The organism is Saccharopolyspora sp. MMCC62 (assembly GCF_057736575.1).
Genome location: NZ_JBYKCM010000001.1, coordinates 622,974 through 737,259, shown reverse-complemented (window position 1 = coordinate 737,259; position 114,286 = coordinate 622,974). Strand labels below are relative to the sequence as shown.

Genomic DNA, 114,286 nt, shown 5'->3' with positions numbered 1-114,286 from the left:
CCGCGGCGCTCATGCCGACGCCGCCGAGCACTTCCGCCAGCTCGCCCGCCGGATCGAATTCGTCCGAAGTGGACGGTTCGGTCACCGCCCGGGTGACGCGGTCAGTCAGCGACATGGGTTCCTCCTCCGTCCGGCAGCAGTTCCACCGGGATGAGCACGTGCTTGGCCCGCAGGTATTCGCCCACGGCCTTGCCTACCTGGTCGACGCGCAGGTTCGACGATCCGCCGGTGCCGAGCAGCCCGCGCAGCACGAAGTGCACGGCCCGCAGCTCCGGGAACTCGTGGCGCACCACGTCCAGCCCGGCGCACTCGGGCAGCAGTGCGCGCAGCGCCGCGGTGGACAGGGTGTCCCGCAACCACGGCCACGCGCGGTCCTCGGCGACCCAGACGCCGACGTTGCTGTTGCCGCCCTTGTCGCCGCTGCGCGCGTGCGCCAGCATCCCCAGCGGTGCCGACCGGGTCTCGCCGAGCACCGGGGCGGCCGGTTCCGGGTGGACGGGCTGGGCGCTCGCGGGTTCGGTGCGGGCGGGCGGCGTCACGTCCACTTCGGACCCGTCGGCGAACAGGACCCGGTGCGGCACCTCGGACATCGGCAGCAGCGCGGGCCAGTAGTCGATGCGCGGTCGCGGCGTCGAGGTGAGCCCGGCGGCGCCGTCGTGGAAGAAACCGGGCACGCCCTGCAGGTACAGCGATCCGAGCCGCGCCGCCGCGTCGAACCGCTCCAGCGGTGCCCGCTCGGCCGCGGTCGCCATCACCCGCACCGGGACCGTGGCGGCCCACTGCGTCGCCGGATCGGCGGCGGGCGTGCCGAGCGGGGTGACGTCGAGCTCGGTGATCCCGGCGGGCAGGTCCCGTCCGACCTGGGTGCGCAGCAGCTCGACCTTCGCGGCCACGTCCAGTCCGGTCACGAACACGGTGTTCACCACCTGGTGCCCGATCGCGCCGAACACGGCGACCTTCGTCGTCGGGGGCGGGGGAGTGCCGGTGGTGCCGGTGATCCGCACCCGGTCGGGGCCGTCCTCGGCCAAGGCGACCGCGTCGAGGTGCGCGGTGACGTCCGGGTTCAGGTAGACCGGGCCCTGGATCTCGTAGACGAGCTGCGCGGTGACGGTGTCGGTGGTGACCGCACCGCCGTCGCGGGCGTGCTTGGTGATGGTGCTGGACCCGTCGGCGGCGACCTCGGCGATGGGGAATCCGGGCACCGCCATGCCGGGGATGCGGGTGAAGCCGGAGAAGTTGCCGCCGGTGGCGTGCGCGCCGCATTCGATGACGTGCCCGGCGAGCACCGCCCCGGCCAGCTCGTCCCAGTCCGCGCGGTCCCACCCGTGCCACCAGGCGGCGGGGCCCGCGGTCAGCGAGGCGTCGGTGACCCGGCCGCACACGACCACGTCGGCTCCGGCGGCGAGCGCCTCGGCGATGCCCCAGCCGCCCAGGTAGGCGTTCGCGGCCATCGGCACCGCCGCCCACCCGGCCAGCTCCTGCCCGGTGTCCAGGTGCTCCAGCCGGTTCCCGGTCCGCTGGAGCTCCGGCAGCCGGTCCAGCACGTCGTCCCCGGCCACGTGCGCGACCCGCAGGTCGACGCCCTCGGCCGCGATCAGCTCGCGCAGCGCCGCCGCCAGGCCCGCGGGGTGGAAACCGCCCGCGTTGGTGACGACCTTCGTGCCGCGCTCGGCGAGCACGGCCAGGTGCGGGCGCAGCTGGTCCAGGAAGTGCTCCACGTAGCCGCGCGCCGGGTCGCGCCGGTAGCGCACCGACAGCGCGGCGAGGGTGATCTCCGCGAGGTAGTCGCCGATCAGCACGTCGACCGGGTCCCCGGCCAGCACTTCGTCGAGGGCGGTGAACCGGTCCCCGAGGTAACCGGAGAACCCGCCGATGCGGATCGGGCGTTCGGACATGGCAGCACACCTCGCTGTTCGTCGGTTTCCACGCTACGACCGGTACCGTTCCGCGGCCACGACCGTTGAGCGAAGGCCGCCGTGATCGAACCGGTCACGCCGCCCGCGCGCCTGACCACCTCTGCGCGGCCGGTTTCGTCTGTCGCCCGTCAGCGGCGAATCCGATGAGCCGCCGACCATCTGATCCACCGGCGCCGCCGCGGGTTCTCAGCTGGTCCGACGACGGCGTTTTCACATGTGGCGGAGCCACCCGATCCCGCAGCGAGGAGCCGGCCGAGGCTCCGCCACCCGCGTCGCTCAGCAGCAGAAGTCGGGTCAACGAGTGAAGTTCAGGGGGAGGCCCGGGCGGGGCCATTCCGTGGCGTACAGCACCCCGCGCCCCGAGGAGGTGATGTAGGCGGTGCGCAGCTCGGGCCCGCCGAAGCAGATGTTGGTGACCAGCGGATCGGGTACCGGGACCGGCACCTGGTCGATCAGCTCCCCGGCCGGGCTGAGCACGCTGATCTCGCCGCTGTTCAGCGTCGCCACGCACACGTTGCCCGCCGCGTCCACCGCCAGCGAATCCAGCATCCGGGCCCCGGAGAACCCGTGCAGCAGCTCGGCCCCGCGGCGCACCTTCCCCGGCCCGAGCACCTCCCAGCTCCACACCCGGCCCGACGCGGTCTCCGCGACGTGCACCCGATCTCCGCCGGGGGACAGCCCGACGCCGTTGGGCTGGTGCAGCGGGAACACCAGTTCCTCCACCCGGGAGCCGTCCGGCAGCGCGTAGTACAGCCCGCCGAGGTCCATCTCCCGGGCCCGGGTCTTGCCGAAGTCGGTGAAGTAGCAGCCGCCGTCCGCGTCGAACACGAGGTCGTTCGGCCCGCGCAGCGGCCGCCCGTCCACTTCGGTGCACACGTCGGTGACCTCGCCGTCGAGGGTGACGCGTTGCAGGCGCCCGCCGGAGTAGTCGTCGGGCTGGCCGCCGGGCACGCTCAGCCCGTCGCGGTCGTGCCAGCGGAACCCGCCGTTGTTGCACACGTACACCGCGCCGTCCGGCCCGATGGCCGCCCCGTTGGGGCCACCACCGCAGTCGGCGACGACGGAGATCGTGCCGTCGGGGGCGACCCGGGACAGCGTGCCGCGGCGGATCTCCACGACCAGCATGGAGCCGTCGGCGAGGGCGATGGGGCCTTCGGGGAAGCGCAGGCCTTCGGCGATGGTGCGCAGTTCGGGCATGGGGCGGGACTCCTTCGATCGGTGGTCGTTCCTGGTCGGCCGGTTCCTCCCGGGAAGCCCGGCGGGCCGCGTTCGTCACGGCCCGGCCAGGTAGCGGGGGTTGGCGACGAGCAGCCGGTCGGTGACGGCGGCGCGGACCGCGGCGAGCACCGCGGGTTCCTCGGCCCCGGCCCGGATCGCGGCGGCCAGCTCCGCTTCGTCGCGGAGGCCGAGCGCGGCGAGCCGGTCCCGCCCGGTCCGCCGCTGCGCCGGGCCGTGCCGGAGTTCGCGTTCGACGACGTCGAGCACGTTCGCGGCGACCTGCGCGTGGAAGCGGGTGCGGCCGGTGAGCTCGGGCCGCACCTCGTCGCGCAGGAACTCGCCGACGGCCCGCACGAGTTCGGCGGCGGTGGGGCGGCCGTGCCCGCCGGGCTCCGGTTCGGGTTCGGGCGCTCCGCTCCGCTCGGCGGGCAGGCCCAGTTCCACCAGCAGGTCGTGCTCCTGCTCGCAGACCCGGCGTCCGATCGCGGCCAGTTCCACCGAGCGCTCGGCGCCGTCGAGGTGCCGCCGCGCCATGTCCCGGCAGAACACGGCCCACTTCGCGGTCCCGAGCACCTCCCACCAGCGCACCGCCGCCGGGTCGGGGGTCCAGCCCGCTTCGGCCGCGTACCCGGCGAGCAGGTCCTCGCGCGAGCCGAAGCCGCCGACGGGCGCCGCCGAACCGAACCGCCAGGCCTTCACGCACAGCCAGCCGAGGTCCTCCAGCGGATCGCCGCGGTGCACCAGTTCCCAGTCCAGCACGGCGCGCAGCCCGTCGGGACCGATGACGAGGTTGCCGTTGCGGAAGTCGCCGTGCACCACCACGTCTCCCGCGGGCGCCGGCCGGTTCGCGCGCAGCCGGCGCAGCGCCAGTTCCAGGGCGGGCAGCGGTTCCTCCTGCACGGGCAGAGCCAGCGGGTCGGGCCGCTCCAGCCCGGGCACCCGGTCGGGCGGGATGCGGTGCAGGCGCGCCAGCACCCGGCCCAGTTCGGCGGCCAGCCCCGGTCGTGCCCGCTCGAACTCGGGGTCGCGCAACAGCTTCCGGGGGATCGTCTCGCCGGGGATGAGATCGCTGATCAGGTAGGGGGCGCCGAGCACCGCCGGATCGGTGCCGTGGTCCAGCAGCGGCGGCACCGGCACCCCGGCGTCCGCGGCGGCGGTGATCGCGGCGGCCTCCAGGCCCATCGATTCGGGGCGGGCGTAGCCGGGCGGGTCGCGGCGCAGCACCAGCTCCCGCTCGCGGGTGCCGGAGGTGGCGCGGAACGCCCAGGTCTCCCGGCTCGCCCCGCCGCTGAGCCGTTCGGGCGCGGACACGGCGACGGGCTCGCCGCACACCTCGGTGAGCCGCGCGGTGAGCCGCAGGCGCAGCTGCTCGGCCGTCCCGTCCATCAGCGGTCCCGCCGCGGCCCGGCGAATCCGAACAGGTATCCGGCGATCTTGCGCAGCTGGATCTCGTCGGAACCCTCGGTGATCCGGTAGCGCCGGTGGTGCCGGTAGATGTGCTCGAACGGCTCGTGCCGCGTGTAGCCGAGCCCGCCGTGCACCTGCATGGCCTGGTCGGCGGCGTCGCAGACGAGCCGGTTCGCGCGGTAGTTGCACATGGCGACCCGGTCGCTGATCTCGTGGTGCGGCACCCGGTCCAGTTCCCACGCGGTGCGGCGCACCAGGGTGCGGACCAGTTCCGCCTCGGTGTGCAGTTCCACCAGCGGCCACTGCACGGCCTGCCGCCGGGCCAGCGGCTGCCCGAAGGTGACGCGTTCGCGGGCCCGCTGGACGCTGCGGTCGATGCAGTGCTGCGCGGCGCCCACCCCGGAGGCGGCCTGCCGGATGCGGTTCTCGTGCACGAAGTGCTGCGCGAGGTCGAGCCCGCCACCGACCTCGCCGAGCACCGCGGAACCGGGCACCCGCACGTCCCGCAGCGTCACCTCGGCGTGGTCGGTGGGCATGTTCAGCGTCCACCAGTGGAAGTCGACGTGGAACCCGGGCGCGTCGACCGGCACCAGGAACGCGGTGATGCCGCGCGCGTCGCCACCGTCCCCGGAGGTGCGGGCGAACACCAGGTCGTGGGTGGCGGAGTGCAGTCCGGAGTTGAACCGCTTGCCACCGGTGATGCGCCAGTCGGCGCCGTCCGGCACCGCGCGGGTGTCCAGCCAGGTCGCGTCGCTGCCGTGCCCGGGTTCGGTGAGACCGAACGCGACCCGCTTGCGGCCGGTGATGACGTCCTCGACGAACTCCTGGCGCTGCGCGGCGGTGCCGAAGGCCAGGAACAGGTGCACCAGCGGGAAGTTGCCCACCACGGAGGACTCGTTCTGCAGGTCGTTGTGCAGCCCGAGCCCGCGGGCGGCGAGGTGTTCGCGGATCACGGCCAGGTCCAGTTCGGTGCCGCCGCTGCCGCCCGCGGATTCGGGCAGCCCGTAGCGGAGCCACCCGGCGGCGTCGGCGCGGCGGGCCATCTCGGCGAGCAGCGCCTCCCAGTCGGGGTGCGGGGTGCCGCCCGCGTCGAGGTCGGTGCGGGCGAATTCCCTGCGGTGGTCGAAGAACCGCGCGTTGTCGTCCTGCTCCTGCAGTGGCCGGATCTCGGTGTCGATGAACGTGTCGAGCCGGGCGAGCCGCTGCCGCAGCTCGTCGGGGAGGGTGGGGTCCATCGCTCTCCTCGGGGGGTGCGGCCGGTGGCCGCAGGTCGGCCGGCGCGGCGCCGCGGCCCCGCCGGTGGAGCGAACGGTGCTCGACGATACGACCGCGGCGGCGTGCCGACAAGCACCCGGTACCGATCATCCACAGTGGACCGAACTGACCTGGGCGGTCAGTGTTGACCGCTCGGCTCGGGCGGCCTACGGTGGCTCGTGCCCGCGCAGCGCAGCCGGGGGAGGGGCGAGGGATCGTGACCGAGCGCCGCGTCGCCGTCAGCACCGCGGACGGGGTGGCCGACGTGCGGCTGAACCGGCCGGACAAGCTCAACGCGCTCGACCCGGACATGTTCGGCGAGCTCGTCGACACCGGCCTGGAGCTGCACGACCGGCGGGACGTCCGGGTGGTCGTGCTCCGCGGCGAGGGGCGCGCGTTCTGCGCCGGGCTGGACTTCGACTCCTTCCGCGCCATGACCGGCGGCGCGCTGCCTGGCCACGAGCCGCGCCCGCCGATCGGGCCGGCCGCGGCGCTCGGCCAGCAGGCCGTGCACGTGTGGCGGCGGCTGCCGGTGCCGGTGATCGCCGCGGTGCACGGCGTCGCCTACGGCGGCGGGCTGCAGCTCGCGCTCGGCGCGGACCTGCGGCTGCTCGCGCCGGACGCCCGGCTGTCCGTGCTGGAGATCAAGTGGGGACTGGTGCCGGACATGACCGGCACCCAGGTGCTGCCGGAGCTCGTCGGCCGCGACGTGGCCAAGGAGCTCACCTTCACCGGCCGGGTCGTGGCCGCCGCCGAGTCCGTGCGGCTCGGTCTCGCGACCAGGGTCGAGGCGGACCCGGTCGCCGCCGCGCACGAGCTGGCCGCCGAGATCGCCGCGAAGAGCCCGCAGGCCGTGCGGCAGGCCAAGCGGTTGCTGGAGGCCGCTGGGCGGGTCGACTGGGAGCAGGGCTTCGCCGCCGAGCAGGCCGCACTCGCCGACCTGCTGGGCAGCCCGGACCAGGTCGAGGCGGTGCGCGCTGCGTTCGACGGGCGGACACCCCGGTTCCACGACGCCCGGTCCGGCGAAGGTGGGTCCGGCGACTCCAGGCCCGGTGCCGCCCGGTCCGGCGACTCCGGGTCTGATGGCTCCGGGTCCGGCGACGCCCTGCCCGGCGACTCCACGTCCGGCCACTCCACGTCCGGCGAGGCCCGGCTCGGCGACTCCGGTCCCGGTGGACCCCGGCTCGGCGACTCCGGTCCCGGTGCCGTCCGGCCCGGCGACTCCTAGCGCGGTGCCGCCCGCGCCCGCGGTGCTCGGCCCCGGTGCCGGGCGCCGCTGACCGCCCGTCATCACCCGGCCACGAGCCGAGAATCCACTGTGGACGAGGCGGTTGCGCCACCGGAGGCGCCGTGGTGCGGCGGCGATTCGCTGTGCGAAGCTGGTGGTTCGGACCACCGACCGTCCGGCGGAACCCGGGACCGGTCGGATCGAACGGGCCCCGCGCCCGAAACGTCGGAAGGTAGGCGTCGTGACCGAACAATCGCAGGCGTTCGTGCCGGAGTGGGTGCGCGTCGAGCCGGAGCGGGTGCTCGCCTTCGCCGCGGCCGCCGCACACCCGGACGGCGGCTTCGCCTGGCTGGACTCCGCGGGCGCACCGGTGCCGGAGCGGCCGGTGGAAACCTGGATCACCTGCCGCACCACGCACGTGCTCGCCCTCGCCGTCGCGCAGGGCCGGGACGACCTGCGGCCGCGGGTCGAGCACGGCGTGGCGGCGCTGCGCGGCCTGCTGCACGACGACGAGCACGGCGGCTGGTTCGCCTCGGCCACCGCCGCCGGTCCGGTCGCCGACCACAAGGGCGCCTACGAGCACGCGTTCGTGGTGCTCGCCGCCGCCAGCGCCGCCGCGATCGGCGCCGACGGCGGCCGGGAGCTGCTCGACGACGCGCTCGCGGTGCAGGACGCGCACTTCTGGGAGGAGGAGCACGGCCTGGTCGCCGACTCCTGGAACCGCTCCTGGGCCGAGCTGGAGCCCTACCGCGGTGTCAACGCGAACATGCACACCGTGGAGGCGTTGCTGGCCGCCGCCGACGTGACCGGTGCTCGCCGCTGGTCCGACCGCGCCGCCCGCATCGTCGAGAACGTGGTGCACCGCTTCGCCCGCGACAACGGCTGGCGGTTGCCGGAGCACTTCGACCCGAGCTGGAACGTGCGGCTGGACTACAACCGGGACAAGCCCGCCGACCAGTTCCGCCCGTACGGCGTGACCATCGGCCACCTGCTGGAGTGGTCCCGCCTGGCGCTGCACGTGCGGCACGCGCTGGGGGAGGAGGCGCCCGGCTGGCTGCTCGACGACGCGCGGGAGCTGTTCGCCACCGCGGTCCGCGACGGCTGGTACGTGGACGGCGCGGAGGGCTTTGTCTACACCACGGACTTCGACGGCACGCCGGTGGTGCGCAACCGCCTGCACTGGGTGATCGCCGAGGCGCTGGCGACCGCGTGGGCGTTGCACCAGGCGACGGGGGATGAGGAGTACGCCCGCTGGTTCGCCGTCTGGGCCGAGCACGCCGAGCGGTTCTTCGTGGACCGCGAGCTCGGTTCCTGGCGCCACGAGCTGGACGAGCACAACCGGCCTGCGGCCACGGTCTGGGAGGGCAAGCCCGACCTGTACCACGCCTACCAGGCGACGCTGCTGCCGCGGCTGCGGCCCGCGGCCTCGTTCATCGGCGCGCTGGCCGGCTGATCACCGGGTGAACGCCCCGTCCGAGCGGCGGGGCGTTCTTCTCGGCCGACGTTCTCTGCCGACCAAATGTGTTCAGTGTCGACTGAAATCAATCCGCGAACGACCCGGTGTCGATCCGCGCGGAGCGGGTAGCCGGGAGGGCACGAAGACGCCCACCCCGCTCACCGCCTGTCTCTGAACCTGCCCGGCGGGTCGTGTCGGTTTCCTGTGAGCGGCGGAGCCGCTGAGCAGCCGACCACCTGAGACACCGGCGCCGCCGCCGGTGGGTCATCGAACGCTCAATGGCCTGGTTCACCGGCTACCGCCGCCTGACCCTGCGCTACGAACGTCGCGTCGACACCTTCAAAGCCTTCCTCGCCCTGGCAGTCGCCCTCGTCTGCTTCAAACGACTCCAACAAGCCAACTGAGACACGCTCTTAGCCGAGCAGGATGCGGCGGCGCAGGAGGGGGAAGCCCGCGCGGCCGTACATCTGTCGCTTGATCGTCCGGCTCGCCGTCACCGCGACCGGTGGCCACCGCAACGACGTCACCCAGCTGATCCCGCTGGTCGACGCCATCCCACTCAGCCGCGGCATGGTCGGGTAAGCCACGTCGTCGACCGCCAACTCTTAAGTCAACTGCGGGCCCGCCGGGTGATGCCGGCCGCGTAGACGTTGCCGTTGGCCCCGGCGAGGAAGAGACCGTCGGACCGCGCCGGCGATGGACAGGCCCAGTAACTGCCTCAGCACGGCGGCGGGCTCACCCCAGGCCGCACTGGTTGACAGTGTCCACCTGCCTCTGTAGGTTGACGTTGTCAACTTGGAGGTTTTTGATTATGCCCACGATTCTCATCACGGGCGGGCACTCGGGCATCGGCCTGACGGCGGCCCGTGAGCTCGCAGCCAGGGGCACCGATCTCGTCCTGGCCGGGCGCAGCGCGCAGCGCATGCAGCCGGTCAAGGACGCGCTCACGGCGGAGTACGCGGTGTCGGTGACCCTGCTGCTGCTCGACACGTCGTCGCTGATCTCGGTCCGCGGCGCCGCCACCGAGGTGGCCAAGCTCTGTGAAGCCGGCGAGATCGACTCGCTCGACGGGCTCGTCTGCAACGCCGGGGGCCGTTTCGACGGCGAGGTCACCTACAGCCCCGAGGGCTACGAGACGACGTTCGCCACGAACTACCTCGGGAACTTCCTGCTCGTTGATCTGCTGTTGCCGTACCTGGGGGAGGCGGCCCGGGTCGTGTTCACCGCCAGCGGCACCCACGATCGGGACTCGAGGGACGGCAGGATGGTCGGTGCCGCGGTCGAGCCGGACGCCGTCGCGCTGGCCAACGACGGTAAGGACGGCCGCAAGGCGCTCAGCGCCGGTAAGCGCTACGCCACTTCGAAGCTGTGCACAGTGATGTACGCCTACGAGCTGGACCGCCGGCTCCGCGGCGCCGGAAGCACGGTGGTGTCGATCGCCTTCGACCCGGGTTCGGTGCCGACCACGGGATTCTTGCGTGACATGCCGAAGGCCGTTCAGTGGTTCGCGGCCACCTCGTTGTTCTCGTGGTTGACCAAGCGCATCGGCGGTGTCGTCTCCGACGTCGGGTTCTCCGGGGCGTCTTTGGCCGAGCTCGCGAGCTCCCCGGAGTACGGGGACCGCTCCGGTGAGTACTTCCAGGCCAACGACGGGACCCTGTCCTCCGTCCGGTCGGCCCATCTAACCTACGACAGGCGGCGCGCGAAGAAACTGTGGGAGGACTCGGCACGGCTCGTCGCGCGCGCGGCGGACGACGAGCCCGCCCGAGTCCGATGAACACCGCGCAACGGCTGGTGGCGGCCGCCGCGGAACTTCTCGACGAGGGCGGGCAGTCCACCGTGACGCTACGCGCAGTCGCCGCCGCGACCGGAGTTTCGCATAACGCGCCCTACAAACACTTCACGAGCCGCGATGACCTGCTCGCCGCTGTCGCTGCGGCCGACTTCACCGCGATCACCGAGTCTTGGACGACGATCAGGGAATCGTCCCCGGTTCCGGTGGAAAGCCTGCTCGACGCGCTCGATGTCGTCATCCGGTTCAGCCAGGATCATCCGGCGCGCTACCGGCTGCTCTTCGGTACGCCCGACGTCGCCGCGCAGGGCGGAGACCTGGGCGACGCCGCCGAGACGGCGCTGCGGGTGTTCTCCGACATCGTCGCCGGCTGCCAGCAGGCCGGCGCCCTGCCACCGTCCTCGAGCCACAACCTCGGGATCATCATTTTCGCGGCCACCCACGGCCTGATCGACGCCGACGCGAGCGGCCGGCTCCGATCCCGGTCCGGCTGGACCGACGTCCGGGCAGGAATGCGGTTCCTGATCGGTCTCCTCCGCGGTCAGACGCCTGCACACGCAGCACACCCCACCCAGCCGAACACACCCAGCACGGAGACACGAGACGCATGACCACCACCGAGGTACCGACCTTTTCCTTCACCGAGCGCGACCGGCGTTACACCCTCGCGAGGTCCTTCCTGGCCGACGAGGGGCTGGACGCGTTGCTGGTCTACGGCGAGCACGAGGACGCCGGCCCGGCGCCGGTCGCCTACGACACCTGGTTCACCAACAGCCGGCCGGGATCGCTCGTCGTCTTCCCGCGGACCGGTGAGCCGATCGCGCTGCTGCCGGGCCCCATGTTCGTCATGGACCACCTCGAAGCCTCCCGACGTGGCGAGAAGATGTGGATCCCGCCGCACAACCTGCGCGGTACCCGCCACTCCGCCACCATCATCGAGACGCTGTCCGGACTGGGCTTGGACAAGGCTGCCATCGGAGTGGTCGGCCTGGGAGCGCACCTGCCGTGGAATCCGGAGGGGATCATTCCGCACGGTCAGTGGAGCAGGGTCCTCGACCGGTTCCCCGAAGCGGAGTTCCGTCCGGTCGACCTCGCCTTCGGGCAGCTCATCATGCCGCTGGGCGAGGAGGAGATCGCCGTGCTCCGGCACTCCGCCGCGATCGGCGAGGCCATGGTGCGGGCCATGGTCGCGACTGCGGCTCCCGGCGTCCCGGAGAGCGACGTGTACGCGGCGGGCATGGCCGAGGGCTACCGGAACGGCTCGTTGCCGCCGGCGATGCACCTGTGGTCCGGGCCGGACGTGATCGCCGCCGGGATCCCGTCGTGGGGACAGCGGCCCGGGGCCCCGCGCGTCTTGGCCGAGGGCGACGTCATCTACGCCGAGGTGTTCTCCAACTTCGGCGGGCGTCACGCACAGAACCAGGTCACCATCACCGTCGGCGAGGTGCACGCGGACTTCCACCGCGCCGGCCGGGTCGCCCGCGCCGCCTACGACGCGGGGCTGAGGGCCCTGCGCCCCGGCGGTACCTTCGGCGACGTCGTCGAGGCCATGCACGAGCCCATCGACGCCGCCGACGGCTGGCCGTTCCTCATCGCCGTCCACTCGCTCAACCCCGGTCTCTCGGTGGGCAAGGGCCGAGGAGTCTTCAGCACCATCCCCGGCACCGAGGGGTACCCGAAGGTCTCCGACTACCCCGCGTTCCTCGCCGAGATGACCCTCGTGCCGGGAATGAGCTTCGCCTTCGAGCCGAACTACGCCTACAACCGCCACCTCGCCCACCTCGGCGGCACAGTCGTCGTCGGTGAGGACGGGCCCATCGAACTCAGCCCCTACTCCGCCCAGCTCCTCCCCGCGGCCGGACTCGGTCCCGTCTCATGACCCTTCCCCGAACCCGAGTCCGGCGTTCGTTGGTTCTCAGAGGGTGTTGTGGATCTGTGGTTTAGGTGTGTGGGGAGGGGTTCGTCGTCTCGGGCGAGGCGTCGGTGGCGGGTGAGCCAGCCGAAGGTGTGTTCCACGACCCAGCGGCGGGGGAGGACGGTGAAGCCTCGTGCGGTGGCGGGCCGGGTGACGATGTCGAGGGTGACTCCGAGTTCGGTGCGGGTCCAGGTTTCCATGCCGCCGCCTTTCGGGCTGCCTAGCCGCCGTCGGCCCAGACACGGGTGATCGATCGGTAACGACTGCTCAGGCGGCGCAGGATCTCTCGGCCGCCGCGCTCGCCCCGGTCTTGAGGTGTCGTTTCCGTCCGCGGGTGCGTTTCCCGGCGTCGTAGCCCAGATCGCTGCCTCCTTCACCGGTGACGATCGACCGGGCGTCCGGGATCGCCGCAGTCGGGGCGGGGTCACGGCCGGTGTGGGTGCGGAGCCGGTCTCGGAGGGTGTCGTGCAGGCGGGTGAAGGTGCCGTCGGCGGCCCATCGCCGGTACCAGCGGTAGACGGTGTGCCAGGGCGGCAGGTCACGCGGAAGCATCCGCCACGCGCATCCCGACCGCAGCACGAACAAGATCCCGTCCAACACCAGCCGGTCACCGTATTTCCGTGCCACACCGCCCTTCCTGCGGTCCGGCACGGGCATCAACGGCTCCAGCACCGCCCACTCCTGATCACTCAGACTCGACGGATACCCATGACCGACGATCATCCCCGCCAGGTCCCTCGCTTGCATACACACAACGAGATCCTGGCGGGGGTGATCTTGTCTGCCAACCCAGATCCACAACGCTCTCGCAGCGGCTTCCTCGCGAGGACGGCGATGTCGCCGTGTGCCGGACATACATCGGACATCGATCCCGCAGCGAGACAGGCAGTAAGGAGGCGGCCGTGAAGTTCGTTGCCGTCCTGTACCCCGGTCCCACCGAGCAGCACGTCGACCACTCCGGGCTGGAACTGCTCGGCAGCGCCGAAGGCGCGCTGGGCCTGCGCAAGCAGCTCGAATCCGAAGGCCACGAGTACGTCGTGCTCAGCGACCGGGACGAGGCCCTGCGCGAGCACCTGCCCGACGCCGACGTGTTCATCACGACGCCGTTCTGGCCCACCTACCTCTCCGGCGACGACCTCCGCGGGGCGCGGCGGCTGAAGCTGGTGCTGACCGCGGGCGTCGGTTCGGACCACATCGACTCGGACACCGCGGCCGAGCTCGGCATCACCGTCGCCGAGATCACCGGGAGCAACGTGGTCAGCGTCGCCGAGCACGCGGTGATGCAGCTGCTCGCGCTGGTGCGCAACTACCTCCCGGCCTACCGGCAGGTGGTGGACGGCCGCTGGGACATCGCCGACATCGCCGCCCGGTCGCACGACGTCGAGGACAAGACCGTCGGCATCGTCGGCATGGGTCAGATCGGGCAGCGGATCGCGTTGCGGCTCAAGGGATTCGACGTGCGGATGCTGTACAACACCCGGCACCGCCGCAGCACCACCGAAGAAGCGGTGTTCGGCGCCCGGTTCAAGCACCTGGACGACCTGGTGGCGCAGTCGGACGCGATCGTGCTGTCCTGCCCGCTGACGTCCGAGACCAAGGGGATGTTCGGCGAGGAACGGCTGCGCTCGATGCGGCCCGGTGCGTGGCTGGTGAACATCGCCCGCGGTCAGCTCGTGGACACCGATGCGCTGGTGCGGGTGCTGGAGGACGGGCACCTCGGCGGCTACGCGGGTGACGTCTGGTACCCGCAGCCCGCGCCGGCCGACCACCCGTGGCGGAGCATGCCGGGGCACGCGCTGACCCCGCACGTCTCCGGCACCAGCCTCGAAGCCCAGCAGCGCTACGCGGCCGGGGTGCGGGACTCGGTGCGGCGCTTCCTCGCCGGCGAACCCCTCCAGCACGACTACGTCGTCGCCTGACGTCCCCGGTGCACGGACCGTCCGCGCGGGGAGGGCCGTGCACCACCGATCAGCGGGCTCGGCCGTGCCGCAGCCGGACGACCCGCTCCACTAGGCGCATCGTGCGGGCCGTGCGCTCGAAGCTCATCAGCGCCATGCCGGGGATCGCGAACCGCTGCCGCGTCAACGAGTGCGGGCGGCTGAACTCCCGCAGCCCCTCCGCGCCGTGGATGCGGCCGAAGCCGGAGGCGCCGACCCCGCCGAACGGCAGCGCCGCCACCGCCGCGAAGCCCAGCACCGCGTTCACCGAGGTGGCCCCGGCGCGGAGCCGCCGCGCGATCTCCATCCCGCGCCTGCGCGAGAACACGGTCGACGCCAGCCCGAACTCGGTGGCGTTGGCCAGCCGGACCGCCTCGTCGACCGAGTCCACGGTGCGGACCGTGACCGTCGGGCCGAAGGTCTCCTCGCGCACCGCGGCGGAATCCTCGTCGGTATCCAGCAGCAGCACCGGGTCCACGTACGGCGGGCTCACCGAGTCCGCGCCGCCGACCCGGGCCGTGCCGCCGTGCGCGAGCGCGTCCTAGACGTGCCCGCGCACGATCTCCACCTGGGAGGAGACCGTCATCGGCCCGTAGTCCACCCCGGCCCGCACCTGGCGCAGCCTCCGCTCCAGCTCGGCGAGGAACGCCTCCCGGACCTCGCGCACCACGTAGATCCGCTCCACGCCGACGCAGGTCTGCCCGCTGTTGGACATCGCGCCCCACGTGGCGGCGTCCGCGGCCGCGGCCAGGTCGGCGTCGGCGGCGACGATCAGCGCGTCCTTGCCGCCGCACTCGACGAGCACCGGGGTGAGGGTCTCCGCGCAGGTCGCCATGATCTTCTTGCCGGTGGCGGTGGAGCCGGTGAACGCAAGCTTGTCCACCCCGGCCCTGCACAGCACCGCCCCGGTCTCGCCGCCGCCCTGCACCGCGGTGAGCACGCCCGCGGGCGCGTCCGGGTTCGCCGCCGCGAACGCCTCCGCGTAGTACCGGCCGACGGCGGGCGTGCGCTCGCTGGGCTTGAACACCACGGTGTTGCCCGCGGCGAGCGCGTAGGCGATGGAGCCGTTCGGGGTGAACAGCGGGTAGTTCCACGGCCCGATCACGCCGACCACGCCCAGCGGCCGCTGCTCGATCCGCGCCGCGTGGTTGGCCATCAGCGGGCCGGGCGAGACCGAGCGCGGCCGCAGCACGGATCGGGCGTGGCGCGCGGCCCAGCGGATGTGCTCCAGGGTGAGGGTGAGTTCGAGGAAGGCGTCGTCGCGCGGTTTGCCGTTCTCGGCGCGCACGAGCGCGGTGATCTCCTCGGCGTGCCGGGTCAGGTGCGCGGCCCAGCGCAGCAGGCGGCGTTCCCGGTCGGCGAAGCCGAGTCCGGCCCACCAGGTGGCGGCATCGCGGGCGCGGGCGACGGCGGCGGCGACCTGCTCGGGTCCGTCGACGTCGAACTCGGCGACCAGGCTGCCGTCGGCGGGATCGGTGGAGCGCAGCCGCGGTGCCACGGGCGTGTCGGTCATGTCGTCCTCACAGCCCGTAGGTCTTGCCGATGATGTCGCGCTGGATCTCGCTGGTGCCGCCGTACACGGTGGACACGACGGTGGAGCGCAGCAGCGCCTCCATCCCGTACTCGGTGGCGTAGCCGTAGCCGCCGAGCATCTGCATCCCTTCCAGGGACACGTGCTTGGCGAGTTCGGTGCACTTGAGCTTCGCCATCGACGCCTCGCGCGGGAAGGTGCGGTCCGGTTCCTCGTCGATCTGCCGCGCCACGTCGTCGACGAGCAGCCGGGCGCACGTCAATTCCGTTGCCATGTCGGCGATCCGGTGCCGCAGCGCCTGGAAGGTGCCGATGGGGCGGCCGAACTGCTCGCGTTCCTTGACGTAGGCGACGGTGTCGTCGAAGGCGCGGCGCGCGGTGCCGAGCATCAGCGCGGCGAGGATCATCCGCTCCAGGTTGAGCCCGGCCATCAGTTGCTTCCAGCCCTGGTCCACGGTGCCGACCACGGCGTCGTCGGGCACGAAGCAGTCGGTGAAGTACAGGTCGTTGACCTCGCGCCCGCCCATGGTGTCGATGCCCTGGACCTGCAGGCCGGGGGTGCCGGTGGGCACCATGAACTGGGTGAGGCCCTCGTGCTTGCTGCCGCCGGTCCCGGTGCGTGCGATGAGCAGCACGTGGTCGGCGAGGTGCGCGTTGGAGCACCACGTCTTCTGGCCGTTGATCACCCAGCCGCCGTCGCGGCGTTCGGCCTTGCAGGTGAGCGCGCCGACGTCGGAGCCGGCGCCGGGTTCGGACATGGAGATCGCTTCGACCCGGCCGCGCACGACGCCGTCGAGGACGGTGCGCTGCTGCTCCGGCGTGCCGAACTTCGCGTAGGCGGCGGCGGAGATGATGGTGGTGGCGAAGCCGCCGATGGGGGCGCGGCCGTAGGCGGTCTCCTCCAGGAACAGGCACAGGTCGGTCATGCCGAGACCCGCGCCGCCGTACTCCTCGGGGATGTAGACGCCCAGCCAGCCCAGGTCGGCCATCTTGGCGTAGAGCTCCTGGTTGTGCAGGTGCGTCCCGCCGTCGGTGAGCTCGTCGCGCTGCTGCTTGCTGCCGCATTCGCGGCGGCAGAACTCGGAGATCGCCTGGACGAAGTCGCGTCGCTCGTCGCTGAGGACTCGGGGCATGGTCGTTTCCTTCCGGGATGGCCGGACGTGATCCCTCGGGGAGTGGTCGGCCGAGACGGGCCGCACCCGAGGTGAACTGTAAATCCCGATTAACTTAGTGGCAAGGATCGGCGGAACCACCTGCGACTACGGCGAAAACAGCGCAAATGGAGCGGTGCAGGTGCGACCCGCGATTCACCCGGGCGGGTGCGGTGCGATTCGGCCGGAGGGCGGGTGATCAGACGCGGTGCAGCACGTCCAGCGCGAGGTGCGCGGCCTGCTCCGGGGTGGCGACCGGCCGGCTCGCCATCGCCAGATCGTTGATCACGTTCAGCGCGGCCTGCGCGGTCACCTGCACGTGCCGGGCGTCCGGGCGCACCCGCTCCGCCACCACCGTCCACTGCCGCACGTGGTCGCGCTGCGCCCGCCGCAGCTCGTGCCGGTCGCCGGTGGGCAGGTTCTTGTACTCCGAGAGGTAGACGGCGAGCAGGTCCCGGTTGCGGAACGCGAAGTCCACGTAGGCGGCCACCAGCCCGTGGCGCGCGGCCTCGGCGTCCGGGGCGTCGGCCACCGCCTGCCCGCAGGCCGAGGTGAGCCGGTCGGCGGCCCGGTAGTACACGGCGGCCAGCAGGTCGGCCTTGCCGCTGAAGTGGCGGTACACGCTGGAGGCGTTGATGCCGGCCGCGGCGCCGATGTCCTCCATGCTCACGGCGTGGAAGCCGCGCCTGCGGAACAGCGGGACGGCGGCCGCCAGCAGCTTCTCCCGGCGCGCGGCGAGTTCGGGAACCCCGTTCCCGGCCGGTGCGGCCGAAGCGGGGGAGTCGGTCGGTGGTTCGGCGGCCAGCAGCACCGCCGCGATCGAGCGCAGCAGCGATTCGGCCACCTTGTCGCCGAGTGCGATCCGGTGCGTGGACCAGCCGGCGATTCCGCTGAGCGCGGCGGAGGCCAGCAGCCGCGCGGTGCCCGGGTTCAGCTCGGGGCGCACGGCGGCGAGGCGGTGCGCCAGCACCGAGACCAGCTCGCCCAGGCAGCGGGCCACGTGCCTGCGGTCCTCGTCGTCGAGGTGGCGCGCTTCCCACTGGTAGAGCCGGATGCTGCGGCGGCGGTGCACGACCAGTTCGGCGACCGCGCCCACCACCGCGTCCAGCTTGTCCCGGTCGCTGCCCGGTTCGGCGTCGGCCTGCCGAGCGCATTCGGTGAGGGCCGCGGCGAACTCGCGGGCCGCGTGCGCCAGGATGCCCTGCTTGTTGGGGAAGTGGCGGTAGATCGCGGGCCCGGTGATCCCGGCGGCGGAGGCGATCTCGCCGAGTCCGACGCCGTGGTAGCCGCGTTCGCTGAACAGTTCCGCGGCGATGGCGGAGATCTGCGCCCGCCGGTCGCCGGTGCGCCGCCGCGAGGTGCCGGTCCCGGTTCCGCGGGTGCCGGTTCCGCGGGTGCTCGGAGATGCCATGAGTGATACCTCCGTTGCTCGCCGCACCGTCGCGCGCCGACTTTACACTTCGGCGCTCTTCGTGGCAGGGCAGGCGGTCGCGGCCTTGACGGTCTTCTGCGGCGCCACCTATGTTAATCGTAATTCGCATCGCGCCGGGTTCTCGAACAGCACGTGGAGAAGCCAGCACGCCCGGTGCGCCGACCCTTCCCCGGATCACCGTCGATCGTGGAGGCGCCCAGTGAACGACACCGCAGGCAACCGGCGACCACCCGGCGCGACCCCGGAACGCACCGGGAGGGCGGCATGACCGCCGCGGTGCGCGCCCCGGAACCGCTGACCGGGGAGGCGGCGTGGGAACTGGTGGAACGGGCCCAGCACGGCGATCGGGTCGCGTTCGGCAGGCTCTACGAGCGGTACCGGCCGCTGGTGAGCCACTTCCTCTGTGCGCGCATCCACGACTTCAGCACCGTCGAAGACCTCGTGCACGAGACGTTCGCGCGGGCGCTGCACAGCATCCGCACCGTCCGGCGCGGCAGCGACGACCCGGGCGCCTGGTTCGTCACCATCGCCCGGCACCTGCTGCTGGACCACGTCAAGTCGGCGCGCAACCGCCGCGAGGTCGTCACCGCCGACTTCGACCCGGATCGGCGCAGCGCCGACGCGCTGGAAGACCTGGTGCTGGACCGGATGATGGCCGCCCGGTTGTGGTCCCGCGCCGGTGACCTCAGCGACGACCAGCACCAGTGCCTGGTGCTGCGGTTCGCGCTGGGGCTGACCGTGGAGCAGACCGCGAGCCGGATGGGCCGCGACGGGGGCGCGGTGCGCGCCCTGCAGTACCGGGCGGTGCGGCGGCTCGGCACGCTGCTGCGCGAGGACGCCTGGGAGAACATCCCGCAACCCCGCTGAACGACCCCACCCGGCTCGCGTTCCCGGGCGGGGCCGTTCCCGATCACGCGCGGGCGGCCGCGGCGGTGAGGTGCTCGGCGGCGACCTGGAGCCCTTCCAGCTGGCCCAGCTCCAGGTCCTCGTGCTCGATGTTCACCGCCATCGCCGGGTCGACCTGCCGCAGCGCGCGCAGGAACCGGGTCCAGAAGTCCTCGTCGTGCCCGCGCCCGACCGCGACGAACTCCCAGCTCGGGTCCTGCGGCCAGCGGTTCAGGGTGTAGCGCCCGCCCAGCGAGGTCGCCGCGTCGGCGGGCACCCGGTGGAACCGGTCGTCCAGCACCCCGTGCACCCGCCGGTTGGCCTCGTTGATCCGGGTGTCCTTCGCCGCGGCGTGGCGCACCAGCGGCCCGAGGTGCTCGACCGCGGCGACCGGGTCGATGCCCTGCCAGAACAGGTGGCTGGGGTCGAGCTCGGCGGCGAGGTGCGTGGCGCCGGTGCGCTCCACCAGCCGTTCGAGGGTGGCCGGGTTGAACACCAGGTTGTGCGGGTGCATCTCGATGCACACGTGCACGTCGTGCTCGGCGGCCAGCGCGCCGATCTCCCGCCAGAACGGCACCGCGACCTCCTCCCACTGGTACTCCAGCGAATCCAGGTAGGCGCTGTCCCACGGCACGATCGACCAGGACGGTTCCCGGCCGCCCCGGTGCGCGGCGGGCAGGCCGGACATCGACACCAGCCGCCGGACGCCGAGTTTGCCGCCGACCTCGATGGCGCGGCGCAGGTCCCGGGCGTGGGCCTCCCGGACCTTCGGGTCCGGGTGCAGCGGATTGCCGTTCACGTTCAGCCCGGTGAGCTCGACCCCTTCGGCGGCGAACGTGCCGAGGTAGTCGTCGCGGGCGGTGTCGCTGCCGAGCACGTCGTCGATCGGCAGGTGCGGCGCGGGCAGGAAACCACCCGCGTTGATCTCGGCCCCGCTGAGGCCGAGCGAGGCGATGGCGCGCAGTGCTCCGCGCAGGTCCAGGTCGTGCAGGATCGCCGTGTACACGCCGAGTCGCATGGCAGGTCCTCTCCGTCGAAGTTCGGTCGAAGTTCGGTCAGTCGATGCGGACGGCCGCGCCGCCGTCCGCGGCCGAGGTGGTGGCGGCGCGCAGCACGCGCAGGTTGTGCGCCCCGTGCGCGAAGTCCGGGCAGGCGGGCAGCCCGTCGTCCACGCCGGCGATCTCGTCGAGGAACGCCCTGGCCTGGAAGACGAACGCGTCGTTGACGCCGAGCCCGACGCTGGGGAAGTCCATCGGCAGCCCGCCCGCGATGTAGGGATGCTCCGGCCCGAGCAGCACCTGCCGGTACCCCTCGCCGGAGGCGCTGTCCATCAGCCCGAACTCGGCGGGCCTGCGCAGGTCGAAGGTGGCGGCGCCCTTCGTGCCGAACACCTCGAACCGCAGCGAGTTCGGGTGCCCGCGCGCCACCCGGGACACCGCCAGCGAACTGGACGCGCCGGAGGCGTGCTCGGCGGTGAACGCCGCGTAGTCCTCGTTGCCGACCGGTTCGCGGTCGGCGCCGACGGCTGCCTTGGCGTGCCCGACGACCGCGCCCAGCGGCACCGGCCGGTCCGCGGTCCAGGTGCGCAGCACGCCGCCCGCGACGGACTCCGCCGGGCCGCAGAGGAACTCGGCGACGTCGGTCAGGTGGCTGCCGACGTCGGCCAGTGCTCCCGAACCGGGCCCGCCGCGGTAGCGCCAGCTGATCGGCGCGTCCGGGTCGCAGCCGTAGTCGGTCCAGTAGCGGCCGCTGAAGTGCAGCACCTCTCCGAGCCGCCCGGATTCGACGAGCTCGCGGACGGCGGCGATGGCGGGGGAGCGGCGGAAGGTGAAACCGGTGCGCCCGAGGACGCCGGCGCGGTCGGCGGCGTCGGCCATCGCCTCCGCGTCGGCGACGGTCGGGGCCAGCGGTTTCTCGCACAGCACGTGCTTGCCCGCGGCGGTGAGGGCTTCGACGATCTCGCGGTGCAGCGGGTTGGCGACCACGACGCTGACCGCGTGCACGTCGTCGGCCTCGGCGACGGCCTGCCAGGACTCGTCGGCGCGGGCGTAGCCGAACCGGTTCGCGGTACCGCGGGCGAACTCGGGGTTGAGGTCGGCGATGGTGACCAGCCGGACCCGCGGCCGGCTCCGGTCCCGGCGATGGTGGCGGCGCTGCGGTAGCCGGCGGCGTGCGCGCGCCCCGCCATGCCCGCGCCGATGACGGCGACTCCGATGTCGTTCATCGTTCTCCTGCCGTGTGCGGTGGATTCCGTTGCGGCGGAACGGGATCGGACGGATCCCGGTGCGCCGCCCCAGCGGGTTGAACCGGTTTATTAGACCGGTTTAACGACGGCTACTATGAGGTTCCCCGCGACGGCGTGTCAAGATTCGTCCGGGAAGTACGCAGGTGGCGCCGCGCGGTCCGCGGCGCACTCGGCGCGATCATCGGAGACGAGCGTGGTGCAGCGCGATCCCGCGAACCGGGACCCGGCCCGGCGGCCGACGATGAGCGACATCGCCGCGCACGTCGGGGTGTCGAAGGCCCTGGTGTCCCTGGTGCTGCGCGACGCCCCCGGCCCCAGCGAGGCCACCCGGGAGAAGGTGGTGCGCGCCGCCGAAGAACTCGGCTACCGCTCCAACCGCAGCGCGAGCCTGCTGGCGCTGCACCGCACCCGGATGCTCGGCGTCGTGCTCAGCGTGCGCAGCGCGTTCCACGCCGAACTGGTCGAGGAGATCCACGCGGCCGCCGACGAAGCGGGCTACGACGTGGTGCTCGGCGCGCTGACCCGTACCCACGACGAGCGCCGGGCGGTGGAGAACCTGCTCGGCTTCCGCTGCGAGGCGCTGCTGCTGCTCGGTCCGGAGGCGCCGTCGGCGCTGCTCACGGAGTTCGGCGAGCAGCTGCCGGTGGTCGTCGTCGGCCGCCGCAGCCGGTCCGCGGCGGTGGACGTGGTGCGCGCCGCCGACGACGACGGGGTGGTGCAGGCCGTGCAGCACCTGGTCGACCTCGGGCACCGCGACATCGTGCACGTCGACGGCGGGAGCGGCACCATCGCCGCCGACCGGCGCCGCGGCTACCGCAAGGCGGTGCGCCGGAACGGGATCGCCGAGCGCATCGTGTCCGGCGCCTACACCGAGGAAGCCGGGGCGGACGCGGCGCGCGCCCTGCTCGCGGGCGGGGAGCTGCCCACCGCGATCGTCGCGGCCAACGACCGGTGTGCGATCGGCGCGCTGGACGTGCTGGTGCGCAACGGGATCGACGTGCCGGGCCGCGTCTCGGTCGTCGGCTACGACGACAGCGCGCTCGCCCGGTTGTCGCACCTGGACCTGACCAGCGTCAGCCAGGAGGCCGCCGCGCAGGCTCGGAACGCGGTGGCGGCCGCCGTCGAGCGCCTCGACGGCGGCCGCACCGAGCCGCGTTCCCTGGTGGTGCCGCCGCGCCTGGTCGTGCGCTCGACGACGGCGGCACCGGCGGGCTGACCGATCGGGTCGATCCGGCCCGATGGGCCGGGGACGATCAGCCGTGCAGCGCGCGGTCCGGTGCGCCGAACCGCTCGGAGGCGCTCAGGGCCTGGTGCCAGTGCGGGTAGATCAGGTACGGCTTGCTGATCTCGTCGAGCTTCCGGAACTCGTCGTCGCTGAGCTCGACTTCGGTCGCGCCGAGGTTGTCCCGCAGCTGCTCGTCCTTGCGCGCGCCGATGACCAGCGAGGTGACGCCGGGCTTGCGCAGGAGGTAGGCCAGCGAGATCTGCGCCGGGGACACCCCGTGCGCGGAGGCGATGTCCACGACCTCCTCGATGGTGTCGTAGAGCTTCTCGGGGTCGCGCACCGGCGGCTCGTTCCAGTCCTCCACGAGGTGCCTGCCATCGGTGGCCTGCTGCCCGCGGCGGTACTTGCCGGACAGCAGCCCGCCGGCCAGCGGGCTCCACACCAGCACGCCCAGACCCTGGTCGATCGAGGCGGGGATCAGCTCGTACTCGGCGTCCCGGCTCTCCAGCGAGTAGTAGATCTGGTTCGCCACGAACCGCTGGTAGCCGAGCCGGTCGGCCAGCCCCAGCGCCTTGACCAGCTGCCAGCCCGCGTAGTTGGACACCCCCAGGTAGCGGACCTTCCCGGAGCGGACCAGCGTGTCCAGCGCCTCGAGGGTCTCCTCCAGCGGGGTCTGCCCGTCCCACTCGTGCACGTGGTAGAGGTCGATGTGGTCGGTGTCGAGCCTGCGCAGGCTGGCCTCGGCCTGCGAGATGATGTGGTGCCGGGAGAGCCCGGCGTCGTTGGGTCCGTCGCCCATGACCATCCGGACCTTGGTGGAGATCAGCACGTCGTCGCGCTTGCCCGCGATCGCCTTGCCGACGATCTGCTCGGCCAGGCCGGCCGAGTACATGTTCGCCGTGTCGATGAGGTTGACCCCGGCGTCCAGGCACATGTCGATCTGCCGCTTGGCGCCGTCGACGTCCACGTTGCCGAGGTCGGCGAACTTGCCCTCACCGCCGTAGGTCATCGTGCCCAAGGTCAGCGTCGAGACTCGCAGTCCGGATCGTCCCAGCTGGCGGTACTCCACTGTTGCTCCTCCTGTCGACGTGCGGCGGACCGGTCGCGGCCCCCCGGCTCAACGATCAACGAGCGGACGTTGTTCCCGGTACCACCCGCGACCGGCCGCGTTCATCCTTCCCGGTGGAGCACCAGGTGCTCGTGGTAGAGGATTCCGCCGCGGATGTCACCGGTCGCGGTGAACCCGGTGTCATCGACGTAGTCGAGGTGACTGCCGGTGACGGTGTAGCTGCCGGTGTAGGCGCTCGCCCGGTTCCCGCGGGCCTCGTCGTAGCGCCCGTCGGCCCGCAGCTCCTGGCGGATGTGCCCGTCGGCGGTCACCCACATGCCGACCACGTCCACCGGCTCCTGCTTCGCGGTCATGTCCGCTCCTCCCGATCGCGTTCGTCCCGCCGAGCATGCCGCCGGGTCGACGCCGGGTGGGAGGCCGCGCGGTTCCTGGGTGTCTTGCACCCACCGCCCATCAAGTCCACTGTGGACTGAATCGGGTAACGCGAATTCCCTTCACCACACGAAGGAGTTCCTCCACCCTGCGTGGCGACCGGTGCCGGTCCTAGTCTTGCCGGACCACCCAGGTCGCAGGCGGGTGAGGGGGCCATTGTGGACATGTCACGGGCTCGTGGACGACCCGCCCACGAGCGCACCACCGCGCGGGTGCCGGACTTCGCGGCGCAGCTGCCCGACAGCGCGGCCGTGCTCGCGCGGGCCGACGGCGAGAACTTCCCCGTCGCCGCCCGCGTGCTGCCGCGCGGCCCCCGCACCCACCTGATGGCGCTCTACGGCTACTTCCGGCTCGTCGACTACGCCGGGGACGACGCGCCCGGCAACCGCGAAGCCCTGCTCGACCACCTCGAAGCCGACCTCGGCCACGCCTACCGCGGCATCCCGCGGCTCCCGCTGCTCAGAGCGCTCGCCCCCACCCTCCGCGACTGCGGCCTGCCCCAGGAGGTGCTGGTGCGGCTGATCGACGCCAACCGGCGCGACCAGCACGTGCGCCGCTACCGCACCTTCGCGGAGCTCGTCGACTACTGCGCGCTCTCCGCCAACCCCGTCGGCGAATCCGTGCTGCACGTCTTCGGCTGCGCCCGGCCCGACCTGGTCGCCCTGTCCGACCGGATCTGCACCGCGCTGCAGATCCTCGAGCACTGCCAGGACGTCCGCGAGGACCACCGCGCCGGCCGCGTCTACCTGCCCGAATCGGATCTGCGGCACTACGGCTGCTCGCCCGCGGAACTGGAAGCCGACCGGGCCCCCGAGCACTGGCGGGCGCTGCTGCGCTTCCAGGTCGTGCGCGCGCACCGGATGCTCGAATCCGGCGCGCCCCTGGTCGGCAGGCTGCCGATGCCCGCGCGGCTCGCCGTCGCCGGGTACGTGGCGGGCGGGCGCGCCACCGTGCACGCCTTCAGCGCCGCCCGGTTCGACCCGCTCGGCGGCGACGTGACCCCCGCCCGCGCCCGCACCGCCGTCGAAGCGGTGCGCTTGCTGCTGTCAGGAGGTACCTGGTGACCACCTCGGTTCCGGAGGCGTACCGGGAGTGCGAGCGGATCACCCGCGAACGCGCGCGCAACTTCTCCTACGGGATCAGGTTGCTGCCGGGACCCAAGCGGCGGGCGCTGTCCGCGGTGTACGCGTTCGCCCGCCGCGTCGACGACCTCGGCGACGGCGACCTGCCCGCCCCCGAGAAGCTGCGGCTGCTCTCCGAAGCCCGCACCGCGCTGCACCACGCGAGCCCGCGGTCCGGCGACCCGGTGCTGGTGGCGCTGGCCGACGCCGAATCGCGGCTGGCGCTGCCGATGTCCGCGTTCGACGAGCTCATCGACGGGTGCGAAGCCGACGTACGCGGCACCAAGTACCTGACCTTCGACGACCTGCGGCACTACTGCCGCTGCGTCGCGGGCTCCATCGGCAGGCTCTCGCTCGCGGTGTTCGGCACCGCCGACCGGGCGGTGGCCGAACGCCGCGCCGACTCCCTCGGCGTCGCCCTGCAGCTCACCAACATCCTGCGCGACGTGCGCGAGGACCACGGCAACGGGCGCGTCTACCTGCCCGCCGAGGACCTGCAGCGCTTCGGCGTGCACCTGGTGCCCGGCGAACCCGGCCCGGTCGCGAGCGACGCGGACGGGCTCGCCCGGCTCGTCCGGTTCGAGGTCGGCCGCGCCGAGCAGTGGTACCGGGAGGGCTTCGCGCTGCTGCCGATGCTCGACCGGCGCAGCCGGGCCTGCTGCGCATCGATGTCCGGGATCTACCACGAGGTGCTGCAGGCCATCGCCGCCCAGCCCTCCCGCGCCCTGCGGCGGCGCACCTCGCTACCGGCCTGGCGCAAGGCGGGCGTGGCCGCCCGCTCCCTGGCGGGGATGGCACCGTGACCCGCAGCGTGCTCGTCATCGGCGGTGGCCTGGCCGGGCTCACCGCGGCGCTGCGCTGCGCCGACCAGGGGTTCGCGGTGACGCTGCTGGAAGCGCGGCCCCGGCTCGGCGGCGCGGCCGGCTCCTTCCGGCGCGGCGACCTCGACGTCGACACCGGGCAGCACGTGATCCTGCGCTGCTACACCGCCTACCGCGCGCTGCTGCGCAGGTTCGGCGTCGCCGACGGCATCCGCGTGCAGCCGAAGCTGCGGATCCCGGTGCTGCGGCCCGATGCGCCGAGCGGTGTGCTGCGGCGCTGGCACGCACCGCCGCCGCTGCACCTGGCGCCCGCGCTGCTCGGCTACCGCGCGCTCTCGCCCGCCGAACGCCTCGGTGCCGCGCGCACCGCGCTCGCGCTGCGCGCGCTGGACCCGGCCGACCCGGAACTCGACGAGCACAGCTTCGGGGACTGGCTGCGCACCCGCGGTGAATCGGCGCGCGCCGTCGACGCGTTGTGGGGGCTGCTGTCGGTGGCCGCGCTCAACGCGCAACCCGACCGGTCCTCGCTGGCGCTGGCGGTGAAGGTGTTCCGCACCGGGGTGCTCGACGGCACCGACTCCGCCGACATCGGCCTCCCGCGCCGCCCGCTCGGCGCGCTGCACGACACCGCCGCGCAACGAGCGCTGCACGCCGCGGGCGTGCGGGTGCTGCTGCGCACCAAGGCGCTCGGGCTGCGGCGGGACGAGCTGGGCTGGCGGGTGCCCGTGCGCGGGCGCGGCGGCGACGACGTGCTCAACGCCGACTCGGTGGTGCTGGCCGTGCCGCACCAGCACGCCACCGCACTGCTGTCCGGGCTGCCGCTGCCCGCGGCTGCTCGCTGGGCCGGGCTCGGGGCGGCGCCCATCGTCAACGTGCACGTGCACTACGACCGGGCGGTGCTGGCCGAGCCGATGGCCGCGGCGCTCGACTCGCCGGTGCAGTGGCTGTTCGACCGGACCTCGATCGCAGGCGCCCGGCACGGCCAGTACCTGGCGATCTCGCTGTCCGCGGCGCAGGAACTGCTCGACCGGCGCACCGACGAGCTGCGCGAGCTGTTCCTGCCCGCGCTGAACGACCTGCTGCCCGCGGCCCGGCAGGCGCACGTGGCGGATTTCTTCGTCACCCGCGAACCGCGCGCGACCTTCGACCAGGCCCCCGGGACGCGAGCGCTGCGGCCCCCGGCGGACACCGGGATCCCCGGCCTGGTGCTCGCCGGTGCGTGGACCGCCACCGGCTGGCCCGACACGCTCGAAGGCGCTGTGCGCAGCGGAGAACGGGCCGCGCGCGTCCTGCGGGCGGCCACCGGCGACGCCCGGCGAGCGGGCGTGGAGGTGTCCCGATGACCATTGCCGTCCCCAGCGCGCTGACCACCTCGCGGCGGCAGGTGGAGCCCGCGCTGCGAGCCGCGGTCGGCGAACTCGACGAGCACACCCGGCTGGTCTGCGAATACCACTTCGGCTGGGTGCACGCCGACGGCAGCCCCGACGGGCGCACCGGCAAGGCGCTGCGGCCCGCGCTGGTGCTGCTCGCCGCGGCCGCCGCCGTCGACGACGCGCCCGCGCCGTTCCGGGAAGCCGCCGCGGTGGAGCTGGTGCACAACTTCTCGCTGCTGCACGACGACCTGATGGACGACGACACCTCCCGGCGGCACCGGCCCACGGCCTGGACGGTGTTCGGCAGGCCCGCCGCGCTGCTGGCCGGGGACGCGCTGCTCGCGCTCGGCACCAGCGTCCTCGTCGACGCGCCCGCCGCGCACGCCGCCGACGCGGTGCGGATGCTCGGCTCCGCCACCGGACGGCTCATCGTCGGGCAGGCCGCCGACCTCGACTTCGAACGGCGGCACGACGTGGGGCTCGGCGAATGCCTGCGGATGGTCGAGGGCAAGACCGCGGCGCTGCTCGGCTGCGCCTGCGGGCTCGGCGCGCTCGCCGCGGGCGCCGACACCGCCGTCGTCGCCCGGCTGCGGACCTTCGGCGAGGAGCTGGGCATGGCCTTCCAGCTCGTCGACGACCTGCTCGGCCTGTGGGGAGACCCGGCGACCACCGGCAAGCCGGTGCTCTCCGACGTGCGGGCGCGGAAGAAGACCGCGCCCGTCGTGCACGCCCTCACCTCCGGTACCGCGGCAGGGGAGCGGCTGCACCGGCTCTACCAGGAACCCGAGCAACTCGTCGGCGACCGCGCCGAACTCGCCGCCGACCTCGTGCGGCAGGCCGGGTCGAAGGAATGGGCCGAGACCGAATGCGAACGCAGGCTCACCGCCGCGCTCGCGCAACTGCCCACCGGCGGCCGGACCTGCGCCGCGGTGGACGCCCTGACCGAACTCGCGGAATTCATCGTGCGGAGGCAATGGTGACCGAACAGCTGACCCGATCCGGGACCGACGAGCAGACCCTGCCGGACCTGCCGCTGGGCAGCGGCGTCCGCGCGCACGCGGCCCTGCTGTCGGCCCAGGAGCACCTGCTGTCCCTGCAGGACACCGACGGCTGGTGGAAGGGGGAGCTGCAGACCAACGTCACGATGGACGCCGAAGACCTGCTGATGCGCCAGTTCCTCGGCATCCGCACGCCCGCCGAGACCGAGCGCACCGCGCGCTGGATCCGCTCCCAGCAGCGCGAGGACGGCACCTGGGCGACGTTCTTCGGCGGACCCGGCGACCTGTCCACCACCGTCGAGGCCTACACCGCGCTCAAGCTCGCGGGTGACGATCCCGAAGCCGAGCACATGGTGGCGGCCCGGAGCTGGGTCCTCACCCACGGCGGCATCGAGGCGACCCGGGTGTTCACCCGGATCTGGCTGGCGCTGTTCGGCGAGTGGTCCTGGGACGAGCTGCCCGCGATGCCGCCGGAAGTGGTGCTGCTGGGCGCGTCGGTGCCGCTGAACCTCGCCGACTGGGCGTGCTGGGCCCGGCAGACCGTGGTGCCGCTGACCGTGGTGTGCACGCTGCGGCCGCGCCGCGACCTGGGGGTGAGCGTCGGGGAGCTGCGCACCGGACGCGTCCCGCAGCGCTCCACCGGCCCGTGGGACCGGGCGTTCCACGCGCTCGACGCGGTGCTGCACCGCTACCAGCGCCGTCCGCTGCGCTCGCTGCGGGAACTGTCGATGCGCCGCGCCGCCGAGTGGATCGTGGCCCGCCAGGAGGCCGACGGGTCGTGGGGCGGCATCCAGCCGCCGTGGGTGTATTCGCTGCTGGCGCTGCACCTGCTCGGCTACCCGCTGGAGCACCCGGTGCTGCGGGAGGGCATCGCCGGGCTCGACGGGTTCACCGTGCACGAGCAGACCCCGGACGGGCCGGTGCGCAGGCTGGAGGCCTGCCAGTCGCCGGTGTGGGACACCGTGCTGACCGTGCAGGCGCTGCGCGACTCCGGGCTGCCCGCCGACCACCCGGCGCTGCGCTGCGCCGCGGACTACCTGCTCGACGAGGAGGTCCGGGTCACCGGCGACTGGTCGGTGCGCAGGCCGAACCTGGCGCCCGGCGGGTGGGCCTTCGAGTTCGAGAACGACGGCTACCCGGACACCGACGACACCGCGGTGGCGCTGCTGGCGCTCAACCGCGTCGAGCACAGCAAGCCGGGCGAGCTGCGGCGCGCCATCGACCGCGGCGTGCACTGGCTGCGCGGCATGCAGTCCCGCGACGGCGGCTGGGGCGCGTTCGACGCGGACAACACCCGCAAGCTCGTCACCAGGTTGCCGTTCTGCGACTTCGGCGAGGTCATCGACCCGCCGTCGGCCGACGTCACCGCGCACGTGGTGGAGGCGCTGTCCGCGGTCGGACACCGCGACGACCCGGCGGTGCGCGCCGGAGTCCGGTGGCTGCTGGAGAACCAGGAATCCGGGGGCTCCTGGTTCGGCCGCTGGGGCGCCAACCACGTGTACGGCACCGGGGCGGTGGTGCCCGCGCTGATCGAGGCCGGCGTGCCCGCGAACCACCCGTCGTTGCGGCGCGCGGCGCGCTGGCTGGAGCAGCACCAGAACGCCGACGGGGGCTGGGGCGAGGACATGCGCTCCTACACCGACGAGCGCTGGATCGGCGTCGGCACCTCCACGGCCTCGCAGACCGGGTGGGCGCTGATGGCGCTGCTCGCGCTCGGCAGGCACACCACCGACGCGGTGCGCAACGGCGTCGAGCACCTGGCCGCCACCCAGCGCGCGGACGGCACCTGGGACGAACCGCACTACACGGGCACCGGGTTCCCCGGCGACTTCTCGATCAACTACCACCTGTACCGGTTGATCTTCCCGCTCACCGCGCTCGGCCGGTACGAGCGCGCGGTCGCCGAGCGGTGATCGGGGCGTGGCGGTGAACGCGGCGGCGCAGCGGCGGACCCGGGGAGCCCCCACCGGTCCCCGGGTGCTGCTGTGCGCGCCGCTGCGCTGCGAGGCGGCCGCGCTGCGCGGCGCGACCACCTCGCCGGTGCTGCGCACCGGGCTCGGCCCGTGGCGCAGCGCGCGCACCATCGCCGGGGTCCCGCTGGGGCCCGGTGACGCGCCGGTCGTGCTCGGCCTGGCCGGGGGAGTCGGTGCGACCGGGCCCGGAGCCGTCGTGGTCGCCGACGAGATCCGCGACGAGGCAGGCACCGTCCGGCTGCCCGCCGCGCACGCGCTGGCCGCCCGGTTGCGCGCCGCCGGATTCCCGGTGCTCGTCGGCCCGGTCGCCAGCGCCGACCACGTGGTCGGCGGTGCCGAACGCGCCGCCCTGGCCACCACGGGCGTGGTGGCGGTGGACATGGAATCCGCAGCCCTGGCCCGCTCGGCGGGGGAGCGGCTGTGCGCCGTGGTGCGGGTCGTCGTCGACACCGCGCGGACCCCGCTGCTGCACCCGCGCACCCCCGGCCGCGGGGTGCGCGCCCTGCTGCGGCTGCGGCGGCTCGCTCCCGTCGTGACCGCGTGGGCCGCGTCCCCGCACCGATGTCGGCGCACCGCACCCGACCGACCGCGGTGACGACCCGGCGTCCCGCCCCCACCCGAACCGTGCTGGAGGTACTGACATGGGAATTCCGATGCGCCAAGCCGTTCGCGTCGGCTCCTACCTCGTGCGGCAGAAGCTCGCGCGACGCGAGAAGTTCGCCCTCACCCTGGAGCTCGAACCGCTGTTCGCCTGCAACCTGGCCTGCGCCGGCTGCGGCAAGATCCAGCACCCCGCCAGCGTGCTCAAGCAGCGGATGCCGGTGGACCGGGCGCTGGCCGCCGTCGAGGAGTGCGGCGCCCCCGTCGTCTCCATCGCAGGCGGCGAACCGCTGATGCACCCCGAGATCGAGGTGATGGTCGCCGAGCTCGTGCGGCGCAAGAAGTTCGTCTACCTGTGCACCAACGCGCTGCTGATGCCCCGCAAGATCGACAAGTTCACGCCGTCCCCGTACTTCTCCTGGGCGGTGCACATCGACGGGCTGCAGGAGCGCCACGACGCCTCGGTGTGCAAGCAGGGCGTGTTCGACCAGGCGGTGGCGAACGTGCGGGACGCGCAGCGCCGCGGCTTCCGGGTCACCACCAACAGCACGTTCTTCAGCACCGACACGCCCGCGTCGGTGATCGAGGTGCTCGACTACCTCAACGACGAGCTCGAAGTCGACCAGATGATGCTCTCGCCCGCCTACGCCTACGACAAGGCGCCGGATCAGGAGCACTTCCTCGGCGTCACCGAGACCCGCGAGCTGTTCGCGAAGGTCTTCGCCGACGGCAGGCGCAAGAAGTGGCGGTTCAACCACTCGCCGCGGTTCCTCGACTTCCTGGAGGGGAAGGTCGACTTCGGCTGCACGGCGTGGGCGATCCCGTCCTACTCGCTGCACGGCTGGCAGCGACCCTGCTACCTGATGGGCGACGGGTACGTGCAGAGCTACCGGGAGCTCGTGGACGAGACCGACTGGGAGTCCTACGGCCGCGGCCGGGACCCGCGGTGCGCCAACTGCATGGCGCATTGCGGTTACGAACCGACCGCGGTACTGGCCACGATGGGTTCACTACGCGAATCGATTCGTGCCCTGAAAGGGTGAGGGATACCACCCGCACCCCTGTTGATCAGCAACGATGCGGTTACCCTTGTGGTCCCGCCCCCGACGACGGACACCGATACGAATGAAGCAGCCATCGCAGGTCGTGCACCTCGACGCGCTCCCATCGCACCTGTGGCACGCCGCCAAGCACCTGGGCGAAACGGTTCTCGCACCGCTGGTGCTGTTCTACGTCCTGTTCACCTTCACCGGGCTGACCGGTGGCCTGATCGCCGCACTGGTCTGGGGGGTCGGCGCCGTCGCCGTCCGCCTCGTGCTCCGGCTGCAGGTGCCGCTGGTGCTGATGTTGACCACCGGGGTGCTGGTGGTGCGGACCGTCGTCGGGTTCGCCACGAACAGCTCGTTCCTGTACTTCCTGGAACCGAGCCTGCAGAACTTCCTGGTGGCGGTGCTGTTCCTCGGGTCGCTGCTGTTCGAGCGCACGCTCATCGCGAAGCTCGCCGACGACTTCTGCATCCTGCCGCCGTCGCTGATCGGCAACGCCCGGGTGCAGCGGTTCTTCCGGCGGGTGTCGCTGCTGTGGGCGCTGGTGTTCACGATCAACGGGTTCACCACGCTGTGGGCGCTCGCCCAGGCGACCATCGGGCACTTCCTGCTGGCCAGCACGGCCGGCTCGTTCAGCCTGGTCGCGGTGGCGGCGATCGCCTCCATCTGGTGGCTGCGGCGCGAACTGCGCGGTGAAGGGATCACGCTGCGGTTCGCCCGCACGGCCTGAGCACCGCGCGGCCCACGGCCCACCGATCCGTCCGGGTCGGTGGGCCGTTCCCGTGCGCGGCCCTCAACCGAAGCGGTGGGCCAGCCGGTGGAAGGTGGCGGGCAGCGCGCCGTGCACCCGGGCGGCGAGGCCCAGCCAGCTCGGTACGAACACCTCTGCGGTGCCCGCCTCCAGCGCCCGCAGCAGCACCCGCGCCACCCGCTCCGGCGGGACCGGCCGCGGGAACCGGCGCACCGGGGCGGCACGGCCTGCGAAGAAGCGGGTGGCGACCAGCCCGGGGAACACGGTGGTCACCGGCACGCCCTCGTGCGCGACGCTCGCCGCGAACGCCCGCAGCCCCGCCTTCGTCGCCGAGTACACGGCCTCCTGCCGCACCCCGGTCGCGGCGATGGAGGAGACGAACCCGACCCGCCCGCCGCGCGCCGCCAACCCGGGCAGCGCGGCGCGGGTCAGCTGCAGCGGGGCGGTGAGGTTCAGCGCGACCAGCTCCGCGATCCGACCCGCCGACATCTCCGGCAGCGGGCCCGCGCACCCCGCCCCGGCGTTGTTGATCAGCAGATCGGTGTCGGCGGCGACCTCCGCTACCCGGCGCACCGCGTCCGGATCGGCCAGGTCCGCCACCAGCGCCCGACCGCCGCTGCGCCGCGCCACCGCGACCAGCCGCTCCCGGTCCCGGCCCACCAGCACCGGATCCCACCCCGACGCGCCCAGCTCCAGCGCCAGGGCGGCGCCGATGCCGGAGGACGCGCCGGTCACCAGCGCGGTCCGGGACCTCACCCGGAGCCCTCCTCGATGGCCCTGCGCAGGTGCTCGCCGCGGTGCGTGAGCACCCAGATCCCCGCCATCAGCACCACCCCGGCCAGCGCCTGCCCCACCAGCGCGCCCGGCGCCGTCTCGACGCGTTCACCGAGCCAGCTCACCCCGATCGCCATCCCCACCAGCGGATCGGCCGCGGTGATCACCGCGAGGGCGGGGGAGATGAACCGGCCCTGCTGGAAGGTGTTCTGGCTCAGCAGGAACCCCACCGGCCCCAGCGCGCACACCACGTACAGCGTCGGATGCGTGAACGGTTCCGCGATGCCGCCGTGCCGCAGCTGCTCGGCCACCACCTTGATCAGGCCCGCCGTCACGCCGTAGAGCACCCCGGTGGCCAGCGCCAGCGCCAGCACCCGCACCTCCCCGGGGAACCGGTTCGCGGTGAGCACGCAGGCCAGCACCACCAGCGCCAGCACCACCGCCAGCGGCCGCACATCGGTCGTCGTGGTGAACCCCGTGCCCTCACCGGTGGGCCTCGCCAGCAGCAGGAACGCCGCCAGCCCTGCCATCACCGCCAGCGCCCCGAGCACCAGCACCCGGTCCAGCCTGCGGTGCGCCATGCCCGCCGCGAACACCGCGCCGAACAGCACCGAGGTCACCAGCAGCGGCTGCACCAGCACCAGCGGACCGAACGCCAGCGCCACCATCTGCAGCGACAGCCCGGCCAGCACCGTGCCGATGCTCAGCAGCCAGATCGGCTTGCGTACCAGGTCCCACAGCAGCCGCGGATCGAGCGTGCGGCTGGTCGGCACCTGCTTGGTGGCGCGCTGCTGCACCGCGCTGGCCAGGCCGAACCCGGCCGCGCCGAGCACGGCGGCCGGGACCGCGACCCCCAGCATCGTGCCCGTGGAGCTCACGAGCCGACGCCCACCGGTGCCGGGTCGCCGAGCGCGGCGAAGGCCTGCCGGAACCGGTCGGCGAACTCGTCCACGTCCGGGAACGAACCGGGATCCGTGGTGATGCCGATGCCGGTGTGCTCGGCCCAGTGGATCACGCCGAGCGCCAGGCCCACCCCGGTGGCCAACGGGAGCACCGGGTGCACGGTGTGCAACCGGGCACCGGCGATCCGCGGCTCCTCGGACCGGCCGGGCATGATCGAGACGATGGCCTGGAAGAACCGGCCCCGGTACATCGACCGGACCGCCTTCGCGTGCAGCGGCGCGGGCAGCACGCCCAGCGCGCTCAGCACCGCGGCCGCGGCGATCGGCCTGCCGCCGCGCTGCGCCCGGTCCAGCCGAGCGGCGATCTCGGAGAGGCGCCGGCGCGGCGACATCGGCCCCAGCGGCAGGTCCACCGCGACCCCCGCCGCGTGGTTGCCGAACCACCGGGCGCCGCGCCCGGTGCCGCGCGGCACCATCGCGCGCAGCGAGCGCTGCGTGGTGTCGTTCTCGTCCATCCGGTGCAGCGCCTCCGCCAGCACCGCCAGCAGCAGGGCGGTGCGGCTGACCCGGTGCGCGGCCGCGGTGCGGCGCACCTGATCAGTGGGGAGCTCCACCCACGCGAAGCGGCGGGACGAGGTGCTGCGCCGCGCCGGTCGCCCCGCGGGCACCGCGTTCGCGGCGACCAGCCCGAGCACCCCGCGCAGCACCACCAGCGCCCGCCGCGGGCCGGTCGGCTCCGGGCCGGCGGGCGGCTCCTCCTCCCGGGGGTCGTCGGTGAGCAGCCGCAGCAGCGTCGAGGTCATCACCAGCCCGTCGCCGAGCGCGTGGTGCATCGACACCAGCAGCACGACCTGCGCCGATCCCGGTTCGCGCAGCACCTTCATCGCCCACGGCGGCCGGTCGGCGCGCAGCGGGGCGGTGAAGAACTCCCGTTCCACCCGCTCCCGTTCGCCGGGTTCGCCGCTGAGCTCCTGGTGGCCGAGGTGCTCGGGGACCGAGAGCTCGCGAACCGGGATCCGGCGGCCACCGCTGATCCGGTGGTGCAGCATCGGCAGCCGCGGGGCCCGGCGGGTGATCAGACCGCCGAGGTGGTCGATCCAGTCCGCGGTCGTCATCACCCGGTCCGGATCGCTCAGGGTCAGCACCGCACCGGTGCGCTGCGGCACCTCCGGGGTGGCGGCGTGCACGAAGAACGCGTCCTGCCCGCGCAACCGGCGCGACCGCGGCTGCGGGCGCAGGTCGGCGAGGGCGGCGACCTGGTCGGCGAACCGGCCGGTGTCCCGCAGGTGCTCGTGCACCCGCTGCTCGGCCGCGTGCAGCGCTCCCGGCTCGTCGAGCAGGCGTTGCAGCGCCCCGGCCAGCGCGTCCGCGTCCTCGCACAGCTCGGCGAGCCCGTCCTCGGCCATCAGCTCCGCGTTGGCGCGGCCGTGCCCGGCGATCGGTTCCACCATGAGCACCGGCCGCGCGCACGCGAGCGCCTCCAACGCCGTGGCACCGCCCGCGTTGGTGACCACCACGTCGGCGGCCGCGGTGTAGTCGGGCACGGCGCGCACCCAGCTCAGCGGCAGCAGCCGCGGGTCCCGGTCGGCGCGGTCCCGCAGCCGCCGCAGCAGCGTTCCGTTGTGGCCGCACAGCACCACCACCCGGTCGATCGCGGTGCGCAGCGCCGCGTCGGCGGCCCGCTCCACGGAACCGAAGCCGAGCGAACCGCACGAGATCAGCAGCACCCGCCCTTCGGGGGGCAGTCCGCAGTCGCGGCGGGCCGCCGCCTTGTCCCGCGGCCGGAACCGGCGCTCCACCGGCGGGGCGCTCACCGCGTGCACCGAGCGCGGCTGGGCGCGGCGCGCGGCGCGCAGCCCGTTCTCGCTCATCACGTAGTGCAGGTCGATGCGCGAGTACACCCAGAACGGGTGCGGTGCGAAATCGGAGATCACCGCCGCGATCGGCACGTCGAGCTCGCCGCGCCCGCGCAGCCAGTCCAGCCCCGCGGTCCCCAGCGGGTAGGTGGACACGACCAGATCAGGGCGGTGCTCGGCCAGCACGGGCCGCAGCCTGCGCCCGCACCAGGAGCCGACGAACCGGCGGCAGCCGTCGGCGAACCAGCGCTGCCGCCACAGCGCGGCGTAGAAGAAGTCGTACAGCCAGGGGGTGCGTTCGACGTTGGTGACGTAGATGCGCTGGAAGGCGGCGGGCACCCAGGAACCCATCACCTGCAGCGCGTCCACCCAGGTGACGGTGCATTCCGGCCAGCGGGCGCGGGCGGCCTCTTCCACGGCCCGCGCCGTGGCGTTGTGCCCTTCCCCGATGGTGGCGCTGACCAGCAGGAGTCGGTGCGGTGGCTGAGTCACGAGGCGAGCTCCCCCCTCCGAGAACGGCTCGTGGTCCGGAGGCTAACGGCGTCCCGAGGGCCCGGCCGGATGAGCGAACGACCCACGGCCGGATGACTCGGCCACCGGTTTCGGGTGAGGATGGCCGGGATGGATCAGCTGACGCCCGGGCGACCGGGTGGGACGGGAGTGCGCATGACCAGCAAGCAGGAGGCGGCGGCCGCGGTCCGGGCGAAGAAGGTCGAGCTCGGCGTGACCTGGGCGCAGCTGGCGGAGGCGGTCGGCCGCCCGGTCGCGTGGACGACGGCGGCGCTGTTGGGCCAGCACCCGATGCCGGAGCCGGAGGCGCGCGCCGCGGTGGAACTGCTGGAGCTGGGACCGGACGTGCTGCACGCGCTGCGCCTGCAGCCGACCAGGGGAGCGCTGGACGAGGCGGTGCCGACCGATCCCACGATGTACCGCTTCTACGAGGTGCTGCAGGTCTACGGGCCGACGATCAAGGAGCTGATCCACGAGGAGTTCGGCGACGGCATCATGAGCGCGATCAACTTCCGGCTCGACGTCAGCCGGGTCGAAGATCCGCAGGGCGACCGGGTCGTGGTGACCTTGGACGGGAAGTTCCTGCCGTACCAGTGGTGACTTCGCGTGCGGCCGTTCACGCGGTGCCTGCCCGTCCGTCCGCTTCTGCCGGGTGACACCGAGGTGGCGGAACTCCAGTGGTCTGCTCGCTGCCCGTTCTCCCGGTGCGGCCGCGATGTCCGATGCGTGCCCACCACGGCGATGTCGCCGTCGTCGCGAGACGGGGAACCCGCGGCGGTGCCGGTCGCCCGGGCGGACGTCGGCTGAGCGGAAAGCCGAGACCTGCCGGGCGGGTCACAGGGTGGCGGTGAGGAACGCGTCGCGCAGGTCGTGGGCGAGGTGCGCCGGCCACAGCGCGTGCAGCGGCGCGAACAGCGCGGGGCGCAGCTCCACCACCCGGGTCCGCCCGCCCGCGGCGGGCCCGGGCGGCGCGGTCACCAGCGCCACGTACCCGGTGCCGATCACGGCGGTGACCGGCGGGGTGCCCTGGATCGGGTTGCGCAGGTGCTCCGGTTCGAACCCGGCGCGGCGGCAGTGCTCCAGCAGCAGGTCGGTGTAGCCGGACCGCCCCGGATCGCCCCAGACGACGAGCCGTTCCGCAGCGAGTTCGGTGAGCTCGACGTGGTCTCGGTCGGCCAGGTGGTGCTCGGCGGCGACGGCCAGCGAGAGCCGGTCCTGGCGGAGGGTGCTGCGGGTCAGCCCGTGCTGCGGGTGCATGCCGCGGCAGAGCCCGAGGTCGAGGTCGCCGCCGAGCAGGTCGTCGGCCAGCCGCTGCGGGTAGTGCTGGTGCACCTCGGTGCCGAGCCCGGGCAGTTCCGCGAGCGCGGTGTGCACCAGCGCGGTCACCTCGTCGCTGGTCACCGCCGGGGTGTGCCCGACCCGCAGCGTCTCCGCGCCGCCGCGCCCGATGCGGCGGGCGCGGTGCAGCGCGGAACGGGCGATGCCGTGCAGGACGCGGGCGTCGTCGATGAGCGCCTGCCCGGCGGGCAGCGGGGTGACGCCGCCGGTGTCGCGGCGCAGCAGCGGGACTCCGACCTCGCGTTCGAGGCTGCGCACCGAGGTGCTCAGCGCCTGCTGGGTGAGGTGCAGCCGCGCCGCGGCCCTGGTGAACCCGCCTTCTTCGGCGACGGCGACGAGGTGCTCCAGCTTGCGCAGGTCCAGTCCCACGTCCGGCCTCCCGTCCTCGTCACGTGCCGCCGGTCAGGCGGGCCGCCCTCGCTCGGGGCGGCCGGCCCCCCGCTCCGGCCGCCCCGATCCTGCTCCACCCTCGTGGGCGGTCCGGTCAGCGGGTGGTGTAACCGCCGTTGGCGAAGATCGTCTGCCCGGTGATCCACCAGCCGTCGGTGGCCAGGAAGCGGACCAGCGGCTCGATGTCCTCGATCTTGGTGAGCTGGTTCCCGAGCGCCTGCGACTTGTGGAACTCGACCCGTTCGGGGGTCTCCTGCGGGTAGAAGAACGGGGTGTCCATCGGGCCCGGGGCGATGTTGTTCACCGAGATGCCGCGGTCGGCGAACTCCTTGGCCGCGGCCCGGGTGAAGTGCTCCAGCGGAGCCTTGCCGCCCGCGTAGGTGGAGTAGCCGTCGGTGAACGCCGCCAGCAGCGAGGTCACCAAGCTGATGATCTTGCCGTTGTCGTTGATCCGGCGGCCCGCCTCCTGCAGGAAGAAGTACGCGGCCTTGGCGTTGATGCCGAACATCCGGTCGTACTCCTCCTCGGAGGTCTCGACGATCGGTTTGCGCAGCACCATGCCGGTGGTGTTCACCGCGACGTCCACCCCGCCGAACTCGTCGACTGCGGCGTCGAACAGCCGCTGCACGTCCTCGACGCGGGTCAGGTCGCCCGCGACGACGACCGCCGAGGAGCCCGCCGCGCGGACGGCCTCGGCGGTGCGCTCGGCGTCGTCCTTCGAGGACTCGGAGTGGTGGTGGACCACGACCTTCGCCCCGGTTTCGGCGAGCTTGGTGCTGATCAGCCCTCCGAGGTTCTTGCCGCCGCCCGCGACCACCGCGACCTTGCCGTTCAGCGTGTGCTCGGCCATCTCGCCCTCCTGCCGTGCTCGGTCGACCGGCGCGCTTCGCCGGTGCACCACCGACGCTAGGCAGCACCGCGCGGAACCGGGAAACACGAGTTTCGCGTGCGCCGACAAGGAACATCGATACCCGCAGGTCGGGGCGTGTTCAGGTGGTCATTCGCAGATCGTCCCGACGGCCTCGGTGAGGGCGCCGCGGTGCAGCGCGTCCAGCCGGTGCCCGAACACGGCGCTGACCGCGGCGGCGGCGAGGTCGAGCCGGCACTCGTCGGTGGGTTCCCGCACGGGCTCGGTCCTGCGCAGCTCGCGCACGGCGCCGGCACTGATCCGGTCCAGTTCGGGCCGCACGTCCGCGCCGAGGTCGGGGCGGTGGTCGGGCCGCAGCTCCGGGTGCGCGTCCCACGCCGCGAACAGGCCGCGCTGGACCTCCTTGCCCGCTTCGATCTGGTGCCGGAAGAACCGGACCCCGTCCGTCGGGTCGAGCCCCGCCTCGGTAGAGAGTTCGGCGACGGCGTCGAGCACCTCCCGCTCCCGCGGCGGGTCCTCGATCGGGGCGCCGGTGCCGTACTTGGCGGCGGCGACCTCGTCGGCCAGCAGCAGGCGTTGCGCGGCGAGGTCGACCAGGGCGGTCAGCGCGGCCTCCGCCGGTTCCGGTGCCGGGGCGCTGGCCGCGGTGGCAGGGGCCGCGGTAGCAGGTGCCGCGGTGGAGATCAGCACGCCGAGGGCGAGCCCGGTGAGCATCGTTCGTCGCATGTCCGCTCCTCGTCGATCGGTGTCGCGGAGGAGTCTGCCCCGACCGGGCCCGCGCACCCGGCCCGACATGCCCCGGCGTGTCGGCGCGGGCGCGGTGACGGTGCGTCGCCAGGACGAGTTCGGTCCACTGTGCGGACACTGTGGACCGTCGGTGCACGCGAGTTGAACCGCACTGGAACGGCTTCCGTCCGGCGGGTCGGTCGGAGGGCCGTCGATAGCAGTCCTCAGTGGTCTGATCGGACCGGCCGCCCCGGGTGCCCGGGATGCAGTGATTACGCCTTTCGGCGGAACGTGCTCGCGGGGATTGTCATCGGCGTGACAAGAAAATTCTCGGTCCGAACAGCTAACTTGACGCGCTCTGCGCGAGGTCGATAGGTGTTCCCGATCTTCACCGGTTGCGGTGCGCAGAGCGAGGGAGCGGGAATGGTGCGAGACGGGCGAACGGACGGCGCGGGCGGGACGCGGCACGGCACGCGCGCGTTGCGGGTCCTGGCCAGAGCGGGCATGGCCTCGCCGACGGCGCCCCGCCGCGCGCTGCGCGGACTCGCCGACGTGCGCGCCTGGGGTCCGCTGGTCGGAGCACTGCGGCACAGCACCCGGACCCGGCCCGCCGCCGTCGGCCTCGTCGACGAGCTCGGCGAGGTCACCTACGCCGAACTGGACCGCGCCTCCGACCTGCTGGCCGTCGCGCTGCGCGACCGCGGCTTCGACGACGAGCACACCATCGCGGTGTGCTGCCGGGACCACCGCTGGCTGGTCCTGGTGCTGCTGGCCTGCGGGAAGCTCGGCGTGCACGTGGTGCTGCTGAACACCGGCTTCGCCGCGCCCGAACTCGCCGACGTGATCGCCCGCGAGCAGGCCGCCGCGCTCGTCGCCGACGGCGAGTTCGCCCCGCTGGTGGCCCGGACCCGGCTCCGGGTGTCGCACTTCGAGGCCTGGCCCGCGGAAGGCGGCCCCGGCACCACCACGCTGACCGGCTTGCTCGCGGAGGCCGAGCAGTCCCCGGAAGAACCCGTGATCCCCCGGCCGCGGCGACCGGCGAGCGTCGTGCTGCTCACCAGCGGCACCACCGGCAGGCCCAAGGGGGCGCGCAGGCAGGTCCGCTCCGCGCTGAGCGCCGCCGAATTCCTCGACCGCATCCCGCTGCGTGCCGGGGAACCCACCTTCATCGCCTCCCCGCTGTTCCACGCCATCGGGTACTCGCAGCTGACCGTCGCGTTCGGACTCGGCAGCGCCGTGGTGGTGCGGCACCGGTTCGACGCCGCGCGCCTCGCGACCGCGGTGCGCGCGCACGGATGCCGCGCGGTCGTGCTGGTGCCGACGATGCTGCGGCGGTTGCTGGACCTCGACCCGGAGTTCCTGCGCACCACCCTGTCCGGGCTGCGCGTGGTGATCGTGTCCGGTTCGGTGCTCGCCCCGGAGCTGGCGCGGGCCACCGCGGAGCGGCTCGGCGACGTGCTCTACAACCTGTACGGCTCCACCGAAGCCGCGGTCGCCGCGGTCGCCACCCCGGCCGAGCAGCGCCGCGCACCGGGCACCGCGGGACGCAGCCCGCACGGCTGCGCGGTGCGGCTCTACGACGCGGGGAACCGGCGGATCACCCGGTCCGCGGTGCTGGGGCGGATCTTCGCGGGCGGGACGCTGACCTCGACCGGGTACACCACCGGCTTCGGGCGGCCGCAGATCGACGGGCTGGTGGACACCGGCGACCTCGGCCACTTCGACGAATCCGGGCTGCTGTTCGTGGACGGCCGCGCCGACGACATGATCATCTCGGGTGGGGAGAACGTGTTCCCGGCCGAGGTGGAGAACCTCATCGCCACCCACCAGGCCGTGAAGGACGTCGCCGTCCTCGGCATCGCCGACCCGGAGTTCGGCCAGCGGCTGCACGCGTTCGTGGTGCCCATCCCCGGCGCGGAGCTGCACCCGCTGGAGATCGTCGACTTCGTCCGCCAGCGCCTCGCCCGGCACAAGGTCCCGCGGCAGGTCGACCTGGTGCGCGCGGTGCCGCGCAGCGCCACCGGCAAGGTCCAGCGCACCGCCCTGCCCGCGGGCTGAACCGCGCCCACCGCGCGTCCCGGAACGTCGCATCGACCCGGCAGCGGGCCGGAACCCGGTGGTCGGCGCCCTGTCCGAAAGTATCAATGATCTGGCCGTCGGCGTCAGACCGGACAGGTGAAACCCGGCATAACGTGATCGTGTCCCCAGCGCACGACCACGAGGAGCCCGCATGTCACCGATCCGCCAACCCCATGTCGCCATCATCGGCAGCGGGTTCGCGGGCATCGCGGTGGCCGCGCAGCTCCGGCGTGCCGGCCACACCTCGTTCACGATCTTCGAACGCGCCCCCGGCGTGGGCGGGGTGTGGCGGGACAACACCTATCCCGGGGCCGCCTGCGACGTGCCCTCGCACCTGTACTCGTACTCGTTCCAGCCGGAACCGACCTGGCGGCGCCGGTTCGCCGAGCAGCCGGAGATCCTGCAGTACCTGCGGCGTTGCGTGGAGCAGAACCGGCTGACCCGGCACCTGCGGCTGAACACCTCCATCGAAGCCGCCGACTACGACGAGAAATCCCGGAAGTGGCGGCTGCGCACCGGATCCGGCGACGTCGTCGAGGCGGACGTGCTGGTGCCCGCCGTAGGCCAGCTGAGCGAACCGGTCGTGCCGAAGCTGCCGGGGCTGGACGACTTCGACGGTCCCGCGTTCCACTCCGCCCGCTGGGACCACCAGCTGGACCTGCGGGACAAGCGGGTCGCGGTGATCGGCACCGGCGCGAGCGCCGTGCAGTTCGTGCCCGCCATCGCCGACCGGGTGCGGGAGATGACCGTGTACCAGCGCTCGGCGCCGCACATCGTTCCCCGCCCGGACCGCGGTTACCAGTCCTGGCACCGGTTCGCGTTCCGCCACGTCCCCGGCGCGCAGGCGCTCGGCCGGTTCGGGGTGTGGCTGTTCTTCGAAGCGGCCGGGCGCGGGCTGACCACCGCGCAGGGCATCGGCAAGGTGTTCACGCTGGTCGCGAGCGGCCACCGCCGCAGACAGGCGGCCGCGGAGCCGCTGCGCGCGGACCTGGCGCCCGACCACCCGATCGGCTGCAAGCGGGTGCTGTTCTCCAGCGAGTACTACCCGGCGTTCTCCCGCGACGGCGTCCGCCTGGAGCGCGGTGCGATCGACCGGATCACGCGGAACGGGGTGCGCACCGCCGACGGCGTCGAGCATCCCGCGGACGTGCTCATCTTCGGGACCGGGTTCGACGCGAGCCACTTCCTGTCCACGGTGGACATCACCGGTGCCGGTGGCGCCCGGCTCGACGAGGTGTGGAAGCGGGGCGCGCGCGCCTACCTGGGCATGGCGGTGCCCGGCTTCCCGAACATGTTCGTGATGTACGGACCCAACACCAACCTCGGCTCCGGCTCCGTGGTGCACGTGCTGGAGAGCCAGGCCAGGTACGTGGTGCGCCTGGTGCGCAGGCTCGCCCGGCGCCCCGGTGCCGCGCTGGACGTGCTCCCGACCGCCGCGGAGCGGTTCGACCACGAGATGCAGCGGCGGCTGCGGGACAGCGTGTGGACCTCCTGCCGCAGCTGGTACCGCGACTCCGACGGGCGGATCAGCACCAACTGGCCCGGCTCGATGACCGAGTACCGGCGCCGCACCCGGTGCCCCGACCTGAACGACTTCCAAGTGCTGACGGCTTCCACCACGTGACCGCCGCTCCGACCCGAATTCCACAGCGATCGAGAGGGCCGGCGGCGGCCCGGACCCCCTGAGAGGTGTGCACATGCCCGACCACGACTACGACGTGCTCGTCATCGGTTCCGGCTTCGGCGGCGGAGTGTCCGCGCTGCGGCTGACCGAGAAGGGCTACCGGGTCGGGGTGGTGGAGGCGGGCAGACGATTCCGCGACGAGGACTTCCCGAAGACCTCGTGGCGGCTGCGCGACTACCTGTACCTGCCGAAGCTCGGCTGCTACGGCATCTTCCGGTTCGACTTGCTCAAGGACGTGCTGATCCTCAGCGGCGCCGGGGTCGGCGGCGGATCGCTGGTGTACGCCAACACCCTGTACGAGCCCCCGGCCGAGTTCTACGCGCACCCGCAGTGGGCGGGCATCACCGACTGGCGCCGGGAACTCGCGCCCTACTACGACCAGGCGAAGCGGATGCTCGGCGTGGCCGAGAACCCGCGGGACACCCCGGCGGACGAGGCGATGCGTGCCGCCGCCGAAGATCTCGGCATCGCCGACACCTTCCACCGCGCGCAGGTCGGCGTGTACTTCGGCGAACCCGGTGCCACCGCGGAGGATCCGTACTTCGGCGGCGCCGGACCGAAGCGGCAGGGCTGCCTGCACTGCGGCGAGTGCATGACCGGGTGCAGGCACGGCGCGAAGAACACGGTGGCGAAGAACTACCTGCACCTGGCCGAGAACGCCGGTGCCGAGGTGCACCCGCTGACCACGGTCACCGAGGTGCGGCCGCTGCCCGGCGGCGGCTACGCGGTCTCGACGGTGCGCACCGGGCGGCGGCTGCGCAAGCGGCGCCGCACGTTCACCGCGCAGGAGGTGGTGTTCTCCGCTTCGGCGCTGGGCACCCAGAAGCTGCTGCACCGGATGCGGGATTCCGGTGCGCTGCCGGGCATCTCGTCCCGGCTGGGGCTGCTCAGCCGCACGAACTCCGAGCAGATCCTCGCGGCCCGCGCCCGCGGCGACGAACGCGACTTCAGCGAAGGCGTCACCATCACGTCCTCGGTGCACCCGGACGCGTCGACGCACATCGAACCGGTCCGCTACGGCAAGGGCAGCAACCTGCTGGCGCTGCTGGAGGCCGCGCTGGTCGATCCGAAACCCGGCCGCAACCGGTTCCTGCTGGGGTTGCGGCACATGCTGCGCCACTGGCGGGACCTGCCGACGCTGCACTCACCGCGCCGCTGGTCGCAGCAGACGATCGTGCTGCTGGTGATGCAGGCGGTGGACAACTCGCTGACGCTGCGCACCAAGCGCGGCCTGTTCGGCCGCAAGCTCAGCAGCGAGCAGGGAGACGGGGAACCGAACCCGACGTGGATCCCGGCCGGGCACGCCGCGGCCCGCTCGGTCGCCGAGAAGATCGGCGGGGTGCCCGCGGGCAGCTGGGCGGACCTGGCGAACGTCCCCATCACCGGCCACTTCATCGGCGGCTGCGCGATCGGCTCCGACGCCGAGCACGGCGTGGTCGACGCCTACCACCGCCTCTACGGGTACCCGGGTTTGCACGTGGTCGACGGCTCGACGATCTCGGCGAACCTCGGCGTGAACCCGTCGCTGACCATCACCGCGCAGGCCGAGCGCGCGATGGCGCTGTGGCCGAACAAGGGCGAACCGGACCGCCGCCCCGAGCTGGGCGAGCCGTACCGCCCGGTCGAGCCCAGCGTCCCGGCCGCCCCCGTGGTGCCCGCCGCGGCGCCCGGGGCGCTGCGGTTGCCGCTGAGCCCGATCTGATGTGCTGGGGCGGGAAAGCCCGCCCGCGGAAAGTGCTCGCCCGAACAGGAGAACGGATGACCTATCCACCAGAACCGTGGGAGCTGCACGGCGACCTGCACCTGTCGCTGTGGTCGCTGCCGGAGGTGGAGCTGCCGGGCGTACCGCTGGAGACACCACCGGTGCTGATCGGCGACCGAGGCCTCGTCGGCACCGCGTGGGTTCGCTACGGGCCGGGCAGCGTCCTGGAGTACGACGAGCTCCTCGTGGCCGTGCTGGTCCGCGACGGCGCGGTGCCGCGGGTGCACATCAGCCAGATCTGGGTGGACAGCCCGGAATCCCTGCAGGGCGGCCGGGAGTTGTGGGGAATCCCCAAGGAGCGGGCCGAGTTCCGCAGGCGCACCGGCGCGCGCGTCACCTCCTGCGCGGCCGACGGCATCGCGTCCGCCGGGTTCGCCCGGTTCGCGCGGCTGCCCGGCCGCTGGCCGTTCTCCTACCGCGTCGCCCAGGACCTGCACGAGTTCCAGCAGACGCCGGTGCGCGGCGCGGCCGGGGCGGTCTGGTGCTCGGCGGTGTGGCGGTTCGACCCGGACGGCCCGCTGGGATGGCTGGCCGGACGGCGGCCGGTGGCGAGCGCGGCACTGACGGACTTCGCGATGAGCTTCGGGTCCGACTGATCCGGTTCCGTCCGTTTTCCGTTGTGGGGAGGGGTTTTCGGTTCGCGGTGCGGGGCGTTCGTGGGATCATCGGAGCATGACCGATTCTGCCCGCGCCCTGCTGGACTCGATTCACCGCGACCTCGCCCCGCGGGAGGGGGAGAACCGGCTGGTGCCGCTGGTGCAGGCCGGTTCCGCGCCGAGATCGGTGCTGGCCGCGCTGGCGGCCGAGGAGTCGCGCATCGTGCCGTGCGACTGGCGCAGCTTCCTCACCCTGTCCGCGCGCGCCGCGGACCGGCCCACCCGCGAGTTCTTCGCCGGGCTCGCCGCGGGGGAGGGGGTGGCGCTGGGCGCGCTGCCGAAGCTGGTGGCGGCGCTGGGCTGGAGCGAGCAGGACGTCGCGGACTACCGGCCGAAGGCCGGTTGCCAGGCCTACCCGGCCTACATGTCGTGGCTCGCGCTGCACGCCGAGCCGGGAGACGCGGCGGTGGCGATCGTGTCGAACTTCGCCGCGTTCGGCTCGTACTGCGCGGAGGTGGCGCAGGCGTTGCGCACCCGGTACGGACTGTCGGATTCGGACTGTGAATTCTTCGACCTCTTCGGCACCCCGGCACCCGGTGCGGACGAGCAGGCCGCGGCGGTGGTGCAGGCCGAGCTCGATGCGGGCCGCATCACCGAGTCCCGCGCCCGCGAGCACGCGCGCCTGTTCCAGGACTACGAGCTCATGTTCTGGAACACCCTCCCCGACGAGCTCTGAACCGCTCCGCCGAACGAGTGATCGCCGTTCGGCGTGGACACCCGTCGATGCGCCGTCGTTAGCCGAGCGGTTGGCTCTCGACGTCCAGCGTTCCGCCGAGGAGTACCTGGCCAGGGAACAGCAGATGGTGGACGACCTGGGACGGGTGCGGCGACAGCTCGACGAGGGCCCGCGGTAGCGGGCGGGGGAGGACGGGCGTGCGCAATCCGCTCGATCACGTGTCCACCGACTTCTGGCAGTTCACCGGGGACTTCGACTCCGTGGTGAAGCTGCTGCCCCCAGCGGGGCCGGGGCAGGGGACCAATCCCATCACCGGGCAGCTGGTCGCCGTCCGGGAGTTGGATCTGGCGAAGATCCGCGAGGTCGCGAGGAAGAACTGGGCGGACAACTCTCGAACGGAGAGCATTCGCACGGCTGCCGAAGCAGCGGTGGAATCTCTGGAGGTCACCCGCGACTACATCGGCCAAGGTTGGCGGGGACGGGACTTCATCGCCTTCAGCGAGCGACTGGAACGGCTGCGTTCGACGATCGAGAAGGTAGTCGGACCGGCGGACCGCATGTCGGAGGCATTGCTCGAACTGGCCGGAGCGCTGGAGGAAGCACTGACCGAGACGATCACGACCATCACCGCATTGGGCAGCGTGATCTCCGCGGTCGCCGGGGTGGCGGCTGCGGCATTCGCATTCCCCGACCCGACCGTCAGCAAAGTCATCGCCCTGATCGCTGCGGTGATCACGGCGATCCTCGCTGCCGTGTCCGCCGCCATGGCGATCGTCAAAGGTATTGAGAGCAGGCAAAAAGCGGTGTCCGGGGTGGTCCGGGAGTGCAGGATGGCAATCGATGCGATCAAGTGAGGGCGAGCAGATGAACGCGCAGGCGCGGATCGAGGACGCGATGGCGCGACTCGGTCGGAACATGTCGAAGGTCCGGGAGGATCCGCAGGCGGTGCTCGACGGCCGGTTCAAGGGCGTCTCCTCGTCAGGTGGCGTCACCGTTGTGGTGGACTCGCTGGGGCGTGTCGAAGATGTCCGGTTGGCTCCCGGGACCTGCGGCCGTTGGGGCGAGACCGAGTTGGCTTCGGAGATCGTCGAGGCGAGCACCGCCGCGCGCCGGGCGGCGGAGGAACTGGACTTCGGCGAGGAGCGGCCAGCACGTCCGGTGAGCGGTCGCGAGCCGTTGGAACCTGTTGAGGAAGAAGACTTTTCGCGGCGAAGCTTCCTCGAGTCGGATTGGTGAGCAGGTCGTTGCGCGGCGTGGTGCGGGCGAGTGCGATCGTGGTGCTGGTGGCGTTGTCGGGCGCCTCGTGCGCGCTGACGACGCCGGAGGACCCGGGTTACCGGGAGTCGCTCCACCCGTGCGCGGACGTTCCGCCCGCGTCCGTGGCGTCCCTCGTCGGATCGGCGGCCCCGATGTCGGGTGGGCAGCACGCTCCCGATCCGGACCATCCGAGGGATTTCCTGTCACAGCACTGCGGTTGGGACAACGCCAGTCCCGCCGGATGGGGCGAACTGGCGTGGACTCGGCTCGACGTCGACGTCGCCTTGGCGCTCAAGGACACCGGCGCGCCGGACGTCGAACTTGCCCGCGCGGGATCGGACGGGAAGAGCCGGGACCGCTTCTTGACCCCTGCCCCGGCAGATCAGCGGCTCGGTGCGGTGACGCTGCAGTGCAACCGGGTGATCGATGGTCAGCGGATCGTCATCGTCTACTTCCGCCAGGCCAATGCCGAGGTCACCGTCCACTTCAGGGGTAGGGGCGAGAACTTGGACGGCACCCCCACCTCTCCGCCACCACCGGAAGACCTCGAACGCGCCGTGCACGCCATCGCCCAGCACCTGCACCAGGAGTTGGGCCCGCCCCGCTAGTCGGCGGCGGGCAGCGGCGGCAGCCGGTGGATCTCGCCCGCGTCGTGCAGCCGCAGGAACGCGTCCACCACGCCCGGGTCGAACTGGCTGCCGCTGCCGTCGCGCAATTCCTGCACCGCTTCGTCCACGGTGAGGGTGCGCCGGTACGGCCGGTCCGAGAGCATCGTGGCCCACGCGTCGCACACCGACACGATCCGCGCCTCCAGCCGGATCTCCTCGCCGCGCAGCCCCAGCGGGTAGCCCTTGCCGTCCCAGCGCTCGTGGTGCTGGCGCACGATCTCGGCGATCCCGTCGAGGTCGGGCACGGCGCGCACCAAGCGGTAGCCGTGGTCGGGGTGTTCGCGCAGCAGCCCCCACTCGGCGTCGTCGAGCGCGGCGGGCTTGCCCAGCACCGACGCCGGGATCACGATCTTGCCGACGTCGTGCAGCCGCCCGGCGAGTTCCGTGTCCTGCACGATGGCGGCCGGCGCGCCCATCGCCTCGCACACGATCCGCGCGTAGGAGCCGACCGCGCGGCCGTGCGAGTGCGAGGACAGGTGCCGGTCGACGAGGTCGCTGACCGCGTGCAGGTAGCCCAGCGAGGCGGTGTGCTCGGACGCCGCCGCGCGCCGGTCGCCGACGGAGATCCGGTCGCGTCCCTCGGCCTTCGCCGCGTACAGCGCGCGATCCGCCGCGGCGACGATGCGCACCGGGTCGTCGCGGTACCCGTCGGCGAGGGCGGCCCCGACGGAGGTGGTGACCGCGATGCTCGCCCGTTCGGCGCGGGCGACCGGTTCCTGCGCGATCGCGTTCCGGAGCCGTTCGGCGATCACGGGCACGTCCTCCGGGACGACGTCGGTGACCAGCAGCGCGAATTCCTCGCCGCCGTAGCGGGCCAGCACGTCGCCGTCGCGGACCACCGCGCGCAGCCGCGCCGAGACCTCCAGCAGCACCCGGTCGCCGACGGGGTGCCCGTACCGGTCGTTGATGGCCTTGAAGTGGTCGATGTCGGCGATGAACACGGCGATCCGGGTGCGGGTGCGGGTCGCCCGGGTCAGCGCCTTCGGCAGTTCCGCCTCGAAGTACCGGCGGGTGTGCAGCCCGGTGAGCGGGTCGGTCACCGCGAGCCTGCGCTGCTCGGAGACCATCACCACGAGCCTGCCCAGGGTGAGCAGGAACAGCACCGCGCAGGCCACCGCGATCGCGTTCACCGATCCCGCGGACACCCGCGAGTTCTCCAGCACCAGCACGCCCGGCGCGATGAGCGAGGCGGCCGCGAGCAGCGCCACCCGCAGCGGGCTCAGGTTCAGCTCCTTGCCGGGACCGGCCTGGGCCAGCGCCGCCATCGTCGGGTGCAGCCCGGCGGCGCCGAGCGCGATGTTCCCGGCCAGCCACAGCACGTCCAGGAAGTTGCCCGCCGCGTAGCTGCCGTCGATGCGCTGGAACACGTAGGCCGAGTCGGCGGCGAGGAACGCCAGCAGGTTCGCCACCAGCAGGAAGAACGCCGGCGGCCGCGGACCCGGGTCGAGCAGCAGCCGCAGCCCCACCGCCAGCAGCGCCAGGTCCAGCACCGGGTAGGCCACGTACGCCGACGTGGTCAGCACCGACTCGTCGGCGCTGGTCAACGGCTGGATCAGGTACAGCCAGGACAGCAGCGCCGCGACCACGCCCAGCACGGTCGCGTCGATCAGGCTCGGCAGGTCGCGCCGCGGCGTGCGCGCCCGGATCAGCAGCAGCACCCCGGTGACGATCAGCGGGTAGTGCGCCAGGTACAGCACGTCGGCCACGAACGGGAACGCGGTGATGCCCAGCAGGTAGTGCGCGGTGTAGAAGCTCGCGTCGGCGAGGAAGTACACGGTCTGGCTGGCGGCGATCAGCAGCCACGGCAGCCGCCACCGCGGCCGGTACCGGCGCATCCCCAGCAGCAGCGCGGGCACCGCGGAGGCGCTGATCCCGCAGTACAGCACGATGCGCAGCGCCTCGGTGCCCGCCGTGTCCGCGAGTACGAAGTAGGCCAGCGCGACCAGCGCGCAGCCGATCAGGTAGCCCGGCCATCCGAGACCGCCGAACGTCCGGCGCGCGGTGCTGATCATCGGTGCCTCTCCACTCGGGACCCGGCCGATCGGCGACACGTCCGCGTCGGTTCCGCGCGGCGCGGGAACGGGCCCGTCGAAGATCGCCACCACCCTAGTGGTGCGGTCCCGGTTCGGGAACACGTGGATCGAGGGCGGAATTCGCGCGCGCCGGTGGTCGATGTGGACGGTTCGCCGTCGGGTCGGTTCGCCCGAGCGATGATCGTCGCGCTCGGCTGCCGTGCACAGTGGACGAAGCTCCGCGCGGTGATCGCGGGGGACAATCCCTCACCGCCGCTGCGGAAGGGACCGGCGGCCGCACCGCGGCCGAGCACGAGCGGGGCCGGACGCGCAGGACCGCGCCCTGCGCGCACCCTCCGCGCAGGGCGATCCGAGCCGCCCGGCATCGGACGCCGCCGGGCTCCGGCCCCGGATCAGGTCAGCGCGCTCGGATCCGCGGGCACGTCCACCGCGTGCTCCCGCAGCGCGCTCAGCGGCACCACCTCGATGGCCTTCGCGTGCGTGGCGGCCAGCAGCACCGGCGGCGCGGCGCCCGCCGAGTACGCCTCCAGCCAGCGGGAGGCGCACACGCACCAGCGGTCACCCGGCTGCAACCCGGCGAACCCGTGTTCGGGGCGCGGCGTCACCAGGTCGTTGCCCGTTTCCTGCTGCTGCACCAGGAATTCGGTGGAGACCACGGCGCACACCGTGTGCTCGCCGACGTCCTCCGGCCCGGTCGAGCAGCATCCGTCGCGGTAGAAACCGGTGAGCGGGTCGGTGCCGCAGGGCTCCAGCTCGCCACCGAGAACGTTGCGATCGGTCGTCATGAGGGCACCTTCACTCCAACACCTGGACGCCGGTTCGGGCAGGCACCTCAGGCCCGGAACCCGATGAGGCTCCAGTGTGGCGAGAACAGCGGTATCCGTCCAGTGGCCGCGGCCTACCGGGGCATCCGCCGCCAGATCGGGCGCGGCACGTAGCGCAGCACGCCGAACAGCACCCGCAGGGCGAACGGCACCCACACCTCCACCCGGCCCCGGCGCAGCGCCTTCGCGGCGGCGTCGGCGACCTGGCCGGGCGTGCTGGAGAACGGTGCCGGGGACATGCCCTCGGTCATCCGCCCGACGACGAACCCGGGCCGCACCACCAGCAGGTGCACGCCGCTGCCCGCGAGCGCGTCGGCGAGGCCCGCGGCGAACCCGTCCAGCCCGGCCTTCGCGGACCCGTACACGTAGTTGGCCCGCCGCACCCGCACCCCGGCCACCGAGGAGAACACCACCAGCCGCGCGCGGCCCTGGGCGCGCAGCAGGTTCGCGAGGTGGGTGAGCACGGAGACGTGCGCGACGTAGTCGGTGTGCACGATCGACACGGCGTGCTCGGCGTCCTGCTCGGCCCGCTCCTGGTCGCCGAGGATGCCGAAGGAGACGATCACGTCGTCGAGCGAACCGTGCCGGGCGGTGAGCTCGTCCAGCAGCGGCCGGTGCGAGGCGAGGTCGTCGGCGTCGAACTCGACCCGTTCCACGGCCACCGCGCCCGCCGCGCGCAGCCGCGCTTCCTGCTCGTCGAGGTCGCCGCTGCGCCGCGCGGCCAGGACCACCTCGCGGTCACCCTCGCCGACCAGGCGCGCGGCCAGTTCGACACCGATCTCGCTGCGGCCGCCGAGGACCAGAACCGTGGAGCTCATGGCCGATCAGTGTGCCCGACCGCGCTCAGCGCACCTCGGGTGAGGGGGTGAGGCCGCCCCGGCAGAACGCCACGACCTGCTCCCGCAGCGCCCCGCCGGACGCCGCGGCCACGTCGTCGTGCCCGGCGTCCACCTCCAGGTACCGCAGCGCGGGCCCGGACAGCGCCGGTCCGGCCAGCTCGTGGCGCAGCGACCGGGCCCGGTCCACCGGCACCAGCTCGTCGCCGGTGCCGTGCACCAGCAGCACCGGCGCGGTGTTCGCCGCGGCCGCCCGCGCCAGCTCGTCCCCCTCCCGCAGCAGCGGGGCCAGCGCCACGCACGCCGACCACAGCCCGGGGGTGCTGCCCGCGGCCTGCAACCCGAGCCGCCCGCCGTGACCGCCGCCGAGCAGGATCGGCCCGGGCAGTCCGGCGCGCTGGGACCGCAGGTGGTGCCCGAGCGAGATCACCCCGGCCAGGTCCGGCCCACCCCACCGGCCGTCGTCGGAGCGGCGGTTCGGCGCGATGACGGCCACCCCGACCGAGGCCAGGTCCTGGAACAGCGGGTGGAACTCCCACCGCCACAGCTCGCCCTCGGTGTGGTGCAGCGCGAGCACCACGTGGTCGCAGGTCCGCCACTGGCTGCCGCCGTAGACGACGGCCTCGATGCCGCCGCCGAGGCGCAGCAGGTCCGCCGACGCCCACGGCGGCAGCTCCCGGCCGGCCTCCTCGGGCAGCGCCGAGCAGGACCCGCTCGGCGACACCGTGACCAGCGTCGACGGCCGCGCGGGGGAGGAGAACGGCACCCGCACGGTCTTGCCGTTGAGGTGCGCCCGGTCGCCGGTGCGGCCGGGCGGCAGGGTCAGCGCGGTCAGCTTGTCCTCGCGCGGCGCGTACAGGTCGAGCGCGGACAGCGCGCCCGACTCGCGGCGCAGCAGCACCCGCTGCCCGCCGTCGTCGACGGTCAGCGGGATGTGCGTCGGGCACAGCCGGTCCGGGAACCGGACGCTGCCCGCCCCGTCCAGCAGCACCCAGCCGACCCGGTCCGCGCCGCTGGAGGTGGAGCGCACCAGCAGCAGCTTGGAACGCTGGTGGTGCAGCAGGATGCGGTCGTCGCTGCTCGGCGACAGCGAGAACAGCGGCTGCCACGAGCCGCGCCGCAGATCCGCCAGCACCCCTTCGACGGCCTGACCGGGCCGAGTCAGGTTCAGCGCGAGCAGATCCGCGTCGGTGTCGAGCCACACACCCCCAGTGGCGGCGCCGGGCAGCCGCACGAGTGGCTCGACACCGGGCGGGCCGTCGGTGAGTCGCCAGACGGCCGTCCGTTCCGGGTCCTCCCGCGCTACGAGGAAGCCCAGTTGTGCCGCCGACGGGCTCGGCAGCAGGTAACCGTCCGCGGCGCGCACCTGGCCCACGATGTGCGCCTGCGGCGCGGCCGGGTCCACCAGCTCCAGTTCGGCGAGCCCGCCGCCGCGGTTCACCAGCAGCAGCACCCGGCCGTCGCCGAGCGGCAGCACTTGCGCGCGGGGATCGACGCCGGAGTCGGTGTGCACGAGTTCCGGTTCGCCGCGGACCTTCCCGGGCAGCTGGCCGAAGCGGCGGGTGCGCGGCGAGTGCGGTCCCGGTCCGCGCGCGGCGAACGACCACAGCTCCAGGGTGGAGACCTCGGCGCTGGTGCGGATGCACGCGATCTCCCGGCCGTCCGGCGAGAAGCCGAAGTTCGACCGGGACACGGCGGACGTGGCCGGTCGGATCGGGGCGGGTGCGCTCATGAGCACCCCGGGAGGGCGTAGTGCACCCGGCGAGAGTAGGAAACCGCAGTTCAGGGCGGTTTAAGGTTTCCTTAGAGATGAGCCTGTATCACCCGTCCCGGGCAGAATCCTCACTCGTCGGAGGGAACGGAGCGACGGGTCCCGGGGACGTCGGGGAACGGACGGGGAGCGATGGCGATCTCCTGCATCCGCTTCCGGTAGAGCTCGTAGCGGCGCCGCGCCTCGCCGAAGCGCTCCGCGCGCAGCAGGGTGGCGACCAGGTCGAGGTGGGCCTCCTCGTCGTACTGGTCGTCGCGCAGCAGCCGCAGCGCGAACCGCGCCACCCGGTCGGTGTCGCCTTCGTCGCGGGACCGGCGGGTCAGCGCCCGCAGCAGCGCGGCGTGCGTGGTGCGCAGTTCGTCGGCCGGCGCGTCCGCCCACTCCTGGTACGGGTCGTCCTCCAGGAAGTCGCCGGTGTAGGCGGCTTCGGCGTCCAGCAGCAGGGCGGTCGCGCCGGGGGAGTCCTCGCGGTCCGCCTGCAGCGCCCGCTCGGCGAGCGCGAGGAACGATTCGACGTCGATGCGCACGTACCGCGGATCGAGACCGACGGTGCCGGTCTCATTGGTGCGCAGCACCGAACCGGCCGACGGGCCCGAGGTGGCCAGCACGTCGCGCACGGTGGACAGCAGCACCGAGAGCCGGTTGCCGGCGCGCACCGGGTCGACCTCCGGCCACAGCAGTTCCATCAGCTCCTCCCGGCGCATCGGGCGCCGCTTGGCGACGAGGATCTTCAGCAGGTCGCGCGCCTTGCGGGACTGCCAGGCCGCGCGCGGCACCGGCACGCCGGCGTGCTCGATCCGGAACACGCCGAGCGCGCGCACCAGCACCGGCGGCGCCAGCCGGGCGACCGCGGCGAGCGGACCGGCGGCGGCCCGGGCATCGGGGGAGGCGCCGTGCTCCAGCAGCGTGCGTTCGGCGAGTTCGGCGACCGCCCCGGTCCCGCCGGGCGCCGGATCGAGGCGGTGGCGCAGCAGCACGGCCTGCGCCTCGTCGAGGGCGAAGCCGCCGTCCCGCCAGATCTGCACCGCCTCGTCCAGCGCGGGCCCGTGCTCCAGCGGATCGGTGGAGGTGACGGCGGTGAGCGCGAGCGCCTCCGCCAGTCCCGGTTCGTCCCCGCGGCTGCGGGCCTGTTCGGCCGCGAGCGCCGCGTCCGCCCTGGCGGGTGCGACGTCCCCGGCCTCCCACGAGATCCAGCCGCGGGTGAGCAGCGCGCGCACCTCGTGCAGGTGCTCGCCGAGGTCGATGGCGCGCTGGGCGAGCAGCCGGGCCCGCGCCGGGTCGTCGGCGGCGCGGGTGCGCGCGAGACCGATCAGCGCGGTGCTCGTGGCGAGCAGGTCGCGGGCCGGCTCGGCCAGCGACAGCGCCTCCTCGTAGGCGGATCGGGCGCGTTCGAGCCTGCCGCGCAACCGGTGCACGTCGCCGCGCACGCACAGCGGCCAAGCGAGGAACCCGGTGCCGAAGCGGCCGAACACCTCGCAGGCCGCGTCGACCGCGACGGTGGCCTCGTCGAACCGGCCGAGCCTGGTCAGCGCGTGCGCGCGCTGGGTGAGCGCGTGCGCGCGCAGCAGCGGGTCGTGGTGCTGCTCGGCGATGCGCAGCGCCGCATCGGCCTGCGCCAGCGCCGCGCCCGGCTCGCCGGATTCGGTCCGGTGCAGCGCGCGCAGCACGTGCAGCCTGCCGAGGTGGGCTTCGGGCGCGTGCTCGGCGGCGGCGAACCACGCGGTGCGCGCCGCGCGCTGGTCGCCGCGGGCGGCGGCGAGCACGGCACCGGCCAGCGCGGCGACGGGTGCGGTGCGCGGGTGCCCGCGTTGCTCGGCGATCTCGGTGGCACGCCGGGCCGCGTGTTCGCCGCGGGCGAGGTCGCCGGTGAGCCGGTGCGCCAGCGCCGCGGTCGCGTGCAGCCGGACCTCGTCGACCGGGTCGCCCGCGGTGTCCGCGGCGACCGCGCAGGCGGCGAGCGCCGCGGCGGGTTCGGCCCTGGCCAGCGCGGCGTCGGCGATCCGCCACGCCAGGCCGGGTTCGGCGGGGTCACCGGCCCGAACCCAGCAGGCGGCGGCCTCCGGCCAGCGCCCGCGCAGCCGGTGCGCCTGCCCGACGACGCGGGCGATCAGCCGGTCGGGCGGATCGCCGAGCAGGGTGGCGGCGTCGAGCACCACGTCCGCGTGCCCGTCGTCGAGCAACCGGGCGCCCGCCTCCACCAGCAGCGCGACGCAGCGCTCGGTCTCGCGGGCGGCGATCAGGTGCCGCAGCGCGCGTTCGTGCCTGCCCGCGCGGTGGTGCTCCTCGGCGGCCTGCCGGTGCAGCTCGGTGCGGACCTCGGGGGTGACGGTGCGCGGTTCGGCGAGGAACTCGGCCAGCGGCGGCACCAGCGCCCACCGCCCGCTGGAGGCGGGGCGCAGCAGCCCGCGCCGGGCGAGGTCGGTGAGCACGCCGCCCTGCTCCTCGTGGGTGACGTCGCCCAGCACGGCCAGCCGGTGCAGCGCGTGCCGTGCCCGTTCCGGTTCGCGGCCCAGGACCTCCTCGGCGAGGTACGGGTGGAACCGGGTGGCGGGCGGCAGCCCGCCGCCGCGCGGCTCCGGGACGGCGCGCAGCGACTCGATGGCGCGGCACACCGCGGCCGGCCAGCCGCCGCTGCGCTCGCCGAGCTCGCGGGCCAGCGCGACGTCCCCGGTGCCGAGGGCGTGCTCGACGAGCTGGGCGATCTCCTCGGTGTCGAAGGCCAGCAACCCGGCGTCGATCTCGGTGACCTTGCCCTGCCCGCGCAGCCGTTCCAGCGAGAACGGCGGTTCGTGCCGGGACAGCAGCACGATCCGCAGCCGCGGCGGCGCGGTCCGGCACAGGTCGGCCAGCAGCGCGGCCACCGGCTCTCCGGCTTCGTGCAGGTCGTCGACGACCAGGTGCAGGTCCACCGGCAGCGCGCGCAGCCAGTCGCGCACCGCGTCGCCGTCGGTTTCCGGGGCGGGACCGGGGAGGTGGGGGAGCGCGGCGTCGACGAGGGCCGCCAGCAGCCGTGCCGCGTCGTCGTCGGCACCCTCGGGGGACCACCAGGCCGTGCCGTCCGCGGTCGCCGCCCAGGAGCGGACCGCGGTGGTCTTGCCCCAGCCCGCCGCCGCGATCACCAGGCAGACCCGGTTGCGGGTGGCGGTGGCGAGCGCGTCCTCCAGCACCGGGCGCGCGATGGTGCCCGTGCCGTGCCTGCCCCGACCTCGCATCGCACCTCCCAGCGGTTCCGCCGGCCGCGCCGGAGCTGCTCCGGTGGGCGTCCAGCCATGGTGAGATCGGTGCGGGCTCGCCGCTGGGTGCGAGCGGCGCGGACCGGGACGCACGGTGCTGAATCGAATCCGAGGTTCGCCTTAACGTGCTGGCGCGTCGGTGATCCGCTAGCACCGCCGTGGTGCGCGCCCGGTCCGGTGCGTGGTCGCCGAGCGCCCGAGCTCCCGCGCATCGGGTGAAGTGCGGCAGAACCTGGTCACCTGCCCGGGTAGGAACGTTCACCGAGCATTGACCGGCCGGTCGGAAACGCGGTGAGGCGTGACACCTCCGATGGGCGTTGCTGCCGATCGTGCCGCTCACCAGGGGTAATGTGATCGTTCTCAGCTGCGGAGGTGGGGTCCGCGGACGTCGGCGGGGAAAAGGGTGGGACATGGGCGTCAACGGTGATCGGCTGCCGGCTGCGGGTGGCGCGGGCGGAAGGACGCTCCGTTGACGGTGTCGATGAACCGCGGGACCGGAGCGGGACCGGGCACCACCCCGATCACCGATCTGCTGGCGCACTCCCCGGGGTCGACGACCGCTGCGGCGGCGTTGGCGCGCACCTTGCTGGAGCCGAGCGCCGGGGACGCGGCGGGAGCCGCCGAACCCGCGCCGGACATCGCCGAGGCCGCGCCGGAAGCTCTCGGTTCTGAGCCCGCACCGGCGGTTCCCGCGGCGGACGTCGCCGAGCCCGCACCGGAGGTCTCCAGGGCGGACGTCGCGACGCCCGGGCCGGAGGTCCCCGGGGCCGAGCTTGCACCGGAGGTTCTCGGTTCTGAGCCCGCACCGGAGGTTCCCGGTCCTGAGCCCGCACCGGAGGTCTCCGGGGCGGACGTCGCGACGCCCGGGCCGGAACCCGAGCCCACCGACCCGGCTCCGGACGCTCCGATCGCCCGGTTCGACTCCGGCCCGGCCGCGCCCGAGCGCACCCTGCTCGACGTCTTCGCCGCGACCGCGCGCGCCCACCCGGACGCCCTCGCGCTGGACGCGGGCGAGCGGACCCTCACCTACCGGGAGCTGGACGAGCAGGTCCGGGCCGCGGCCCGGCGGCTGGCCGACCTCGGCGTGGGCCGCGGTGACCGGGTCGGCGTCCGCGTCGAATCCGGTACCGCCGAGCTGTACCTCGCGGTGCTCGCGGTGCTGGCGGCGGGCGCGGCCTACGTCCCGGTGGACGCCGACGACCCGCAGGAGCGCGCCGACCTGGTGTTCGGTGAGGCCGGGGTGTGCGCGGTGCTGACCGGTGGCGAACCCGAACTGCTCGGCACCCCGTCCGGCGCGTCCGGTGCGCCGACGCCGGACGACGACGCGTGGATCATCTTCACCTCCGGTTCCACCGGCACCCCGAAGGGCGTGGCGGTGCCGCACCGCGCGGCGGCCGCGTTCGCGGACGCCGAGGCCCGGCTGTTCCTCGCCGACGATCCGATCGGACCGGGCGACCGGGTGCTGGCGGGCCTGTCGGTGGCGTTCGACGCGTCCTGCGAGGAGATGTGGCTGGCGTGGCGGCGCGGTGCCTGCCTGGTGCCCGCGCCGCGATCGCTGGTGCGCACCGGCGCGGACCTGGGGCCGTGGCTGGTGCGGCGGCGGATCAGCGTGGTCTCCACGGTCCCGACGCTCGCCGCGCTGTGGCCGCCGGAGGCGCTCGCCGACGTGCGGTTGCTGATCTTCGGCGGGGAGGCGTGCCCGCCGGAGCTGGCCGAGCGGCTCGTCGCCGACGGCCGGGAGGTGTGGAACACCTACGGCCCGACCGAAGCGACGGTGGTGGCGTGCGCGGCGCGCCTCGACGGTGCGGGACCGGTGCGGATCGGGCTGCCGCTGGACGGCTGGCGGCTCGCCGTCGTGGACGCCGCGGGCGAACCGGTCCGGCCGGGCGAGCAGGGCGAACTGGTCATCGGCGGCGTGGGGCTCGCCCGCTACCTGGATCCGGCCAAGGACGCGGAGAAGTTCGCGCCGCTGCCCTCGCTGGGCTGGGAGCGGGCTTACCGCAGCGGTGACCTGGTCCGCGCCGACCCGGAGGGCCTGGTGTTCGTGGGCCGCGCCGACGAGCAGATCAAGCTCGGCGGCAGGCGCATCGAACTCGGCGAGGTCGATGCCGCGCTGCAGGCCCTGCCCGGCGTGGCGGGTGCCGCGGCGGCGGTGCGGCGCACGAAGGCGGGCGGCGAGCTGCTCGTCGGCTACCTGGTCGCCGAGGACCCGGAGTTCGACACCGACGAGGCGGTGCGGCGGCTGCGCGACGTGCTTCCGGCCTCGCTGGTGCCGCTGCCCGCGGTGGTGGCGGAGCTGCCGACCCGCACCTCCGGCAAGGTCGACCGGGCCGCGCTGCCCTGGCCGCTGCCGAGCCGGGAGCCCGCGGCGGACGGCGCGCTGTCGGCCACCGAAACGTGGCTGGCGGCGGAGTGGTCGGAGGTCCTGGGCATGCGCCCGGACGGCCCGCGCGCCGACTTCTTCGCCCTCGGTGGCGGCAGCCTCGCCGCCGCGCAACTGGTGGCGAAGCTGCGCGCCCGGCACCCGCAGGTCTCCGTCGCCGACGTCTACCAGCGCCCGCGCCTCGGGGAGCTGGCCGCGCAGCTCGACGAGCTGGACGCGGTGACCGCCGATCGGCGCGAGATCGCCGAGGTACCCCGGCGGATGGGCTGGGCGCAGCTCGCACTGCTGATCCCGCTGACCACCCTCACCGGGTTGCGCTGGACCGCGGTGCTGGCCGCGGGCGGCACCCTGCTGGCGGCGTCCGGTGCCCCGTGGGCGCCGCCGGTGTCCTGGTGGCTGCTGCTGGTGGCGTGGCTGGTGCTGTTCAGCCCGCCGGGCCGGATCGCGCTCGCGGTGAGCGGCATCCGGTTGCTGCTGCACCGGGTGCGGCCCGGCGACTACCCGCGCGGTGGCGGCGTGCACCTGCGGTTGTGGGCCGCGCAGCAGTGGGATCAGCGGTGCGCGGCGAGCGCGGTGTCCGGCGCGTTCTGGACCACGCATTACGCGAGGGCGCTGGGCGCGAAGATCGGCGACGACGTGGACCTGCACTCGCCGCCGCCGGTCACCGGCCTGCTCAAGATCGGCCGCGGGGCGGCGGTCGAACCCGAGGTGGACCTGTCCGGGTACTGGGTCGACGGCGACGTCGTCCACATCGGACGGATCAGGGTCGGTGCGGGGGCGCGGGTCGGCGCGCGCAGCACGCTGCTGCCGGGCGCGCACGTCGGCAAGGGAGCGGAGGCCGCCGCCGGATCCACCGTGCACGGCGTGGTCCCCGCCCGGCAGCGCTGGTCCGGCTCGCCTGCGGCCCGCACCTCCGGTGCCCCCGCGAAGTGGCCCGCGCAGCGCGCGCCCCGCTCCCGCCGGTGGAGCGCGGTGTACGGGCTGACCTCGGTGCTGTTCGCGCTGGTGCCGGTGCTGGCGGCGCTGCCCGCGCTGGCGGTCGTCGTCCCCGAGCTGGTGGCGGCGGCGACCGCGGAGGACGCGGTGCGGCGGGTGCTGCCGCTGGTCCCGGCCGCCACGGCCGCCTACTTCGGCGGGTACGCGCTGCTGGTGCTGCTGGCGGTGCGCGCCCTCGGGATCGGGCTGCGCGAGGGGCACCACGCGGTGCACGGCCGGATCGGCTGGCAGGTGTGGACCTCGGAACGGCTGATGGGCATGGCGCGCACCGCGCTGTTCCCGCTGTACGCCAGCACGTTCACCCCGATGTGGCTGCGGCTGCTCGGCGCGAAGGTGGGGCGCGGCGCGGAGATCTCCACGGTGCTCGCGGTGCCGAAGATGACGAAGGTCGCCGACGGCGCGTTCCTCGCCGACGACACGATGGTCGCCACCTACGAGCTCTCCCGCGGCTGGCTGCACGTCGCCCCGGCCCGCATCGGCAAGGAGGCGTTCCTCGGCAACTCCGGGATGACCGCGCCGGGTCGGTCGGTGCCGAAGCGGGGACTGGTCGGGGTGCTGTCCTCGACGCCGCGGAAGGCGAAGAAGGGGTCCTCCTACCTGGGCCTGCCGCCGATGCCGTTGCGGCGCGCGCAGGTGGCCGCGGACTCCGAGCGCACCTTCGACCCGCCGCTGCGGCTGGTGTTCGCCCGCGCGCTGGTGGAGCTGTGCCGGATCGTGCCGGTGATGGTGTCGGTGGCGCTGGCGGTGCTGGTGCTCGGCGTCCTCGCCGAGCTGTGGCGGGCCGCGGGCCCGTGGGCGGCCGCCGCGCTGTCCGGGATCGTGCTGCTGGTGGCGGGCGTGCTGGCGTGCGCGGTGACGACGTTGGCGAAGTGGCTGCTGATCGGCCGGTTCCGGGTGCGGCAGCGCCCGCTGTGGAGCTCCTTCGTGTGGCGCGGGGAACTCGCCGACACGTTCGTCGAGGTGCTCGCGGTGCCGTGGCTGGCCGGTCCGGCGACCGGTACTCCGCTGCTGTCGCTGTGGCTGCGCACGATGGGCGCGCGCATCGGCCGCGGCGCGTGGGTGGAGACCTACTGGCTGCCGGAGGCCGACCTGGTGCGCATCGGCGCTGGTGCGGCGATCAACCGGGGGTGCGTGGTGCAGACCCACCTGTTCCATGATCGGATCATGAGCATGGACGAGGTGGCGCTGGGGCAGGGCGCGACGCTGGGACCGCACGGCATCGTGCTGCCGGGCGCGGGCATCGGCGCGCGCACCACCGTCGGACCCGGTTCGCTGATCACCCGCGGCGACGCGGTGCCCGCGGATTCGCGCTGGTGCGGCAACCCGATCTCGGCGTGGCGGGCATGACCGCCACGCCCGGCGCGGACCGCTCGACCGACTCGTACCTGCCGGAGCACGGCAACGGCGGCTACCGGGTGGAGCACTACGACCTGGATCTGGACTACCGGGTCGGCCCGAACCGGCTGTCCGGGGAAGCGGTGCTCACCGCGGTGGCCGAGCAGGCGTTGTCCGCGCTGAGCCTGGACTTCGCGGACCTGCGGGTGCGCCGGGTGACCGTCGACGACCGGCCCGCCAAGTTCACCCACCGCGCCGGGAAGCTGCGCCTGCGCCTCGCGAAGCCGATCGCCTGCGGCGGCCGGTTCCGGGTGCGGGTGCGGTACGCGGGCAACCCGAGCCCGATCCGCGGCCGGTGGGGCGACATCGGCTGGGACGAGCTGACCGAGGGCTCGCTGGTGGCCAGCCAGCCGATCGGCGCACCGTCCTGGTTCCCGTGCAACGACCACCCGTCCGACCAGGCCGCCTACCGGGTCGCGGTCACCGCCGACGCCGGGTTCGACGTGCTGGTCACCGGCGACCTGGTGTCCCGGCGCGCGGCGGGCGCGGGCACCGAGCGGTGGGTCTACGAGCGGGCCGAACCGACCCCGACCTACCTGATGGGCGTGCACACCGGCCGCTACCGGGAGGTGGCGCTCGCCGCCGATCCGGTGCCGCAGCGCGCCGCGGTGCCGCCGCACCTGGTGGCGGCGTTGCAGGCGACGTTCGGCCGCCACGACGAGATCATGCGGGTGCTGTGCGGTCTGTTCGGTCCGTACCCGTTCGCCGAGTACGTCGTGGTGATCGCCGACGACGAGCTGGACGAGCCGATCGAGGCGCAGGGCATGGCGGTGTTCGGCCGGAACCTGCTCGACGGCACCCGCACCCACGAGCGGCTGGTGGTGCACGAGCTCGCGCACCAGTGGTTCGGCAACAGCCTCACCATCGGCGACTGGCGCGACATCTGGCTCAACGAGGGCTTCGCGACCTACGCGGAGTGGCTGTTCGCGGAGGCCGTCGGCGAGGGCACCGCGGCCGAGCACGCCCGCGACTGGCACCGCCGGATGCGGGCGGCCGAACCCGGTCTGCGGGTGGCCGATCCGGGCGTGGCGCGGATGTTCGACCCGGGCGTGTACAAGCGGGGCGCGCTGGCGCTGCACGCGCTGCGCGTCGAGCTGGGTGACGAGGCCTTCGGCGGTCTGCTGCGCCGCTGGGTCGCCGAGCACCGGCACGGCACGGTGCGCACCGCCGACTTCACCGCGCTGGCCGAGGAGATCGCCGGCCGGTCGCTGGCCGAGTTCTTCGGCACCTGGCTGCACGGCACCGAACCACCCGCGAACCCCGGATTCTGACGCCGCGCGACCGCTCACCCGGGGTCGCGGATGCGTTCCCCGGCCTGCGCGACTCGTTCCAGCAGCCCGAGCAGCTGCTCGCGTTCCGCGCCGTCCAACGGGGTCAGCAGGATCTCGATCATCCGCTCGGTGCGCCGCACCAGACCGGCGTGCTCGTCGCGACCGGTGCCGGTCAGCCGCAGCACGTTGCGCCTGCCGTCCGAGCTGTCCCGCGCGCGCTCGACCAGCCCGCGCCGCACCAGCCGCGCGATCACGTCGGCGGCGGTGGAGCGGTCCAGCGCGACCCGCCCGGCGAGGGTGCGCTGGTCGAGGCCGTCCGCGGCGGCGAGCCCGTTGAGCACCGCGAACTGGGGCGGCGTGATCTCCGCCGAGACCGCGGCCGTCCACAGCATCGTGTGCACCTGCTGGACGCGGCGGATCAGGTGTCCGGGATGGCCGTTCAAGTCGATGGAACCCACCGCGCCATTGTGCCGCCCGGACCGGTCGATCCGTGCACGGAGCGAAGCTGCATCGAGCAAGGCGACGCCGACTCGTTGACATGCGGACGTTCCAGGTGAAATGTGCATCCTGATTGATCCGTGCACGGATGAATTGAGGAGGCGTGGTCGATGCGGACCAGCGTGGCCATCATCGGAGCGGGACCGGCGGGCCTGCTGCTCGCGCGACTGCTGCAGCAGCGGGGTGTCGAGTCGGTCGTGCTGGAATCCCGCTCCCGCGAGCACGTCGAGCACCGGCAGCGCGCCGGAATCCTGGAGCAGGGCACCGTCGACGTGCTGCGGGCCTGCGGCGCGGGGGAGCGGATGGACCGCGAAGGCCTGGTGCACGACGGGATCGAACTGCGCTTCGGCGGCACCGGGCACCGCATCGACCTGGCCGCGCTCACCGGCGGCCGTCAGGTGATGGTGTACGCGCAGACCGAGGTGGTGCGCGACCTGGTGGCGCTGCGGGCCGAGTCCGGTGCGCCACTGCTGTTCGAAGCCGAGGTGCTGGAAGTGCTGGACGCCGAGACCGAGCACCCGCGGGTCCGCTACCGCCACGCCGGTGCCGAGCACGTGCTCGACGCCGACTACGTGGTCGGCGCGGACGGCTTCCACGGCGTGGGCCGCAAGACGATCCCCGCGGACCGGGTCCGCACCTACGAACGGACCTATCCCTTCGCGTGGCTCGGAATCCTCGCCGATGTCGCTCCGTCCACTGAGGAATTGATCTACGCCTGCCACGAGCGCGGATTCGCGCTGCACAGCATGCGCACTCCGCAGGTCAGCAGGCTCTATTTGCAGGTTCCGCCGGACACCGACGCGCGGGACTGGCCGGACGACCGGATCTGGGGCGAGCTGGACCTGCGGTTCGCGGTCGACGGGGACTGGCGGCTGGAACGCGGGCCGATCACCGACAAGTCGGTGACCCCGATGCGCAGCTTCGTCGCGGAACCGTTGCGGTACGGGCGGTTGCTGCTGGCCGGGGATGCCGCGCACATCGTGCCACCTACCGGGGCGAAGGGGCTCAACCTGGCCGTGGCCGACGTGACGCTGCTGGCACAGGCGCTCACCGCGGCGGTCGGCCACGGTGACGATCGAGCGTTGGAGTCCTATTCGGACACCGCGCTGCGCCGGGTGTGGCGCGCCGAGCACTTCTCGTACTCGATGACGACGCTCTTGCACACCGATCCCGCGGCCGACGACTTCGCGCGCCGCCTGCAACGATCCCACCTCGACTACGTCGTCGCTTCGACGGCGGCGGCCACGTCGCTCGCGGAGAACTACGTCGGCCTGGAGCTCTGAGCCGTTCTCGCCTCCGCCGGACCGGCTCGTCACCTCGGGTGTGCTCCGGTCGCGGAACAGCCGCACCCGTCGGCATCGATCGGGGTCCTCCCGCGCCCCGGCGGTGGCCGGTAAAGCCGGCTCGTTCCGCCGATCAGGCCGCTTCGAGCAGCAACTCGGAGAGCGCGGCGGGCATGGTGATCATGCAGTCGTGCCCGGTCGGCAGCTCCCGCTTCGCCTCGCCCACCGGGACGGGACGCCGGGGGATGTCCGCCCGCCGTCCTCCGACGCAGTGGATGTGCGTGCGTGGGATGGCGCGCGCGGCGGGGTCGCTCAGCCGGACCGGTTCCTGGAGGCATCGCGCCGACAGGTCCGACAGCATCGAGCGCAACCAGGCGACGTCGTCGGGATCGGTGACCCCGAACAGGCCGAGCGGTGGGGGCTGCTCCGGCGGCGGCGGAATTCGCCACCCGTCCACGGCGTCGTCGACGAGCTGCTTGATGACCGGGAACGCGTCGATGCCTGCTTCGCCGTCTTCGGGGACCTCCGTGTCGAGGTACACCAAGCGCGTGATCCGTCCGGGGGCTCGGTCGGCCGCTCCTGAGATGACCATCCCGGCGTAGCTGTGCCCGACGAGCACGACGTCGTCCAGATCTTCTCGCGTGATCAGACCGACGATGTCGTCGATGTGGGTGCCGAGCCCGACCTCGGGGGCCAGCAGGTGCGCCTTGTCGCCGTGGCCGGTCAGCGATGGTGCGAGCACCCGGTGCCCGGCCGACTCCAGGATCGGGACCACGCGTTCCCAGCTCCGCCCGCTGTGCCAGGCGCCGTGAACCAGTAAGTAGGTGGACATGGTCGTGCAGTTCCTCCTGGTGCCTCGGTATCGTTCAGTAACCGAGAGCAATCGTGGTCCCCACGACGCGCACCGGGCAATACGGCACTTTTCAGTGCCCCGGTTCTCCGGAGGTAACCGTGCAGGACCCGTGCCGGACCCGCGAAGTCCTCGGCATCGTCGGCGACAAGTGGGCGCTGCTGATCGTGCGGATGCTCGCGGACGGGCCGCTGCGCTTCACCGAGCTCAAGCGGGCCGTCGACGGCATCAGCCAGCGCATGCTCACCGTCACGTTGCGCGACCTGGAACGCGACGGGATCCTGACGCGCACGGTTCACAACGTGATGCCGCCGCACGTCAGCTACGAGCTGACCGCGATGGGCCGGAGCCTGCACGACGCCACCGCGCCGCTGATCACGTGGAGCATCGAGCACCTCCCGCACATCGACGCCGCCCGCACCGCGTACGACGACCGCTAGGTTCCGCGGAGACTCCTGCGCGGTCCGGCTCGCCGTCCTCGTGAGCGGATTCGATCAGGCGACCTTTCGGAATGATCTTCGGTCGTCCTCTTGTCGGCGGAACCGCCGAGCTTTCGCCACCGGGACACCTGGGCAGCTCATTCGGAAAGGTCTGCGGAGCGCCCGCGGAGTTCTCGGCGGAGCAGCTTTCCCGTTGTCGTCTTGGGCAGTTCGGCGAGGATCTCGACCTGCCTGGGGTACTTGTAGGCCGCCAGCCGCGCGCGGCAGAACTCGACCAGTTCCGCCGGTTCGGCGCGCAGCCCGGCGCGGAGGCTCACGTACGCCCGCACCGTCTCCCCGCGGTACGGGTCCGGCACGCCGACGACGGCGGCCTCCCGGACTGCGGGGTGCTCGTAGAGCACGTCCTCCACCTCCCGCGGCCACACCTTGTAGCCGCCCGCGTTGATCTGGTCCTTCTTGCGGTCCACCAGGTAGAACCAGCCGTCGGCGTCCCGGTGCGCGACGTCGCCGGTGCGCAGTTCACCACCGGGCAGCGCGGCCGCGGTCTCCGCCCGCTTGCCCCAGTAGCCGGGCACGACCTGCGGGCCGGAGATCGCGAGTTCGCCGATTTCGCCGGGCGGTGCCTCGCGACCGTCCTCGCCGAGGATGCGGGCGCGCGTGGACCGCACCGGCACGCCCACCGACAGCGCGCCGGACGCCTCGTCGATGCGCGCCGGTGCGCCCCAGGGCTGGGCGAACGCGGCCGAGGTGGTCTCGGTGAGCCCGTAGACGTTGTGGATCCGCTGCCCGAACCGCTCCTCGAAGTCCCGCACCGTGCTCGGCGGGATCGGCGCGCCACCGGAGTAGACGCGGCGCAGGCTCGCCAGGTCCGCCGCCGTGCCCCCGGTGCCGAGCAGCGCGATGAACGCGGTGATCGCCCCGACCGCGAAGGTCGGCCGGTGCTCGCGGACCGCGTCCAGCACCACCTCCGGCTCGAACCGGTGGGTGAGCACCAGCGGCACCGGCGTGAGCAGCGCCAGCGCCACGTGCCCCACCAGCCCGGTGATGTGGAACAGCGGGGCGACGCCCAGCACCACGTCGTCCGCGCCGATCCCGGCGAGGTCCCGCCACACCCGGGCGTCGAACACCACGTTGCGGTGGGTGTTCATCGCGCCCTTCGGCGGCCCGGTGGTGCCGGAGGTGTAGCTCAGCGCCGCCACGTCCTCCGGTGCCAGGTCGACCGGCACCGGACGGCGGCCGCGGTGGGCGGCGAGCAGCTCCTCCAGGTCGACGGTGCCCGCGGGCACCGGCTCGTCCCGCTCCGGCAGCACCCGGACGTCGTCGCGGCTCTGGAAGGCCCGTTCGGCGGTGGTGATCACCAGCCGCACCGAGCTCTCCGGGACCACTCCGGCGGCCACCGATCCGTGCAGCCCGCGCAGCGCCACCAGCACCGATGCCCCCGAGTCCGCCAGCAGCAGCGCCAGTTCCCGCCGCTTGTTCATCGGGTTGATCGGCACCGCGGTGCAGCCCGCCTTCCACGCGCCGAGCAGCGCGATCGCGAACTGCGGCACGTTCTGCAGGTACAGCGCGACCCGCTCGCCCGGCACGACCCCGCGGTCCTGCAACGCGACGGCGAACGCGTCGGTGAGCTCGTCCAGCTCGCCGGTGGTGATCGTGGTGTCGAAGTGGTGCAGCAGCGGGGCGTCCGGGAAGCGGCGCACCGCGTCCGCGAACGCGGCCACCGCGTTCGGGAAGTCCGGGTCGGAGGACGGATCGTGCCGGGGGTGCTCCTCGTGGGCGGCCATCCACCCACCGTTGGCCGCGCGCAGCCCCGCGTCAAGCGCCCTTGAGCAGTTCCGCGACCAGTTCGGCGACCTGCTCGGTCTCCACCAGGAACCCGTCGTGGCCGTGCGCCGACCTGAGGATCCGCGCGCGGGTGCCCAGGCCCGCGGCGAGCGCGTGCTGGTCGGCGGGCGGGAACAACCGGTCGCTGTCCACCCCGGCCACCAGCGTCCGCGCCCGCACCCGGCGCAGCGCCGCTTCCACCCCGCCGCGGCCGCGCCCCACGTCGTGCCCGCTCATCGCCTCGGTCAGCCGCACGTAGCTGGCCGCGTCGAAGCGCCCCACCAGCTTCGCCGCGTGGTGGTCCAGGTACGACTCCACCGCGTAGCGCCCACCGGCCGCCGGGTCCTCGCCATCCTGCGGCGCCGAACCGAACCGCGCTTGCAGCTCCGCCGGGCTGCGGTAGGTGAGGTGCGCGATCCGCCGCGCCAGCCCGAGCCCCGCGTGCGGGCCGCGCCCGTCGGGCAGCTCGTGGAAATCACCGCCCAGCCAGTCCGGGTCGGCGCGGATCGCGTGCAGCTGCGTCGACGACCAGGCGATCTGCTCGGCGGTCGCGGCGGCCCCGCAGCACAGCACCAGCGCGGAACCGACCCGGTCCGGCTGGTCCACCGCCCACTCCAGGGCGCGCATCCCGCCGAGCGAACCGCCGATCACCGCCGCCCACCGGTGCACGCCCAGCGACTCGGCGAGCGCCACCTCGGAACGCACCAGGTCCCGCACGGTCACCGCCGGGAACCGCCCGCCCCACGGCCGCCCGTCCGGCGCCGGATCGGCGGGCCCGGTGCTGCCCTGGCAGCCGCCGAGCGCGTTCGGCGCCACCACGAACCAGCGGTCGGTGTCCAGCGCCAGGCCCGGCCCGACGACGCCTTCCCACCAGCCCGCGCTGGGGTGGCCCGGTCCGGCGGGGCCGCGCAGGTGCGGGTCGCCGGTGAGCGCGTGCAGCACCAGCACCGCGTTGCCGCCGTCCGGGTCGAGGGACCCCCACGTCTCGTACGCCAGCCGCGCGTCCGGCAGCACCGCGCCGGACTCCAGGTGCTGCGGGTCGAGGTGCAGGAACCGCCGCCGCCCCGGCGGATCCCCTTCCCGCCAGGCACCGGTGGCGGGAAGGGGTCGCGTGCTCATCTGCTCAGCGCTCCAGCTCGGCCTTCGCCGCGCGGAACGCCGACTCGAGGTCCGCCTTCAGGTCGTCGACGTTCTCGATGCCGACGGACAGGCGCACCAGACCCGGCGTCACGCCCGCGTCCAACTGCTCCTGCTCGGTGAGCTGGCTGTGCGTGGTGCTCGCCGGGTGCGCGATGAGGCTGCGCACGTCGCCGATGTTGACCAGGTGGCTGAACAGGGACACGCCCTCGACGAACTTCCGGCCGGCCGCCACCCCGCCGCGCAGCTCGAAGGACACGATGGCGCCGAAGCCGTGCTCCAGGTAGCGGTTGCCCAGCTCGTGCCACGGGCTCGACGGCAGGCCCGCGAAGTGCACCTTCGCCACCTCGTCGCGCTCCTCCAGCCAGCGGGCCAGTTCCAGCGCGTTCGCGCCGTGCCGCTCGATGCGCAGCGACAACGTCTCCAGACCCTGCAGCACCAGGAACGCGTTGAACGGCGAGATCGCCGGACCGAGGTCGCGCAGCCCCTGCACCCGCAGCTTCGCGGCGAACGCGCCGTGCCCGAGGGCGGGCCAGTAGCGCAGGCCGTGGTAGCTCGGGTCCGGCTCGTTGAACCCGGGGAACCGCTCCGGGTCGGCGCCGAAGTCGAAGGAGCCGCCGTCCACCACGATGCCGCCGACCGCGGTGCCGTGGCCGCCGAGGTACTTCGTCGCCGAGTGCACCACGATGTCCGCGCCGTGCTCCAGCGGCCGCAGCACGTACGGGGTGGTGACCGTGTTGTCCACGACCAGCGGCACCCCCGCCTCGTGCGCGATGTCGGCGATCGCGCGCACGTCGAGCACGTTGCTGCGCGGGTTGCCCAGCGACTCGGCGAACAGCAGCTTCGTGTTCGGCCGCACCGCGGACCGCCAGGCGTCCGGGTTGTCGAAGTCGTCGACGAACGTGACCTCGATGCCCAGCTTCGGCAGCGTGTGGTGGAACAGGTTGTAGGTGCCGCCGTACAGCGAGGAGCTCGACACCAGGTGGTCCCCGGCCTGCGCCAAGGTCAGCACCGCCAGCGTCTCCGCCGCCTGCCCGGAGGCCACCGCGACCGCGCCGACCCCGCCCTCCAGCTTCGCGACGCGCTGCTCCAGCACGTCCTGGGTGGGGTTGTTGATGCGGGTGTAGATGTTGCCGGGCTCGGCCAGGCTGAACAGGTCCTGCGCGTGCTGGGTGTCGCGGAAGACGTACGAGGTCGTCTGGTAGATCGGCGTCGCGCGGGCGCCGGTCGCCGGGTCGGGCTGCGCGCCGGCGTGGATCTGCAGCGTGTCGAACGACCAGTTCGCCTCGGGCGAGTCGGTCTGGGCGGGGACGTCAGCGGACATGAGGGCTCCACGGTGGGTGATGACGCGGACGCGTCGAAAGTCGAACGGTGCGGGCCGCCCGCGCGGCACCGGGGTGGGGCGCGGGCGTGCTCGAGATGGTGCAGCGGCTCAGCGGCCGCGCGAGGAGATCAGCGGGCGCGACAGGCGGAAGCGGTCACGCGCACCAGATCGACGTGGCGGCGCTCCACTAAGCGGATCATGGGCGTGAGCCTATCGGCTGACCCACCCGGAGCAACAGAACGTTCACCATTCGGGAGCAATCGTCCCCTGCCGCAGGTGGCGGCGGTTCCGGGTCGAGCCGTCAGGCGCGGACGCAGCGGAACCCGAGGTTCCCGACCGAGCTGTCCGGGCTGTTGGAGGTGCGGGCCGCGACGCGGTACCGGTTGCAGTACGAGTCGTGGCACAGGTACGAGCCGCCGCGCATCACCCGGTTCTCGCCGTCGGCGGGCCCCTGCGGATCGGTGGCGCCGGACGCGGCGTGCTCGACTCCCCAGCGGTCCGCGCACCACTCCCACACGTTGCCCGCCGCGTTGTGCAGCCCGAATCCGTTGGGCGGGAACGCGTCGGCGGGCGCGGTGCCCCGGTGGCCGTCCTCGGCGAGGTTCTTGACGGGGAACGTGCCCTGCCAGATGTTGCAGCGGTGCTCGCCGTCGGGGGTGAGCTCGTCGCCCCACGGGTAGCGGCGCTGTTCGAGGCCGCCGCGGGCCGCGAACTCCCACTCGGCCTCGGTGGGCAGCCGCGCCCCGGCCCACTCGCAGTACGCCGCGGCGTCGTGCCAGGACACGTGCACCACGGGGTGCTCGGCACGGCCGCCGAGGTCGGACCCGGGCCCTTCCGGCCGGTCCCAGGTCGCCCCTTCCACACCGCACCACCAGGGCGTCTGCTCCGGCCGGGGCGCCGAGCGCCGCAGCGCACCGGGCAGGAACGAGGCGAAGACGTAGGACCAGCCGAACCGCTCCGCGTCGGTGCTGAAACCGGTCGCGGCGATGAAGCGGGCGAACTCGGCGTTGGTGACGGCGAGCGCGCTGATCTCGAACGGGTTCACCCGCACCTCGCGCACCGGGCCTTCGCCGTCCTGCGGGAAGCCGTCCGCGTCGGCGGTGCCCATCAGGAAGGCACCGCCGTCCAGCGCGATCCACCGGTGCTCGACGGTCTCGCCCGCGGCGGCGGGGGCCGGGGCGGGTGCGTCGCCGGGCTCCCGCGTGCGTCCGGGCGCGCAGCAGCCGTCGTGCGGCTCGGAGGTCTTCGGGTCCGCTTCGCTCACGACTCCACTCTAGGAGCGCTCCGCACCGGAACCGGGGAGCGGGGGGCGCGGCGGTACCGGGACCGATCCGGCCTGCGCGCCCGCGACCGGATCAATCCACTGCGGACGGTCAGGGATGGGTGCGCGGCCCGCGCACCAGCTGGACCAGAGCGGCACCCGCGCCCCGGAAACCGTCGTCCAGGACGTCGGTGAACATCACCGCGCCCACCACCAACACGAACAACATCACCACGACAACAGCGAACATATCAGCACAACCCCTTTCACCTGGATCATCGCGAACCGGGGAAGATCGTTACGGGGCGTCCGGGTGATGCGGGCAACGGGTTCGCCCCGGCCCTTCGGAAGTGCCACCGCGACCACTAATCTAGGCGAGTGCGGACACCTCGGCCACCTTCACCGCGGCCGGTCTCCGGGCGGCCCGGCCCGGCGCAATGGGTCTGGTACGCGTTCGGCGGCCGGTTGCCCGCCCGCTGCGCGGAATGGGTGCTGCACGACGTGACCTGCCGGACCTGGGCGCTGCGGCACGTGGCGCGGGCGCTGACCCAGCTGGCGCCGTTCTGCGCGGTGCTGCTGCTGGTGCCGGGGCCGCTGGAACTCCGGCTCAGCACGATCGCGATGGGGTTGTCGGTGGGGTTGTTCTGCTCGCTGTACCTGATGGGGGAGGCGTGCGAGCACCGCTCGATCAAGCACGGCCACCCGCCCGGCCTGGCCAGGGAGACCCGGCAGGTCCGCAAGGACGTGGATCGGGCGGGCAGGCGCGGCACCGGGTCCCGCCCGTGGTGGCAGTGACCGGCCCGTCGCCCGAGGCCGCGCTCGCCGACGCGGAACCGGCCGCGTTCTGGCCGCAGCGCTCGCCGATCGCCCCGCGCCCGCCGCTGCCCGGACCGGACCGCGCCGACCTCGTCGTGGTCGGCGCCGGGCTCACCGGGTTGTGGACGGCGGTGCTGGCCAAGGAACGCGATCCGGAGCTGGACGTGCTGGTGCTGGACGCCGGGCGGGCCGGGTCCGGCGGCAGCGCTCGCAGCGCCGGATTCCTGTCCGAATCGCTCACCCACGGCCTCGCCCACGGCGCCTGGCTGTGGCCCGCCGAGATCGGCGGACTGGTGGAGCTGGGCAGGCGGAACCTGCGCGAGATCGGGGAATTCCTCGACGGCGACGGCATCGACGCGGACCTGTCCTGGTGCGGCAAGACGGCGGTGGCCACCGAACCGCACCAGGTCGGGGAGCTGCGCGACGAGGCGGACCTCTACCGCGAGCACGGGTTCACCGCGCTGTTCCAGGGAGCAGGCGGGGTCCGGGCCGACCTGCGCTCCGAGTCGTTCCGCGCCGGGCTGCGCTTGCCGGAGGCCGGCGGGCTGGTGGACCCGGCGAGGCTCGTCGGCGGCCTGCTCGCGGCCGCCGAGCGGCGCGGGGTCCGGGTGCACGAGCACAGCGCGGTGCGCGCGCTGCGCCCCGGCGGGACGGACGTGCGGCTGCGCTGTCCACAAGGGACGGTCGTGGCACGGCGGGTGGTGCTCGCGACCAACGCGTTCCCCGCCCCGCTGCGCGGGGTGCGCCGCCGGGTGCTGCCGATCTGGGACCACGTGCTCGTCACCGAACCGCTGTCCGCGGCCGCGTGGGAGTCGCTGGGCTGGCGGGACCGCCAGGGCGTCACCGACTCGCACAACCTGTTCCACTACTTCCGGCCCACCCCCGACGGCCGGGTCCTGTGGGGCGGCGGCGCCCCGGAGTACTTCTTCGGCGGGCGCACCGCCGCCCGCTTCGCCGACCGGCCGGGCACGCACCGCAGGCTCGCGACCCGGTTCTTCGCGACGTTCCCGCAGCTGGAGGGCACCCGGTTCACGCACCGCTGGGGCGGGCCGATCGACGCCACCACCCGCTCGACCCCGGTGTTCGGCACCGCCTGCGACGGGCGGATCGGCTACGCCGCCGGGTTCACCGGGCTCGGCGTGGCCGCGTCCCGGTTCGGCGCGCAAGTCGTGCTGGACCTGCTGGCCGGAGCGGAGACCCGGCGCACCCGCTCCGCCCTGGTGCGGACCCGGCCGCTGCCGTACCCGCCGGAACCGCTGCGCTGGCCGCTGGTGCGGCTCACCCACCGCGCGCTGGACCGCGCCGACACCACTGCGGGCCGGCGCGGGGCGTGGCTGCGATGGCTCGACCGGCACGGGATCGGGCTCGGGAGTTGATCGCCCGCCCGGCGGTGGCCGGACCACCGTCCGCCGCAGCGGACCGAACCGCGCCGACACACCGGCGCTTCCTCCTTCCGAGCGAACCCGTCGGCCCGCGCCGCGCGCCCGCCGCACCCGTTCCCGCAGCGAGCGCGCGCGCCCGCCGCACCGGTGGTGCTCAGCGCCGCTGATCCTGGCCCGCGCGGTCATTGCAGGTACCCGGACCGCGCCATATGTTCGGAGCGTCCCCGGCCGGTCACAGCACGAGAGGTGCCGCCATGCCGAACCTGGTTCGCGCCGCACTGGTCCAGGCGAAGTGGACCGGCGACGCCCGGTCCATGATCGACGTCCACGAGCAGCACACCCGAGCCGCCGCCGCGCAGGGCGCGCAGGTGATCGGCTTCCAGGAAGTGTTCAACGCCCCCTACTTCTGCCAGGTGCAGAACACCGAGCACCAGCGCTGGGCCGAAGCCGTCCCGCACGGGCCCACCACCGAGCGGATGCGCGCGCTCGCCCGCGAACTGCGCATGGTGATCGTGGTACCGATCTTCGAAGTGGACGGTCCGGGGTTCTGCTACAACACCGCCGCCGTCATCGACGCCGACGGCGAGTACCTCGGCAAGTACCGCAAGCACCACCTGCCGCACCTGCCCGGGTTCTGGGAGAAGTTCTACTTCCGCCCCGGCAACCTCGGCTGGCCGGTGTTCGACACCGCGGTCGGCAAGGTCGGCGTCTACATCTGCTACGACCGGCACTTCCCGGAGGGCTGGCGGGCGCTCGGGCTGGCCGGGGCGCAGCTCGTCTACAACCCGTCGGCGACCAGCCGGGGCCTGTCCTCCTACCTGTGGAAGCTGGAACAGCCGGCCGCCGCCGTCGCCAACGAGTACTTCATCGCCGCGATCAACCGGGTCGGCGTGGAGGAGTACGGCGACAACGACTTCTACGGCAGCAGCTACTTCGCCGACCCCTACGGGCGGTTCGTCGGCGACGTCGCCAGCGACCAGGACGAGGAACTCGTGGTGCGCGACCTGGACTTCGACCTGATCGACGAGGTCCGCGCCAAGTGGGCGTTCTACCGCGACCGGCGCCCGGACGCCTACGGGCCGCTCACCGCGCCCTGACCGACACCGTTCCCGCACCGGCAGCTGGAGAGGAAAGGACGGCCATGACCGACGAGGGCGCGCACGACGAGCTGGCGAAGCGGCGCAGGCAAGTGCTGCCGGACTGGCTGTCCACCTACTACGAGCAGCCGATCGACCTGGTCAGCGGCGAGGGCAGGCACGTCCGCGACGCCGAGGGGAACCGCTACCTGGACTTCTTCGGCGGCATCCTCACCACCATGACCGAGCACGCGCTGCCGGAGGTCACCGCCGCCGTCTCCGAGCAGGCCGGGCGCATCCTGCACTCCTCCACGCTGTACCTGAACCGGCCGATGGTCGAGCTGGCCGAACGCGTCGCCGAGCTGTCCGGCATCGACGACCCGCGGGTGTTCTTCACCGCCAGCGGCACCGAGGCCAACGACACCGCGCTGCTGCTGGCCACCGGGTACCGCGGGTCCAACCAGGTGCTGGCGCTGCGCAACAGCTACCACGGGCGATCCTTCTCGGCGCTGGCGATCACCGGCAACCGGGCCTGGTCGCCGACCAGCCTGTCGCCGGTGCAGACGAGCTACGTGCACGGCAGCAGGCGTCGGGGCACCCCGCTCGCCGACCTGCCCGACGCGGCGTTCACCGACGCCTGCGTGCAGGACCTGGAGGACGTGCTCGGGCAGCTGCACGGCAACGTGGCCTGCCTGATCGCCGAACCCATCCAGGGCGTCGGGGGCTTCGCCGTCCCACCGGACGGGTTGTTCGCGCGGTTCAAGGAAGTGCTCGATCGGCACGGCATCCTCTGGATCAGCGACGAGGTGCAGACCGGCTGGGGCCGTACCGGCGAGCACTTCTGGGGCTGGCAGGCGCACGGCGGCAGCGGTGCGCCGGACATCGTGACCTTCGCGAAGGGGCTGGGCAACGGGCTGTCCATCGGCGGCGTCATCGCTCGCGCGGAGATCATGAACAGCATCGGGGTGAACTCGCTGTCCACCTTCGGCGGCAGCCCGGTCACCACCGCCGGGGCACTGGCCAACCTGGAACACCTGCTGGAGCACGACCTGCAGGGCAACGCGCTGCGCGTCGGCGCCGTGCTGCGCGCGGCCATCGACGAGGCCCGGCCGCGGCTGCCGCTCGTCGCCGACGTGCGCGGCAAGGGGCTGATGCTCGGCGTGGAACTCGCCGACCCCGCCACCGGCGCGCCCGACCCGGCCGCGGCCACCGCGGTGCTCGAACGGACCCGGCGCGGCGGGCTGCTCATCGGCAAGGGCGGGCTGGACGGCAACGTGCTGCGCATCGCCCCACCGCTGAGCCTCACCGAGCAGGAGGCCCGCGAGGGCGCCGCGATCCTCGTCGAGGCGCTGGGACGAGCGGGGGAGCGGCCATGACCAGGACGGTGATCCGCGGCGGGCTGGTGATCACCGCGACCGAGGAGATCGAAGCCGACGTGCTCGTGATCGACGAGCAGGTCGCCGCGCTCGGCACCCCCGAACTCGCCGAGCAGTGGCTGCCCGGCGCCGACGCGGTCCTCGACGCGGAGGGGCTGTACGTCATCCCCGGCGGGGTGGACGGCCACACCCACATGGAGATGCCGTTCGGCGGCACCTACTCCGCGGACACCTTCGAGACCGGCACCCGCGCGGCCGCGTGGGGCGGTACCACCACCATCATCGACTTCGCCATCCAGTCCATCGGCGGTTCCGCCAGGGAAGGGCTCGACACCTGGCACGCGAAGGCCGAGGGGAACTGCGCGGTGGACTACGGGTTCCACCTGATCCTCTCCGACGTGCACGACGGCTCGCTGGCCGAACTGGACGGGCTGGTCGGCGAAGGCGTCACCAGCTTCAAGCTGTTCATGGCCTACCCGGGCGTGTTCTACAGCGACGACGGGCGGATCCTGCGCGCCATGCAGCGGGCCGCGGGCAACGGGGCGCTGACCATGGTGCACGCGGAGAACGGCATCGCCATCGATGTGCTCGTGCAGCAGGCCCTCGACGCCGGTCGCACCGATCCTCGCGAGCACGGGCGGGTGCGGCACCCGCTGCTCGAAGCCGAGGCGACCCACCGGGCCATCCAGCTCGCCCGCGTCGCGGGCGCCCCGCTGTACGTCGTGCACGTGTCGGCGGCGGAAGCGCTCGAGGAACTCGTCCGGGCCCGCGACACCGGGCTGCCGGTGTTCGGCGAAACCTGCCCGCAGTACCTGTTCCTCACCGTCGACGAGCTGGCCCGGCCGGGGTTCGAAGGCGCCAAGTACGTCTGCTCCACGCCGCTGCGGCCCGAGGAGCACCAGCGGGAGCTGTGGCGCGGCCTGCGCACCGACGACCTGTCGGTCGTGGCCACCGACCACTGCCCGTTCTGCTTCGCCTCGCAGAAGGAGCTCGGGCTCGGCGACTTCTCCAAGATCCCGAACGGGATGCCCGGCGTGGAGCACCGGCTGGACCTGCTGCACCAAGGAGTGGTGGCCGGGCACCTCACCCGCCGCCGCTGGGTGGAGCTGGCCAGCACCACCCCGGCGCGGATGTTCGGCCTGCACCCGCGCAAGGGCACCATCGCCCCCGGATCGGACGCGGACATCGTGCTCTACGACCCGCGCGCCGAGCACGTGCTGTCCGCGGAGACGCACCACATGAACGTCGACTACAACCCGTACGAAGGCCGGACCGTCACCGGCGGCGTGCGCACCGTGCTCTCCCGCGGTGCGGTGGTCCTCGACGACGGCGAGTACCGCGGCCGCCCCGGGCACGGGCGGTTCCTGCGGCGGGACACCTGCCAATACCTGACCTGACGACCACCTGACGACGCGGAGGTGCGCGATGCGGTTCGGGCTCGTGCTGCAAACCGATCCCCCGGCCTGGTCGGTCGTGGACCTGATGCGGCGCGCCGAGGCGCTCGGCTTCGACCACGGCTGGACCTTCGACTCCTGCGTGCTGTGGCAGGAACCGTTCGTGATCCACAGCCAGATCCTGGCCGCCACCGAGCGGATGGTCGTCGGGCCGATGGTCACCAACCCGGCCACCCGGGACTGGAGCGTCACCGCGTCCACCTTCGCCACGCTCAACGAGATGTTCGGCGAGCGCACCGTCTGCGGCATCGGGCGCGGGGATTCGGCGCTGCGCGTCACCGGCGGCAAGCCGAACACCCTCGCCGTGCTGGAACGCGCCGTCGGCGTGATCCGCGACCTCGCGGAAGGGCGCGAGACCGAGGTGGACGGCACCGCCGTGCGGCTGCCGTGGGTGCGCGGCGGGCGGCTGCCGGTGTGGATCGGCGCGTACGGGCCGAAGGCCCTGGACCTGGCCGGACGGGTCGGTGACGGCGTGATCCTGCAGCTCGCCGACCCGTTGCTGGTGCGGTGGATGGTCCGGCACGTCCGCGACGCGGCCGAGGCGGCGGGCCGCGATCCGGACGCGATCACCGTGTGCGCGGCCGCGCCCGCCTACGTCGGTCCCGACCTCGCACACGCCCGCGAGCAGTGCCGGTGGTTCGGCGGCATGGTCGGCAACCACGTCGCCGACCTGGTGCGCCGCTACGGTTCGAGCTCGGCGGAGATCCCGGCGGAGCTCACCGACTACGTCCGCGACCGGGAGGGCTACGACTACTCCCACCACGGGCGGGCCGGCAATCCCAGCACCGACTTCGTGCCCGACGAGATCGTGGACCGGTTCTGCCTGCTGGGGCCGCCCGAAGCGCACCTGGACAAGCTCGCCGAACTGCGCGCGGCCGGGGTGCACCAGTTCGCCGCCTACGCCATGCACGACGCCGTCGAGTCCACGGTGGAGGAGTACGGGCGCTCGATCATCCCGCGCGCCGCGGCCCCGGAGTCCGCTCCGCGCTGACGGGTGCGCCCACGGCACCGGCTCCGCGGACCCGGGTCCGCCCCGCGGCGAGGCGCCGACCAGGTCACATCGGCGCGACCACCGCGGACGACCGGGCCGCCGCCGGGGCAGACTGTCCGCCATGCGAGGGCGAACGGGTTTCGGGTGGACACTGCACGGCGACGGCAGCACGCCGCGCCCCGGCGAGTCGGTGGCACCCCACGAGCGGCTCACCTGGGGCCGCACCATCGGGTTCGGCGCCCAGCACGTGGTGGCGATGTTCGGTGCCACCTTCGTGTTCCCGGTCCTGATGGGACTCGACCCGAACCTCGCGATCATGGTCTCCGGCGGGGCGACGATCCTGTTCCTGCTCGTGGTGCAGGGCAAGATCCCCAGCTACCTGGGCAGCAGCGCCTCGTTCGTCGGCGCCGTCACCGCGATCCGCGCGGGAGGCGGGGACACCGCCACCGTCACCGGGGCGATCCTGGTCTCCGGTGCGGTGCTCGCGGCCGTCGGCGTGGTGGTGCACTTCGCCGGGCCGGGGGTGGTGCAGCGGTTGCTGCCACCGGTGCTGTCCGGGGCGGTGGTGCTGCTGATCGGGTTCAACCTCGCCCCGGTGGTGGCCGAGACGTACTGGCCGCAGGACCAGTGGACCGCGCTGCTCACCATGATCATCGTGGTGGCGGGCAGCGTGCTGCTGCCGGGTTTCTGGGGCCGCATCGCGGTGTTCCTCGGGCTGGCCGGGGGATACCTGCTGTCCTGGGCGTTCGACGTGCTGCTCGGGCCGATCACCGCGCCGGACGCCGACGGGATCGTGAGCACCCATCCGCGGGTGGACCTCAGCGGCGTGGCGGACGCGGCCTGGTTCGGGTTGCCGGAGGTGCACGCGCCGACGTTCTCCGCTTCGGCGATCGTCGTGGTGCTGCCCGCGGTGATCGCGCTGCTCGCGGAGAACACCGGCCACGTCAAGGCGGTCGAGGAGATGACCGGCACCGACCTGCAGGGCAGCCTCGGGCGCGCGGTGTTCGCCGACGGCTTCGCCACCACCCTCTCCAGCGCGCTCGGCGGCCCGCCGACCACCACCTACGCGGAGAACATCGGCATCATGGCCGCTACCCGGGTGTACTCGACCGCCGCGTACTGGGTGGCGGCGCTGGTGGCCATCGGGTTCGGCCTGTGCCCGAAGTTCGGGGCGATCGTGGCCGCGGTGCCGGGCGGGGTGCTCGGCGGGATCACCGTGGTGCTGTACGGCATGGTCGGGTTGCTGGGCGTGAAGATCTGGGTGCAGAACCGCGTCGACTTCGCCGACCCGGTGAACCTGCTGCCGGTGGCGGCCGGGGTGATCGCCGGGATCGGCGGGGTGTCGCTGACCTTCACGTCGAGCTTGAGCCTGAGCGGCATCGCCCTCGGCACGCTGATCGTCCTGATCGGCTACCACCTGCTCCGCGCCTTCGCCCCCGCCCGGGACTGATCGCCGGTCCGCGCGGGTCGGCCCGGGTCGCGGGACCTCGGGGGGTTCGGCGCCGTCCGCGGGCGGTCGCGGTGCCCGGCGAGGCGAGTTCGCCGTCGGCCCGCACCACCCGGTGTTTCGACCGGGTGGTGCCCGGTGTCGAGCGGTCCGCCCGCGGGACCCGGTGTCTCGGCCGGTGGGGGTTCACGGGCGGAGGCCCGTTCAGCGCAACGCACCGGAGGGGCGCAGGAGCCGCTGGACGTCGCGGGCGGCGGCGCGGCCGGCGCGGTTCGCCCCGATGGTGCTGGCCGACGGGCCGTAGCCGACCAGGTGCAGCCGCGGTTCCGCGACGACCCGGGTGCCGTCCATCCGGATGCCGCCGCCCGGTTCGCGCAGGCCCAGCGGTCTGAGGTGGTCCAGCGCGGCGCGGAACCCGGTGGCCCAGAGGAGCACGTCCACCTCGACCTCGGTGCCGTCGGCCCACCGCAGGCCGCGGGGCGTGATCCGCTCGAACATCGGGTGCCGGTCGAGCACTCCGGCGTCCCGCGCGCGCAGCACCGCGGGCGTCGGCGGTAGCCCGGTCACGCTCACCACGCTGCCCGGGGGCAGTCCGGCGCGGACCCGGCGGTCCACTTCGGCCACCGCGCGCCGCCCGGCGTCCGGGGTGAACTCGGCGTCGCCGAACACGGGCGGGCGGCGCGTCACCCAGGTCGTGGTGGCCACCTCGGCGATCTCGGTGAGCAGCTCCACCGCGGAGATCCCGCCGCCGACCACCGCGACCCGCAGGCCGCGGAACTCCGCGGCGCCGCGGTAGTCGGCGACGTGCAGCTGCCGTCCGGTGAACGCATCCTGCCCGGGGTAGTGCGGCACGAACGGTTTCGTCCACGTCCCGGTCGCGTTGATCACCGCTCGCGCCGCCCAGGTCCCGGTGGCCCCGGCGCCGAGGTCGGCGTCCACGAGCAGCCGCTCGTCCGGGCCGCGCCGCACCGACCGCACCTGCACCGGGCGGTGCACCGGCAGGTCGAATTCCCGTTCGTAGCGGGCGAAGTACTCCGCGAGCACCTCGGACGCCGGCCGCGCCCCGTCCTTCTCCTCCAGTGCGAGGCCGGGCAGGTCGTGGATGCCGTGCACCCCGCCCAGCCGCAGCGACGGCCAGCGGTGCCGCCACGCGCCGCCCGCGCCGGCTCCCGCGTCCAGCACCGCGAACTCGGCTCCGCCGCGCCGCAGGTGGTGCGCACTGCTGAGCCCGGCCTGCCCGGCTCCGATCACGACCACGTCGACCTCGTGCTCCACACCGGCACGAACGCCGGGAGCGCCCGCGGGCGTCCCGCACGGGCTGTGGCGTCGGGCACCCGCGCATTGCTCCGCTCGGGTGCGACGCACACCACGGCGACCCCTCCTTAACGCATCCGAAACGAGGTCCTACTATCGGGGTGCAAGTGGGTGTTCGGCCCCGAACCTCTTTCGATCGCGAGACCAAGCGCGGGCACGCGCGTGTGCCCGTTCGCGCGCTCGGAAGACGGGGAGGTCAGCAGAAAGGAGGCAAGGAAAGTGGCAATGGTGTGGGTGGCTCTCGCAATTGAGGCGATCGTGCTGCTGGCGGCGGCAGGCGTGGCGGTCAGGTGGGTCAACAAGCCTGCGCTGAACACTCCCGCTCAGCCCGCTGAGCAGGTCCCGGCGGTGGAACCGGCGGGTGCGATGGTCCAGCAGCCTGCCTGAACGCGGCGCAACGGGCTTGTCCGGACCGGACAAGCCCTGCGCATGCGGCGGCGGGTGGAGCGGCTTTTATCGCCGTGCTTTCTCGCCGCGTTACACGTTATTCGAGTGAATTGCCGCGCGTTTCTTCGCGCCGCTGTTCGAAAGGGCGTTCCGCGGGACCGGTGAACGGTCCGCGCGGCGCCCTGGCGATCGAATTCCCGGCCCGCGCCCCGGCCGCGACGGCTCGGGCGACGACGGCTGCCCGCCCGCGACAGATAGGGTGACCGGGAACTCGCCCGACGAACGCGGAAGGCAGCCGTGACCACTTCCCAGCAACGGCCCCAGACCGGACGGCCCGCATCGGTGTTCGCGGACTACCGGAAGTTCGCCGCCCGTGCGGCGCGCAAACCCGGACTGGTGGGAGCCGTGGCGCCGAGCTCGCCCTACCTGGCCCGCGAGATGGCCTCGATCGTTCCCCGCGCCGCGTCCGAGGGCGGACCGGTCGTCGTGGAACTCGGCCCCGGCACCGGCGCGCTCAGCCGCGCCGTCCGCGACCGGCTGCCCGAAGGCGGCAGGCACCTGGCGATCGAACTCGACAGCGGCATGGTGGAGCACCTGCGCGCCGACCTGCCCTGGCTGGAAGTCGTGCAGGGCGACGCGGCGAAGCTGCGGACCCTGCTGGCGGACAACGGGGTGGACCGGGTGGACGCGGTGATCAGCGGGTTGCCGTGGTCGATCTTCCCCGGCGAGCTGCAGCGCGACATCCTCGGCGAGGTCGGCAAGGTGCTCACGCCCGGTGGCGCGTTCACCACGTTCGCGTACGTGCACGCGCTCGGCATGGCAGGCGCCCGGGCGTTCCGGAACCGGCTGGACCTCGCGTTCGACGAGGTCCTCACCAGCCGGACGGTGTGGCGCAACGTGCCGCCCGCGCGGATCTACACCTGCCGCCGCCCGATCTCCTGACCGATCCGGTCCGGCCGCGACCACCGGAACAGAGCATGTGCAGCGGAGCGTGATCGGTCTACGGTCGCGATGTGGGGACCATTGTGCTGCTGAGGCCGGTGCTCGAAGACGACCTGACCGATCTCGACCGGATGCTCAACACCCGCGAGGCCACCCATCCCTACAACTGGTTCGGCTACCACGGCGCGGGGCATTTCCGGCGCCGCTGGGCGGAATCCGGGCTGCTGGACGTGGATGAGGGAGTGCTGCTGGTCGTCGCCGAGCAGGACCCGCAGCGGCGCCTCGGATTCGTGTCGTGGGCGAAGAACCCGACCGGGCAGACCTCGTACTGCTGGAACATCGGGATCACCCTGCTGCCGGAGGCGCGCGGCCGCGGCCACGGCACCGACGCGCAGCGGCAGCTCGTCGCCTACCTGTTCGCCCACACCCAGGTGAACCGGGTGGAGGCGGGTACCGAAGTGGACAACCTCGCCGAACAGCGCGCCCTCACCAAGGCCGGGTTCACCCGGGAGGGCGTGCTGCGCGGCTGGCTGTTCCGCGAGGGGAAGTGGCGGGACTGCGTGCGCTTCAGCGTGCTGCGCGACGAGGTCGTCGGCCGCTGATCAGTCGAGCTGCTCCTCCAGCCAGGTGGTGTGCACCGGGCCGCTGCGCAGCTTGTCGTTGCCGACGAGCCGCCGGTGCAGCGGGATCGTGCTGGCCACGCCTTCGATGCGGAACTCCTGCAGCGCCTGCTCGGCCCGCGCGTACGCTTGGTCGCGGTCGGCGCCCCAGCAGATCAGCTTCGCGATCAGCGAGTCGTAGAACGGGCTGATCCGGTCGCCCCTGGCCAGCCCGGTGTCCACCCGCACGCCCGGTCCGCCGGGCAGGTCGAACGCGGTGACCTCACCGGGGCACGGGGCGAAGCCGCGGTCCGGGTCCTCGGCGTTGATCCGCAGCTCGATGGCCGCGCCGGTGGCCACCAGGTCGTCCTGCGCGAACGAGAGCGGGGCGCCCCCGGCGATGCGCAGCTGCTCGGCGACCAGGTCGACGCCGCTGATCGCCTCGGTGATCGGGTGCTCGACCTGGATGCGGGTGTTCATCTCCATGAAGTAGAAGTGCTGGTCCTCGTCGACGAGGAACTCCACGGTGCCCGCGTTGCGGTAGCCGACGTGCCGGGCGAGCCGGACCGCGGCCTCGCCGATGCGCCGCCGGGTCTCCTCGTGCAGTCCGGCCGCCGGGGCCTCCTCCAGCAGCTTCTGCCTGCGGCGCTGCACCGAGCAGTCCCGCTCGAACAGGTGCACCACGCCGCCGTGGTCGTCGGCGAGCAGCTGCACCTCGATGTGCCGCGGCCGGGGCAGCGCCCGCTCCAGGTAGGACGTGCCGTCGCCGAACGCGGACCGCGCCTCGGCCTGCGCGGCGGGCAGCACCTCGGCCAGCTCGTCCGCCGAGGACACCGGGCGGATCCCGCGCCCGCCACCGCCCGCGGCGGCCTTCACCAGCACCGGGTAGCCGAGCTCGTCGGCCGCGGCCTGCGCGGCCGCCAGGTCGGTGACCGGCGCGCTGCCCGGGACCACCGGCACGCCCGCGGCCTGCGCCGTGGCGCGGGCGGTCGCCTTGTCGCCCATCAGCTCGATCGCGGAGGCCGGCGGGCCGACCAGCACCAGCCCGGCGTCCTGCACGGCCCGCGCGAACCGCGGGTTCTCCGAGAGGAAGCCGTAACCGGGGTGGATCGCGTCGGCGTGGGTGTCGCGCGCCGCCGCCAGCACCGCCGCACCGTCCAAGTAGGACTTCGCGGCGGGGGAGGCACCGAGGCGCACCGCGTGCTCGGCCAGCCGCACCCAGCGGGAGTTCTCGTCCGCGTCGGAGTAGACCGCCACCGCTTCGATCCCGGCCGCGTGGCAGGCGCGGATGATGCGGACCGCGATCTCGCCCCGGTTGGCCACCAGGACCCGGTTCGGGCCGCTCATGGCGCTTCGACCTCGGCGACGCCCTGACCGGCCTCCACCTCGTCGCCCTCGTCGAGCAGGAACCGGCCGAGGGTGCCCGCCTGTTCGGCCTTCACCTCGCTGAAGGTCTTCATCACCTCGATGAGCGCGATGGTCTGCCCTTCCTGGACCGCCGCACCGACCTCCACGAACGGTTCCTGGTCCGGTGCGGGGCGTCGGTAGAAGACGCCGGGGAGCGCGGCGTTGACGGTCGACATGGTGGCCTCCTCGGTGGTTCGGGCGTGCGGGACTAGCTGACGGCGGCGCGGACCTTCTCCAGCCGGATGCCGCGGTCCCGGCGGGCGGCGATGGCACCGTCGACGTCGACGGCGGTGAACACCACCCGGTCGCCGGTGCGGGCCTGCGCGATCCGGTCCCGGTCCACGGAGATCACGGTGCCCACGGTGGCGTAGCCGCCGCCGGTCACCGCGTCGCCGAGCAGCACGATCGGTTCGTCGCCGCCGGGCGCCTGGACGGAGCCGATCGGGTAGCCGAGGTCGACGACGTTCGCCGGGTCGCCGCCCGCGCCGAACGGGGGTTCGCGGTCGATGAAGTCGATGGTGCCGCCGCGCAGCCGGTAGCCGACGCGGTCGGCGTCCTTGGTGACCTTCCACTCGGTGTCCACGAAGGACTCCAGCGCGGCGTCGGTGAGCCGGTAGGAGCACAGGCCCACCACGAGCCGCAGCCGCGCCGGGCCTCCGACGGCGGGCCGCAGCCCGGTGGGCACCGCGGTGCCCGGCGACGGACCGGACACCGGCGGCGAACCGAGCGGCAGCCGGTCGTCGGCCCGCAGTGCCCTGCCGTGGAACCCGCCGATGCCGGTGAGCGTGTACGTCGACCGGGAACCCAGGTACTCCGGAACCGCGATCCCGCCGCTGACGGCCACGTACGGGCGGGCGCCCGCGGTGAGCATCTCGAAGGACAGCACGTCCCCGGCGCGCACTGCGAGCGTCTCCCACGCCGGGACGGGCTCGCCGTTGACGCGGGCCGGGGCGTCGGCGCCGGTGACGGCGATGCGGCGGTCGTCGGTGAACTCCAGCTCCGGGCCGATGTAGGTGGCCTCCAGCGCGGCGGTGCCTTCCGGGTTGCCCACCAGGAGGTTGGCCGCGCGGAAGGAGTACTGGTCGAGCGCGCCGGACGGCGGCATCCCGATCGCGTACCAGCCGTCGCGCCCGGCGTCCTGCACCGTCGTGGAGAGCCCTCCGGAGCGCACGATGACCTCGCTCATCCCAGCACCTCCAGCAACGTCCGGTTGAAGCCGTCCGGGTCCGCGAGGAACGCGGTGGGGGCGAACTCGACGTCCGCGGTGCGGTAGCGGAAGGTTCCCGCCGCCACCTCGGCCCGGATGCGGTCGTACTCGGCCCGGTCGATCGCGCGGTAGCGCAGGATGTCGCTCGGCCGCGGGAACGCGATGTTCTCGGCGAAATCCGGCAGCGATCGCGCCAGGTCGAACACCGGAGCGGGCGCGATTCCGAACAGTTGATATCCGCCCGCACCGCGCACCGGGTAGATCACCGAGAACGCGCCGCCGTACCCGAATGCGCGTTCCGGGGTATCGGTGCGCGGCCGCACGTACTTGGGCACTTCGATCTGCCGTTCGCGCGGGACCATCTGGTAGCAGAACGGCAATCCGGGAACGAATCCGAGCATGGTGACCAAGAACGGTGCGGACGTGATCGCATCGATCAGTTCCGGGGTTCCGCGGAATCCGTTGATCCGCGCCGCGTAGTCCAGATCGGTGCCGGTCGGGTCCTGGTGGTGGTCCCGGAAGCGCAGCAACGTCTCCCGGGTCCACGGGTCGTCGAACAGGATCGGCACGTCGACGATGCGGGTCGGGACCACGTGGCCGTCCGGCAGTTCGCCCGCGGTCGCCTCCAGTCTGCGCAGCTCATCGACCAGTTCAGCCGGGTGCAGCCGGTCCGGGTCGAGCCGGACCAGGTAGGAGGCGTTGGACGGGCAGATGTCGATGACGCCGTCGATGTCCTGCTCCCGCAACGCGCCGGTGATCGCCATCGCCTTGAGGTTCGCTTCCAGGCTCATTTCCTGATCGAGTTCGACGAACACGAATTCATCGCCGCCGAACTCGTACCTGGCGGGAGGCAGATGCGTGGTAGTCGCTGCCATGTCGACCTCCTCAACCGGTTTACGGAGGTGATCTGCCGTGGACCCGAGCATGCGCCGAAGTGATTCCCGGCGCAGAACCGGCGCTGAGAACTCCTTGGGCGGCCCGGGGAAAATCGCACGTTCGGGTCACCATAGCCCGCGGGCTGGGAAGATCGGTACGCGCGAACGCGTGCACCGGAATGGGCCGAAAGGGCGCGGCGAGATCGGGAGCGGAACGGCGGAGACGACCGAACGGGGCACTGCGCGGCCCGGGGCGCTGCGGGAAACTGGCCGGACCACCGGCGCGCGGCCGGGGAACACCGCAGGGCACCGGCCGCGGCCGGCAGCTGCGGGAGGTGGGTCCGGTGCAGGAACTGGTGGATCTCAACGCGGACGCGGGGGAGAGCTTCGGCCGGTGGAAGCTGGGTGACGACGAACGGGTGATCCCGTTGGTCACCTCGGTGAACATCGCCTGCGGCTGGCACGCGGGCGATCCGGCGACCATGCGGGAGTCGCTGCGCATCGCGCGCGACGCGGGCGTGGCCGCGGGCGCGCACCCCGGATTCCCCGACCTGACCGGTTTCGGCAGGCGCGCGCTGGCGATGAGCCCGCGGGAGGCGGCCGACGCGTGCCTGTACCAGTTCGGCGCGCTGCGGGCGCTGGCCGACGAGCTGGGCGTGCCGATCACCCACGTGAAGCCGCACGGCGCCTTCTACGGCCTCACCTCCCGCGAACCGGAGGTGGCCGCGGCGGTCGGCGAAGCCGTCGCCGCCGCGGCACCCGGAGTTCCGGTGGTGCTGCTGGCGGGGCCGACCGCGGACCGGGTCGCCGAGCGGGGCGTGCCAGTGGTGCGGGAGGCGTTCGCCGACCTGGACTATGACGAGACCGGGCGCATCATCATCGAACCGAACCCGGTCGCGAAGGACCCGCGGGCCTGCGCGGAGCAGGCGCTGGCGGTGCTGCGCGGCGCGGTCACCTCGGTCCGCGGCGGCGAGGTCCCGGTGGCCGCCGACTCGATCTGCCTGCACGGCGACCGGCCGAACGCGGCGGAGGTGGCCCGCGCGGTCCGGGACGCGCTGACCGCGGAAGGGGTGCGGCTCGCCCCGATGCGGGAGGTGCTGGCGGCGCGGGGAGCCGGTGCGGCCACCGAGGCGGGGAGGTCGGCGACCGCACCGGCGTGACCGGGGCCGGACCGGATGCCGCGGCCCGGCACCCGGGTCAATGCAGGGGCAGCAGCTCCTCCCGCAGCGCGACCCTGTTGTCGGTGAAGTGATCGCCTTCCGGGCTGAACGGCGCCACCTCGTCCGGCACGCAGTCGGCGAGCAGCAGGGCGTCGTCCCGGCGCTCGTCCGGCCCGGCCGCGATCAGCGGTGCGCCGTCCGGCGCCCACACCCCGGAGTTGCCGCGGTACTGCCACTGCCCGCGCTCCGAGGTCTCCCAGCCGCGCCGGTTCACGTACGCCACGAACACCCGCCACACCGCGGCCATCGCCGGGATGATGTGCTCGGTCGCGTCCGGGTACGGGACCTGGGTGGGCGTGCCGTCGTGCAGCGTGAAGTGGTGGTCGGCTGCGGTCGGGCCCACCACGAGCCGCGCCCCGCGGGTGACCAGGCTCTGGTACAGCGGCGGGAACTCGCACTCGTAGCAGTTGAGCAGGCCCACCGGGAACTGGTTCACCTTCACCACCGGCGGCAGCTCGGTGCCCGCGGTGAAGTTGATCCGCTCCGCCGCCCCGTACAGGTGGGTCTTGCGGTAGTTCGCGGCGAGCTCGCCCTCGACGACGAGCGCGATCGAGTCGTGCACGGTGCCCGCCGCGCGGTCGAGCTCCACGTAGGGCAGCACGATCGCCACGTCGTGCGCGGCCGACAGCTCGCGGGCCGCTTGCACCGCGGTGCCGTCCGAGGGCTGGGCGAGGGCGCGGGCTTCGGCGGCGCCCAGCGAGTAGCCGGTGGTGTAGCACTCGGGGAAGGCGCACAGCTGGGCCCGGTAGCGGGCGGCGACCTCGACGACCTCCTGCATCCGGTGCAGGTTCGCGGTCACCGCCTCCGAGGTGCCGACCGGGTTCTCGCCCTGGAACAGCGCGAGGCGCACGCCGGTGCCCGGCTGCGGGGGTCCGGACCGGGGGAGCTTGCAGGCGATGCGGATGGGGCGCAACGGTTTCGTCCTCTCTGCGGGGGTCAGGCAGGGGTGGTGATGGCGCCGGACAGGTAGCCGCGCACCGCGTCGAGCAGGTCTTCGGCGTGCCGTGCGGTGAACTCGTTGCGCACCACGATGCGCAGCACGTCGGTCCGCTGGCGGTCCGGCGGCAGCGCGTACACCGGCACCGACCAGCCGTGCGCGCCCAGGTGCCCGGCGAGCTCGCGCAACGTCCAGCGGTGCCCGCCCTCGCGCTGCGCCAGCACCACCACGGGCAGCTCCCGGCCGTCGCCGATGATCCGGAACGGGCCCATGCCGCCGAGCGCATCGGCCAGCGCGCTGGCGGTGGCGCGGCTGCGGGCGTGCATCGCGCGGAACCCGTCGAACCCGAACCGCAGGAAGTTGTAGTACTGCAGCACCACCGGCGCCGCCGAACGGGAGAAGCTCAGCTCGTGGTTGGCGCGCGTGCTGCCCAGGTAGTTGGTGTCGAAGCTGAGCCAGTTCGTGCGCGCCGCCGGGTCCCGCCACACGATCCACCCGAGCCCGGCCGGGACCATCCCGTACTTGTGCCCGGAGGCGTTGACCGACTGCACCCGCGGCAGCCGGAAGTCCCACGGCAGCTCCGGATCCAGGAACGGGGCGACGAAACCTCCGGAGGCGGCGTCCACGTGGATCGGAACGTCCACATCGGACTCGGCGGCGAGCGCGTCCAGCGCCGCGGACATCTCCGCTATCGGCTCGTAGCCGCCGTCGATCGTGGAACCCAGGATGCCGACCACGCCGATGGTGTCCGCGTCGCAGCGCTCCCGCGCCTGCTCGCCGGTGAGGTGCAGCCCCGCGGGCCCGGCGGGGGCTATGCGCGGTTCGACCTCCCAGTAGCGGCAGAACTTGTGCCAGCACACGTGCGCGTTCGACCCGAGCACCAGGTTCGGCTGCCGCCCGGCGGTGTCCCCGCGGTGCCGCCACCGGCGCAGCAGCGAGGTGCCCGCCAGCAGCGCGGCCTCGCTGGAACCGGTGGTGGCGGTGCCGACGGCGGTCGACGGGTCCGCGTTCCACAGCCCCGCCAGGGTCTGCACGCACTGCCGCTCCAGCTCGGTCGCGCCCGGGTACTGGTCCCGGTCGATGAGGTTGTACGGCAGGTAGTCGCTGAAGAGCCGTTCGGCCTCCGGATCGAGCGCGCCGGTCAGGAACGTGGCCAGGTTCGACGTCGGGGTGATGTCGTCCCGGAGTTTGATCCGGACCGCGCCGGCCGCGGCCGAGGCGGTCCAGCCCTTGCCGGGCATCGCTCCCGGCGGTCGCGGGGGAGTCGTGGGTGGTGCGCTCGCCCGGCTTGCCGCCTGCGGACACGACATGGCGAAGACCTCCTAGAGGAAGACTGCGACGTGAGTGCGCTGGGAACGCACTCGGGCGGTCGCACGGCCGACTGGAGCGGGAGGGATTGGGACGTGCGACGTTTCGAAATCTAGGTCCCGGGCGGCGGTGGCAAACATGGTCAGAAAGGCCTGCTCCGCAGGTCCTGGGCCGCGGGTCCTGGTCCGCGCGAGCACCACCGAGATCGCTCGAACGTGTCGTTGATTGCGGCATCCGGGCGAAATCGGTGGCCGGTCGGTCACTTCTGCGGGGGTCGCTGACGACATAGCCAGTGGAGGCAGCGACCGGTCCGGTGCAGGTGGGAAGGCCTTGCCCGGTGGTGAAGCGTCGGCCTGCGACGGTGCGCGAAAGACCTGGTCACAGCGGTGGTGCGCGGTGATGCCCCGGTCCGGCACCGGAACGATCTCGCGTCGTCCGGGGCACCCGTGTGCCCGGTGGCGCAGCCGATGTCACCCGACCTGTGGGAGTCACCTGATGGCCAGTTCGTACCGGCGAGCCTTGGACACCGCGATCACCGCGATGATGCGCGAGGCGGTCGAGCACTCCGCGGCGCTCGAGCAGGTGCTCGGGCAGGTGAACCAGCTGGTGACCCTGCGGGTGCGCCTCGGCCACAACGGGCTGGTCGCCGGCGAGGTCTACCGGGACGCGCTGCAGCGCGCCGCCGGTGCCGGGACCGGTGGCGCGCCGAGCACGCAGGCGGCGCCACTGCTGCAGCGGCTCACCCCGCGCGAGCACGAAGTGCTGGGGCACCTGGTCCGCGGCAGCTCCAACCGGCAGATCGCCCGGTCGCTCGGCATCTCCGAGCGGACCGTGAAGAACCACCTGCGCGCCGTGTTCACCAAGCTGGAGGTCGCCGACCGCACCTCCGCCGCGGTCAAAGCGCTCACCGCGGGTCGCGCACCCGAGCCGGCCGCCGCGGAACCCGGCACCGTCGAGATCCCGCGGCAGGGCACGGCGCCCCGCGGCTGACGATCGGCGGCGCGATCAGCGGGTACGGGCACCGGGCGGTGCGACGATCTTCTACTCTGCCGGACATGCCCGCGCTCAGCCCCAGCTCGATCCTCGAAGGCCGCAGCAGCGATCGCGTGCCGCTCCCGTTCATCATCGGGTTGATCGGGTGCGGCCTCTGCACGCTGCTGGCGGTGGCCTACTACCTGCTCACCGGTGGCGTGCTCAGCACCGTGCTGAGCGGGCTGCTGGCGCTCCCGACGGTGGTGGTGCTGGTCGCGCTGGTGCTGCTGATGGACCGGCTGGAACCGGAACCGCGGGTGAACCTGCTGCTGGCGTTCGCGTGGGGCGCCGGGGTCGCGATCGTCGGCTCGTTCCTGGTGAACACGCTCGGCGGGTCGCTGCTGCAGCCGGTGTACGGGCCGGAGCTCGGCCAGGTGCTGACCGCCTCGGTGATCGCGCCGGTGGTGGAGGAGAGCTTCAAGGGCTTCTTCCTGCTGCTGATGCTGTGGTTCCGCCGGTTCGAGATCGACGGGCCCACCGACGGCCTGGTGTACGCGGGGCTGTGCGCGCTGGGTTTCGCGTTCGTGGAGAACGTCCTCTACTACCAGAACGGGATCCTGGAGCAAGGGACCGCGGTGGCGAGCACGGTGCTGGTGCGCGGGGTGATCGCGCCACTGGGGCACCCGATCTACACGGCGATGACCGGGCTCGGCGTGGCCTACGCGGCGCGCAGCCGGGGCGCCGGGCGCGGGCTCGCCGTGGTCGGCGGCTGGGTGGCGGCGGTGCTGCTGCACTCGCTGTGGAACTTCTCCTCCGTGTTCGGCTACGGCGGGCTGGCGCTGGCGTACCTGGTGGAGCTCGGGGTGCTGGTGGTGCTGGTGCTGATCGTGATCCGGGACCGCAAGCGGATCGTCGGGCTGATCGACACCCACCTGCCGCCGTACATCCCGAGCGGGCTGGTGCACGAGGTGGACGTGCGGATGCTCGCGACCCTGAACGGGCGCAGGCGGGCGCGGAGCTGGGCGCGGATGCAGGCGGGCCTGCCCGGGGCGCGCGCGATGGCGGACTACCAGCTGGCGGCCACCGAGCTCGCGCTGCTGCACGACCACGCGACGCGGGCGACGATCCCGGTGGGGCTGTTCCACTCGCGGCGGGACGCGATCCTGGGACTGATGCGGGTGGCGCGGGACGCGTTCTTCCGGCGCAGGCCGTTGCCGCAGGTGGCGGCACCGCCGTGGGCCGGGGCGCACCAGTCCGGCTTCTTCCGGACCTCGGAGCTGCGGACGACGAAGATGCCGACGTACCGGCCCGCACCCGCACCGCCGCCTCCGCCGCCGGGTCCGCTCGCGGCCCTGCGCACCCGGAAGATGCGGACGATGCCCGCCGACGGGCGACCGGGGACTCCGCCGGGCGGTGCCCCGCAGCAGCCTCCGGCGTCGGAGGCGCCGACCGCGCGGCACCCGAACACCCGGCAGCGGAACGATCACGGGCGGGACGCGCAGCAGGGCAACGCCCGGTTCGGGAACCGGCAGCCCGCGACCCAGCAGCCCGCGAGCCCGCAACGCTCGAACCAGCAGCCGCCGAACCAGCAGCGGCCTGCCCCGCCGCAACCTGGTCCGCAGCAGAACCCCCAGCAGCAGGGTCCCCAGCAGCAGGGTCCGCAGCAGCAGGGTTCGCAGCAACCCGGCCCCCAGCAGCGGCCCCCGGGACCACCGGCCCCGCCGCCTCGATCCTGAGCAACGCCCAGGTCAATGGCCCATTCCCCCGAACACGCTGGGCGAATGGGCCATTCACCTGCGGTGGGCGGCGGTCAGCCGGTGCGGATCCGCGGCCACAACCGGGACCACGGTTGCGCCGGGCCCGAGTAGTGCCGCACCGACACGCCCTGCGCGAGGTTCACCAGCGACCCGGTCCGGACCTGCGCGACCGCGGCGCTTTCCGCGAAGTACGGCGCGAGCGGCTCCGCGGCACCCACGTACAGCAGCTCGGTGGCGCCGTCCGGTGGAGCACCGAAGAACCAGTACCCGCGGTTCGGGCTGTGCACCGGAGGCAGGCCCGCCGCGGGGCCGAGGACGTCCAGCGCCGCCGCCAGGTGGTAGGTCTCGGCGACGATCGCGGTGCGTTCCCGCTGCTCGGGCGGCAGCGAGCGGTAGGCGTCGGCGACGGTCCGGGTCAGCTCCGGCCACCCCGTCTCGTACATCCGGCTGTAGGAGGCCAGCTGCGGGTGCCGGGCCGCCACCGGCAGCGGGGTGATCGGCAGCAGCGCCAGCGGCACCACCGCCGAGACCGCGAACGCGGGCCACACCACCCACGACCACCGCGCGGTCGCCCGCTGCCGGAACCCGATGGCCCCGGCGGCGAACACCAGCCCGTAGAGCCCCGAGAGGTAGTTCGGCCGCCCCGCCGCCAGCAGGTGGAAGGCGGCGAGCAGCAGCACCGCCCAGCCGAGGAACCGCACGTGCCGCAGCTGCTCGTCCCGCAGCAGGCACCAGGTCCCGAAGCAGCACAGCGCCGCCCCCACCACGGGCCCGGCGTAGAGCAGCACCGCGGGCGGCAGCAGGAGCCGGTCGTTCTCGCCGCCGACGACGCCTGCCATGTCGACGGCGGGCCAGCCGTGCCCGACCTGCCACACCAGCGCGGGTACCGCGGCGACCGCGGCGAGCGCCGCCCCGGCCCACAGCGCGGGGCGCCGCAGCAGCTCGCGCGGCCCGGCGATGAGCACGCCGAGCAGCAGCGCCGCGCACAGCAGCACGATCTGGAACTTCGTCTGCACCCCGACCGCGGCGACGGCCCCGGCGAGCAGCAGCAGCCGGTCCCGCCGGATCCCGGCCCGGTGCAGCCGCACCCAACGCGCCACCGGCCACAGCACCGCGAGCCACTGCGCGGGCTCCAACGTCGCGGCGGCCAGCCAGTGCCCGCTCAGCAGCAGCCACGGCGACAGCGCGCACGCGGCGGCGGCGATCACCTGAGCCCGCCGGTCGGCGCCGAGCTCGCGGGCCAGCAGCGCGGTGCCCGCGATGCCGAACGCGGCGATCAGCGCGGCGGGCGACCGCAGCGCGAGCAGCGAACCGGGCGCGGCCGAGTCGATGGCGGCGGCCAGCAGCGGCACCAGCGGCTGCTGGTCCATGTAGCCCCAGTCCAGGTGGTGCTTCCCGGCGGCGATGAAGTACAGCTCGTCGGACAGGTACCCGTAGCGCCCGCTGATCAGCACCAGCAGCAGCGCGGTGAGCCCGGCGAGCAGCAGCACCGGGCCGCGGGCGAACGGCGGCGGTGCGGTGGCCGCGCCGCCGGTCGCGGCGCAGGTCCGCTCGGTCGGTACCGGCACCCGTCCTCCCCTCGTCGCGCGGCCGCTGTCCCGGCGCGGCGCGAGTCTAGGTGCGGTGCCGGTGCGGGCGCGGCGACCCGCCCGGGGCGGTCGGCGGCCGTGGTGCCGGTGGCCGTGGTCGCAGGGCCGGGGTGTCAGGGACGGGGCTGCCAGGGGTGGGCGAGGAAGGTCCGCCACGCCAGCTCCCACGGGAACCGGTGCAGGTGCGCTTCGCCGGTGCCGGGCTCGTGCTGCTCGTAGACCTCGGGCCCGGCGAGCACCTCGACGCCCCAGCCGCCGAGGCGGCGCATCGCCTCCTGCACGGCCGGGAACGAGATCTGCGCCCGGTTGGAGAACGGCATCGCCACCACCGGCTGCCGCTTGCCGACGGCTTCCACCAGCAGCCCCAGCGGCAGCGTGTCGGAGATGCCCGCCGCCCACTTCGCGAGGCTGTTGCAGGTGATCGGCGCGGCGATCATGCCGTCGGCCGGTGGCAGTTCGTCGGCCGCGGCCGGGTCCTTGTACTCGCTGCGCACCGGGTGCCCGGTCTTCGCCTCGAGCGCTTCGACGTCGAGGAACCGCCTCCCATCGGGGGAGGCGACCACGCACACCTCCCAGGCGTCCGCCTGCGCGAGCTCCACCAGGCGCCCGACGTCGCGGGCCGCGGGCGAGCCCATCGCGAGCGCGTAGAGCACGGGTCTGCCGTCGTCGAGCACGGTGCCGCTCACCGCCGGATGCCGCACCAGGCGGCGAAGTGGGACAGGCTGTTGGTGGAGCGGGCATCGCTGGCGGCCAGCGACTGCACCGTCTCGTGCACCTGCGGGTGGTACCGGGTCAGCTGCGGCGCGATCCGCCGCGCGGTCTGCAGGCATTCCAGCGAGCGCCGCCGGTCGCCGTGCAGCAGCCAGCCCCGGGAGAGGTCGATCCAGTAGTGCCCGCTGCGGCTGGGCGCGGTGTGCTCGGGCAGCTGCACGGTGGCGGCCCTGGTGACGGCGGTGGTGCCGTCGGCGAGTTCCACCGGGACCGCGACGGCGTGGATGTCGACGTTGGTGGCGCCGAACTTGGTGCCGTAGTGGTTGGCCTCGTCCTGGCCGTCGACGACCATCGCGCGCGCTTCCCGCAGGTGGCCGTCGGCGAGGTCGGCGTCGGCGGTGCGCGCGGCCATGATCGCCGCGCGCAGGTGCACCGCGCCGCGCACCGCCGAGGTCGCCGGGGTCTCCGGTTCCGATTCGATCAGGCCCAGCGAGCGGTCCAGGGAGCGCAGGCCCGCGTTGTAGGAGCCGTCGAACAGCAGCACCAGCGCGTGGTTCCACTCCGCCACCGAGCCGCGCACCGGGTCGGCGCCGCGGGCGGAGGCCGCGCGAGCCCGCTCGTCGGCCAGGTGGCACAGGTCGAGGTGCCCCAGCCGGTACAGCGCGATCATCGTGTAGGAGTACGCGGTCGCGAGCAGTTCGTGCACCGCGGTCTCGTCCGGGTGCGCCCGCGCCGCGTGGTGCAGGTGCCGGAGCACGTCGGGCAGCGCCTGCACCGCCTCGGCGTGCCGGGTGCGCCGGTCCCACTCCTTGATCCGGGCCACGTCGGCGCGCAGGTCGGCGATGCTGCGCGGGTCGGCGTCGAGTTGCGGGTCGTCGCCTTCGACCAGCGCCTGGCGCAGCGCGGGCACGCCCGCCTGGTCCGAGGACGGTCCGGCGAGGCGGCTGTGGTGCGGCTGCTCGGTGAGGTCGGTGATGTTGATGGACAGCGCCCGTGCGACCGCGGCCACGAAGGAGTGGCTGGCGGCGCGTTCGCCGCGCTCCACCTTGCGCAGCAGCGAATAGGAAACCGCTGCCCGCACCGACAGCGCCCGCTGCGTCACGCCGTGGATCTTGCGGAGTTCGGCGATGCGGGAACCGATGCGAGTCGGATTGTCGTTCTCGACGTCGTCGCCGGGACCCTCCGGCGAGAGGTCGGTTTCCATGCCGTTTCCGTGCGTCATGCTGTCTTCCCCCTTGTACGCCTCGCTCACGAAACCTGATCGGACGCGCGAGGGCAATCGGAACTCGGCGGGTGTGGCGATTGTGTGGCACTCCGATATCCGATTTCGGTCCACTGTCAGCCTATGCGATCAGCAGCTGAGAATCGGCGCGCATTCCTCGATTCCCGCCCGGACGGCGCGGGAGAGGACACGATGAAGGGGGGTGTTGCGGCGTCCGCGGTGCGGGCCTACCCGGAGCTGGCGGGTCTCACCGACCTGCGAGCGGCCGGGTGGTCGTTCCGCGCCGTGGCGGACGACGAGGGGGAGATCGGTGGCCTGGTCGGCTGGAGGGACACCGCGACCTGCATGGACGTGCTGTGGATCTTCGGCCGGGACGAGTGCCGCGCGGCGCGGATCATGCCTGCCGCGACCGCGGCTCCGGGGGAGCTGGTGTGGAGCCGGACGGGGGATCTGGCGACCTGCGTGGCGGCCCTGCTGGGGCTGCCGGGGGCCTGACCGGACGATCCGGTTCCTGGGAGTTCGTGAACGACCCGGCCATGGGGGTGGCCGGGTCGTTCGCTTTCCCGGGTGCGTTCCGCGGGGCGCGACCGCGCCTATACCTACTAAAGAAGTCACTCGTTAGGACTAAAACGCGGGCGTGCGGACTACTGCTTCAGGGGAATGATCGGCGTCACATCGATGACTCGCCCGACCTGTCGTTGCGAATTCTTCGCGCCCCTCGTGGCGGTGCCTTGCGATCATTTCTTCGCGAGGGGTTCCCTCCGGGGTGTCGAGCGGGGGTCGGGTGAACGGCCGGGCGTCCTCGAAATGAAATGAAGGGAAATCAGAAATCGGCTCCGGGGGAATTGTCCTGAGACCGACAGTGGATTCCCCGGTTCGCATTCGAGAACGGCGCCGCCGAGCCGGTGGCGGCATTCCGGTGCGCGGGCGGAGGCTGCGGTCCGGCCGGCGCGCGCAGCGGTGCGGATCCGGTCGCCGCGCGGTCGGAGTCGCGGTCGCCGGGAGGTGCCGGGCGTCCGGACCGGACGGCTTCGCGGCTGGTCGCGGGTGGTGCGGGTGGAGTGCCGTCGGCGAAGCCGCCCGGGGGTCCGGCGGCGGCCGAATGCCGTCGGGGCGGATGTCCGCCGGTGCCGGTTTCGCGCGGCGTGTCGGCTGGGAATGCCGGAGTGTCGCGCTGGAGGCGTACCCGCGGTGACGGATCGGTGACGGAGTGCTCGACCATTCCGGGAGCGACGTCCGGCGTCCCCGGGAATCGCGGTGGAGGGGCCGCCGCGGGCGCGGTCTTGATCGGGTGCGGGCGGGTCCGCGTCGTTTCGGCCGACGCCCGCTCTTATTTAACCCGGGAGTAGTGAATCGTCACCGGGAAGACGTCTCGAGAACATCTCGGGAATTCATGTTAGCCGACCCGCCGCAGGCGTCCAGTCCTTGATGCGTCCGGGTGATCGGCGTAGGAACACCACGCCGAGCTGTATCGTGCGTCACAGGGCGGCCGAGTGGCTCGCGGGCTCGCCCGCGGCCGGAAGGGGAACGGGTGCAGTGGTGAGTACGAACGGGCACCAGCCTCCGCAGCGACCGGAGGCCGGTCCGGCCTCGAACGGCTCGGCGGCACCACCGCGCAAGCTCAACCGCGTGGTGATCCGCTTCGCAGGCGATTCCGGCGACGGCATGCAGCTCACCGGCGACCGCTTCACCTCCGAAGCGGCGGCCTTCGGCAACGACCTGGCGACGCTGCCGAACTTCCCGGCCGAGATCCGGGCCCCCGCGGGCACGCTGCCCGGGGTCTCCAGCTTCCAGCTGCACTTCGCCGACTACGACATCCTCACCCCCGGCGACCGGCCCGACGTGCTGGTCGCGATGAACCCGGCGGCGCTGAAGTCGAACCTCGGCGACCTGCCGCCCGGCGGCACCCTCATCGTCAACACCGACGAGTTCACCAAGCGGAACCTCACCAAGGTCGGCTACGCGCAGAACCCGCTCGAATCGGGCGAGCTCGAAACGTACGTGGTCCACCTGGTGCCGATGGCCGAGCTGACCCGGGGCGCCGCCGAACCGGCCGGGGTGGGGCGCAAGGACGCCGAACGGGCCAAGAACATGTTCGCGCTCGGCCTGCTCTCCTGGATGTACCACCGGCCCACCGACGGCACCGAGCGGTTCCTGCGGGAGAAGTTCGCGAAGAAGCCCGACATCGCCGAGGCGAACGTGCTGGCCTTCCGCGCCGGCTGGAACTACGGCGAGACGACCGAGGCGTTCGCGGTCACCTACGAGGTGGCGCCCGCGACGCTGCCCCAGGGCACCTACCGGCAGATCACCGGGAACGTGGCGCTGGCCTACGGGCTGGTCGCGGCCGGGCAGCGCAGCGGGCTGCCGGTGTTCCTCGGCACCTACCCGATCACCCCGGCCTCGGACGTGCTGCACGAACTGGCCAAGCACAAGAACTTCGGCGTCACCACGTTCCAGGCCGAGGACGAGATCGCCGGGGTCGGGGCCGCGCTCGGCGCCTCCTTCGGCGGCTCGCTGGGGGTGACGACGACCTCCGGGCCGGGGCTGGCGTTGAAGTCGGAGACGATCGGGCTCGCGGTCACCCTGGAGCTGCCGCTGCTCGTCTGCGACATCCAGCGCGGCGGCCCGTCCACCGGGCTGCCCACCAAGACCGAGCAGGCCGACCTGCTGCAGGCGCTGCACGGCCGCAACGGCGAATCGCCGGTGCCGGTGCTCGCTCCGCGCTCCCCGGCGGACTGCTTCGACGTGGCGCTGGAGGCCGCCCGGATCGCGCTGGCCTACCGCACTCCGGTGCTGCTGCTGTCCGACGGCGCGGTCGCCAACGGTTCCGAGCCGTGGCTGATCCCGGACATCACCACGCTGCCGGACCTGCGGGTGCGGTTCGCGGCCGAACCGAACGCGCCCGACGGTTCCGGCGAGTTCTGGCCGTACGTGCGCGACCCCGAGACCCTCGCCCGCGAGTGGGCGGTGCCGGGCACTCCGGGCACCGAGCACCGCATCGGCGGGCTGGAGAAGGCCGACGGCTCCGGCGCGATCTCCTACGACCCGGACAACCACGACCGGATGGTGCGGCTGCGCCAGGCGAAGGTCGACGGCGTCGAGGTGCCGGAACTGGCGGTGGACGACCCGACCGGGGACGCCCGGGTGCTGGTGCTCGGCTGGGGTTCCTCGTACGGGCCGATCGGCGCCGCCTGTCGCCGCGTCCGCGGACTCGGCATGCCGGTCGCGCAGGCGCACCTGCGGTACCTGAACCCGATGCCCGCGAACCTCGGCGAGGTGCTGCACCGCTACGACCGGGTGATCGTGCCGGAGATGAACCTCGGCCAGCTCGCGATGCTGCTGCGCGCCCGCTTCCTGGTGGACGTGCACAGCCACACCAAGGTCGCGGGCCTGCCGTTCCAGGCGGAAGAACTCCAGAACGTGCTCACCGATGTGCTGCGAGGGGTGTCTGCGTGACCACGACGGACCTCGGACTGCCGGAACTGGGCGGCCTGCACGGCGTGCCCACCAGCGACGAGAAGCAGACCGCGAAGGACTACAAGTCCGACCAGGAGGTGCGGTGGTGCCCCGGCTGCGGGGACTACATCGTGCTCAACGCGGTGCAGAGCTTCCTGCCGACGCTGGGGCTCAAGCGGGAGAACATCGTGTTCATCTCGGGCATCGGCTGCTCCAGCCGGTTCCCGTACTACATGAACACCTACGGGATGCACTCCATCCATGGCCGCGCCCCGGCCATCGCCACCGGGCTCGCCACCCAGCGGCCCGACCTGTCGGTGTGGGTGGTGACCGGGGACGGGGATGCGCTGTCCATCGGCGGCAACCACCTGATCCACGCGCTGCGACGCAACGTGAACCTGAAGATCCTGCTGTTCAACAACCGGATCTACGGGTTGACGAAGGGCCAGTACTCGCCGACCTCCGAGGTCGGGAAGGTCACCAAGTCCACGCCCGCCGGCTCGCTGGACACGCCGTTCAACCCGGTGTCGCTGGCGCTGGGCGCGGAGGCGAGCTTCGTGGCCCGCACCCTCGACTCGGACCGGGCGCACGTCACCGAGGTGCTGCAGGCCGCCGCCGAGCACCGGGGCAGCGCGCTGGTGGAGATCTACCAGAACTGCCCGATCTTCAACGACGGCGCCTTCGACGTGCTCAAGGACAAGGAGGAGAAGCAGCGGCGGCTCATCCCGCTGCGCCACGGCGAACCGGTGGTGTTCGGGCCGGAGGACGCGCGGCAGGCGGTGGTCCGCGGACCGGAAGGTGACCTGCGGGTCGCCGAGCTCGACGCGGTGGACTCCGGGCAGGTGGTGGTGCACGACGCCGAACGGGAGGACAGCTCGTTCGCCTACGCGCTGTCCCGGCTGGGCGGGGTGAACCTGGACCCGACGGTGACCGGCGTGTTCCGCGCGGTCTCCCGCCCCACCTACGACGACGCGGCCCGCGCGCAGGTCGCCGCCGCCGCCGAGAACGACCCGCCGAACCTGCAGCGGCTCCTCACCGGCAACGACACCTGGACGATCTGAGCCCGCGAGCCCCGGGTGAGCGGTCGCCGCTCACCCGGCCCGCTTGCGGGCCACGAGGGCGTCGATCAAGCGGGGCAGGTGCTCGCCGAACAACCACAGGCTGAGCAGCAGCACCGTCCACGACGCGCCCAGCGTCCAGCCCGCCAGCACGTCCGTCGGCGAGTGCACCCCCAGCACCACCCGGCTGAACCCGGTGATCACCACGGCGAGCACGGCCGCGGCGAACCCGGCGCGGCGCGCCCACCGGGACCGCAGCAGCCGCAATCCGAACGCGCCCAGCATCAGGTACAGCGCCGCCGCGTGCGCCGAATGCCCCGAGGGGAAGCCGAAACCGTCCTCGGCGACGAGCGCGTCCACCACCTGCGGCCGCGGCCGCGCGATCATGATCTTGAACAGGTAGACGGCCAGCCCCGTCCCCGCCGAGGACACCGCGAGCAGCAGCAGCGGTGCCCACCGGTGCCGGGTGACGCCGATCAGCACGCCGATCGCCAGGCTCACCGGCAGCACCACCAGCACGTCCCCGAGCCAGGTCAGCACGGACAGCGCCCCCACCAGCGGCCCGGACCGCAGCGCCAGCGACACCCGCAGCAGGTGCTCGTCCACCCGCAGGACCGGGCCGCCCCGGTAGACCTCCTCGGCGAGCTCGGCGAAGCACCACACGCCCAGCGCGCTCAGCAGCAGCCCCACCGGGATCGGCAGCCACGGGTAGGCGGCGATCAGGTCGCGCACCCCCGCGCGCTCGACCGGCGGCTCGGCCCGATCGTCCTGGTGCTCCGGTTCGGAGCGGGGTGCCGCGGTCACTGCTCAACTCCTCGGCGTGGGGTGCGAATCCGGTCGATCCTACCGATCAGCGCGAAACGGACGGCCGATCAGGTCGCACCGGTCGTGCGGCGCACCACCCGCGCGGCGACCTCGCGCAACTTCACGTTGTGCCGCTGGCTCTGCTCGCGGAGCAGGTCGAAGGCCTCGTCCGGGGTGCAGCCGCGCTGCGCCATCAGGATGCCCTTGGCCTGGTCGATGTCGGCCCGGGAGGTCAACGCCTGCCGCAGCTGCTCGTCGAGCTGCTGCTTGTCGGCGTGCTTGAGCAGGCACCACAACCCGGTGGCGGCCAGGTCCGCGATGAGCCCGCCCAGCAGGAAGTCCGCCTCGTAGGCGTGCGGCGCCGCCGCGTAGTAGCTGATCACGCCCAGCGGCCGGTCCCCGACGAACATCGGCGCCGCGCAGCAGGACCCGATGCCCTGCTCGGCGGCCGCCGCCGCGAACTCCGGCCAGCGCGGCTCGTCGGCGGTGTCGGCGACCACGACCGCGGCCCGGGAGCGCAGCGCCTCCGGAACGGGGCCGGTGTCCGCCGCGTACTGCGACTGCTCCAGCGCGTTGTGCTCGGCGCGGTCCGGCACCAGCGACACCGGGTGCCCGTCGCGCAGCACCGTCACCCCGCACGAGGTGGTCGGTTCGTGCGCGCGGACCGCGAGCATCGCGGTCTCCCACACCACCTCGTCGACGGCATCGGTGGACAGCACGATCGAGGGCAGTTCGCCGAGCGAACCGACCAGGGCGGGCACCCCGCTCGCGAGGGATTCGTCCGCGTCCGCCCGCTGTTCCACCGCATCGCTCCCGTCGTCGCACGTCCTGGACCACGGCCAGTATTCCTGAGACGTCTCGTGCAGCCGCGGTACGGGAACTCACCCGTGCTACCGGTCCAGCGCCCGCCCGCCGCGTGCGACGGTCCGCCGAGGACCGCGACCAGGAAGGCGGCCGGCGATGATCCGGACTCAGCGAGCGGCCACCCGGCAGCGGGCGCCGCAGTCGTTCCCGTACGTGCTGATGTACCACTCGGTGTCCGAGTACACCGACGATCCGTACCTGGTGACGGTCGACCCGGCGCGGTTCGAGCGGCAGCTGCGGTGGCTGCGGGCCCGCGGCTGCACCGGGGTGTCGATGCGGGAGCTGCTGGCGGCGCGGCGGGCCGGGCGCGCCCGCGGGCTGGTGGGCCTCACCTTCGACGACGGCTACACCGACTTCGCCGAGGTGGTGCAGCCGCTGCTGCGGCGCTTCGGCTGGACGGCGACCGTGTTCGTGATCGCCGGGATGCTCGGCGGGCACAACCGGTGGGACCCGGCCGGACCGCGCAAACCGCTGATGACCGAGGAACAGGTCGCCGAGGTCGCCGCCGCCGGGATGGAGATCGGCTCGCACAGCGTGCAGCACCGCAGGCTCACCGAACTGGAACCGGCGGAGCTCGCCGCGGAGGTCGGCAAGAGCCGCCCGGTGCTGCAGGCCGTCTCCGGGCAGCCGGTCGACGGCTTCTGCTACCCGTACGGCGCGGTCGACGCGGCCGTCGTCGCCGCCGTCCGCGAAGCGGGCTACGGGTACGGCTGCGCGATCTGGCGTTCCCCGCTGTCCGGGCCGCACGCGCTGCCCCGCACCTACGTCGGCGACCGCGACGGAACGCTGCGGCTCGACGCGAAACGGGTCCGGCACGGCCTCGCGCACCGCACGGCGGATGCCGGATTCCTGCGGTTTCGGTAGGGGCGCTACCGCCGTTGGGGGAGCGGTCCGACCCCGCTGAGCTGCGATTCTGAAGCCCGCAACCGGCCGGCGCGGCGGATCGAGGTGGGGGCCGAGACCGCCGCGCCGGACACGGCGACACCGGGCACCGGCGGGCGGCGCACGCCCCGGCCCGGCAGGGGACACGCGCGATCGGGGGAGGAAACGTGACCCAGCATCACCTCGCGCTGGCGGTCAACGGGCGGGAACGCCAGCTGTCCGACCGGCTGGTGGCCTACCAGGACCGGTCGGAGGAGGACGCGGTCCGCCGCGCCACCGGGATCGACACCCCGCTGCCGGACGCCCGGCAGGGTTCGGTGGTGATCCTCGGGCTCGGCTACGTGGGGCTGCCCACCGCCTGCGGGCTCGCCGCCCGCCGCTCCCGCGTCGTCGGCGTCGACGTCAGCGGGCGGCGGCTGCGCGACATCGCCGACGGGGACGTGGACCTGCCGGACGGGGAGCGGGCGGTGCTGCGCGAGGCGCTGGCCGACGGGACGCTGCAGCTGGCCGAGGACCCGGCCGCGCTCACCGACGCCGACACCGTGGTGGTGTGCGTGCCGACGCCCGTCGACGACGAGCGGATCCCGGACCTGGCGCCGCTGCGGTCCGCCTGTGAGACCGCGGTGGCGCACGCCCGGCCCGGCCAGACGATCATCCTCACCTCCACCACCTTCGTCGGCACCACGCGGGAACTGCTGGTGGAACCGCTGCGGCAGCGCGGGCTGGCCGTCGGCAGCCAGGTGCACGTGGCGTTCAGCCCGGAGCGCATCGACCCCGGCAACCACGACCACTCGCAGCGGCACACCCCGCGCATCGTCGGCGGGGTCACCCCCGAGTGCTCGGCGCGGGCGGCGCGGATCATCGGGGATCTCACCGACTCGGTGTACCTGGTGAGCTCCCCGGAGGCCGCGGAGCTGACCAAGCTGTACGAGAACATCTTCCGCGCGGTGAACCTGGCGCTGGCCAACGAGATGGCCGACATCTGCGGCGCGCTGGAGCTGGACCCGATCGAGGTGACGATCGCGGCGGGCACCAAGCCGTACGGTTTCCTCGGCAGCTTCCCCGGGCCCGGCGTCGGCGGGCACTGCATCCCCTGCGATCCGCACTACCTGCTGTGGCAGCTGCGGGAGCGCGGCGTGGCCGCGCCGATGATCGACCAGGCGATGCGGTCCATCGACCTGCGCCCGGACCAGGTCGTGCGCCGCGCCGAGCAGCTGCTGGCCGCCGCGGGCACCGCGTCCGCCGGGGCGCGGGTGCTCATTGCGGGCGTGAGCTACAAGGCGGGCGTGCGGGACCTGCGGGAGTCCCCGGCCCTGCCGATCATCGCCGGGCTGACCCGGCTGGGAGCGGACGTGCGCTACCACGATCCGCTCATCCCCGAGGTCGTGCTGCCGGACGGGTCCGTGCTCGCCGGGGAACCGGAACCGCGCGGCGCGGACTGGGACCTGGTCGTGGTGCACACCGTGCACCCGGGGCTGGACTACTCGTGGGCGGGCGACTGCCCGCAGGTCCTCGACGCGACCTACCAGTTCGACCTGGCCCCGCACCGGCAGGTCGTGTGAGGGATGCGCGCCCCGGAACCGGCAGGCATGGACACCGCCACACCCGCGGTGGTGTTCAAGCTGGACCCGAACGTGCTGCACCACGGCGGGCTCGGGCTGATCCGCAGCCTGGGCCGCGCTGGGGTGCCGGTGTACGCGGTGCACGAGGACCCGATGGCGCCGGCCGCGCACTCCCGCTACCTGCGCGGCCGCTGGTGGTGGCGCCCGGAGCTCGCCGATCCGGAGCGGATCAACCTGGGGCTGGCGGCGCTGGCCGAGAAGCTCGGCAGGCCCGCGGTGCTGTTCCCCACCGATGACGCCGCCGCGATCCACCTGGCCGAGCACGGCGCGGCGCTGCGGCACTGGTTCCGCTTCCCGGACCCGCCGCCGGAGCTGCCGCGGGAGGTGGCGGGCAAGTTCACCCTGCAGGACGTGTGCCGGGACCTGGGGGTGCCGACCCCGCGCGCCGAACTCGTGCGGACCAGGGCGGAGGCCGCCGAGTTCGCCGCCGAGACCGGTTTCCCGCTGGTGGCGAAGCTCGCCACGCCGTGGACCTCCGGCGGGCGGGCGAAGGTCCGCAGCACCTCGATCCTGCGCACCCCGCAGGACCTGCGGGAGCTCGGCGAGGTGTGGGACGAGCAGGAGACCCGGGAGCAGCGGGCGGGCCTGCTGATGCTGCAGGAGTACGTGCCCGGCGGCAGCGGCAACGACTGGTTCTTCCACGCCTACCGCGGTTCCGGCGGCTGCCGTCCCGCGTTCACCGGCGTCAAGCTGCGTTCCTACCCGGCGCACGCGGGACTGACCACGCTGGGCCGCTGCCTGTCCAACACGGTGCTGCGCGCGCAGGCGACGGAGTTGTTGCGGCGCCTGGACTTCCGCGGCATCGCCGACCTGGACTTCCGGTTCGACCACCGCGACGGCAGCTACCGGCTGCTGGACTTCAACCCGCGGCTGGGCGCGCAATTCCGGTTGTTCCGCGATTCCGCGGGCATCGACGTGGTGCTGGCGGCGTACCTGGACCTGACCGGGCAGCCGGTGCCGGAGGGCCTGCCGCCGGTGGGCCGCCGGTTTCTGGTGGAGAACTACGACCCGCTCGGCGCCGTCGGCTACTGGCGCCGCGGTGACCTGGGACTGCGGCAGTGGGCGCGGTCGGTGTGGCGGGCGGACGAACTCGCGTGGTTCGCCCGCGACGACCTGGCCCCGTTCGCGCTGATGTGCGGGTGGATGGGCCGGCGCGCCCTCACCCGCCGGTTCGCGCCCCGCGCGGAGGCCCAGGTGGTGGAACCCCCGCGGTACCGCGAACGCGAGCGGGACGCGGTGATTCGGCAGCGGCGACGGTCGCCGTATGCGGTCGAGGAGGGACAGAGATGAACGACACCGTCGACGTCGCCATCGTGGGCGCCGGTCCGTACGGGCTGTCGCTGGCCGCGCACCTGCGGTCGGCCGGGGTCAGCTACCGGCAGTTCGGCATCCCGATGGACCTGTGGCGCAGCAGGATGCCGCGCGGCATGTTCTTGAAATCGCAGGGCTTCGCCTCGAACCTGTCCGATCCGGACCGGTCGCACACGTTGCGGAACTTCTGCCAGGAGATCGGGCACGGCTACGCCGACTACGGCGTGCCGGTGTCCCTGGAGAACTTCATCGCCTACGCCGACTGGTTCCGCGAGCAGCGCGGCCTGGAGGTGGAGGAGGTCCTGGTGTCCGATGTGGACCAGAAGGCCGATGGGTTCGAGCTGGCGCTGGAGGACGGCGGCACCGCGAAGGCCCGCTCGGTGGTGATCGCCGCCGGGGTGCAGCACTTCCCGCGCACCCCGGAGGTGTTCTCCGACCTGCCCGCCGAACTGTGCACGCACAGCTCCGAGCACACCGACCTGTCCGGCTTCGACGGCGCCGCGGTGCTGGTGGTCGGCGCCGGGCAGTCCGCGCTGGAATCGGCGGCGCTGCTGCACGAGCACGGTGCGGACGTGCGGCTGATCGCCCGCGCCCGGAACGTGGTGTGGAACGGGCGGCCGCTGCTGCCGGACCGGCCGCTGCTGCGCCGGGTGCGGGAACCGGAAGCGGGCCTCGGCTCCGGGCTGTCCACCTGGTTCTACTCCGAGCACCCCGACCTGTTCCGGCACCTGCCGGAGAGCCAGCGGGTGCTGCGGGCGCGCACCGCGCTCGGGCCCGCGGGCGGCTGGTGGCTGCGGGAGCGCGTCGAAGGGGTGCTGCCGGTGCACGTGGGGCACACCGTGGACTGGGCGAAGACCGTGGGCGACCAGGTGCGGCTGGGGGTGCGCACCTTCGGCGGCGGGGGCCGGGAGTTCACCGCCGACCACGTGATCTGCGCGACCGGCTACCCGCCGGACCTGGAACGGCTCGGGTTCGTGAACCCGCGGCTGCGGTCCCGGCTGCGGACGCTGGACCGCACGCCGCGGGTGGGCGCCGACTTCGAGTCCTCGGTGCCGGGCCTGTTCTTCATCGGTGCCGCCGTGACGCCGAGCCACGGCCCGGTGATGCGGTTCGTGTACGGCGCCGACCACGCGGTGCGGCGCGTCGGAGCCCGGCTGACCTCGACGTCCGGGGCGCGGCGGGTCCGGGCCGGGGCGGCCGGATGAGCATCACCGACCTGCGGTCCGGTCCCGGTCCGGTGCGGTGCCGGTGGCGGGCCCCGGAGCGGTCCGGGGCGCGCGCGGCACCGCGGCTGCTGCCGCTGGTGCTGTGGCCGCTGGTCGACGTGGTCGCGCTGACCGCGGTGGTGCTCGTGCTGGGCGTGCCCGCGCTGCTCGCGGCGCTGTACGTCGCGGCGGCGCTGGTGGCGGTGGGGATCGACGGCGGGCACCGGGCGCGGCTCTGCCTGCGCGTCGGCGACCAGGTGCCGCGGTTGGCGCTCGACGCCGCGGTGCCCGCCGCGCTGCTGCTGCCCTGGACCGGCGCCGGGGTGCTGGTGCCGGCCGGGGCGGGCGCGCTGGTGCTGGCCCGCATCGCCGGGGTCGCCGGGTTGCGGGCCGCGCACCGGCGCGGGCTGCTGGTGGAGGTGGTGCTGGTCGTGGGCGCCGGCGCCACCGGGGTGCGGATCTCCCGCGCGTTGCTGGAGCACCCGGAGCTGGGGCTGCGGCCGCTGCTGCTCGCCGACGACCCGGTGCTCGCCGCGGCGCCGGTACCGGGGCGGCCGCGGCAGCTGGCCGAGCTCGTGGCGCGGTACCGCGCCACCCGGGTGGTCCTGTGCGCCGCGGACACCGAAGCGGACCTGGTGGGCATCGTGCGGGACTGCCGCCCGCTGCCCGCCGCGGTGCACCTGGTGCCCGCGCTGCCGGAGCTGGGCGTGGCGGTGCCGTCGCGGCTGCTCGACGAGATCTGGGGGATTCCGCTGGTGCCGCTGCGCCGCTGGAACCACACCGCGGCCGCCGCCCTGCTCAAGCGCGCGTCCGACGTGCTGCTGGCCGGGGCGCTGCTGGTGGTGCTGGCACCGCTGCTGCTGGTGCTGGCCGCCGCGGTGCGGCTCGGCGGTGGCGGGGCCGCGCTGTTCCGGCAGCGCCGGGTCACCGGTCCCGGCCGGTCGGCGACCGTGGTGAAGCTGCGCACCGTGCCCGGCGGCACCGCGCAGGGCTGGGCGGTGCGCCCGGCCGACACGACGCGGCTGGGCCGCTGGCTGCGCGGCACGCACTTCGACGAGCTGCCGCAGCTGGGCAACGTGCTGCGCGGCGAGATGTCGGTGGTGGGACCGCGACCGGAACGGCCCTGCTACGCCGAGCGCTTCGCCCGCGAGATCCCGCGCTACCGGGACCGGCACCGGGTGCGCGGCGGCATGACCGGCTGGGCGCAGGTGCACGGCCTGCACGGGGACACCTCGATCCCCGACCGGGCCGAGTTCGACAACCGCTACATCGAGAACTGGACGCCGTGGCTGGACGTGGTGGTCGTGGCCAGGACGGTCGGCATCGTGCTGGCCACCGCGATGGGGGGAGACCAGGAATGAAGGTTCTGCACGTGATCACCGGTCTGGGGGTCGGCGGTGCCGAGCTGCAGCTCAGATCGATCCTGCAGCACACCCGGCACGACGCCGACGTGCTCGCGCTCTACAACCCGGGCGACGTCGCCGACATGATCACCGGGGACGGGGTGCGGGTCCGCGACCTCGGCATGACCAGCAACACCCAGCTGGGCGCGGTGCTGAGGATGCGTTCGCTGATCCGCGAGGGCGGCTACGACGTGGTGCACACCCACCTGTACCGGGCTTGCGTCTACGGCAAGCTCGCCGCCCGTCTCGCGGGCACGCCGGTGGTGGTCGGCACCGAGCACTCGATCGGCGAGACGCACCTGGAGCGCAGGCGGATGACCGCGGGGGTGCGCGGCCTCTACCTGGGCACCGACGTGTTCGCGCAGCGGACCATCGCGGTGTCGGAGACCGTGGCGGACCGGCTCGCGAACTGGGGGATGCGCGCCGAGAAGATCACCGTGATCCCGAACGGCGTCGACTTCGGCCGCGTCGCCTTCGACGCGGACGCGCGCTCGCGGGTGCGCGCCGAGCACGGCATCGACGACCGGGCGCACGTGATCGGCGTGCTGGGCAGGCTGGACGCGAACAAGCGCTTCGACCTCGTCATCGAGGCGTCCTCACCCCTGCTGGGCGAGGGGGCGAAGCTGCTGGTCGTCGGCGGTGGCGCCGAACGGGAGCGGCTGGAGCGGCAGGCGGCCGCGCTGGGCGTCGCCGACCACGTGGTGTTCGCCGGGGAACGCCACGACGTCTCCGCGATGCTGTCGGCGTTCGACCTGTTCGTGGCGTCCTCCAAGCAGGAGACCTTCGGGCTGTCGGTGCTGGAGGCGCTGGCCAACGGCATGCCGGTGCTGTACACGACCTGCCCGGCGCTGGAGGGCGTGCACACCGACCGGGCCCGGCAGGTCCCCGGCGACGTCGAGGGCATGCGCTCGGAGATCGCCGCCGAGGTCACCGACCGGCGCCCGCGCGGCGACGTGCCGGTGATCCGCGACCTGTACGGCATCGAGGCCGTCACCGGCCGCATCGACGACCTCTACGAGCGGCTGCGCTCCGGAGGCAGGCGCGGCGCGCCCCGGGAACTGGCCACCGAGCAGGGCGGAGGGGTCCGATGAAGGCGCTGGTCACCGGAGCCGCCGGGTTCATCGGCTCGCACCTGGTGGAATGGCTGCTGGCCGACGGGAACACGGTGCTCGGGGTGGACGACCTCAGCACCGGCAGCAGGGAGAACCTGCCGGAGGGCGCGCCCGAGTTCCGCTTCGTGCAGGGCACCATCCTGGACGGCTCCCTCGTCGACGACCTGGTGTCCGAAGTGGACGTGGTGTTCCACCTGGCCGCCGCGGTCGGCGCCTTCGTCATCCAGGAGCGCACGCTGCGCAGCCTGCTCACCAACGTGCACGGCACCGAGAACGTGCTCGACTCGGCGCACCGCCACGGCGCGCGGGTGCTGGTCGCCTCCACCAGCGAGATCTACGGCAAGAACACCAAACCGGGGTTGGCCGAGACCGACGACCGGCTGATCGGCTCGCCGCTGAAGACCCGCTGGACCTATTCCGAGGCGAAGGCCATCGACGAGAGCCTCACCTGCTGCTACGTCCGGGAACTCGGGCTGGACGCGGTGATCGTGCGGCTGTTCAACACCGTCGGGCCCCGGCAGAGCGGCCGCTACGGCATGGTGATCCCGCGGCTGGTGAGCCAGGCGCTGCAGGACCGGCCGCTCACCGTGTTCGGCACCGGGCACCAGGTCCGCTGCTTCTGCCACGTGCAGGACGTGGTGCCCGCCCTGGTGCGGCTGGCCCGGCTGCCCGCTGCGAACGGCACCGCCGTCAACCTCGGCAGCACCGAGCAGGTGTCCATCATGGACTTGGCGAGCCGCGTGCTGGAGCTGACCGGATCCGGGGCGGGAGTGGTGAAGATGTCCTACGAGGACGCCTACGGCCCCGGCTACGAGGACCTGCAACGTCGCGTCCCGGACTGCGGGAAGGCCCGCGAGCTGATCGGGTTCCAGCCCGCGCACACCCTCGACGACATCATCCGCGCCGTCATCGACGAGCAGACGCGCGCCGCGCAGGTCGTCTCGGCGTGAGCGGGCGGCGATGAGCGACGACGGGGTGCGGGAAGGAGAACGACATGGCGTGGCGACCGCGGACGGCGCCGGGCGCGAAGGCCTCGGCGCGAAGCTCACCGCCTGGTGGCGGCGGACCTGGGCCGGTGCCGGCCCGGACGAACCGGAACCGACCGGCCCGCGGTCCTGGCCACCGGAGCAGGGCCGCAGCCCGCGGGCGCGGCGGGTCCGGCATTTCGGCGGCTCCATCTGGTTCATCGCGCTCATCGCGATCGCCGCGCTGCTGGTGGTCGTGATGGCGGCGCCGCGGATGATGTCGCCGTCGAAACCGGGCACGCTGGTGGTGGCGTCGCTGCCGTTCTGGAACCTCGGCAACGGCACCACCACCGTCGTCGCCAACCGGGACTCGGTGAACGAGGTCTCACCGTGGATCTACGGGCTCGGCGACGACGGCCGGATCACCCACCAGTTCCCGCCGGACCGGACCGCCGAAGTCGCCGAGCAGGTCGGCAAGCTCCGCGAAGCCGGCGTGCCGGTGGTGGCCTCGCTGGCCAACATCACCGACGGGCGCTGGGCGTACGAACCGGTCGCGAAGGTGCTGCACGACCCGCGGCTGCGGGACCGGCACGTGCGGGAGATCGTCGCGCTGGTCGAGCGCGAGGACTACGCGGGCATCGACATCGACTACGAGAACCTGCGCTCCGGGGACCGGGAGGCGTTCGGCGCGTTCGTCACCGAACTGGGCGCGGCGTTGCGCGCCGAGCGCAAGACCCTCTCGGTGGCGGTGTTCGCGAAGGCCAGCGACGAGGGCTACGACGAGCGCAACGTCGCCCAGGACTTCGCCGTCATCGGCCGGGCCGCCGACCAGGTGCGGCTGATGGGCTACGACTTCCACTGGGGGACCTCGCCGCCCGGCCCGGTCGCGCCGATCGGCTGGGTGCGCGACGTCGTGCAGTACGCCAAGTCGCAGATCCCGCCGGAGCGGATCGTGCTCGGCATCCCGCTCTACGGCTACGACTGGGTCGGCGAGCACGGCACCAACGTCACCTGGCTGCAGGCATTCCAGCTCGCCACCCAGCACCGCGCCGAGACGAACTACGACCCGGTCAGCCAGACCCCGTGGTTCCGCTACACCGACGAGCGCGGCCGCGAGCACGAGGTGTGGTTCGAGAACTCGGTGAGCTCCAAGGCGAAGTTCGAAGTGGCCCGCGGCTCCGGCATCCGCGGCGTCTACCTGTGGATGTACGGCTACGAGGACACCTCCACCTGGAACCGGCTGGCCGAGAGCCTGCCGGTCGGCGAATGAGGGAGCGGCGATGATCCCGTGGTGGGTGCTGGCGATCGCCGTCTTCGGCGCGAACTTCACGCTGTGGGGCATGATCGGGCTGTTGCGGGTGCTCGACGGCTGGCACGGCGCGGCCCGGGCGCGGATGGTGCCGCGCCGCGCGAAGGTCGCCGATCTGCAGGCGCACCGGGAGAAGAAGGACCTGCCCGGGCGGCACCGGCTGCGCCGCGCCACGAACCTGCGGCTCACCGACGTGGCGGTGCTCATCGCCGCGCACAACGAAGAGCTCGTCATCAAGGAGAGCCTGCGGGCGATCACCGCGCTGGTGCCGCTGAAGCAGGTGCACGTCGTCTCCGACGGCTCCACCGACCGCACCGTCGAACTCGCCCGCCGCGCCGGGGTGAACGTGATCAGCACCGAGGAGAACGTGGGCAAGGCGGGCGCGCTGCAGGTCGGCATCCGCCGGTTCCGCCTGGTGCGCCGGTTCCGCCTGGTGATGCTGCTGGACGCCGACACCAGGGTGGAACCGGGCTACTTCCGGGCCGCGCTGCCGCTGTTCGACGACCCGGAGGTGGTGGCCGTCGCGGGGTGCGTGCGCACCGAGTGGCGGGACCGCTCGCTGTCCTTCGCCGGACGGGTGGTGGCGTTCCACCGGCAGCGGATCTACTCGATGACCCAGTACCTGCTGAAGTTCGGCCAGACCTGGCGGCACGTCAACGCCACGCACATCGTGCCCGGCTTCGCCAGCGTCTACCGCACCGACGTGCTGCCGAACATCGAGGTGAACCCGCCGGGGCTGGTCATCGAGGACTTCAACATGACCTTCGAGGTCTACCAGAAGCGCCTCGGCAAGGTCGGGTTCACGCCGTCGGCGGTCGCCGCCACCCAGGACCCGGGCACGCTGCGGGACTACGTGCGCCAGTCGAAGCGGTGGTCGCTGGGCCTGTGGCAGACGGTGCGCAGGCATCCGCCGCGGCTGAACCTGTTCACCGCGATGCTGACGCTGCTGCTGGTGGAGCTGCTCACCAGCGGGATCATGCTGGTGCTGCTGCCGCTGGTGCTGCTGGTGCTGCTCGTTCCGGAACT

At 73.3% G+C, this 114,286-nt stretch carries 97 protein-coding genes and 2 pseudogenes (2 of these 99 only partly in view); 55 read left to right on the top strand and 44 right to left on the bottom strand.

The window, feature by feature from the left end:
- The 5 genes from AC29IT_RS03320 to AC29IT_RS03300 form a co-directional block, all read right to left on the bottom strand.
- Positions 1 to 115: the 5' end (the start) of a CoA transferase gene (locus AC29IT_RS03320; protein WP_358444500.1), read on the bottom strand. The gene continues 1,367 nt to the left of window position 1, outside the view; only the first 115 of its 1,482 coding nucleotides appear in the window; it begins with the start codon at positions 113 to 115; its stop codon lies off the left edge, out of view.
- Positions 102 to 1,895, bottom strand: a complete 1,794-nt coding sequence (locus AC29IT_RS03315) for an acyclic terpene utilization AtuA family protein (protein ID WP_358444497.1) — start codon at positions 1,893 to 1,895, stop codon at positions 102 to 104. The genes AC29IT_RS03320 and AC29IT_RS03315 overlap by 14 nt, the downstream gene beginning before the upstream one ends.
- 315 nt (positions 1,896 to 2,210) lie before the next feature.
- Complete coding sequence (locus tag AC29IT_RS03310; protein WP_358444494.1) at positions 2,211 to 3,113, bottom strand: SMP-30/gluconolactonase/LRE family protein; 903 nt, start codon at positions 3,111 to 3,113, stop codon at positions 2,211 to 2,213.
- Between the two features lie 75 nt (positions 3,114 to 3,188).
- Complete coding sequence (locus tag AC29IT_RS03305; RefSeq protein ID WP_358444491.1) at positions 3,189 to 4,520, bottom strand: phosphotransferase family protein; 1,332 nt, start codon at positions 4,518 to 4,520, stop codon at positions 3,189 to 3,191.
- Positions 4,520 to 5,776: an acyl-CoA dehydrogenase family protein gene (locus tag AC29IT_RS03300; protein WP_358444489.1), complete on the bottom strand. Its 1,257-nt coding sequence runs from the start codon at positions 5,774 to 5,776 to the stop codon at positions 4,520 to 4,522. The genes AC29IT_RS03305 and AC29IT_RS03300 overlap by 1 nt, the downstream gene beginning before the upstream one ends.
- Positions 5,777 to 6,012: 236 nt before the next feature.
- On the opposite strand from AC29IT_RS03300, the gene AC29IT_RS03295 reads away from it, so the two are divergent.
- The 3 genes and pseudogenes from AC29IT_RS03295 to AC29IT_RS03285 form a co-directional block, all read left to right on the top strand.
- Positions 6,013 to 7,023 carry a crotonase/enoyl-CoA hydratase family protein gene (locus tag AC29IT_RS03295; protein ID WP_488217756.1) on the top strand — a complete coding sequence of 337 codons (1,011 nt, stop codon included), beginning with the start codon at positions 6,013 to 6,015 and terminating at the stop codon, positions 7,021 to 7,023.
- Positions 7,024 to 7,264: 241 nt separating this feature from the next.
- Positions 7,265 to 8,476: an AGE family epimerase/isomerase gene (locus AC29IT_RS03290; RefSeq protein WP_488217755.1), complete on the top strand. Its 1,212-nt coding sequence runs from the start codon at positions 7,265 to 7,267 to the stop codon at positions 8,474 to 8,476.
- 254 nt (positions 8,477 to 8,730) lie between these two features.
- Positions 8,731 to 8,883: pseudogene (locus tag AC29IT_RS03285) on the top strand (transposase); the annotation flags it as partial.
- 9 nt (positions 8,884 to 8,892) lie between these two features.
- On the opposite strand, the gene AC29IT_RS03280 reads toward AC29IT_RS03285, so the two are convergent.
- A complete protein-coding gene (locus AC29IT_RS03280; protein WP_488217754.1) occupies positions 8,893 to 9,033 on the bottom strand; it encodes a hypothetical protein in 141 nt (46 codons plus the stop codon).
- Positions 9,034 to 9,290: 257 nt separating this feature from the next.
- Between AC29IT_RS03280 and AC29IT_RS03275 the strand changes: the two genes are divergently transcribed.
- The 3 genes from AC29IT_RS03275 to AC29IT_RS03265 are packed head-to-tail and all read left to right on the top strand — an operon-like array spanning position 9,291 to position 12,150.
- Entirely contained in the window at positions 9,291 to 10,256 is a 966-nt protein-coding gene (locus tag AC29IT_RS03275; protein WP_488217917.1) for an SDR family NAD(P)-dependent oxidoreductase, read from the top strand.
- A complete protein-coding gene (locus AC29IT_RS03270) occupies positions 10,253 to 10,882 on the top strand; it encodes a TetR/AcrR family transcriptional regulator (RefSeq protein ID WP_358438086.1) in 630 nt (209 codons plus the stop codon). The genes AC29IT_RS03275 and AC29IT_RS03270 overlap by 4 nt, the downstream gene beginning before the upstream one ends.
- Complete coding sequence (locus AC29IT_RS03265) at positions 10,879 to 12,150, top strand: M24 family metallopeptidase (RefSeq protein WP_358438083.1); 1,272 nt, start codon at positions 10,879 to 10,881, stop codon at positions 12,148 to 12,150. Before AC29IT_RS03270 ends, AC29IT_RS03265 begins: the two co-directional genes overlap by 4 nt.
- Here AC29IT_RS03265 and AC29IT_RS03260 read toward each other — a convergent pair.
- Entirely contained in the window at positions 12,102 to 12,386 is a 285-nt protein-coding gene (locus AC29IT_RS03260; RefSeq protein WP_488217753.1) for a transposase, read from the bottom strand. The genes AC29IT_RS03265 and AC29IT_RS03260 overlap by 49 nt on opposite strands.
- A gap of 67 nt (positions 12,387 to 12,453) precedes the next feature.
- Positions 12,454 to 12,909, bottom strand: a complete 456-nt coding sequence (locus AC29IT_RS03255) for an IS5 family transposase (protein ID WP_488217916.1) — start codon at positions 12,907 to 12,909, stop codon at positions 12,454 to 12,456.
- 179 nt (positions 12,910 to 13,088) lie between these two features.
- Between AC29IT_RS03255 and AC29IT_RS03250 the strand changes: the two genes are divergently transcribed.
- On the top strand, positions 13,089 to 14,105 hold the full coding sequence (locus AC29IT_RS03250; RefSeq protein WP_488217752.1) for an NAD-dependent formate dehydrogenase: 1,017 nt from the start codon (positions 13,089 to 13,091) through the stop codon (positions 14,103 to 14,105).
- A 49-nt stretch (positions 14,106 to 14,154) separates the two neighbouring features.
- On the opposite strand, the pseudogene AC29IT_RS03245 reads toward AC29IT_RS03250, so the two are convergent.
- The 3 genes and pseudogenes from AC29IT_RS03245 to AC29IT_RS03235 form a co-directional block, all read right to left on the bottom strand.
- A pseudogene (locus AC29IT_RS03245) lies at positions 14,155 to 15,636 on the bottom strand (aldehyde dehydrogenase family protein).
- A 7-nt stretch (positions 15,637 to 15,643) separates the two neighbouring features.
- Positions 15,644 to 16,786, bottom strand: a complete 1,143-nt coding sequence (locus AC29IT_RS03240; RefSeq protein ID WP_488217751.1) for an acyl-CoA dehydrogenase family protein — start codon at positions 16,784 to 16,786, stop codon at positions 15,644 to 15,646.
- Positions 16,787 to 17,003: 217 nt separating this feature from the next.
- Entirely contained in the window at positions 17,004 to 18,215 is a 1,212-nt protein-coding gene (locus tag AC29IT_RS03235; protein WP_488217750.1) for a TetR/AcrR family transcriptional regulator, read from the bottom strand.
- Positions 18,216 to 18,500: 285 nt separating this feature from the next.
- Here AC29IT_RS03235 and AC29IT_RS03230 point away from each other — a divergent pair, with 285 nt between their 5' ends.
- A complete protein-coding gene (locus AC29IT_RS03230; protein ID WP_488217749.1) occupies positions 18,501 to 19,103 on the top strand; it encodes a sigma-70 family RNA polymerase sigma factor in 603 nt (200 codons plus the stop codon).
- Positions 19,104 to 19,146: 43 nt separating this feature from the next.
- Here the strand turns inward: AC29IT_RS03230 and AC29IT_RS03225 are convergent, their stop codons facing one another.
- A complete protein-coding gene (locus AC29IT_RS03225; RefSeq protein ID WP_488217748.1) occupies positions 19,147 to 20,139 on the bottom strand; it encodes a sugar phosphate isomerase/epimerase family protein in 993 nt (330 codons plus the stop codon).
- 37 nt (positions 20,140 to 20,176) lie between these two features.
- Positions 20,177 to 21,223: a Gfo/Idh/MocA family protein gene (locus AC29IT_RS03220; RefSeq protein WP_488217915.1), complete on the bottom strand. Its 1,047-nt coding sequence runs from the start codon at positions 21,221 to 21,223 to the stop codon at positions 20,177 to 20,179.
- A gap of 336 nt (positions 21,224 to 21,559) precedes the next feature.
- On the opposite strand from AC29IT_RS03220, the gene AC29IT_RS03215 reads away from it, so the two are divergent.
- Positions 21,560 to 22,582, top strand: a complete 1,023-nt coding sequence (locus AC29IT_RS03215) for a LacI family DNA-binding transcriptional regulator (RefSeq protein ID WP_488217747.1) — start codon at positions 21,560 to 21,562, stop codon at positions 22,580 to 22,582.
- 37 nt (positions 22,583 to 22,619) lie between these two features.
- On the opposite strand, the gene AC29IT_RS03210 is transcribed toward AC29IT_RS03215, so the two are convergent.
- Complete coding sequence (locus tag AC29IT_RS03210) at positions 22,620 to 23,660, bottom strand: aldo/keto reductase (protein WP_488217746.1); 1,041 nt, start codon at positions 23,658 to 23,660, stop codon at positions 22,620 to 22,622.
- A gap of 101 nt (positions 23,661 to 23,761) precedes the next feature.
- Positions 23,762 to 24,013 carry an Atu4866 domain-containing protein gene (locus AC29IT_RS03205; RefSeq protein ID WP_358438054.1) on the bottom strand — a complete coding sequence of 84 codons (252 nt, stop codon included), beginning with the start codon at positions 24,011 to 24,013 and terminating at the stop codon, positions 23,762 to 23,764.
- A 243-nt stretch (positions 24,014 to 24,256) separates the two neighbouring features.
- Here AC29IT_RS03205 and hpnC point away from each other — a divergent pair, with 243 nt between their 5' ends.
- From hpnC to AC29IT_RS03165, 8 genes are all read left to right on the top strand, one after another.
- Positions 24,257 to 25,156: a squalene synthase HpnC gene (hpnC, locus tag AC29IT_RS03200; RefSeq protein WP_358438052.1), complete on the top strand. Its 900-nt coding sequence runs from the start codon at positions 24,257 to 24,259 to the stop codon at positions 25,154 to 25,156.
- The gene (gene hpnD / locus AC29IT_RS03195) at positions 25,150 to 26,016 is read left to right on the top strand and encodes a presqualene diphosphate synthase HpnD (protein ID WP_488217914.1); all 867 of its coding nucleotides are present in this window, start codon (positions 25,150 to 25,152) and stop codon (positions 26,014 to 26,016) included. Before hpnC ends, hpnD begins: the two co-directional genes overlap by 7 nt.
- Positions 26,013 to 27,377 carry a hydroxysqualene dehydroxylase HpnE gene (gene hpnE, locus AC29IT_RS03190; protein ID WP_488217745.1) on the top strand — a complete coding sequence of 455 codons (1,365 nt, stop codon included), beginning with the start codon at positions 26,013 to 26,015 and terminating at the stop codon, positions 27,375 to 27,377. The genes hpnD and hpnE overlap by 4 nt, the downstream gene beginning before the upstream one ends.
- On the top strand, positions 27,374 to 28,387 hold the full coding sequence (locus tag AC29IT_RS03185) for a polyprenyl synthetase family protein (RefSeq protein WP_488217744.1): 1,014 nt from the start codon (positions 27,374 to 27,376) through the stop codon (positions 28,385 to 28,387). Before hpnE ends, AC29IT_RS03185 begins: the two co-directional genes overlap by 4 nt.
- Entirely contained in the window at positions 28,381 to 30,318 is a 1,938-nt protein-coding gene (gene shc, locus AC29IT_RS03180) for a squalene--hopene cyclase (protein WP_488217743.1), read from the top strand. Before AC29IT_RS03185 ends, shc begins: the two co-directional genes overlap by 7 nt.
- Positions 30,319 to 30,325: 7 nt before the next feature.
- On the top strand, positions 30,326 to 30,973 hold the full coding sequence (locus AC29IT_RS03175; RefSeq protein WP_488217742.1) for a phosphorylase family protein: 648 nt from the start codon (positions 30,326 to 30,328) through the stop codon (positions 30,971 to 30,973).
- A 46-nt stretch (positions 30,974 to 31,019) separates the two neighbouring features.
- Positions 31,020 to 32,021 carry an adenosyl-hopene transferase HpnH gene (gene hpnH, locus AC29IT_RS03170; protein WP_358438041.1) on the top strand — a complete coding sequence of 334 codons (1,002 nt, stop codon included), beginning with the start codon at positions 31,020 to 31,022 and terminating at the stop codon, positions 32,019 to 32,021.
- Between the two features lie 82 nt (positions 32,022 to 32,103).
- Complete coding sequence (locus tag AC29IT_RS03165) at positions 32,104 to 32,754, top strand: VC0807 family protein (protein WP_358438039.1); 651 nt, start codon at positions 32,104 to 32,106, stop codon at positions 32,752 to 32,754.
- Positions 32,755 to 32,817: 63 nt separating this feature from the next.
- Here the strand turns inward: AC29IT_RS03165 and AC29IT_RS03160 are convergent, their stop codons facing one another.
- The 3 genes from AC29IT_RS03160 to AC29IT_RS03150 are packed head-to-tail and all read right to left on the bottom strand — an operon-like array spanning position 32,818 to position 36,799.
- Complete coding sequence (locus AC29IT_RS03160; protein ID WP_488217741.1) at positions 32,818 to 33,531, bottom strand: SDR family NAD(P)-dependent oxidoreductase; 714 nt, start codon at positions 33,529 to 33,531, stop codon at positions 32,818 to 32,820.
- Positions 33,528 to 34,427: a DMT family transporter gene (locus AC29IT_RS03155; protein ID WP_358438034.1), complete on the bottom strand. Its 900-nt coding sequence runs from the start codon at positions 34,425 to 34,427 to the stop codon at positions 33,528 to 33,530. Before AC29IT_RS03155 ends, AC29IT_RS03160 begins: the two co-directional genes overlap by 4 nt.
- Positions 34,424 to 36,799, bottom strand: coding sequence for an MGDG synthase family glycosyltransferase (locus AC29IT_RS03150; protein ID WP_488217740.1), 2,376 nt, complete (start codon positions 36,797 to 36,799; stop codon positions 34,424 to 34,426). Before AC29IT_RS03150 ends, AC29IT_RS03155 begins: the two co-directional genes overlap by 4 nt.
- A gap of 174 nt (positions 36,800 to 36,973) precedes the next feature.
- Between AC29IT_RS03150 and cynS the strand changes: the two genes are divergently transcribed.
- On the top strand, positions 36,974 to 37,417 hold the full coding sequence (gene cynS, locus AC29IT_RS03145) for a cyanase (RefSeq protein ID WP_488217739.1): 444 nt from the start codon (positions 36,974 to 36,976) through the stop codon (positions 37,415 to 37,417).
- 234 nt (positions 37,418 to 37,651) lie between these two features.
- Here the strand turns inward: cynS and AC29IT_RS03140 are convergent, their stop codons facing one another.
- The 3 genes from AC29IT_RS03140 to AC29IT_RS03130 all read right to left on the bottom strand — a co-directional run bounded on the left by AC29IT_RS03140 (position 37,652) and on the right by AC29IT_RS03130 (position 40,139).
- Entirely contained in the window at positions 37,652 to 38,524 is an 873-nt protein-coding gene (locus tag AC29IT_RS03140) for a LysR family transcriptional regulator (RefSeq protein ID WP_488217738.1), read from the bottom strand.
- Positions 38,525 to 38,639: 115 nt separating this feature from the next.
- Positions 38,640 to 39,395, bottom strand: coding sequence for an SDR family oxidoreductase (locus AC29IT_RS03135; RefSeq protein WP_488217737.1), 756 nt, complete (start codon positions 39,393 to 39,395; stop codon positions 38,640 to 38,642).
- A gap of 147 nt (positions 39,396 to 39,542) precedes the next feature.
- Positions 39,543 to 40,139 carry a chorismate mutase gene (locus AC29IT_RS03130; RefSeq protein ID WP_488217736.1) on the bottom strand — a complete coding sequence of 199 codons (597 nt, stop codon included), beginning with the start codon at positions 40,137 to 40,139 and terminating at the stop codon, positions 39,543 to 39,545.
- A 423-nt stretch (positions 40,140 to 40,562) separates the two neighbouring features.
- On the opposite strand from AC29IT_RS03130, the gene AC29IT_RS03125 reads away from it, so the two are divergent.
- The 8 genes from AC29IT_RS03125 (at position 40,563) to AC29IT_RS03090 (ending at position 48,861) form a co-directional block, all read left to right on the top strand.
- Entirely contained in the window at positions 40,563 to 42,197 is a 1,635-nt protein-coding gene (locus AC29IT_RS03125) for an AMP-binding protein (protein WP_488217735.1), read from the top strand.
- A gap of 172 nt (positions 42,198 to 42,369) precedes the next feature.
- Positions 42,370 to 43,842 carry a flavin-containing monooxygenase gene (locus tag AC29IT_RS03120; RefSeq protein ID WP_488217734.1) on the top strand — a complete coding sequence of 491 codons (1,473 nt, stop codon included), beginning with the start codon at positions 42,370 to 42,372 and terminating at the stop codon, positions 43,840 to 43,842.
- Positions 43,843 to 43,915: 73 nt separating this feature from the next.
- Positions 43,916 to 45,604: a GMC family oxidoreductase N-terminal domain-containing protein gene (locus AC29IT_RS03115; RefSeq protein ID WP_488217733.1), complete on the top strand. Its 1,689-nt coding sequence runs from the start codon at positions 43,916 to 43,918 to the stop codon at positions 45,602 to 45,604.
- Positions 45,605 to 45,660: 56 nt separating this feature from the next.
- Positions 45,661 to 46,260: an acetoacetate decarboxylase family protein gene (locus AC29IT_RS03110; RefSeq protein ID WP_358438010.1), complete on the top strand. Its 600-nt coding sequence runs from the start codon at positions 45,661 to 45,663 to the stop codon at positions 46,258 to 46,260.
- Between the two features lie 76 nt (positions 46,261 to 46,336).
- Positions 46,337 to 46,996: a thiaminase II/PqqC family protein gene (locus AC29IT_RS03105; RefSeq protein ID WP_488217732.1), complete on the top strand. Its 660-nt coding sequence runs from the start codon at positions 46,337 to 46,339 to the stop codon at positions 46,994 to 46,996.
- Positions 46,997 to 47,193: 197 nt separating this feature from the next.
- Positions 47,194 to 47,850: a WXG100 family type VII secretion target gene (locus AC29IT_RS03100; RefSeq protein WP_488217731.1), complete on the top strand. Its 657-nt coding sequence runs from the start codon at positions 47,194 to 47,196 to the stop codon at positions 47,848 to 47,850.
- On the top strand, positions 47,837 to 48,232 hold the full coding sequence (locus AC29IT_RS03095; protein ID WP_488217730.1) for a YbaB/EbfC family nucleoid-associated protein: 396 nt from the start codon (positions 47,837 to 47,839) through the stop codon (positions 48,230 to 48,232). The genes AC29IT_RS03100 and AC29IT_RS03095 overlap by 14 nt, the downstream gene beginning before the upstream one ends.
- A gap of 8 nt (positions 48,233 to 48,240) precedes the next feature.
- Positions 48,241 to 48,861 carry a hypothetical protein gene (locus AC29IT_RS03090; RefSeq protein WP_488217729.1) on the top strand — a complete coding sequence of 207 codons (621 nt, stop codon included), beginning with the start codon at positions 48,241 to 48,243 and terminating at the stop codon, positions 48,859 to 48,861.
- Here AC29IT_RS03090 and AC29IT_RS03085 read toward each other — a convergent pair.
- The 5 genes from AC29IT_RS03085 to AC29IT_RS03065 form a co-directional block, all read right to left on the bottom strand.
- Positions 48,858 to 50,933: a bifunctional diguanylate cyclase/phosphohydrolase gene (locus AC29IT_RS03085; protein WP_488217728.1), complete on the bottom strand. Its 2,076-nt coding sequence runs from the start codon at positions 50,931 to 50,933 to the stop codon at positions 48,858 to 48,860. The two genes, AC29IT_RS03090 and AC29IT_RS03085, sit on opposite strands and share 4 nt — an antisense overlap.
- A 413-nt stretch (positions 50,934 to 51,346) precedes the next feature.
- On the bottom strand, positions 51,347 to 51,739 hold the full coding sequence (locus AC29IT_RS03080; RefSeq protein WP_224959131.1) for a DUF2237 family protein: 393 nt from the start codon (positions 51,737 to 51,739) through the stop codon (positions 51,347 to 51,349).
- A 113-nt stretch (positions 51,740 to 51,852) separates the two neighbouring features.
- Positions 51,853 to 52,596 (bottom strand): decaprenylphospho-beta-D-erythro-pentofuranosid-2-ulose 2-reductase, encoded by a 744-nt coding sequence (gene dprE2, locus AC29IT_RS03075; protein WP_358437991.1) that lies wholly within the window; start codon positions 52,594 to 52,596, stop codon positions 51,853 to 51,855.
- Between the two features lie 25 nt (positions 52,597 to 52,621).
- On the bottom strand, positions 52,622 to 54,346 hold the full coding sequence (locus AC29IT_RS03070; protein WP_488217727.1) for an alpha/beta hydrolase family protein: 1,725 nt from the start codon (positions 54,344 to 54,346) through the stop codon (positions 52,622 to 52,624).
- Positions 54,347 to 54,456: 110 nt separating this feature from the next.
- Positions 54,457 to 57,597, bottom strand: coding sequence for an AfsR/SARP family transcriptional regulator (locus tag AC29IT_RS03065; RefSeq protein ID WP_488217726.1), 3,141 nt, complete (start codon positions 57,595 to 57,597; stop codon positions 54,457 to 54,459).
- A 496-nt stretch (positions 57,598 to 58,093) separates the two neighbouring features.
- Here AC29IT_RS03065 and AC29IT_RS03060 point away from each other — a divergent pair, with 496 nt between their 5' ends.
- Entirely contained in the window at positions 58,094 to 62,344 is a 4,251-nt protein-coding gene (locus AC29IT_RS03060) for a Pls/PosA family non-ribosomal peptide synthetase (protein WP_488217913.1), read from the top strand.
- Positions 62,341 to 63,663 carry a M1 family metallopeptidase gene (locus AC29IT_RS03055; RefSeq protein WP_488217912.1) on the top strand — a complete coding sequence of 441 codons (1,323 nt, stop codon included), beginning with the start codon at positions 62,341 to 62,343 and terminating at the stop codon, positions 63,661 to 63,663. The genes AC29IT_RS03060 and AC29IT_RS03055 overlap by 4 nt, the downstream gene beginning before the upstream one ends.
- Before the next feature lie 14 nt (positions 63,664 to 63,677).
- Here AC29IT_RS03055 and AC29IT_RS03050 read toward each other — a convergent pair whose 3' ends face one another.
- Positions 63,678 to 64,121, bottom strand: coding sequence for a MarR family winged helix-turn-helix transcriptional regulator (locus AC29IT_RS03050; RefSeq protein ID WP_488217725.1), 444 nt, complete (start codon positions 64,119 to 64,121; stop codon positions 63,678 to 63,680).
- 150 nt (positions 64,122 to 64,271) lie between these two features.
- Between AC29IT_RS03050 and AC29IT_RS03045 the strand changes: the two genes are divergently transcribed.
- Positions 64,272 to 65,444 (top strand): 4-hydroxybenzoate 3-monooxygenase, encoded by a 1,173-nt coding sequence (locus AC29IT_RS03045; RefSeq protein WP_488217724.1) that lies wholly within the window; start codon positions 64,272 to 64,274, stop codon positions 65,442 to 65,444.
- A gap of 133 nt (positions 65,445 to 65,577) precedes the next feature.
- On the opposite strand, the gene AC29IT_RS03040 is transcribed toward AC29IT_RS03045, so the two are convergent.
- Positions 65,578 to 66,276 carry an alpha/beta fold hydrolase gene (locus AC29IT_RS03040; protein WP_488217723.1) on the bottom strand — a complete coding sequence of 233 codons (699 nt, stop codon included), beginning with the start codon at positions 66,274 to 66,276 and terminating at the stop codon, positions 65,578 to 65,580.
- Positions 66,277 to 66,395: 119 nt separating this feature from the next.
- On the opposite strand from AC29IT_RS03040, the gene AC29IT_RS03035 reads away from it, so the two are divergent.
- On the top strand, positions 66,396 to 66,734 hold the full coding sequence (locus AC29IT_RS03035) for a winged helix-turn-helix transcriptional regulator (protein ID WP_358437975.1): 339 nt from the start codon (positions 66,396 to 66,398) through the stop codon (positions 66,732 to 66,734).
- Between the two features lie 137 nt (positions 66,735 to 66,871).
- Here the strand turns inward: AC29IT_RS03035 and AC29IT_RS03030 are convergent, their stop codons facing one another.
- The 4 genes from AC29IT_RS03030 to AC29IT_RS03015 form a co-directional block, all read right to left on the bottom strand.
- On the bottom strand, positions 66,872 to 68,518 hold the full coding sequence (locus AC29IT_RS03030) for an AMP-binding protein (protein WP_358437972.1): 1,647 nt from the start codon (positions 68,516 to 68,518) through the stop codon (positions 66,872 to 66,874).
- Positions 68,519 to 68,549: 31 nt separating this feature from the next.
- The gene (gene metX, locus AC29IT_RS03025; RefSeq protein WP_358437969.1) at positions 68,550 to 69,677 is read right to left on the bottom strand and encodes a homoserine O-acetyltransferase MetX; all 1,128 of its coding nucleotides are present in this window, start codon (positions 69,675 to 69,677) and stop codon (positions 68,550 to 68,552) included.
- A 4-nt stretch (positions 69,678 to 69,681) separates the two neighbouring features.
- Positions 69,682 to 71,019, bottom strand: coding sequence for a bifunctional o-acetylhomoserine/o-acetylserine sulfhydrylase (locus AC29IT_RS03020; protein ID WP_358437967.1), 1,338 nt, complete (start codon positions 71,017 to 71,019; stop codon positions 69,682 to 69,684).
- 301 nt (positions 71,020 to 71,320) lie between these two features.
- On the bottom strand, positions 71,321 to 72,283 hold the full coding sequence (locus AC29IT_RS03015) for a formylglycine-generating enzyme family protein (protein WP_488217722.1): 963 nt from the start codon (positions 72,281 to 72,283) through the stop codon (positions 71,321 to 71,323).
- A 375-nt stretch (positions 72,284 to 72,658) separates the two neighbouring features.
- On the opposite strand from AC29IT_RS03015, the gene AC29IT_RS03010 reads away from it, so the two are divergent.
- The 7 genes from AC29IT_RS03010 (at position 72,659) to AC29IT_RS02980 (ending at position 80,825) form a co-directional block, all read left to right on the top strand.
- Positions 72,659 to 73,075, top strand: coding sequence for a DUF5313 family protein (locus AC29IT_RS03010; protein WP_488217721.1), 417 nt, complete (start codon positions 72,659 to 72,661; stop codon positions 73,073 to 73,075).
- Positions 73,072 to 74,472, top strand: a complete 1,401-nt coding sequence (locus tag AC29IT_RS03005) for an NAD(P)/FAD-dependent oxidoreductase (protein ID WP_488217720.1) — start codon at positions 73,072 to 73,074, stop codon at positions 74,470 to 74,472. The genes AC29IT_RS03010 and AC29IT_RS03005 overlap by 4 nt, the downstream gene beginning before the upstream one ends.
- A 260-nt stretch (positions 74,473 to 74,732) precedes the next feature.
- Positions 74,733 to 75,575, top strand: coding sequence for a nitrilase-related carbon-nitrogen hydrolase (locus AC29IT_RS03000; protein ID WP_358437957.1), 843 nt, complete (start codon positions 74,733 to 74,735; stop codon positions 75,573 to 75,575).
- Positions 75,576 to 75,619: 44 nt separating this feature from the next.
- On the top strand, positions 75,620 to 76,930 hold the full coding sequence (locus AC29IT_RS02995; RefSeq protein ID WP_358438098.1) for an aspartate aminotransferase family protein: 1,311 nt from the start codon (positions 75,620 to 75,622) through the stop codon (positions 76,928 to 76,930).
- The gene (gene hydA / locus AC29IT_RS02990) at positions 76,927 to 78,327 is read left to right on the top strand and encodes a dihydropyrimidinase (protein WP_488217719.1); all 1,401 of its coding nucleotides are present in this window, start codon (positions 76,927 to 76,929) and stop codon (positions 78,325 to 78,327) included. The genes AC29IT_RS02995 and hydA overlap by 4 nt, the downstream gene beginning before the upstream one ends.
- Before the next feature lie 28 nt (positions 78,328 to 78,355).
- Positions 78,356 to 79,375 (top strand): TIGR03842 family LLM class F420-dependent oxidoreductase, encoded by a 1,020-nt coding sequence (locus AC29IT_RS02985; protein WP_358437952.1) that lies wholly within the window; start codon positions 78,356 to 78,358, stop codon positions 79,373 to 79,375.
- Between the two features lie 121 nt (positions 79,376 to 79,496).
- Positions 79,497 to 80,825 carry a uracil-xanthine permease family protein gene (locus AC29IT_RS02980; RefSeq protein ID WP_488217718.1) on the top strand — a complete coding sequence of 443 codons (1,329 nt, stop codon included), beginning with the start codon at positions 79,497 to 79,499 and terminating at the stop codon, positions 80,823 to 80,825.
- Positions 80,826 to 81,026: 201 nt separating this feature from the next.
- On the opposite strand, the gene AC29IT_RS02975 is transcribed toward AC29IT_RS02980, so the two are convergent.
- The gene (locus AC29IT_RS02975) at positions 81,027 to 82,097 is read right to left on the bottom strand and encodes an FAD-dependent oxidoreductase (RefSeq protein ID WP_488217717.1); all 1,071 of its coding nucleotides are present in this window, start codon (positions 82,095 to 82,097) and stop codon (positions 81,027 to 81,029) included.
- A gap of 150 nt (positions 82,098 to 82,247) precedes the next feature.
- Here AC29IT_RS02975 and AC29IT_RS02970 point away from each other — a divergent pair, with 150 nt between their 5' ends.
- From AC29IT_RS02970 to AC29IT_RS02960, 3 genes are all read left to right on the top strand, one after another.
- Positions 82,248 to 82,523: a hypothetical protein gene (locus AC29IT_RS02970; RefSeq protein WP_488217716.1), complete on the top strand. Its 276-nt coding sequence runs from the start codon at positions 82,248 to 82,250 to the stop codon at positions 82,521 to 82,523.
- 297 nt (positions 82,524 to 82,820) lie between these two features.
- Positions 82,821 to 83,465 (top strand): class I SAM-dependent methyltransferase, encoded by a 645-nt coding sequence (locus tag AC29IT_RS02965; protein WP_358437942.1) that lies wholly within the window; start codon positions 82,821 to 82,823, stop codon positions 83,463 to 83,465.
- A gap of 71 nt (positions 83,466 to 83,536) precedes the next feature.
- Entirely contained in the window at positions 83,537 to 84,067 is a 531-nt protein-coding gene (locus tag AC29IT_RS02960) for a GNAT family N-acetyltransferase (protein ID WP_358437939.1), read from the top strand.
- Here the strand turns inward: AC29IT_RS02960 and AC29IT_RS02955 are convergent, their stop codons facing one another.
- From AC29IT_RS02955 to AC29IT_RS02940, 4 genes are read right to left on the bottom strand one after another with little or no spacing between them, the layout of a single operon-like run.
- Positions 84,068 to 85,411, bottom strand: coding sequence for an acetyl-CoA carboxylase biotin carboxylase subunit (locus tag AC29IT_RS02955; protein ID WP_488217715.1), 1,344 nt, complete (start codon positions 85,409 to 85,411; stop codon positions 84,068 to 84,070).
- The gene (locus tag AC29IT_RS02950; protein ID WP_358437934.1) at positions 85,408 to 85,647 is read right to left on the bottom strand and encodes an acetyl-CoA carboxylase; all 240 of its coding nucleotides are present in this window, start codon (positions 85,645 to 85,647) and stop codon (positions 85,408 to 85,410) included. Before AC29IT_RS02950 ends, AC29IT_RS02955 begins: the two co-directional genes overlap by 4 nt.
- A 32-nt stretch (positions 85,648 to 85,679) precedes the next feature.
- A complete protein-coding gene (locus tag AC29IT_RS02945; protein ID WP_488217714.1) occupies positions 85,680 to 86,657 on the bottom strand; it encodes a 5-oxoprolinase subunit C family protein in 978 nt (325 codons plus the stop codon).
- Positions 86,654 to 87,553 (bottom strand): 5-oxoprolinase subunit B family protein, encoded by a 900-nt coding sequence (locus tag AC29IT_RS02940; protein WP_488217713.1) that lies wholly within the window; start codon positions 87,551 to 87,553, stop codon positions 86,654 to 86,656. The genes AC29IT_RS02945 and AC29IT_RS02940 overlap by 4 nt, the downstream gene beginning before the upstream one ends.
- A 344-nt stretch (positions 87,554 to 87,897) precedes the next feature.
- Here AC29IT_RS02940 and AC29IT_RS02935 point away from each other — a divergent pair, with 344 nt between their 5' ends.
- Positions 87,898 to 88,713: a LamB/YcsF family protein gene (locus tag AC29IT_RS02935; protein ID WP_358444285.1), complete on the top strand. Its 816-nt coding sequence runs from the start codon at positions 87,898 to 87,900 to the stop codon at positions 88,711 to 88,713.
- Positions 88,714 to 88,750: 37 nt separating this feature from the next.
- Here the strand turns inward: AC29IT_RS02935 and AC29IT_RS02930 are convergent, their stop codons facing one another.
- Together AC29IT_RS02930 and gad are read right to left on the bottom strand one after the other, a co-directional pair.
- A complete protein-coding gene (locus tag AC29IT_RS02930) occupies positions 88,751 to 89,686 on the bottom strand; it encodes a nitrilase-related carbon-nitrogen hydrolase (RefSeq protein ID WP_488217712.1) in 936 nt (311 codons plus the stop codon).
- A 23-nt stretch (positions 89,687 to 89,709) separates the two neighbouring features.
- Positions 89,710 to 90,951, bottom strand: a complete 1,242-nt coding sequence (gene gad, locus AC29IT_RS02925; protein WP_488217711.1) for a glutamate decarboxylase — start codon at positions 90,949 to 90,951, stop codon at positions 89,710 to 89,712.
- 562 nt (positions 90,952 to 91,513) lie between these two features.
- Between gad and AC29IT_RS02920 the strand changes: the two genes are divergently transcribed.
- Both AC29IT_RS02920 and AC29IT_RS02915 read left to right on the top strand, forming a co-directional pair.
- Entirely contained in the window at positions 91,514 to 92,008 is a 495-nt protein-coding gene (locus AC29IT_RS02920) for a helix-turn-helix transcriptional regulator (RefSeq protein ID WP_488217710.1), read from the top strand.
- A 65-nt stretch (positions 92,009 to 92,073) separates the two neighbouring features.
- The gene (locus AC29IT_RS02915) at positions 92,074 to 93,726 is read left to right on the top strand and encodes a PrsW family intramembrane metalloprotease (RefSeq protein ID WP_488217709.1); all 1,653 of its coding nucleotides are present in this window, start codon (positions 92,074 to 92,076) and stop codon (positions 93,724 to 93,726) included.
- Between the two features lie 74 nt (positions 93,727 to 93,800).
- Here the strand turns inward: AC29IT_RS02915 and AC29IT_RS02910 are convergent, their stop codons facing one another.
- The 3 genes from AC29IT_RS02910 to AC29IT_RS02900 all read right to left on the bottom strand — a co-directional run bounded on the left by AC29IT_RS02910 (position 93,801) and on the right by AC29IT_RS02900 (position 97,269).
- Positions 93,801 to 95,315 carry a glycosyltransferase family 39 protein gene (locus AC29IT_RS02910; RefSeq protein ID WP_488217708.1) on the bottom strand — a complete coding sequence of 505 codons (1,515 nt, stop codon included), beginning with the start codon at positions 95,313 to 95,315 and terminating at the stop codon, positions 93,801 to 93,803.
- A 134-nt stretch (positions 95,316 to 95,449) separates the two neighbouring features.
- Positions 95,450 to 96,022, bottom strand: coding sequence for a flavoprotein (locus tag AC29IT_RS02905; RefSeq protein ID WP_358444268.1), 573 nt, complete (start codon positions 96,020 to 96,022; stop codon positions 95,450 to 95,452).
- Positions 96,019 to 97,269 carry a helix-turn-helix domain-containing protein gene (locus AC29IT_RS02900; protein ID WP_358444265.1) on the bottom strand — a complete coding sequence of 417 codons (1,251 nt, stop codon included), beginning with the start codon at positions 97,267 to 97,269 and terminating at the stop codon, positions 96,019 to 96,021. Before AC29IT_RS02900 ends, AC29IT_RS02905 begins: the two co-directional genes overlap by 4 nt.
- Positions 97,270 to 97,461: 192 nt before the next feature.
- On the opposite strand from AC29IT_RS02900, the gene AC29IT_RS02895 reads away from it, so the two are divergent.
- From AC29IT_RS02895 to AC29IT_RS02885, 3 genes are all read left to right on the top strand, one after another.
- Positions 97,462 to 97,764: a hypothetical protein gene (locus AC29IT_RS02895; protein ID WP_488217707.1), complete on the top strand. Its 303-nt coding sequence runs from the start codon at positions 97,462 to 97,464 to the stop codon at positions 97,762 to 97,764.
- Positions 97,765 to 98,805: 1,041 nt separating this feature from the next.
- The gene (locus AC29IT_RS02890; protein ID WP_488217706.1) at positions 98,806 to 100,725 is read left to right on the top strand and encodes a 2-oxoacid:acceptor oxidoreductase subunit alpha; all 1,920 of its coding nucleotides are present in this window, start codon (positions 98,806 to 98,808) and stop codon (positions 100,723 to 100,725) included.
- Complete coding sequence (locus AC29IT_RS02885; RefSeq protein WP_358444256.1) at positions 100,722 to 101,786, top strand: 2-oxoacid:ferredoxin oxidoreductase subunit beta; 1,065 nt, start codon at positions 100,722 to 100,724, stop codon at positions 101,784 to 101,786. Before AC29IT_RS02890 ends, AC29IT_RS02885 begins: the two co-directional genes overlap by 4 nt.
- A 30-nt stretch (positions 101,787 to 101,816) precedes the next feature.
- Here AC29IT_RS02885 and AC29IT_RS02880 read toward each other — a convergent pair whose 3' ends face one another.
- Together AC29IT_RS02880 and AC29IT_RS02875 are read right to left on the bottom strand one after the other, a co-directional pair.
- Positions 101,817 to 102,587 (bottom strand): phosphatase PAP2 family protein, encoded by a 771-nt coding sequence (locus AC29IT_RS02880; RefSeq protein ID WP_488217705.1) that lies wholly within the window; start codon positions 102,585 to 102,587, stop codon positions 101,817 to 101,819.
- Positions 102,588 to 102,655: 68 nt separating this feature from the next.
- Positions 102,656 to 103,390, bottom strand: a complete 735-nt coding sequence (locus tag AC29IT_RS02875) for a GAF and ANTAR domain-containing protein (protein ID WP_358444250.1) — start codon at positions 103,388 to 103,390, stop codon at positions 102,656 to 102,658.
- Positions 103,391 to 103,547: 157 nt separating this feature from the next.
- Here AC29IT_RS02875 and AC29IT_RS02870 point away from each other — a divergent pair, with 157 nt between their 5' ends.
- From AC29IT_RS02870 to AC29IT_RS02830, 9 genes are all read left to right on the top strand, one after another.
- On the top strand, positions 103,548 to 104,315 hold the full coding sequence (locus AC29IT_RS02870) for a polysaccharide deacetylase family protein (protein WP_358444247.1): 768 nt from the start codon (positions 103,548 to 103,550) through the stop codon (positions 104,313 to 104,315).
- Positions 104,316 to 104,500: 185 nt separating this feature from the next.
- Positions 104,501 to 105,895, top strand: coding sequence for a nucleotide sugar dehydrogenase (locus AC29IT_RS02865; protein WP_358444244.1), 1,395 nt, complete (start codon positions 104,501 to 104,503; stop codon positions 105,893 to 105,895).
- 27 nt (positions 105,896 to 105,922) lie between these two features.
- Positions 105,923 to 107,245: a carboxylate--amine ligase gene (locus AC29IT_RS02860; protein ID WP_358444241.1), complete on the top strand. Its 1,323-nt coding sequence runs from the start codon at positions 105,923 to 105,925 to the stop codon at positions 107,243 to 107,245.
- The gene (locus tag AC29IT_RS02855) at positions 107,242 to 108,471 is read left to right on the top strand and encodes an NAD(P)-binding domain-containing protein (protein WP_358444238.1); all 1,230 of its coding nucleotides are present in this window, start codon (positions 107,242 to 107,244) and stop codon (positions 108,469 to 108,471) included. Before AC29IT_RS02860 ends, AC29IT_RS02855 begins: the two co-directional genes overlap by 4 nt.
- Positions 108,468 to 109,832: a sugar transferase gene (locus AC29IT_RS02850; RefSeq protein ID WP_358444235.1), complete on the top strand. Its 1,365-nt coding sequence runs from the start codon at positions 108,468 to 108,470 to the stop codon at positions 109,830 to 109,832. The genes AC29IT_RS02855 and AC29IT_RS02850 overlap by 4 nt, the downstream gene beginning before the upstream one ends.
- Positions 109,829 to 110,965: a glycosyltransferase gene (locus AC29IT_RS02845; RefSeq protein WP_358444232.1), complete on the top strand. Its 1,137-nt coding sequence runs from the start codon at positions 109,829 to 109,831 to the stop codon at positions 110,963 to 110,965. The genes AC29IT_RS02850 and AC29IT_RS02845 overlap by 4 nt, the downstream gene beginning before the upstream one ends.
- Positions 110,962 to 111,936 (top strand): NAD-dependent epimerase/dehydratase family protein, encoded by a 975-nt coding sequence (locus AC29IT_RS02840; protein ID WP_488217704.1) that lies wholly within the window; start codon positions 110,962 to 110,964, stop codon positions 111,934 to 111,936. The genes AC29IT_RS02845 and AC29IT_RS02840 overlap by 4 nt, the downstream gene beginning before the upstream one ends.
- Before the next feature lie 49 nt (positions 111,937 to 111,985).
- Complete coding sequence (locus AC29IT_RS02835) at positions 111,986 to 113,221, top strand: glycosyl hydrolase family 18 protein (RefSeq protein WP_358444226.1); 1,236 nt, start codon at positions 111,986 to 111,988, stop codon at positions 113,219 to 113,221.
- A gap of 10 nt (positions 113,222 to 113,231) precedes the next feature.
- A protein-coding gene (locus tag AC29IT_RS02830) for a glycosyltransferase family 2 protein (RefSeq protein WP_488217703.1) crosses the window boundary here: on the top strand, positions 113,232 to 114,286 show its 5' portion. Its footprint extends 322 nt past the window's final position; 1,055 of the gene's 1,377 nt are visible here — the first part of the coding sequence; it begins with the start codon at positions 113,232 to 113,234; its stop codon lies off the right edge, out of view.

Excerpts from the sequence above, each read along its gene's own strand:
- AC29IT_RS03315 (WP_358444497.1), bottom strand. The coding sequence starts at position 1,895 with ATGTCCGAACGCCCGATCCGCATCGGCGGGTTCTCCGGTTACCTCGGG.
- AC29IT_RS03310 (WP_358444494.1), bottom strand. The coding sequence starts at position 3,113 with ATGCCCGAACTGCGCACCATCGCCGAAGGCCTGCGCTTCCCCGAAGGC.
- AC29IT_RS03305 (WP_358444491.1), bottom strand. The coding sequence starts at position 4,520 with ATGGACGGGACGGCCGAGCAGCTGCGCCTGCGGCTCACCGCGCGGCTC.
- AC29IT_RS03300 (WP_358444489.1), bottom strand. The coding sequence starts at position 5,776 with ATGGACCCCACCCTCCCCGACGAGCTGCGGCAGCGGCTCGCCCGGCTC.
- AC29IT_RS03280 (WP_488217754.1), bottom strand. The coding sequence starts at position 9,033 with ATGGCGTCGACCAGCGGGATCAGCTGGGTGACGTCGTTGCGGTGGCCA.
- AC29IT_RS03275 (WP_488217917.1), top strand. The coding sequence starts at position 9,291 with ATGCCCACGATTCTCATCACGGGCGGGCACTCGGGCATCGGCCTGACG.
- AC29IT_RS03270 (WP_358438086.1), top strand. The coding sequence starts at position 10,253 with ATGAACACCGCGCAACGGCTGGTGGCGGCCGCCGCGGAACTTCTCGAC.
- AC29IT_RS03265 (WP_358438083.1), top strand. The coding sequence starts at position 10,879 with ATGACCACCACCGAGGTACCGACCTTTTCCTTCACCGAGCGCGACCGG.
- AC29IT_RS03260 (WP_488217753.1), bottom strand. The coding sequence starts at position 12,386 with ATGGAAACCTGGACCCGCACCGAACTCGGAGTCACCCTCGACATCGTC.
- AC29IT_RS03255 (WP_488217916.1), bottom strand. The coding sequence starts at position 12,909 with ATGATCGTCGGTCATGGGTATCCGTCGAGTCTGAGTGATCAGGAGTGG.
- AC29IT_RS03240 (WP_488217751.1), bottom strand. The coding sequence starts at position 16,786 with ATGCCCCGAGTCCTCAGCGACGAGCGACGCGACTTCGTCCAGGCGATC.
- AC29IT_RS03235 (WP_488217750.1), bottom strand. The coding sequence starts at position 18,215 with ATGGCATCTCCGAGCACCCGCGGAACCGGCACCCGCGGAACCGGGACC.
- AC29IT_RS03230 (WP_488217749.1), top strand. The coding sequence starts at position 18,501 with ATGACCGCCGCGGTGCGCGCCCCGGAACCGCTGACCGGGGAGGCGGCG.
- AC29IT_RS03225 (WP_488217748.1), bottom strand. The coding sequence starts at position 20,139 with ATGCGACTCGGCGTGTACACGGCGATCCTGCACGACCTGGACCTGCGC.
- AC29IT_RS03205 (WP_358438054.1), bottom strand. The coding sequence starts at position 24,013 with ATGACCGCGAAGCAGGAGCCGGTGGACGTGGTCGGCATGTGGGTGACC.
- hpnC (WP_358438052.1), top strand. The coding sequence starts at position 24,257 with ATGTCACGGGCTCGTGGACGACCCGCCCACGAGCGCACCACCGCGCGG.
- AC29IT_RS03185 (WP_488217744.1), top strand. The coding sequence starts at position 27,374 with ATGACCATTGCCGTCCCCAGCGCGCTGACCACCTCGCGGCGGCAGGTG.
- shc (WP_488217743.1), top strand. The coding sequence starts at position 28,381 with ATGGTGACCGAACAGCTGACCCGATCCGGGACCGACGAGCAGACCCTG.
- hpnH (WP_358438041.1), top strand. The coding sequence starts at position 31,020 with ATGGGAATTCCGATGCGCCAAGCCGTTCGCGTCGGCTCCTACCTCGTG.
- AC29IT_RS03165 (WP_358438039.1), top strand. The coding sequence starts at position 32,104 with ATGAAGCAGCCATCGCAGGTCGTGCACCTCGACGCGCTCCCATCGCAC.
- cynS (WP_488217739.1), top strand. The coding sequence starts at position 36,974 with ATGACCAGCAAGCAGGAGGCGGCGGCCGCGGTCCGGGCGAAGAAGGTC.
- AC29IT_RS03135 (WP_488217737.1), bottom strand. The coding sequence starts at position 39,395 with ATGGCCGAGCACACGCTGAACGGCAAGGTCGCGGTGGTCGCGGGCGGC.
- AC29IT_RS03130 (WP_488217736.1), bottom strand. The coding sequence starts at position 40,139 with ATGCGACGAACGATGCTCACCGGGCTCGCCCTCGGCGTGCTGATCTCC.
- AC29IT_RS03125 (WP_488217735.1), top strand. The coding sequence starts at position 40,563 with ATGGTGCGAGACGGGCGAACGGACGGCGCGGGCGGGACGCGGCACGGC.
- AC29IT_RS03120 (WP_488217734.1), top strand. The coding sequence starts at position 42,370 with ATGTCACCGATCCGCCAACCCCATGTCGCCATCATCGGCAGCGGGTTC.
- AC29IT_RS03115 (WP_488217733.1), top strand. The coding sequence starts at position 43,916 with ATGCCCGACCACGACTACGACGTGCTCGTCATCGGTTCCGGCTTCGGC.
- AC29IT_RS03110 (WP_358438010.1), top strand. The coding sequence starts at position 45,661 with ATGACCTATCCACCAGAACCGTGGGAGCTGCACGGCGACCTGCACCTG.
- AC29IT_RS03105 (WP_488217732.1), top strand. The coding sequence starts at position 46,337 with ATGACCGATTCTGCCCGCGCCCTGCTGGACTCGATTCACCGCGACCTC.
- AC29IT_RS03095 (WP_488217730.1), top strand. The coding sequence starts at position 47,837 with ATGCGATCAAGTGAGGGCGAGCAGATGAACGCGCAGGCGCGGATCGAG.
- AC29IT_RS03085 (WP_488217728.1), bottom strand. The coding sequence starts at position 50,933 with ATGATCAGCACCGCGCGCCGGACGTTCGGCGGTCTCGGATGGCCGGGC.
- AC29IT_RS03080 (WP_224959131.1), bottom strand. The coding sequence starts at position 51,739 with ATGACGACCGATCGCAACGTTCTCGGTGGCGAGCTGGAGCCCTGCGGC.
- dprE2 (WP_358437991.1), bottom strand. The coding sequence starts at position 52,596 with ATGAGCTCCACGGTTCTGGTCCTCGGCGGCCGCAGCGAGATCGGTGTC.
- AC29IT_RS03070 (WP_488217727.1), bottom strand. The coding sequence starts at position 54,346 with ATGAGCGCACCCGCCCCGATCCGACCGGCCACGTCCGCCGTGTCCCGG.
- AC29IT_RS03065 (WP_488217726.1), bottom strand. The coding sequence starts at position 57,597 with ATGCGAGGTCGGGGCAGGCACGGCACGGGCACCATCGCGCGCCCGGTG.
- AC29IT_RS03055 (WP_488217912.1), top strand. The coding sequence starts at position 62,341 with ATGACCGCCACGCCCGGCGCGGACCGCTCGACCGACTCGTACCTGCCG.
- AC29IT_RS03045 (WP_488217724.1), top strand. The coding sequence starts at position 64,272 with ATGCGGACCAGCGTGGCCATCATCGGAGCGGGACCGGCGGGCCTGCTG.
- AC29IT_RS03040 (WP_488217723.1), bottom strand. The coding sequence starts at position 66,276 with ATGTCCACCTACTTACTGGTTCACGGCGCCTGGCACAGCGGGCGGAGC.
- AC29IT_RS03030 (WP_358437972.1), bottom strand. The coding sequence starts at position 68,518 with ATGGCCGCCCACGAGGAGCACCCCCGGCACGATCCGTCCTCCGACCCG.
- metX (WP_358437969.1), bottom strand. The coding sequence starts at position 69,677 with ATGAGCACGCGACCCCTTCCCGCCACCGGTGCCTGGCGGGAAGGGGAT.
- AC29IT_RS03020 (WP_358437967.1), bottom strand. The coding sequence starts at position 71,019 with ATGTCCGCTGACGTCCCCGCCCAGACCGACTCGCCCGAGGCGAACTGG.
- AC29IT_RS03000 (WP_358437957.1), top strand. The coding sequence starts at position 74,733 with ATGCCGAACCTGGTTCGCGCCGCACTGGTCCAGGCGAAGTGGACCGGC.
- AC29IT_RS02995 (WP_358438098.1), top strand. The coding sequence starts at position 75,620 with ATGACCGACGAGGGCGCGCACGACGAGCTGGCGAAGCGGCGCAGGCAA.
- hydA (WP_488217719.1), top strand. The coding sequence starts at position 76,927 with ATGACCAGGACGGTGATCCGCGGCGGGCTGGTGATCACCGCGACCGAG.
- AC29IT_RS02985 (WP_358437952.1), top strand. The coding sequence starts at position 78,356 with ATGCGGTTCGGGCTCGTGCTGCAAACCGATCCCCCGGCCTGGTCGGTC.
- AC29IT_RS02980 (WP_488217718.1), top strand. The coding sequence starts at position 79,497 with ATGCGAGGGCGAACGGGTTTCGGGTGGACACTGCACGGCGACGGCAGC.
- AC29IT_RS02955 (WP_488217715.1), bottom strand. The coding sequence starts at position 85,411 with ATGAGCGGCCCGAACCGGGTCCTGGTGGCCAACCGGGGCGAGATCGCG.
- AC29IT_RS02950 (WP_358437934.1), bottom strand. The coding sequence starts at position 85,647 with ATGTCGACCGTCAACGCCGCGCTCCCCGGCGTCTTCTACCGACGCCCC.
- AC29IT_RS02945 (WP_488217714.1), bottom strand. The coding sequence starts at position 86,657 with ATGAGCGAGGTCATCGTGCGCTCCGGAGGGCTCTCCACGACGGTGCAG.
- AC29IT_RS02940 (WP_488217713.1), bottom strand. The coding sequence starts at position 87,553 with ATGGCAGCGACTACCACGCATCTGCCTCCCGCCAGGTACGAGTTCGGC.
- gad (WP_488217711.1), bottom strand. The coding sequence starts at position 90,951 with ATGCCCGGCAAGGGCTGGACCGCCTCGGCCGCGGCCGGCGCGGTCCGG.
- AC29IT_RS02920 (WP_488217710.1), top strand. The coding sequence starts at position 91,514 with ATGGCCAGTTCGTACCGGCGAGCCTTGGACACCGCGATCACCGCGATG.
- AC29IT_RS02915 (WP_488217709.1), top strand. The coding sequence starts at position 92,074 with ATGCCCGCGCTCAGCCCCAGCTCGATCCTCGAAGGCCGCAGCAGCGAT.
- AC29IT_RS02900 (WP_358444265.1), bottom strand. The coding sequence starts at position 97,269 with ATGACGCACGGAAACGGCATGGAAACCGACCTCTCGCCGGAGGGTCCC.
- AC29IT_RS02895 (WP_488217707.1), top strand. The coding sequence starts at position 97,462 with ATGAAGGGGGGTGTTGCGGCGTCCGCGGTGCGGGCCTACCCGGAGCTG.
- AC29IT_RS02870 (WP_358444247.1), top strand. The coding sequence starts at position 103,548 with ATGATCCGGACTCAGCGAGCGGCCACCCGGCAGCGGGCGCCGCAGTCG.
- AC29IT_RS02860 (WP_358444241.1), top strand. The coding sequence starts at position 105,923 with ATGGACACCGCCACACCCGCGGTGGTGTTCAAGCTGGACCCGAACGTG.
- AC29IT_RS02855 (WP_358444238.1), top strand. The coding sequence starts at position 107,242 with ATGAACGACACCGTCGACGTCGCCATCGTGGGCGCCGGTCCGTACGGG.
- AC29IT_RS02850 (WP_358444235.1), top strand. The coding sequence starts at position 108,468 with ATGAGCATCACCGACCTGCGGTCCGGTCCCGGTCCGGTGCGGTGCCGG.
- AC29IT_RS02845 (WP_358444232.1), top strand. The coding sequence starts at position 109,829 with ATGAAGGTTCTGCACGTGATCACCGGTCTGGGGGTCGGCGGTGCCGAG.
- AC29IT_RS02840 (WP_488217704.1), top strand. The coding sequence starts at position 110,962 with ATGAAGGCGCTGGTCACCGGAGCCGCCGGGTTCATCGGCTCGCACCTG.